The following is a 115,343-nucleotide window of genomic DNA, read 5'->3' on the forward strand; positions in this document are numbered from 1 at the left end:
CGAAAGTTGCCACCGGGCCCAAGGATGGCCACATCAACATCGTCATGAATGGCAAGAGCGGCACGGCAATGGCGCCATTCAAGCATCTGTCGGACGTGGATATTGCCTCGGTGATCACCTACCAGCGCAATTCCTTCGGCAATTCGACAGGCGATGCCGTCCAGCCATCCGAAATCAATCAACACAGATAATAGCCTCAAGGAGGAAACCATGGCAGCAGTACACGATCACGACATTGCACATGCCCACGATCATCATCCCACGGGCTTGATGCGTTGGCTGACCAGCACGAACCATAAGGACATCGGCACGATGTATCTGTGGTTCAGCTTCATCATGTTCCTGACAGGGGGCGTGATGGCGCTGACTATCCGGGCGGAGCTATTCCAGCCAGGAATACAGATCGTCAATCCCGAATTTTTCAACCAACTCACCACCCTGCACGGGTTGGTGATGATTTTCGGGGCCATCATGCCGGCCTTCGTCGGTTTTGCCAACTGGCAGGTACCGATGATGATCGGTGCTCCCGATATGGCCTTTGCGCGAATGAATAACTGGAGCTTCTGGCTGCTGCCGCCTGCGGCGCTGCTGCTATTGGGTTCCTTCTTTGCGCCGGGTGGAGCGCCTGCCGGCGGCTGGACAATCTATCCGCCGTTGTCGGTGCAGATGGGCATGGGGATGGACATGACGATCTTTGCGATTCACATCATGGGCGCTTCTTCCATCATGGGATCGATCAATATCATCACCACCATTCTCAACATGCGCGCGCCTGGCATGACCCTGATGAAGATGCCGCTGTTCGTATGGACCTGGTTGATCACTGCGTATCTGCTGGTGCTGGTCATGCCGGTGCTTGCTGGGGCGGTGACCATGCTGCTGACCGACCGCAATTTCGGTACCAATTTCTTCAATGCGGCGGGCGGCGGTGATCCCGTGATGTTCCAGCATATCTTCTGGTTCTTCGGGCACCCGGAAGTCTACATCATGATTCTGCCGGCATTTGGTATCGTCTCTGAGATCATCCCAACCTTTGCGCGCAAACCGCTGTTCGGATATTCCTCGATGGTGTATGCAACCGCTTCCATCGCCATTCTTTCCTGCATCGTCTGGGCGCACCACATGTTCACCGCCGGCATGCCGGTAACCGGGCAACTGTTCTTCATGTATGCAACCATGCTGATCGCGGTGCCAACCGGTGTGAAAGTGTTCAACTGGACCGCTACCATGTGGCGTGGCTCCATGACTTTCGAGACGCCCATGCTGTTTGCCATCGGCTTCATCTTCCTGTTTACCCTTGGCGGCTTCAGCGGCGTGGTGTGTGCCATTGTCCCGATCGATATCCAGGTGCAGGATACCTACTACGTTATTGCCCACTTCCATTATGTGCTGGTGTCCGGTGCGCTGTTCGCGATATTTGGCGGTGCCTACTACTGGCTGCCGAAGTGGACGGGCCACATGTATGACGAGACCTTGGGCAAATGGCATTTCTGGCTGTCCATGTTCTTCTTCAATCTCACCTTCTTCGTGCAGCACTTCCTCGGATTGGCCGGCATGCCCCGCCGTATTCCCGACTATGCGCTGCAATTTGCGGACTTCAATATGATTTCCAGCATTGGTGCCTTTGGGTTTGGTTTGAGCCAGTTGCTGTTCCTGTACGTGGTGCTGAAATGCATTCGGGGTGGCGCGAAAGCTTCCGCAGAAGTGTGGGAAGGCGGAAAAACTCTGGAATGGACGCTGCCATCACCGGCTCCCTACCATAGCTTCGAAACCCCCCCTGTTATTCGTTAAGAATTGGGGAATAATATGAAGGACGATGCAGAAAGAAGGCGTGGTGCAATCAGAACAGCCCTCTTTCTGCTCGCGACTGTAATAGCACTCTTTGTTGCGGTTATTGTAAAAAACTGGTGATGAACGTAACTGAAGCGAATTCCGTCGTACTCAGGAAGCTGCTGATCTTTACTGTAATCATGTTTGGCTTCGGCTTCGCTCTTGTTCCGTTTTATGAAAAGATCTGCGAAGTTACAGGCCTCAACAATCTGTTACAGGCGGATACGTTGGTGGAAAATACCCAGGTTGATACGGCCCGATGGGTAACGGTGGAACTGGATGCCAACACACGGGGGCTGCCTTGGCAGTTCAAGCCTCTGCAGTCCAGTGTGCGTGTGCACCCGGGCGAGTTGACACAAGTGGTCTATGAGGTGAGAAATAACTCCGACCGGGAGATCAACGGTCAGGCAATACCGAGTTACAGTCCTCAGTTACTGGGAAAACACTTGAAAAAACTCGAGTGTTTCTGTTTCAGCAAGCAGGTATTGAAACCGAGAGAGGTACGGCAAATGCCGGTTCAGTTCCTGATCGAACCAGGTCTGCCAACCGATATCAATACGGTTACCATCTCGTACACCTTTTTTGAGTTGGGTAACGATAATACTGCCAGCTTGGATATCAACGCGGACCAGATTTGAAAGAAGATAACAAGCAACAGCCCAGAGGCAAGTTTTTACAGATTGCAAAAGCGGTCTTCTGGGCATTTTTTGGAGTGCGCAAACAGAGTGACCTCGACAGCGATGCGAGTTCATTGACGCCGGCGCAGGTAATCATTGGCGGCCTCATCGGTGCCGCCCTGTTCGTCATGACCTTGGTATTAGTGGTTAAAATAGTTACTTAGAATCAATTTCAAATACGCAGGAGAAAGAGCATGAGCCAACAAGGAGGAGGTCACTACTACGTTCCAGCGCCGTCGGCCTGGCCCATCACAGGGTCAATAGCGCTGTTATTCATGGGGTTCGGTGCCGCATTTTCGGTCAACAGGATACCAGTGGGTTATGGATTGCTTGCCACGGGTTTTGCCATACTGGTGTACATGCTTTTCGGCTGGTTTAGCACTGTGGCTCGCGAAAGCGAGAGCGGCAAATTCAACAAGCAGGTCGATAAATCTTTCCGCTGGGGGATGAGCTGGTTCATCTTTACGGAAGTCATGTTTTTCGGGGCTTTTTTTGGCGCCCTGTACTACATGCGCATGCATTCCATACCGGATCTTGCCGACCTGGATAACAAAATACTGTGGCCGGACTTCACCGCAGACTGGCCCACCGCCGGTCCCGGCATCACCGAGAAGTTCATGCCCATGGGTCCCTGGGGTCTTCCAGCTTTCAATACCCTGCTGCTGCTGACCTCTGGTGTAACCGTCACTTGGGCGCACTGGGCGTTGAAGCTGAACAAGCGTGGGCAGCTCAAACTGGGCCTGTTCCTTACATTTGCCCTTGGATTTCTCTTCGTGGGGTTGCAGGCGTATGAGTACGCGCACGCCTACTCCGAGATGAATCTCAAGTTAACTACCGGAGCCTACGGCGCCTCGTTCTTCATGTTGACCGGCTTTCACGGCTTTCACGTGACGGTCGGCTCCATTATGCTGTTCGTCATCTGGTGCCGCGTGCTGAAGGGTCACTTTTCACCCGAGAATCACTTCGGTTTTGAAGGGGTGGCATGGTATTGGCACTTCGTGGACGTGGTCTGGTTGGGCCTGTTCATATTTGTTTACTGGCTGATATAAGAAGGGCAGCCAGGTAACCAGGATGGGGAGCCTCTTCGCTCAAAGTGGAATAAAGCCGAAGTAGGTTCCCACCATCAGAAGGGTGAACAGAAAAAGCGACAATCCAATACGCAAGGTCAGGGACTTGACAACACGTGTGTCATGTCCCTTGTCCTTGACCAGATAGTAGAGCGCGGACCCCAGGCTGGCAAATATGAGAAACAGAAGCAGTACGATAACGATTTTCAAGGTTTGATCCCGAATTATTAGGTCTTCAGAAAGAAGTTTAGCCGAGTTTCGCATCCTATCCAATGACTATTTCAGGCTGGCGTTTTACGCCACGATTATGGTCAACAGTAGCTGCAATAGCTGTGATAACGATTATGGTGCAACTTGGTAACTGGCAGCTCTCGCGAGCGCAGGAAAAGGAGTCCCGGCAGGAGCGGCTCGACCGTCTTTCACAGGAGCCGGCAATTACGCTCCCTGATCATCCGGTAAAGCTTGAAGATTTTCAATATCATCAAGTTGAAGCTCGGGGTGAATACGTACCGGGACACACGATCTATCTTGATAACAAGATATACAAGGGTATCGCGGGTTACCAGATTGTAACTCCATTGAGAGTCGGTAACAGTGAGATGCACGTTCTGGTAAACCGGGGATGGATAGCGGCAACCCGCGATCGGAGTAAATTGCCGGAAGTGGCTACGCCAGGTGGGAAGATTTTGGTTTCGGGCATTGCGACGACAGCAATGCAAAAAACCCTGGAATTGTCTCCCGATCAGGTATCCGGTCAGGTATGGGAAAACTTGGACCTCGAACGTTATCGAAGCAGCACTGGCCTGAAGCTACAGCCGGTGATGATCCTGCAGAAAGATCAAGCGAATGATGGTTTGGTGCGGGAATGGCCTCGACCTGATTCCGGCTCGGGCAAGAATATCGGGTATGCCTTCCAATGGTTTGCGATGGCTTTCGCCGTATTGATTATTTATCTGGTGCTAAGTGTCAAACGAGAGCGTTACTAGAAAGAATAGACGGACGTTGATACTGTTGGCGCTGGTATTGAGCGCGCCCTTTATAGCTTCCTATACACTGTATTTCTGGAATGTGCGGCCTCAGCCCGTAAATTACGGGGATCTGATCGAGGTTAGGCAATTGAAAGGGACGGGGCTGAACGACGCGGACCAGACAATTTTTCGCATGCGCGACCTTCGCGGCAAGTGGGTGCTGATGTCGATCGACTCGGGGGCGTGTGCCGAGCAATGCCAGAAGAAGCTCTATTACATGCGTCAAGTGCGTACCTATCAAAACGCCGAAATGGATCGCATCGAGCGGTTGTGGCTGATCGATGACGAGCAAAAGCCTTCCCCAGAAGTACTGAGAGACTACGAGGGAATGCATGTCATCCGGGCGAAAAACAGTGAGTTGCTCAAGGAGGTCCCGGCCGCCGGTTCACAGCATGATCATATTTATCTGATAGACCCCATCGGAAATCTGATGATGCGGTTTCCAAAGGATCCTGACCCTGGAAAGATGGCGAAAGACATCAAGCGGCTGCTCAAGGTATCCCAGTTGGAACATGCAATGGGTACGGATATGAAACACTGAAAGATACGGCAACTGGATGGGTGTGAGCAGGGGAACTACTCTTGCACATAGACCACTCGTGATTCACATTGATTTGTCGAAACGGCGGGCGGCGAACCCGCGATAATTAGGAGACGAAACGTTATGGCTACAACGAGTATTGCTTGGCAGCAAACTGCTTCGCGTGTGCAGCAGTTTTACCGGTTAACCAAGCCGCGAGTTGTATCGCTTATTGTTTTTACGGCCGTTATAGGCATGTTTCTGTCCGTTCCGGGCGTTGTACCCCTGGATACGCTCATCTTTGCCACGGTGGGGATAGCGTTCGTTGCGGGAGCTGCCGCAGCCGTCAACTGCCTTGTCGAGCAGAAAATCGATGCTGTCATGGCCCGCACGCGTGGGCGCCCGCTGCCTCGCGGGACCGTTACCTCGCCTGAAACCTTTGTGTTCCTGGCGCTTGTTGGCGGCGCGGGTCTGCTGATACTGCATCAACTGGTCAATCCGCTGACCATGTGGCTCACGCTTGGAACCTTTGTCGGCTATGCGATTATCTACACTGTGATCTTGAAGCCGATGACCCCGCAAAATATCGTCATCGGCGGCGCTTCCGGCGCAATGCCGCCCGTTCTGGGCTGGGCTGCGGTAACGGGCGAAGTGTCGGCTGACGCTCTGCTTTTATTTCTGATTATTTTCGCATGGACGCCGCCCCATTTCTGGGCGCTTGCACTCTATCGCAAACTGGAATATGCAAAGGTTGGCATGCCGATGCTGCCGGTAACCCACGGCGACAAATTTACGCGCCTGCATGTTCTGCTGTACACACTGATACTCATCGCGGTGACATTGATGCCCTATGCCACTCAGATGAGCGGGCTTATTTATCTGGTCGGCGCGATAGTGCTGGATGTGATATTTTTATACTATGCAGTAAAAATCTACCTCAGCTACAGTGATCAACTGGCCCGAAGCGCGTTTCGCTACTCGATCGTTTATCTGGCAGCATTGTTCGCGGCACTCCTGGTAGACCATTACATACGTTTCTAAGGGACATGCGTGAGGCATCGACCGCACTATTACAAACTTGTAGTATGGTTGGCAGCGGCGCTACTGACAGCGCCGCTCCTTTCAGCATGTAGCAAGACGGAAAAGCCCGCGTTTCTTTCGACGGACATTACCGGCGCCGATTTCGGCAAAGATTTCAACCTCACTGATCACAACGGGAAGATCCGAACCCTTGCCGACTTCAAAGGGCAGGTCGTCACAGTATTTTTCGGCTACACTCACTGTCCTGATGCCTGCCCTGCGACCATGGGAAATCTTGCGGCGGCGATGGACATGTTGGGCGCCGATGCATCGCGTGTGCAAGTGCTGTTTATTACCGTCGATCCCGAGCGCGACCGACCTGAAGTCCTGAAAGCATATCTCTCTGCCTTCAATCCCAGCTTCCTCGGTCTGTATGGCGACGAACGCGCGATAAAAAAGACCACGAAAGAATTTAACGTCGTCTACCAGAAGCAACAAGGCGGCGCCCATCAGCATGACAGCGTGGACCACTCCACCGGAACCTACATCTACGATACAAAGGGGAAGTTGCGACTCTACGTCAGTAATGATAAAGGCGCAGACGTCTTCGCCCACGACATCTCCCAGCTCTTGAAAACTTCGGGTTAGCAAGGCGTTTTGCTAATCTTGAATTTGAACAGTTGAACAAATACGGCAACATTCCCGTTGCCGATTCGCAAGCCGCACATCCGTGGCTATGGAAACAGCTTTCCGGGATTCAAGATATTGTTGGGATCAAACACGCGCTTGATCTCCTTCATGAGTTCCATGGTGACCGGATCGATCTCTTTTCCGATATATGCTCTTTTCTCGCTACCGACGCCGTGTTCTCCTGACAAGGTGCCGTTGAGTTCGATTACAAGGTCGAATATCTCGTTCAGGCACATTTCCGCCCGCTGCATCTCGTCCGCAGATTCCGGATTCACCAACAGGTTGACATGAATATTGCCGTTTCCGGCATGACCAAAATTGATGTTGGAAAGTCGATACTTCGCACTCAACCCGGTGAGTCCCAGCAGAAACTCCGGCAGAGCCGAAACCGGCACGACTACGTCCTCATTGATTTTTTTTGGCGCAATATCCCTCAATAACGGCGATAATGTTTTTCTGGCTCGCCACAGCGTTGCAGCATCTGCCGTCGGCGTGGCCTGAATCAATCCGCTGCCCCCGCAAGCCCTGAGAACTGCGTCACGTGATTCTGCGACTGAGTGCTCGGTACCATCCACTTCGATCATCAGCATGGCGTGCGCATCGGCAGGAAGCATACCGGGAAACCGGCTCCTTATCAGGTTCAGTGACCCGGCATCGAGAAACTCCAGCGCACTTGGAGTCTGCGGAAGCGTCATGACCCGGACAATAGCATCTGTGCAGCCGGCGAGGTCGCCATAATAGGCTGTCACCCCCCCCAACGCCTGGGGAAGCGGAGTGAGCTTGAGGGTGGCTTCGGTAATAACTGCCAGTGTGCCTTCGGAGCCAATCAGAAGCCGGGTGAGGTCGTACCCCACGACGCCCTTGGTCGTATAGCAGCCCGTTCGGATCACTTCGCCCTTGCCGGTAACTGCCTTCACTCCCAGCACATGATCGCGGGTGGTTCCGTACTTTACCGCATGCGGTCCGCCGGCCGAGGTGGCAAGGTTTCCCCCTATACTCGAAAAAGCCGCACTGGAAGGGTCCGGGGGCCAGAAGAAACCATGCGTTCTTGCAATATCCTGGACTGTCTGGTTTATGACCCCCGGCTCAGCAACGAGTACGCGATTGGCAGGATCAACCTTGAGGACGCGCACCATCCGTTCCAGCGATAACGCAATTCCACCGGATTCCGGAAGGCTGCCACCCGAAGTGCCGGTGCCTCGCCCCCGAGGTACAAGCGGGATCCTGGTCTCGTTACAGAATTTCACTGCTGCCTGAACTTCCAGGGCAGACAACGGAAATACCACGGCATCGGGCGGAAAAACCTTCCGGGTATTATCGTATGCATACGCATAACAATCCACCGGATCGGTATAGACCCGATCTGGTGGAAACAGCTTGCCAAGCTGCGCAATATGTGTGGCAGAAAGCATCAAGGATGTGTGAAAAGACAGATCATTCCACGGGTGCGGAACTGGAAAATCGACTCGCCTTCTTCAGCAAGGCCGGAAGCTTACTCCATGTACTCGAACACCTTCACCACCTTCTTGACACCGTCGACCCGCTTGGCCAGATCTTCAGCATTCTCCGCTTCCTCTCCCCTTACAAGTCCAAGCAAATAGACAATGCCGTCCTCGGTGACAACCTTGACGTGGTTGGCCTGAAACCGACCCGAGTCCATAAAGTGCCCCTTCACCAGAGAAGTGATCAGTGTGTCATTGCCGCGGGAGGTAAATGAGCTTGGGCTGCCGACGGTAATTTCATTGGTTACATCACGCACGTTTTCAACGTTGCTCACGAGATTGCCAATTTCTTCTTTTATTGTTTCAGAAGGCGCCTCGCCGGTGAGCAGGACGTTCCGGTTGAAACTGGTGATGTTCACGTGAACGTCCGAGCTGAATTTCTCACTGATACGCTGACCGCTTCTAAACTCGATACTCTCATCCTCTACAAACATACCACTTGTACGGCGGTCCTGCGACATTGCAACCCCGGTTCCAACCCCGGCCGCCATCCCCCCGGCGGCTATCAGGCCGCAGGCAGACAAAAACGGAAGCAGGAAAAAAACCAGCAAGAGCGATTTCAAATCAAGATATTGCATCGATTTCCCCAATAGACGATAAACGTACAATAATAGCATCTGCGCTAAAGATATATCGGGCTCCCGGCTACGGCAAGCGGCGCGTTGAAAATTCAGGTCACGCCACAGGCATCTCGGGAAACCAGTAAAATGATGCCTTTAAAAAAAGAATATTTCAAACGGAATGAGCATCCATGCTAGCGAGGCCATGCATCAGTCCAAAGCCGCAACCAGTATTACGGATAGTTACCATCAAAAGCATTCCTGATCCATTCGATGTCGCGCCCATCATTGCCGGATAATAACACCGCGTCGAAGCGGCAACAGGGCTCGGTTCTCAGCGAGAGCAGATAATGTCGGGCTGCACGCACCACCTTGCGTTGTTTCGATAAAGTGATACTGGAGCCTGCGCCCCCAAAATTCCCGTTGGTACGCATCCGCACTTCGACAAACACGAGAGTTTCCCCATCGTGCATGATGAGATCAATTTCACCAAAACGGCACCGGTAGTTTCTTTGTACCAGCACAAGCTTGTGGCCCGCAAGAAACGCTTCCGCGTACCGCTCGGCTTGGTTCCCCTTCAACCTAAGGTTCATTTCCCGCTATCCTTGCAAAACGCATCAATTCCAGCCCCATTTTGCATGGGGAATCAAACGCGATGGATATTTTAAAATCCAGTCATTGGTAACCATCCTCAGAACAGAGCCTGTGGAATCGCTTGCATGGATCAATCTAAAGCAACTGTAATCCCCGCTACGTTATACGTCGTCGCTACACCCATAGGCAATCTGCGCGATATCACATTGAGAGCCCTTGATGTGCTTGCGGCGGTTGACGTCGTTGCGGCGGAAGACACCCGTACGACAAAGCATCTGCTTGCACGCTACGCCATCTCAAAAACGCTATTTGCCCTGCACCGCCACAACGAAAGTGCGTTGTTTACAAAAATTGCCGGACTGCTTTCGCAAGGCAAAACGGTGGCCATAGTGACCGATGCGGGCACTCCGGCAATCTCGGATCCGGGTGGGCTTGTCGTCAGATTTGTAAGGGAGCAGGGTTTCAAAGTCGTGCCGATTCCGGGTTGCAACGCGGCAACATGCGCCCTATCCGTTGCCGGCATATCCAATCCACATTTTCTGTTTTACGGTTTCCTTCCCACCAGCAGCGGCCCGCGGCGCCGTGCGCTTGCCAACCTGAAGCCGCATCCCTACAGCCTCGTATTTTACGAAGCGCCACATCGTATTCTCGAGTGTATAGCGGATATGACGGAGGTATTTGGAAGGGATCGCAGGATTACATTTGCCAGGGAACTGACAAAGGTGTTCGAGACCATTCATGGCTGTCCCCTGGGTGAGGCGCTTGCCTGGCTGGAGGCTGATTCCGATCGCCGCAAGGGCGAGTTCGTACTCATTTTGTCGGGGGCTGAGCCTCCGAAGGAAGCCGAGCTGAGCGAGCAGGCGCGCAGCACACTTCAGCTGCTGATGCACGAATTGCCCCTCAAGCAGGCGGTGAGGCTGACTGCGGAAATCAGCGGCGAAAGTAAAAACAGGCTTTATTCACTGGCACTCTCACTTCAGCCTCATCCAGATTCCTGAAAGATCGAGATGGTACAGTTGCTTCCGGTTCCTCAATGGGGGAGCGCTGGCACAAGGATGAGCCCGCGTTTATAATGTCGGGCTCGCATGACCACCGTCATTGGTGGTGCGAGTGGGGGCAGTTCCCCATCGATATTTATTTTTTTGGAGAGATCGACTATGAAAACACCTGCTACCTTTTATCACGCTGGCTGTCCCGTATGTGTCGAGGCCGAGCATCAGATTGCTGAAGCCCTGGATCCCGATCGCTACGAGGTTGAACTCGTACATCTCGGCGAGCAAAAGGACAGGATCGCGGCTGCCGAAGCAGCTGGCGTTCAGTCTGTTCCGGCGCTGGTAATCAACGGAGCACCTTTCCACATCAATTTTGGCGCCCCCATGTCGGCGTTGAAGTCCTAATCGATAAGACGGCGGGCGCTATGCCCGCCTATAACTACCTGCCCTATAGCCGTCGGGTAACCCAGGGAGTAATATCTACCACTCCCGTGTCTGTCCCGCTCTGGTTCCGATCCGACCGCGTTACAATCAGTTCGTCAAGCAACCAGTCCGCTTCGCTTGGCATTTCGCTTCCGTACGTGCCCAGGGGTGACGGTAACAGAACATCATATTGTTCTGATTCAGATGCTACTCCTGGTATGAACGCGACAAGCACTGAATCTCCTCTATACTTCCAAATATTACAACAGCTCTCAGGAGAAGATCATGGAGCTCATATTGTGGCGTCATGCCGAGGCTGAGGATGGCATTCCCGATAGTGCACGGGAACTTACCGATAAAGGGCGAAAACAAGCGGACCTCGTGGCCGCCTGGCTCAAGCCCAGGCTGCCGAAGAACACACGCATCCTCGTCAGCCCAACCCAGCGTACCCAGCAGACGGCTTCCGCACTCGACAAAGATTTTGAGACGGTCAGAGAAATCGGCCCCGGTGTTTCCCCGAAGGCGGTTCTGAAGGCAGCAGGATGGCCCGATGCGAAAGGTGCGGTGCTCGTGGTAGGTCATCAGCCTACGCTCGGAGAAGTTGCCGCTTTGCTCATGTCAGGTGATCCCGCGCAATGGACCATCCGGAAAGGTTCGATATGGTGGTTCACGCAGAAAAAAGGGAACCATAATCTCGGGGAGTTACTGCTCCAAGCCGTCGTTTCTCCCGACACGCTGCAAGCAGGAGATCGATGAGCGCGCCGTCTTCTCTTCGTAAGGTTTTGGTTTCCTACTCGGTACCCGCTCAGCCTTATCAATTACGCCGTACTGCTCCGATGGAATTCCAGCGATCCCAAGCGCCATAATGACTCCTGATCGGACCAACCGGCAGTGCGAGCAGAATCAGCAATACGCCCGCCGTGACGCTGGCTACCGCTCCCAGTCCGGTATAGCCGGTCAGCAGAAGGGGCGCCGGAATCAACCAGGCGCCGAATATGATGTTGGCCAAACGCAGCGGACGACCCACTTCGCTCAGGGCCATGATCGAGAAGGTGACAACGAGAGCACCCATCAGATGATCGCCATTGGCGGCAGTGCCAGCGGTATCGAAGGTGACGCGGGAAAACATCAGCGCGACACCGATGAGGATGCTTGCCCACATGCCCCAGGTAAAGCGCACGCCGGTAGCCATGATTTCATGCAGCACAGCCAGGGGCGGCCCTTCGAAACCGCCCGAGTAATCCGGTCCACCGCCTTCCATCGTATCTCCGTGCCACAATACGTGCCATAACGATTTACCTTTCCTTCTTCGATCCTTGAGGAATTGCAGCGTGGCAAGAATCTCATCGAAGGAATACGGAATCTGTAGCAGCATGGCAGCTGCGGCAATAAGGCAAAGCGTGCACCAGGTATCCAGCAGAATCGGCTGGATGATGATGAAATAAATACTGACCGCCCCGAGTGGAACAATCAATATCCCAAAGAACAGCACCATCCAGGGCATCGTCCGCCACCTGCGCTTGTCGCCGATCACGCCCGTGAGGATTTCCAGCACATAGACTGTCGCACCCAGGCCCGCGTCCGCCACCGGCCATGCTTCGGAGATATAGGAAGTAATGATATGGGCGGTACCTTCGCCAAAAAACGGATCCCAGACATCTTGAATATGACCTAATTGAAAGGCAGCCATATAGCGCGAAAGAAACAACCCCACGAACGCCAGCGCCACGATGGGAAAACGATTGGTCATTCCGGAAGGACTGTAACTCCAGCCTGGCGGAGTATCCGGCCCACTGGTACGCGCAACCGCTCCGATACCCGGCGGAGGTGACACGATCACCGCAAATAAAATGACAAAGGCGCCTACCAGCGTATCATTGGCATAAACTGCCGCGCTCGGAGTCCAGAAGACGAGCGGCGCAAACAGCAACCAGACCCCCAGCAACGCCGTAATCCAGCGCGCCCAGCCGTAGTCACGCGCCAACGATAGAAAGCCGAATATCACGATCAGCAGACCGGTAGTAATATCGCTTGTCGTCATCCAGGTTGCAGACATCGCTGATCCCCGTTGACTCGGCGTTACGATGTCCTCACTTATCATCCAGGACTCCGTCAGCCCGAAAGTGAACGGGCTTGCTATCAGCCATAGCCCGAGAGCCACGTTTGCAAAATGGCACCACAGGCTTTGCCTGTGCTCGTTCCTTTCCTGTTCACGGCTTTGGGTAATCAGCGTTGCGCTCGGCAGATTGCTTTTTTCCATTTCTTCCAGCCAGGTGGGCAACGGCAGCTTGTTGCGCTTGTACCAGTTGGCCGGATTGTGTTTCAGCCGCGCAATCATCCTCGGCAGGCACTCGCGCAACATATGCCGCGGACTCCAGTTCAACAGCTTTTTCGCGCGCGAACAATCGAGCTCGAAATGATCATCGGACAATGCCACCATGAATGGTTTGACAAAGGGTTCAATCCCGCGGTCGATGGCATCCGGTACGATATCCTCGATCCGGAGCTGGAGCCAGGCGCCGGCAACAGCCATGGATTTGGGAATCTCATGCGTGACCCACGGTGTCTCGTGAATCAACTGACCGATCAGGTTCTGCAGGCTCTCGTAACTTTCGGTCGCCGGCTCGCCGATCAGGAGGGTGGTTTCTTCGGGCAGCTGCAAGCGCTGCTCCACCGCCAGCCGGAAAGCGAGAGCAATGTCATTGATATGCGAAAAAGATTGACCATGCGAAGAATCTCCGGGAAACACATGGCTTTGCAACTGGCGTTCGTAGATACGCTGGAACTGGGTGCTGAGCGAGGGTACTTCGCACCAGTCGGTGTAGACGCCGGCAAGGCGAAATATCACAAACGGGATGCGTCCATGATACGCCCGCACTTCCTTTTCCGCCGCTACCTTGGATTCCGGGTAAGGCCATTTTGGCGCGAGCGGTGACTCCTCATTGATAGGCAGGCCGGGCTCCGTTGGCGCATGCACCAGCATAGTGCTTGCATAGATAAATTGCTCCACTTCGAACGATTCAAGCGCCTTCAAAAGCCGGCGCGTCCCCCTTATATTGACCTCCTCGTACAAGGGATTGGGTTCGTCCGAAAAATCGTAAAAGGCAGCAAGATGGATGACAGAGGCAATCCGTTGCCCGTAGGCTTTCCGTAGCTGCTGAAACGCGCGCAATACTGCCGCGTCAGAAGATATATCGACACTGATGCAGTCAACATCGGTGCCGCATTTCTGTTCAAAGCCCACCACTCTGAACTTGTCGCCCAGCTCGGTTGCAATCGCCCTGCCGATTCTGCCTTCAGAACCGGTGATGAGGATCAGAGGTTTTTCGCTGGAATCTTGCTTTTCCATACAATCTCTGCAAGCAATCGAGCTACAAGCAAAAGGTCATGCCGCCGCGCTCAGCCATACCTTTCATCTGATAAACGGTACAAAAGGTACAAAACGCTTAACCAGGAGTAGGAGTAGATGCTGCACTTTTCCGCTTCCGCCCGCTGTGAAGGACAGGGGCGGAACGTAGTGGCGCTCAATGTGGCCTGGAATTCAGGCAGCGGTGCGGCATTGAAGGAGCATCAGCGGATACAATTGTCTGACTCTTTTGTTTATTTGACCCTGCCCGAATCCATGCCCGAGGACTGGGTTGTTGTATAAGGCGTTTGCTCATACGGCGTGTCGGGGCTGTCCGTCGGCTGTTTCGTGCTGGAAGACTCGGTATAAGTCTTCGTTCCGTAGTACGAATTGATTGTATTCTGCCAGGATGTGTCCGCCATGTCGGGCCAGTCGTCCTTATCGAATCCTGGCGCGGAGTTGAGACGTTCCTTATCCACGTTGAGGATGAAGCGCTTATTCTCTGTATCGAGCGTCAGCGCGCTCCAGGGCACGGCGAAGAGCTTATCCCCCATTCCCATCAATCCACCGAAGGACAACACCGCGTAGGCGATTTTGCCATTGTTCATATCGAGCATGATTTCCTTGATATCGCCAAGGTCTTCGTCCCTGGTGTTATATACGTCCTCTCCGATCAGCGTGTCAGCGCCCATCAGACGGGGACCAGGTCCCTTGCCTTCCTTGCCATACTTCTTGTACATGCCGTAGGTGTCACGATCTGTGTAGGCCATGGTTCTCTCCTATAATTAATCCAATTTCATGATTTGCAGGAATCGTAATCCGGAAAACGATGACTCGAATAATAAGGAAGAGAGCAATTCCGGTCGGTTCGGTAGCCAACAAAAAGAGACAGCCCAAAAGAGGTAGCTGGGGAGAGCGGCAGGATGTCATCAAAACTGCTTTTGCCATCAGCATGTGCAGGTCGTGTAAAATGTACACAGGGCTGTTTCCTATCAATTGCAAATGCGGTACCACGCCTGTCGGAAAGATAGTAAACGCTCACGTTAAAGGATATCGACTCCTGGCCTCCTTGCCAAAGGCCGAAATAAGAAGCTTGTGGTTTTGCCAGCCGCCAAGTATTTATCCTTTCTTTCAGCTGCTTGCCCCAAGACAAAGGCTGAGTCAACGTTAATCAACATGACGAATCAACAGATGCCAGCGGGACATTCTCTCGAGCGCCAGCCTCTAAGTCTGCTGTGCCTTGCTGCGTTGGGAGTGGTTTACGGGGATATCGGAACAAGCCCGTTATACGTCATGAAGACAGTTTTCGACCCCATCCATGGACTTGCTGTCACCGAGAACAACGTGATCGGCATCATTTCGCTCATTTTCTGGACGATCATGATCGTGGTGTCGCTCAAATACGTAACGTTGATCCTGCGGGCCGACAATCACGGTGAAGGCGGGATCATGGCGTTGCTATCGCTGGCCAGCTCATCCGTCACCGACCGTCCGCGCTTGCACAACATTCTGTTTCTCATCGGCGCATTCGGGGCAGCACTGTTTTTTGGCGATGGTGTTATCACGCCTGCCATTTCGGTATTGAGCGCAGTCGAGGGTCTTGAAGTTGCAACCCCGCTGCTCCAGCCTTATGTGCTACCCATCACCGTGGTTGTGCTGATCGCGCTTTTCATGTTGCAACAGCGAGGAACGGGGGGAATTGGCGTCTTGTTCGGGCCCGTCATGGTGATATGGTTCGTCAGCCTCGGACTTGTAGGTTTGATCAATATCGCGGGCGCGCCACAGATTGTCGCGGCATTCAATCCCATGTATGCCTTTGCCTTTTGTATCAGTAATGGCTGGCTGGCATTTATTGCCCTGGGAGCGGTGGTGCTGGCAGTGACAGGTGGCGAGGCGCTTTATGCGGATATGGGACACTTCGGGGCGAAGCCAATCCGGTTGGCCTGGTATGGGGGCGTCCTTCCCGCCCTCACATTGAACTATCTGGGGCAAGGTGCACTGCTGCTGTCCAATCCATCCGCAATCTCCAATCCTTTCTTTCTGCTGTTTCCTTCATGGGCGCTTTATGGCGCGGTAGCACTGGCGACTGCCGCTACCGTGATTGCCTCGCAATCCGTCATCTCCGGCGTTTTCTCGGTGACCAGGCAAGCCATTCAGTTGGGCTTCCTGCCGCGCATGCAGATCCGACACACCTCGGAACGTAAGATCGGGCAGATATACATCCCGTTTGTCAACTGGACTCTGCTGTCGGTTGTCCTCATGGCGGTCCTGGGATTCGGTTCATCCTCCAATCTTGCCTCGGCATATGGCGTAGCAGTCACGACTACGATGGTTATCGAAACCACGCTCACTTTTTTCGTGCTCCGCTATGCCTGGAATTATCCATTCCTTCTGGGCATCCTGGTAACCACATTTTTCCTGACGATCGACAGTGCGTTCTTCTCCGCCACCATACTGAAAGTTGCCCAGGGAGGCTGGTTCCCGCTCGTAATCGGGTCCGTCATTTTTTTTATTATGATCACCTGGAGTCGTGGACGGCAAATGCTGGTCGATCACCTGCGCTCCGTTGCCATACCGCTCCAATCCTTCCTCGAATCGCTTATCGCACATCCCCCCACAAGGGTCGCGGGTACCTCGGTTTTCTTGACGGCTAATCCTGACGGTGTACCCCACGCCCTGTTGCATAATCTTGCCCATAATCAGGTCCTGCACGAGCGTGTGGTTTTCCTCACGGTGGCATACCAGGAAACTCCCTGGGTGCCGGTAGAACAGCGTGTCTCGATAAAGCCCTTGATGGAAAACTGTTACCAGATCACGGTGCGGTATGGATTCAAGGATGAAGCGAATCTGCCGTACGCACTCGAATTGTGTGAACCGCATGGCCTCGTGTTCGAACCCTTGAGGACCTCCTACTTCCTGAGTCGCGAGATCGTGGTGCCTAGTCCAGGTGCCGGCATGTCCCTGTGGCGTGAACGCCTATTCGCGGCAATGGTGCGCAACGCCAGCAACGCCGCCGAATATTTCAAACTGCCGGCAAACCGTGTACTCGAACTAGGGGCGAGAGTGGAGATTTAGAGATGCTGTTCCTCTGCTTCGGTTACCTCCGTCTCGAGCGACGGAACTGCCGCTTCCTCTCAAAACCCGCTTCGGCGGGTTTTTTGTTTAACCAGATCGATATTTTTAACAAATTGACGAGCCGCGCAAAACGTAAAACTTGGCATTTTTAGTATCCCTTATCCATTTATCCGTAAAACCCAATGTCGGTTAGATTGCTAGCTTGAGGAATTTCAGCGTGACCATTGAAGCATCAGCCTTGAGTGATGGATACAGAAATCCACAAAACACATATCCCTGACAGCCGCACGCTCTCCCGACCGGCTATCGCCACTTTCACCTTTGTGATTTTTATGTCGCTTACCCTGGTGAGCTGGTCTGTCGTACAGGATCTGGAGGAACGGCATGAAAATGCTCGATTCGATAAGGTGATAGCAGAAGCTATCCACAAGATCGAACATCACTTTTCAGGGTACGAGCAGGTGTTGAAAGGGGGACTCGGCCATCTGCTTGCCTCCCCCTCTGTTTCGCGGAACGAATGGCGCACATACGTGAATGCGCTCCGAATAAACGAACGGTATCCAGGCATTCACGGTATCGGTTTCGCCAAATATATCCCACCGGCAAGGCTTGCCGCCCATACTGAAGAAGTACGTGCGGAAGGCTTCCCATCCTATAAAGTCTGGCCTGAAACCCCGCGGCAGGAGTACACGTCGACCATATATCTCGAACCCTTTACGGGATCAAATCTGCGTGCATTTGGATACGATATGTTTTCAAATGCTGTTCGACGCGCCGCCATGTCCCGCGCGCGCGATACCGGAGAAGCCGCACTTACCGGAAAGGTGAAGCTCGTACAGGAAACCAGTGAGGATATCCAGGCAGGCGTCCTTATGTATCTCCCCTACTATAGGGCTGCAAATCTGCCGAAAACGGTGGAAGAAAGGCGCGCATCCCTTGGGGGCTATGTATATGCCCCGTTCAGAATGGATGACTTCGTACGCGCCACCCTTCGGAGAGAGCTTGATATCCTTGCTTTAAGAATTTTCGACGGGGAAGCAATGGCAGAAGATTCTCTTCTTTTCGACAGCGTAAAACATCGAGCTGGACCGTTGCTCGTACCTAAATTTAAACGCGTCATACCGATATCTTTATATGGTCAAACATGGGCGATCGAAGCATCCTCCCGTCCTGCATTTGAAAAAGCAATAAAAAATTACGAGGCACTTCTCGTTCTGCTAGGCGGAATCGTGGTCAGTATGTTGACTGCCCTGATTTCCTTTGTCCTTTCGGGGAACAAAGAGAAGGCTGTGGTACTGGGACGTGTAAATAAAAAACTGCTGTTGGCCATAGAGGAGCAGAAGGCAACAACACGCGAGCTTTCAAATGCGAAGCTTCGCACAGAGAGGATTTTGGAAAGTGTTACTGACGCGTTTTATACCCTGGATCGGGAATGGCGCTTCACTTACGTGAATAAGGAAGCGGAGAATCTGCTACAGCGTAACCGCGAGGATCTTCTGGAAAGAGTAATCTGGGAAGAATTCAAAGAGGCAGTAGGAACAACCTTTGATCGCGAATACCATCGGGCGCTCGTGGAAAACAAGACAGTGAGGTTTGAGGAATTCTACGTTCCACTAGATGGATGGTTCGAGGTACACGCTTATCCGTCCGAAGAAGGCTTGACTGTTTATTTCCGCGATATTACCGAGCGCAAGGAGTCTGAGCAGGCACGGCAGGAAGCCCACATCCGCATCCGCCAACAAGCTTCTCTCCTCGACAAGGCGACAGATGCAATCATTGTGCGCGGCATTGATCATCGTATTCAGTTCTGGAACCAGGGTGCGGAACGGCTCTATGGATGGAGGTCCGAAGAGGTGATGGGAAGAGCGGCTGACATGTTATATGACAATGTTGCCGTTTTCGATGAAGCAAACCAGTCGCTACTCAGTGTTGGCGAATGGAGAGGAGAACTTACGCAGCGATGCAAGGATCAGAGTACGCTGATCGTGGAAGCACATTGGACGTTGGTCAGGAATGACGATGGAGAGCCTCAGTCTATCTTCGCGATCAATACAGATATTACCCAGCGCAAGAGCGCCGAGAACGAAATCCTGCACCTCGCCTTCTACGATTCTTTGACGGGTCTGCCCAATAGACGGCTCTTGCTGGATCGCCTGGGGCATGCATTAGCGGTGAGTGCTCGTAACCGCCGCATGGGCGCGTTACTGTTTATCGACCTCGATAACTTCAAGCTGCTGAATGATACGCTCGGGCATGACATGGGTGATCTGTTGCTGCAGCAGGTCGCTCCTCGCTTGATCTCCAGCGTACGCGAGACCGATACGGTAGCTCGCTTGGGCGGCGACGAGTTTGTGGTGATATTGACGGGTGACTTTAGCGAAGATCATGATGAGGCTCTTACTCAGATAAGCACCATTTGCGAAAGGATACGCAGCACCTTCATTCAGCCGTTTAATCTCGATCCATACATACATCACATTACACCCAGCATCGGTATTGCACTGTTTAACGATCAGTCCCAAACAACAAACGAACTGTTGAAGCGAGCAGATCTCGCTATGTATCAGGCAAAAGCATCAGGCCGCAATGCCATGCGTTTTTTCGATCCGGGCATGCAAGCAGTAATGAATGCCCGAGTTACTCTGGAGTCGGAGTTATACAAAAGCTGGGAGAGAAACGAGTTCATTCTCCATTATCAGCTGCAGGTGGACAGCCGCGGGATTATCGGTGCTGAAGCGCTGGTGCGATGGCAGCACCCACGCCGGGGTCTTTTGCCCCCGTCCGAATTCATTCCCCAGGCAGAGGAAACCGGCCTGATTCTTCCTTTGGGCGAGTGGGTGCTGGAAACCGCATGCAGCCAACTGGCAAGCTGGGCACTTCAGCCGGAGACAGCACAGCTCAATCTCTCGGTGAATGTCAGTTCTCTCCAGTTTTGTCAGCCCGATTTTGTCGAGCAAGTAATTTCAATACTCGACCATACCGGCGCCAACCCACAAAGACTCAAGCTTGAGCTTACCGAAAGTATCCTGGTCCACGACATGGACGATACCATTGCAAAAATGATGGCACTCAAAGGCCGGGGCGTGGGCTTCGCCCTGGATGACTTTGGCATCGGCTATTCCTCACTCTACTATCTGAAACGTCTGCCGCTGGATTGGGTAAAAATTGATCAGTCTTTTGTAAGAGACGTCCTGACCGATAATAACGACGCAACGATCGTGCGCGCGATTCTGCTCCTTGCAAAAAGCATGGGGTTGGCGGTAATTGCAGAGGGAGTGGAAACCGGAGCACAAAAAGATTTTCTTGCTAGCCACGGTTGTACTGCTTACCAGGGTTATCTGTTCAGCCGGCCTCTGCCATTAGATCAGTTTGAGCGGTTTGTGCAGCCGACTGAAGCAGGAGCTGTGTAAGTTAGAATCTAGGGGACCGGGGAACCCATACTCCGGGTTTTGAACACTTACAATCAGCAGAATTACCTGAGCCAGAAGATCTTCTGACCGATATGATGACACTCAAAAATTGGCGGGAGGAATACATGGAATGCTTCCTCCCTGCGACGACTGGATAACAGCATGAAACTCTTCCATACCTCCGACTGGCACATTGGCCGGACCTTATATGGCAGAAAGCGGTACGAGGAATTCGAGGCATTTCTGACCTGGCTGGCAGAGACGATTCAGAGGAACGAAATTGATGCCCTTCTGGTAGCCGGTGATATCTTTGATACCAGCGCTCCAAGCAATCGTGCCCAGGAACTCTATTATCGCTTTCTCTGGAAGGTAGCAGCTTCATCATGCCGCCATATGATCATCGTCGCGGGTAATCACGATTCCCCTTCATTTCTCAATGCACCCAAAGAGCTGCTCAAAGCCCTTGATGTCCATGTAATCGGTAGCACCTCCGAATCCCTTGAAGATGAAGTACTGGTGCTCCGAAATGAGCAAGATGTGTCCGAACTGATTGTCTGCGCTGTGCCGTACCTTCGCGACAAAGACATCCGCATGGCGGAAGCCGGCGAGAGTGTCGAGGATAAGGAACGAAAGCTGCTCGTCGGTATTCGCGATCACTACGCTGCCATAGCCGCCCTGGCCGAACAGAAGCGCATGGAGCTTGGGATAGATATTCCCATCGTTGCCACGGGCCATCTTTTCGCCGCTGGAGGGCAAACTATCGAGGGTGACGGCGTGCGGGACCTTTATGTCGGCTCACTGGCCCATGTGAGTGCCGGGATTTTTCCTGCATCCTTCAACTACCTAGCGCTTGGCCACCTCCATGTCCCGCAGAAGGTAAACGGTTCCGAAATCATGCGATACAGCGGCTCTCCTCTACCCATGGGGTTCGGGGAGGCTAGACAACAGAAGAGCGTTTGCCAGGTTGAATTCCACAGTACTGCCGCGTCTGTTCAATTGATCGATGTCCCGGTGTTTCAGAAGCTCGAACGTATCAAGGGAGACTGGGGCAGTCTCTCCACCCAGATTCGTAAACTGTCAGAGACCGCTTCTCAAGCATGGCTCGAAGTCATCTACGAAGGTGAAGAAGTAATCGGCGATCTGCGCGAGCGTCTGGAAATCGCCATTACCGGCACTCAAATGGAAATTCTGCGAGTGAAGAACAACCATATTATCGATCGCGTCCTTGGAAAAATCCATGAAGAAGAAACACTGGACGATCTCAGTGTGAACGATGTATTCGAGCGATGCCTGACCGTACATGAAGTGCCTGAAGACCAGCGGCCAGAATTACTTCGTGCTTATCAGGAAGCGCTTTCGTTTCTCTATGAGGACGACATGCAAGCGGAATAGAGAGGCTGTCGATGAAGATATTGCAGGTACGATTCAAGAATCTGAACTCGCTGCTGGGTGAATGGGAAATCGACCTGACGCATCCGGCCTTTACCTCCGACGGTATTTTTGCCATCGCCGGTCCGACGGGTGCCGGGAAGACAACCATCCTCGATGCCATTTGCCTCGCTCTCTACGGACGGACGCCTCGGCTGAGCAAGGTCACCAAAAGCGGAAACGAGATAATGTCTCGTCAGATCGGCGAATGTTTTGCTGAAGTGACGTTTGAGACGCAGGCCGGTCGTTTCCGTTGCCACTGGAGCCAGCGCCGGGCACGTAAAAAACCGGATGGCGAACTTCAGGCTCCGAAACATGAGATTGCTCATGCCGATTCAGGGGAGATTTTCGAATCCAAGATCAAGGGGGTCGCCGACCAGATCGAGGCGGCTACCGGTATGGATTTCGACCAATTCACCCGCTCCATGTTGTTGGCTCAGGGAGGCTTTGCCGCATTCCTGCAGGCGTTACCTGATGAGCGGGCGCCAATCCTGGAGCAGATAACGGGCACGGAGATTTATAGCAAAATATCGATCCGCGTCCATGAGCGCCAGCGTGAAGAGCGGGAAAAACTGAACCTGCTTCAGGCTGAAACAGCCGGTATCGTGATTCTGGAGCAGGAACAGGAAAAAGATATTCAACAGGAACTCGAGTCAAAACAAAAAGAAGAGTCCGGTCTGACCAGAAAATTAATGGATACGGATAAAGCCATCACATGGGTAAAGGCCGTAAATGGACTGAGGAAGGAAATCGACAACTTGGCAGCGGAAGCGGGCAAATTGCAAGCCGACATCGACATTTTTAAACCAGAGCGTGACAAACTCAGCCGGGCAATTCAGGCAGCGTCACTGGAGGGTTCCTACGCCACGCTGACAGCAATCCGAACACAACATGCGGATGAGCAGAGGGCACTGAAAACTGGGGAAGCAGCCCTTCCTGAACTGGCATCCTCTGCAAAGGAACAGGCTGAATCTCTGAAATCGGCTGAGCAGCAGTCCACTAGAGCCAAAGCGGAGCTGGAAGCTGCTTTACCGCTCATCAGGAAGGTTCGTTCCCTCGATCAGACGCTTGCCGATCAGAAAAAGGCTATTTCGAAAGATGAAGACAGCTGCAGAAAGGAAGCGATAAAGATCGATGCTGACAAACAGGCCAAGCTGAAAGAACAGGTAAAACGCGCCGATGCTGAAAAGAATCTGAAGGTTGCGGAAGATTATCTCAAGGAGCATGCGCCGGATGAGTGGCTGATAAGCGGTCTAGCCGGTGTTGAGGAACAACTGGGCAATTTGCTTTCCCGGCAGAAGGAAATAGCTCAAAAAGAGGCCGATAAAGAGAAGGTAGTGACGGTTCTGGAACAGGCAACAAAAAAACTAGCAGCCTGCCGGAAGCAATGTGGGGCTCGGAAACAGGAGCTGGAGAACATATCAAAGAATCTCCAACAAGGCAAAGATAAATTAAACCAGTTATTGGGTGACCGGCTGTTGCGTGAATACCGCACAGAAAAGGAAACCCTGCTTCGAGAAGTCGTTTTTCTGAAAAAAATAGCGGAACTTGAAGATCACCGAACTAAATTGGAAGATGGCAAACCATGCCCGCTTTGTGGCGCGACAAAGCATCCATTTGCGGAGGGCAACGTTCCCATTCCCGATGAAATCGAACGGAAGATTTGGGGGCTCACTGAACTGATAAGCAAGGCTGAGGATCATGAAACCGCCATCAGACATTTTGAGGAAGCCGAAGGCACTGCCCATAAAAATTTGATGGACGGGGAAAAACAGGAAATAACAGCGATTAATGACAAAAAAAATGCCGAGCAAGCTCTTGCCGAGCTGAAGGAATATGTGGAAAAACTCCAAACTGATATTACCGGACTGAAGCAGACTGTATCAGCCAAACTCCAACCGCTCGGCATTGCGGAAATTCTGGATTCCAATGTTTCAACGCTGCTGGAATCCCTTCGAGAACGCGTTAAAGCATGGCAGATACAGGTCAAGAGAAAGACCGATATCGAGAAACAGATTGGAGATTTCGATAGCGAGTTGAAAAGGTTGGACGCAGTTATTGAAACTCAAAGCAATGCATTGAATGAAAAACGGGAATATCTGGAGTCCCTCAAAAAGGATTACGCCGCTGGATGTAAAGAGCGGAAAGAATTGTACGGTGATAAAGATCCTGATGATGAAGAACGCCGTTTGAACAAGGGTATTTCCGTTTCAGAGGAGGCCGAAAGGAAAGCCAGAGTCCTGCATAATGATCTTCAGCAGAAATTGAATACTGCCAAGACTCAAATTGAATCTCTGAAAAAGCGCATTGGTCAAAGAGATCCGGAACTGAAGGAACTGGAAGCCGAATTTACAGAAGCATTTGGATTAGCTGGTTTTTCGGAGGAAAAACAGTTTCTTGAAGCTAAACTCCCTGCTGGACAAAGGGATGCGCTATTTGCAAAGGCAAAGAATCTGGACGATCACCAAATAGATCTCAAGGCCAGACAAAAGGATCGAGAAGCGCGCTTGGCCACGGAAGCTGCCAGGAAGATTACCGACAAATCTCTTGAGGAACTGGAACCGCAATTCAAGGATTACGAGGAGTCCTTGAAACAGCTACGGGACACTACTATCCGCCTCAAACACAAACTGAGCGAGAATACTGCTGCCAAGGAACGGCTGGAGGCAAAGCAAACGGCTATCGAGGCTCAAAAAATAGAGTGCCGCCGATGGGAAAATCTACACGAATTGATTGGCTCAGCGGACGGAAAGAAATATCGAAATTTTGCCCAAGGACTGACCTTCGAGATGATGATTGGCCATGCCAACCGGCAACTGCAGAAAATGACCGATCGCTACCTGCTGGTTCGCGATGATACTCAGCCCTTGGAACTCAACGTGGTTGACAACTATCAAGCGGGTGAGATTCGATCCACGAAAAACCTTTCAGGCGGCGAGAGTTTCATCGTCAGTTTGTCGCTGGCGTTGGGGTTGTCTCACATGGCCAGCAAAAACGTTCGCGTGGATTCGCTTTTTCTGGATGAAGGCTTCGGCACGTTGGACGAAGAAGCATTGGATACCGCTCTGGAAACTCTTGCGAGCCTGCAGCAGGACGGTAAGTTGATCGGCGTGATCTCGCATGTTCCAACTCTCAAGGAGCGCATCAGCACACAGATTCTGGTAATTCCTCAAACTGGTGGAAGGAGTGAGATATCTGGACCAGGCTGCAGAAGAAACATAATCGGTCAGGCTTCTATTTAACTGTAAAGCCTGTGTATTCCATCACAGCGTTTTGGTGAGAGCGGCTTGGCCTGATGAATTTTTACTTCAGGCTATGGCTTCCCGCAGATGCGATTGGGAAAGATCAAGCCTGCGGCCTTCTCTTTCAATGTCTTAGCGAATTTTTCCAGCGTGAAACAAGAATGGCGCGCCCAACACGATTCGAACGTGTGACCCCCGCCTTCGGAGGGCGGTACTCTATCCAGCTGAGCTATGGGCGCGGATGGAAGGCATTTTTGAATCGGGCGCATAGGATAACGCTTTTTAACCCCTCCGTCCAACCAGAATAAAACCGCTTTTGCTTGAATAGATGAACCTATACAATAAACATTGTTAACGTTTATTACTGGGGGCTATTGTGAGCGACGTTGAAGACGAGGGGCATTCCACGCCTATCCAGACACCGGGTCAGTTGATTGTTGTCGTCCTGGCCGCTTTCATAGTTCCAATCGTTGTTTTATCACTCATCGGACGGTTTGCCATCGGCGAAAGCTCGGTGGATCCAAACAGTCCTGCTTTTTCGGAAGAGGCCGTAGCGAAGCGCCTTCATCCAGTGGGCAACTTGATGATTGCAGGCGATTCCACCCAGCCCGCGGTGCAGACAGGGGAAGGCGCAGTCGTGGCTGCGGCCACTCCGGCAACCGCCAGCACCGCTCCTGTAGCGGAAGACCCGGCGGAAAAAGCCAAGAAAATTTACACCGCAAGTTGCTCCGCCTGTCACGCCACCGGCGCCGCCGGCGCACCCAAAGTGGGAGACAATGCAGCGTGGGCGCCCCGCATCAAGGCAGGCACGGAGACGCTTTATACCAGCGCATTGAAAGGCAAGAATGCCATGCCGCCCAAAGGTGGAAACGCCGGGCTGTCTGATGAGGACGTCAAAGCCGTGGTCGACTACATGGTCAGCCAGTCCAAATGACCTCCTGAGAAGTTGAAGGCGGAGCGGGATGCGGCGGGCGATAGGAAGAATTTCATATCGCCCTTGTTTTTTTCAAGGTAACCCGGTTCATTTCGTTGCCTTCAGCCTGTTGGCAATCGTTTTTCCATCTCATGGCCATTTACGCAGTCGGTGACTTGCAAGGTTGCTATCGCGAATTCCGGGAACTCCTCGAACTGGTCCGTTTCGACGAAACCAAAGACAAGCTGTGGCTGGTGGGAGACCTGGTCAACCGGGGGCCAGACTCGCTCTCGGTATTGCGCTTCGTAAAAGAGTTGAACGACTCCGCAATAATGGTACTGGGCAATCATGATCTGCATCTGCTCATGGTTGCGGAAGGGTGCGCGGAGCTAAATCGAAGCGATACCTTGCAGAACATCCTTGATGCACCCGATCGGGAGGAGCTACTCGATTGGCTGCGGCAACAGAAGCTGTTGCATGTGGACGGAAACTACGTCATGGTGCACGCTGGCCTGTTGCCTTCCTGGAGTATCGAACAGGCGCAAGGGCTTGCTACGCTGGTAGAGAGCGCCTTACGGGGAAGCGAATTCCATGAATTCTGCCGTCAGATGTACGGGAATCAGCCCGATCATTGGAATGAAACCCTCAACGGATATGAACGGCTGCGTGTAATCGTCAATGCCATGACCCGCATGCGAGTCTGTACCCCCCATGGAAGAATGGATTTTGCCCACAAGGGTTCGGTCAAGGACATTCCGCTTGGCTATTTGCCCTGGTTCGATGCGCCGGAGCGAGCCAGCCGGAAGGCGACCGTCATCTGCGGTCACTGGTCAGCACTGGGTCTTGAGATAAGGAGCAATCTCATGGCGCTCGATACCGGGTGCTTATGGGGAGGCAGTCTTACGGCTGTTCGTCTGGAGGATCGGAAGGTTTTCCAGACGGATTGTGGGGCAGGGGGAGCAACAAGGCGTTGGCAATAGCATGCTCCGCGCTTCGTGCAAGCTCGCGGCGATTTTTCCCCTGACTATCGATCGCCTCCGTAAAGACGAGCTCGACATCGATATGCGGCTGGCTCAATACTTGCCTTACCGATTCAAGTAATGAGATACGAAAGTATGCCGCAGCCTTGCTGATGTTACCCGCCGTGTCGGTGTAACGGATTGCCACCGGATGGAGCATCGCCGACACGCTCACCGCGGGTTGCAGCAACGAGGCATGGAAATGATGGAGTACGGTGCCATCGCTGGTGCCGCCCTCAGGAAATACCGCTACACGATCGCCGTTGTTGAGTGCCTCTGCAATGTGGTCGTTTATTCTGGCCGTGTCTCTGCGCTTCGTGCGCTCGATGAACAAGGTACCCACATTATTGCTCAGCCAACCAAACAGGGGCCAGCCCCGGATTTCAGATTTTGCGACAAACCGGGCCGGGCATACGCTGATAATCGAATACACATCCAGCCAGGATACATGATTGGCCGCCAGCATTACGCGCTGTGTTCCCGAGGCAGGCAATATTCCTTGATGGCGCACTCTGACTCCCAGAATTGAAAGAAGCCGCGCTGACCATTTTTGCGCCATGCGTCTCTGGGTCCTTTGACCGACATGCGGATAGATCGCGGATTGAATCAATCCGGAAGCAATGTGAAGCAGAAGGCGAGTCCAGCGTGCTGCTCTTGTCAGCGGGCTGGCGGTGAGACTGGTTGTAACGTTGGACATGCCGTAATATTAGCGCATTCCGGAGGCGGGAATCCAAGCAACCGGAAGCTGAGGTTCACATCCTGCCTAGTATCAAGGTCATCTAATGGGTAACGCGGGAGACTCCGTTACCCGATAAAATCCTTACCCGTTCGCCGGGCCTGAATTCTTCGTCGGCCGCCTGGGTGATGGCCACAAGGGAACCGTTGTCGAGTCTCACCGTAATTTCAACTCCCTTCCCGCCGGTTACACCTTCCTCCGCCACCTGCCCAAGCAGACCCCCGCCTACTGCTCCGGCAAGGGCTCCCAAGGCGCCGAGCCACCCATGCGCAATCTGAGCGCCACCGATTCCGCCGGCCACACCCCCTGCTACTGTCCCGATACCACTGCGCGTGCCTTCCAGTCTTACTTCACGCACGCTTTCGACCACACCCGTTCGCACGCTCTGCTCCTGCCGCGCCTGGCCGCGAGCATAGTCGCCTCCCCCTTGTCCTGCAACGCAACCGTTCAAAAGCACCGCACCTGAGCAGAGGAAGGTTATGGCTAAAATGTGCTGTTTCATTGCGCCCTCTCATTCTATAGAATGCGGTTTCCGAAAACCTCAAAGTAGCGCTGGTCGATCTCATCCCGGGTGAAGCGGTGGTTCTGTCCACCACGCTGGCTGATTTTCAGTGCCCCCATGAGCGAACCGAGCCGTCCAGCGCTTTGCCAATCCATTCCCTTGGCGATTCCATATAGCAAGCCTGCCCGATATGCATCGCCACAACCGGTGGGGTCGACCACCTTATCCGGCTTAACGCACGGGATCTCGATCTGTTGACCATCCGCATAAACCGTCGATCCTTGTGCGCCCTTTGTGACAATCAATCCCTTTACAAGTTTCGCCAGTGCCTCCAGCGTGAGACCGGTTCGTTCCTGCAGCAACTGCCCCTCATAATCGTTGGCGGCGACATAGTCCGCTTTGTGGATGAAATCGATCAACTCCTCGCCATTGAACATGGGCAACCCCTGGCCCGGGTCGAACATGAAGGGAATACCTGCTTCATGAAACTCGCGCGCATGCTGCAACATGCCGTCACGCCCGTCGGGCGCTACAATGCCGAGGCTCACGTTTTCCGCAGCAGCGATGTGATTTTCATGCGAACTGTTCATTGCTCCCGGATGAAAAGCGGTTATCTGGTTGTCGGCCAGATCCGTGGTGATGAACGCTTGGGCAGTGAATGAGCCTTGCACGTGCCGTATATGTGTTTGCGCCAGATTCAGACCTGAAAGGCGTTCCGCATACGGCTGATAATCATCCCCCACCGTTGCCATAATGAGGGGAGAACCTCCCATCATCTGTAAATTGTAGGCGATATTGCCGGCACAGCCGCCAAATTCCCTGCGCATATCCGGCACCAGGAAAGCAACGTTCAGTATATGAATTTTCTCCGGCAGGATATGGTTCCTGAAATGATCGCCGAATACCATAATGGTGTCATAGGCGATGGAGCCGCAAATGAGGGTATGCATAGGAAGCGCCCGGAAAGTCTGAATCGTTAAGCTACGCTTACGGTGGGGATCGCGGTGAGGGTTTCAGTCCTGGTTACGCTTATGTTGCGCGTGGGTTCTTTCCAGGCCAGATCCGGCTCGCGTGCGGCCTTTACGTCATCCAGCCGGCGGACGGGCGTGGTATGAGGCGCGCTTTTCACCAGGTCCGGCTGCGTATGGGCTTCCTCCAGGATTTCCTTCATTGCTGTTACGAAGGCATCCAGCGTCTCCTTCGATTCGGTTTCAGCGGGTTCAATCAGCAGGCATTCCGGTACGAGGAGCGGAAAATAGGTCGTCGGAGCATGGTAACCCTTATCCAGCAGACGCTTGGCGAGATTCATCGCGGTGACGCCGGTTTTCTCCTTCAGGTCCTTCAGGGTAACGATAAATTCATGGCTGGCCCTGCGGTTGGGATAGGCGATCTCGAAACCCGCCTTTCGCAGTTCAGCCATCAGGTAGTTGGCGTTAAGTGCCGCAAACTCGGCCACTCGATGCATGCCTTCCGCGCCAAGCAGACGTACGTACACATAGGCACGCAACAGAACCCCTGCGTTACCCATGTGCGCCGAAAGTCTTCCGATCGATTGCGGTATATCCTTCTCCGTTTGCCAGCGATAGGTCCCGTTTTCAAATGCCACGATAGGTACAGGCATAAACGGCAACAGCCTCGGTGCGACACCCACCGGAGCCGAGCCTGGGCCTCCACCGCCGTGCGGGGTGGAAAACGTCTTGTGAAGATTGATGTGAATGACATCAAAGCCCATGTCGCCTGGCTTGACCTTGCCAAGTATGGCGTTCAGGTTTGCACCATCGTAGTAGAGTAATCCGCCTGCCTGATGGACAATCCTGCTCATCTCGGCGACGTTCTCTTCAAATACACCGAGCGTGGAAGGATTGGTCAGCATCAGCCCGGCCGTTTTCGGACCGACCGCTGCTTTCAGGGCAGCCATGTCCACATTACCTTCCTTGTCGGTGGCAATCTCAACGACCTTGTAGCCGCACATGACCGCTGTGGCAGGGTTGGTGCCATGAGCCGCATCCGGAACGATGATTTCGGTTCGGGCGGTGTCCCCCCGCGACTCGTGATAGGCGCGTATCATTGCGATGCCGATCAGTTCACCCTGTGCTCCCGCCATGGGCGTAAGGCTTACCCCGGCCATACCGGTTACATCTTTCAGAATTTCCTGCAGCTCGTACATGCACGCAAGAAATCCTTGGCCGGTGCTTTCCGGCGATCTGGGATGACGGGCCAGAAACTGGGGCAGCATCGCAATTGAATTGCACGCCCTTGGGTTGTACTTCATCGTGCAGGAACCCAACGGATAAAAATGCGTGTCTATCGAAAAATTCTTTTGCGACAGCCGTGTGTAGTGGCGCACCGCGTCCATCTCGGAAACTTCAGGCAGCAGCGGCAGGGTCTTGCGCAATAGCTTCTCCGGAATATCCGTTGCTTCCGCAGCTTTCGGAGATTGGGAATAATTGCGCCGGCCAGGGCGAGAATGTTCAAATATCAGCATGGGTTCAATCCGGTGTTTGCTAAGTGAATGTGTTGAAAGATATTGACAGGCAGGAGTCGCAGAAGTCCGGCTTCCTGTACCTCAGAGCCTCGAGAAGGAAGGCGCGCATTCCGCAGGCGCCGGATATCGGTCTCATCAACCGGGGCGACGCATTCCACATGCCTGTCCTGCTCAGGATTCCAGTGCCTTCAGCGCCGCCTCATAATCCGGCTCGTCCTTGATTTCCGGCACGAGTTGCGCATGGGTGACCTTGTCGTTTTCATCCAGGACCACGACAGCCCTGGCCGTGATACCCGCAAGAGGACTGTCCGTAATCGCCACCCCGTAGTTTTTCATGAATTCCGAGCCGCGCATCGTGGAAAGCGGTACTACCTTGTCGAGTCCTTCCATGTCGCAAAAGCGGCTCATCGCGAAGGGCAGATCGGCAGCAATGATCAACACCACCGTGTTTTCCATGTTGCTGGCCTGCTCGTTGAATTTGCGCGTGGACATGGCGCAGACCGGGGTATCAAGGCTGGGAACAATGTTGAGCACTTTTTTCTTGCCCGCAAAATCAGCCAGGGTAACATCTTTCAAATCCCTGTTTACCAGAGAGAAATCGGGTGCCTTGTCGCCTACCTTGGGGAAGGTGCCTTCAACTTTGATGGGATTGCCGGCTAGGGTAACCATACTGTTTCTCCTTTATGATGTGGGGTGGCTGCTAAACGTCCGATGCGATATCGGTGCTATTCCTGATGACTTCGCCCAGTTGCGTGACGTAATTCTCCATGTCCGCGGACGTTTTCGTTTCGGTTGCGCATACCAGCACGGCATCTCCAAGTTCCGGATAGTACTCCTTGAGATTGAGTCCACCCAATATCCGCCGGCTCTCGAGCGCCTGCAATACGCTGGCAGCGGGACGGGGCAGGGAGATAACCGCTTCATGGAACAGGGGACCACTGAATACTCTTTTCACTCCCTTCAGCCTTTCGAGTTTTTCCAGTAACGCTGCCGTATTTGCATGCGATTGGGCAGCAGTCCGGCGCAAGCCTTCCGGGCCCAGCAAGGCCAGGTAGATGGTTGCCGCCGTGACCATGAGTCCCTGATTGGTACAAATATTGGAGGTGGCCTTGGATCGCCGGATGTGCTGTTCCCGCGCCTGGAGTGTAAGCACGAAGCCATCGCTACCTTCCTGATCCGTCGTGCGACCGATAATGCGGCCCGGCATCTGGCGCACCAGGGGCTGCTTGCAGGCCATAAAACCGAAATACGGTCCTCCGCTGGACAAGGGAATGCCCAATGGCTGTCCTTCGCCCACGGCAATGTCTGCTCCTTTCTCTCCCCACTCGCCGGGTGGAGTCAGCATTGCCAGGGCCATGGGGTTCACAACGGCGATGGCAAAAGCATCTCTGCTCTGAGCCCAGTCGGTGAGTGCATCGACATCTTCGAGCACGCCGAAAAAGTTCGGCTGGGGAATCACGAGCGCTGCGAATTCTTCGCTGCCAAAGTTTTTCAGCCCGTCCAGCGAAGTCTGTCCGGAAAGCTTGTCGTAGGGAATCTCCACCACCTCAATTCCCTGGTTTTTGACAATGGCGCGAACTACACTGCGATAGACCGGGTGAACGGTCTGCGGGATCAAAATCCGCCGCGAGGTCCGGTGCGAACGCACGGCCATCAGGGCGGCTTCCGCCAGTGCGGAGGCGCCGTCGTACATGCTGGCGTTGGAAACATCCATCCCCGTCAGCGACGCCATCATCGTCTGGTACTCATAGAGCAATTGCAGGGTCCCCTGGCTGGCCTCCGCCTGATAGGGCGTATAAGAGGAGTAGAACTCCCCCCGTGTGGCAATCTGCCAGACAGCCGCTGGAATATGGTGCTCATAAGCGCCCGCGCCGATGAAGTTCAGGTAGCGTCCATCCTGCTCGGCGCGCTCCAGCATCAAACGCGATATTTCCATTTCGCTCAAGCCGGGCGGCACCCGCTTCAGGCTACCGGTTTTCAGCGCGAGTGGAATCTCATCGAACAGCTCATCGATGCTGTTTGCGCCGATGCTCGCGAGCATAGCTTGTATATCTTCTTCAGTATGTGGAATGAACGGCATGATTTGTTCCGTGAATCATCGGTGAGGCGTAAAGGCAGGGGAAATGACAGCGGGAGAAAAGTCCCGTTCCATTTCCCTCAGGTGATTTGATTAATGATCTTCGCTTTCGAGCAGTTTCTGGTATCCGCCAGAATCGAGCAATTTTTCCAGGTCAGAGGTGTTTGCCGGTTTCAGTCTGAAAAGCCAGGCCGCATAGGCGTCCTGGTTGATTTTTTCCGGAGCGGAGGCGAGCTCCGGATTGGCGGCGGTGACTTCTCCCGTAATCGGCGCGTAAACATCGGCTGCCGCCTTTACCGATTCAACTACGGCACATTCATCGCCTTGCTTGAGTTGGCGGCCCACTGCGGGAGTTTCAACGAATACCATGTCCCCAAGCAACTCCTGAGCATGCTGGGTAATACCGATAGTTGCCGTGCCGTCATCTTCGAGACGCACCCATTCATGGGATTTCGTGTATTTCAAATCATTCGGAATACTCATGTCTTTGCTCCAGAATTAAATGATATTGCTTTGCCGTTTCATCAAACGAGAATCTTGCCATTGCGGACGAAAGGATATTTCACGACCTTCGCTTTCAACTCTTTATCCCGAACGACGACCTGAACTTCGTCTCCGGGAGATACACCCAGGGGCAGGCGCGCCAGGGCGATCGACTGATTGAGTGTGGGCGAAAAGCCTCCGCTGGTAATTTCACCCTCGCCTCCGCCGTTTTTTGTAACCACCTTCTGATGGCTGCGCAATACCCCGCGATCCAATAACACCAGGCCGGTCAGTTGCTGGGTGACCCGCTTGTCCAGAAGCGCCTGCTTGCCGATGAAGTCGCGATCGCTCTTCAAATCCACCGTCCAGCCCAGCCCCGCTTCCAGGGGGTTGATGGTTTCATCCATATCCTGCCCGTAAAGATTCATGCCTGCTTCGAGCCGCAGGGTATCTCTTGCCCCCAGGCCTGCGGGGGCCACTCCCGCGGCGTGGAGTTTATTCCAGAAATTCGCGGCGTCGGTTGCCGGAAGCGTAATCTCGAAACCGTCTTCGCCGGTGTAACCTGTGCGGGCGATAAAATACTTGTCAAAAAAGGCTGCCTGGAACAGCTTCAGATTCTCCGTGTCCGTCTGTGAGCCCGGAAGTACCTGCCACACCTTGGCGCGGGCATTGGGACCTTGCACTGCGATCATTGCCAGATCCCTGCGGGGCGTGATTTCGAGACCGGGAGCTATCCTGTCGCATTGCGAAAGCATCCATGTCATATCCTTATCGGCGGTCCCTGCATTGACCACCATCCGGAAATGCGATTCCGTCAGAAAATAGATGATAAGATCATCTATTACTCCGCCGTCGGGGTTGAGCATGCAGGAGTAAAGCGCCTTGCCTGGCTGCGTCAGTTTGTCTATATTGTTGGCGACCAGTTGCCGCAGGAACGCGCGCGCTCTCTCTCCCTCGATGTCGACGGCGAGCATATGGGACACATCGAACATGCCCGCATCGCTGCGCACCTTGTGGTGCTCATCAAGCTGCGAACCGTAATGCAGGGGCATGTCCCAGCCGCCAAAATCCACCATCTTGGCGTTCATATCGCGGTGGGCTTGATTTAGAGGAGTTGTTTTCACAGATCGATATTCCAAAAAAAAGGTGAGGTCACGCCTGATGACCTCACCCCTCTGTCCTTTTTACCTGAGAGATTACGGGCAGGATTTTCCCTGCTCCGTCTGCCCCTTCGGTGGCCAGCCCAATGCTGGCACTCTCCAGATTGCCTTTTCGCAAGCGGTTATCAGGGATCAAGATCGACATGATCTGCGCCTGAGCGATTCCGGGGGGTTGCGCCTTCGGCGGCGACGATGAGTTCGCGCTCTTCCGCTTGGATATAAATGGCGAAATTCGAACTATACCCTAGCATGCGGGATCAATACAAGGTTTAAAGCTCCTTTGGAACTCCTTTAGAAGCCAAGCTCACGGATGGTTTCGTTCCGTTTTTTGTATAGATGGGATATCAGGTTCATCAAGGAATTTTATGTTCCATAGTGTATCTTATTCAGAATTCTTGATTAGAGTTCTTGACAGCAGTCAAGCGACCCTACGAGACCCACCCCAAAGGCGGATCGGACAACGAGGCGGCAATGTATCTTGATCATTTCGGTTTATCCAGGCAGCCATTTTCTCAATCGTCAGCCACTGATCGTGACTGTTTCTATGAAGGAGGAGGGCGAGGCGCAACTCTGGATGCCCTTATTTATGTATTGACGCACGGCGAAGGCGAAGAGGGGATGATTGCTCTCACCGGCGAATCGGGTAGCGGCAAAACCGTGCTATGCCAGACGTTGATGAAATGGCTGTCCGATAGCATGCGGGTTATTTATTCTGCAAAGAAAAACCCATCGCAGGAAGCTTTACTGAATTCCATAATGGACGAATTGAAGCTTCAATCGGAGAAAGAAGGTCTGGTTCTTCCACCCGCCCCGGCTGATGGCGATGAACTGCAGGAGATTCTTGCCGCCGTGCAGGCTGGGGACAGGCAAGTCGTATTGCTGATAGATGAAGCGCATACTCTGCCAGCAGAAACGCTGGAAGCGCTGTGGCTGTTATACGAACGGACATCATCCCACCATAAATTACTGCAGATCGTTCTGGTGGGTGAACCGGGGCTGGAACGCACCCTGGCTTCACAGCAGTTTACCAAGATCAGAAAAGCGGTTCGCCATCGTTATGTTTTGCAGCTACTGGATCGCGAAGCCGCGAGCGAATATCTGCTCTATCGGATGAGCGCGATCGCAGGCTATGAAGGACCGGACATTTTTTCACCTGCTGCGCTGCGATTGATCGACGTTGCCGCCGGCGGACTGTTGCGCCAGCTGAATACGATCGCCGACAAGTCGCTGATAGCAGCGTTTCTTGCGCAGGCTTCGAGCGTGGAGGCGGTTCATGTCAGAAAAGTGATAACGGATCTCGGGCTCAAACCGCATCTCGATTGGAGGGACAAGCGCAACCGCCCCGATTTCGTGGGACATCTTATAGCCGGCGGGGGCGCCGCATCCTGTGCGGCAGTCGTAATAGTGCTGGGTGTCGCGGGTTGGCAAGCCTCGCATCCTCAATCGGCAGGCATTGACAATGCCTCTGCTTCCGTGCCGTTTGAAGCGGCGGCGCCGTCAACATTGTCTGCTCCCGCTGCCACGATTTATCCTACAACGATCACGACCACTCCCCCAAACGTTCTCGCAAACGCTCCATCTTCCTCTTCCATTTCCGCCGCCACTCCGCTTCCCACCGGCGGGAGCAGCAAGGAATCCGGGGGAAAGATACCCCCTGCCAGCAACACCACCGCCAAGACTACTACGGATAAGACCGCTACGGATAAGGATAGGGCAAATAAGGAAACTGTCGCCAAGATCGGAACTGATAAAACCCCCCCCGGAAGCGGAAAGGCAGCGGCGACAGGCACGGCTGCACGAAGCGGGCTTTCTGTCGAAGATCAGCCCGCTGGAGATGCAGCAAACACTATTGCAGGAGTCGATCTGGCGGAGTACAAGCTGCTGAAACAACGGGTCGAGGCGACCCTCGGAGCTTTCTCCAAGGCGGACCGGAATCTGTACACTATCGTGCTATACACCACCAGCAATGTCCAGCCTGATCGCATAGAGCGGTTTCTGGTGCGAGCCCGTGCGCTGGTTGATTTGTCGAATATTTATGTTTCTCCCCTTTCCAGGAACAAGACCGGGTTTATCGTCACCTACGGCCTTTATCCGGACGAGTACGAAGCGAGCATGGCGGTAGCTGGACTTCCCGAGAAATACCAGACCGCTTTCGATCCGGAATTGCGTACCTTGGGTGAACTGAAATAATCTGGCCACACATTGTCCAGACGCCCCAGCTTTGTGGGAGGAGCGGCTTATTCCCTGCTTTCCTGATGTTACAATCGCCGTTTCCTGTTAAGCCCGCTTCCTTCATGCCTACCCCCTATCTTGATACTGCCTTGAGCGGTCCCATTCTTGATCTTGAAAAATGCATCCTCAATGCCATGCCTTCGATCGAGCAATGGTTGCGCAATGAATGGCAGACGCATGCTGCGCCTTTTTACTGCTCCGTGGATTTGCGCAATAGCGGGTTCAAGCTGGCGCCCGTCGATACCAACCTGTTTCCAGGCGGCTTCAATAATCTCAACCGCGAATTCATGCCTTTATGCGTCCAGGCGATGATGGCGGCAATCGATAAAATCTGTACCGGCGAGCGCAGCGTGCTGCTGATTCCGGAGAGTCACACGCGCAATATTTTTTATTTGCAAAATCTGGCGACCTTGCACGCAATCATGCGGCACGCAGGCATTCATGTCCGTATCGGAACCCTGCTCCCTGAGATTACCGCACCTACTGCGCTCGACCTGCCAGGTGGAAACAAGCTCACGCTCGAACCCATCCAGCGGAAGGGCGATCGGGTCGTTCTGGAAGATTTCGATCCCTGCGTCGTGCTTCTCAACAACGACCTTTCCACCGGCACACCAGCCGTCCTGCGGAATCTCGAGCAGACGATCATTCCTCCCCTGCATGCGGGATGGACCAGTCGGCGGAAATCCCATCATTTCACCGCCTACGATAACGTCTCCCAGCAGTTTGCGAGCCTGATCGGTATTGACCCGTGGCTTATCAATCCTTATTTCGCTTCCTGCGGAAAAATCAACTTTCGCGAAAAAAAGGGTGAAGATTGCGTGGCCAATACGGTGGATGAAATCCTCCACCAGATCCGGGAGAAATATGCCGAGTATGGAGTCAGGAAAGATCCCTTCGTGATTGTGAAGGCCAATGCCGGTACGTACGGAATGGGGATAATGACCATAAAAGATGGCGCAGAGGTGCGCACACTCAGCCGGAAACAGCGCAACAAGATGGCGGTCGTAAAAGAAGGATTGCCGGTGACCGATATCATGGTGCAGGAAGGGGTTTATACGTTTGAAAATGTCGACGATGCCGTGGCGGAGCCCGTCATCTACATGATCGATCGCTATGTCGTCGGTGGTTTCTATCGGGTGCATACCGAGCGGGGCGTCGACGAGAATCTCAATGCTCCCGGCATGCATTTTGTACCGCTGGCATTCGAAGATACCTGTCTTCTACCGGATCGGGAAGCGCAGCCGGGTTGCAGCGCCAACCGGTTTTATGCTTATGGCGTCATAGCCCGGCTGGCTTTGCTGGCGGCTGCACAAGAACTGGAAAAAAGTGAGGCGAGAATCGAAGCCGTCGTGGCTTAGTGCAGTCTCATTCATTCATTTTCTCCGGATTTTCCTTGGGAAGTTTCCTTGAAAAAGAATCCCGAAAATGGATAGTGGCTCATCTGCAGGGGGGAGTCCGTTAAAAATCGCCCCGGTTTGATGAAAGAGGCAAGCAATCTGCCCCAGATGCTATGCTGATAACAGCCTCCCGCACATTTTGGTTTGATAACGCACGTTTTGTTCACTCTCCCGCCCCTGATGCCTCACCTTCATCCCATTCTCATATAATCCCCCTGATAACTCATGAGATTTGCCTTTGTTCTTGATCACCTCGATTCAATCAAAACGCGCAAGGATTCGAGCGTGGCCATCATGCGCGAGGCGGCAGCAAGGGGTCACACGTTATTCTCGATGCAACAGGGAGACCTCGCTTGGCAGCGAGGGAATACAGTCGGTTTCGCGCGCACGCTCGAATTGACCGGTGAGGACCCTCAGGGACGGCTGTGGTATCGGGTGGATGAGCCGGAAGAAATACCGCTTCAGGAATTCGATGCCGTACTGATGCGCAAGGATCCGCCGTTTGATATGGAGTATATCTACAGCACTTACTTGCTGGAACTGGCTGAAACGCGCGGTGCCCATGTCATCAACAGCGCGCGCGCAATCCGCGACCATAACGAGAAGCTTGCGGTGGCGAAGTTTCCCGAGTATGCCGTGGAAACGCTGGTAACGCGAAGCGAAAGCCTGCTTCGCCATTTTCTTGCAGAGCACGACGACATCATTCTCAAGCCACTTGACGGCATGGGTGGCGCAAGCGTGTTTCGTGTTCACCGGGGGGAGCACAATATCGGGGTGATAATAGAAACATTGACGCACTACGGTACAAAGACCATTATGGCTCAACGGTATATCCACGAAATCACCCAGGGAGACAAGCGCATCCTGTTGATCGCGGGCGAGCCCGTCCCTTATACACTTGCCCGTATCCCGAAGCCCGGAGAATTCCGGGGTAATCTGAGTGTGGGTGCTACCGGCATCGCTCAGCCACTCAGTCCGCGGGATCGTGAGATTGCCGAAGCACTCGGTCCCGCGTTGTTCAATGAAGGTTTGATGCTGGTGGGACTGGATGTCATCGGGGATTATCTTACCGAGATCAATGTCACCAGTCCTACGGGTATGAGGGAAATTTCAGACCAGACCGGCTTCAATGTGGCTGGAATGATGGTGGATGCCCTCGAAAAGATGCTGCGTTGATCCATTCTGTTGTCTTTGTCTTCTTGTTGCCTGAGTGCTGACAATACCATGATCGGGATTCTGATTATTTCTCACGGCAATCTGGGCGAAAGTCTTGTCGAGAGCGCCAACCACGTGATGGGAAAGAAATTGCCGGATCTGGCGCACATTGCCATTCATCCTCACGATGATCCTGACGTTATCCTTTCAAAAGCAGTGGAATCGGTAAGAGAACTGGATAGCGGCGAAGGCGTGCTGGTATTGAGCGACATCTGCGGCGCAACCCCGTGCAATATAGCCACCCGGCTCGCTGCTTCCACAGAAAGGGTGATATGTCTTGCGGGAGTGAATCTACCCATGCTGGTGCGGGCGCTTACCTATCGCGCCGAGCTGTTGGAATCGGTGGCGGAGAAGGCGCTGGCAGGCGGACGGGACGGCGTTTTTCGTATAAACCCAAGTTGATAAATGCAATATAAAGAGATCAAGATCCTGAACAAACTGGGGATGCACGCCCGTGCTTCCGCCAAATTCACCCAGTTGGCCAGCCGGTACCGGAGCGATGTATGGTTGTCCCGAAACGATCGCAAAGTCAACGCAAAAAGCATCATGGGCGTCATGATGCTGGCGGCGAACCAGGGCGCGACCCTGGTCATTGAAACCGCGGGTGAAGACGAGATTGAGGCAATGCAGGCCTTGGTACAACTGATCGAGGATCGCTTCGGAGAAAGCGAATGAGCTTTGTACTGCATGGCGTGGGTGTTTCGGGAGGTATCGCCATAGGCCATGCCCATCTTGCGTCTCATGCCGCGCTGGAGGTCGCCCACCACGTCCTGCCCGAGGATCAGGTCACCAATGAAATCTCCCGGCTGGATACCGCTTTCACAACCGTTCGCAAAGAGCTTCAGGCATTGCACGACACGGTCGTCAGCGGACCCGCGGCCGCCGAATACGAAGCATTCCTCGAGTTGCACCGGATGATTCTGGATGATCCCACGCTCTCGACTGCGGCAAAAGCGTATATTGCACAGAATCAGTGCAATGCCGAATGGGCCATTACCCAGCAGATGGGGGTATTGATGGCGCAGTTCGAGGAAATAGAAGACCCCTATCTGCGCGAACGTAAAACGGACGTCATCCAGGTGGTGGAGCGCGTTCTCAAGGTATTGCTGGGACATCCCGGATATATTCCCCCTTCGCAAAAACGAGATGGCGACAGTGTCCTGGTAGCGCACGACTTGAGTCCGGCCGATGTGCTTCAATACAAGCAGCATTCGTTTACTGCATTCCTGACGGATCTTGGCGGCCTGACTTCGCATACCGCCATTGTCGCTCGCAGCCTGAACATCCCCTCCGTCGTCGCGCTTCACCATGCCCGCCGCCTCATCCGGGAAAATGACGTTCTGATTGTGGATGGCAACCAGGGTGTGGTCATCGTAGATCCGGACGAGCATGTGCTTGCGGAATATCGGCTGCGCCAGAGCGAGCTGGAACTGGAAAAACAGAAACTCAAGCGCTTGAGGACGACGGTCGCGGCGACGCTGGATGGCACGATAGTGGAACTGTATGCAAATATCGAGTTGCCGCAGGACGTCGATCAGGTCAAAGAAAATGGAGCGACCGGCGTCGGCCTCTTTCGGAGTGAATTTCTGTTCCTCAATCGGGACAGCTTGCCTGATGAAGAAGAGCAATTCGAAGCTTATCGAACCGTGGCGCGAAAAATGCGGGGAATGCCGGTAACGGTGCGTACGTTCGATCTTGGCGCTGACAAGAACCTGGACCATGCCAAACGGGTAGCGGCGAATCCCGCGCTGGGGCTGCGCGCCATCCGGTTGAGCCTGGCTGAACCCCAGATGTTCAATATCCAGTTGCGCGCTATTTTACGCGCCTCGCGCTATGGGCAGATCCGAATTCTGGTGCCGATGCTTTCCAATGTTGCTGAAATAACGCAGACGCTGCATTTGATCGAGAGCGCCAAACAAAGCCTGCGTAACGAAAAAATTCCTTTTGACGAAAAAGTGCAGGTGGGAGGAATGATAGAAATTCCAGCCGCTGCGCTGAGTCTTGACATTTTCATGCGCAAGCTCGATTTTCTGTCAATCGGCACCAATGATCTCATTCAGTATACGCTGGCGATAGATCGCGCCGATGACAGTGTCGCGCATCTCTATGATTCGCTGCATCCTGCGGTGCTGCGGTTGGTCGCGCATGTCATACGCAGCGCGAACCGGGTAGGCATACCCGTGTCTGTGTGCGGCGAGATCGCAGGGGATGTGGTGTTTACCCGTCTGCTGCTCGGTTTCGGCTTACGGGTGTTTTCCATGCACCCCGCCCAACTGCTGACCGTAAAACGTGAAGTCTTGCGCGCAAATCTGCCCGCCCTCATTCCGATCACGCAAAAAATACTGAAAACCGCTGATCCGGAGAAAATTCACGCACTGCTGGCGAAGCTCAACGGTTGAACGATCGGTTCCCTGCTCCATTTCACAGAATGCCGATGTATATGAGCAGTGTGTACGACTATAATTGCCGGTTACAATCAGGCGATGCGATTATTTGACAGAAGGGGAATTCCTGCACAAAGCCGGTTTTAATTTTCTGAAGACCGAGCTGGGGAAGGAACAAATCGTGACGTCAGCCTCCTGACCTTTTTCATGCTCATGCAAGATTCGAATTCATTCAGTACTGTTACTCCACAGGTTGCGCGTTTTGACACGCCTCTGCATTTGAAAAGCGGCGCGGTGCTCGACAGCTACGAGCTGGTGTACGAAACATACGGGGAGCTCAACGCGGGGCGGTCGAATGCCGTACTGGTATGCCACGCCCTTTCAGGAAACCATCATCTTGCAGGTCTTTACGACGATAACCCCAAGAGTGCCGGCTGGTGGAACAATATGATCGGGCCGGGCAAATCGATCGATACTCAGAAATTTTTCGTAATCGGGGTAAACAACCTGGGCGGTTGTCATGGATCCACCGGGCCGGCGAGTATCGATGTCAGGACTGGAAAGTGTTACGGCCCGAATTTTCCGGTTGTGACAGTGGAAGACTGGATACAGACACAGGTCCGCCTTGCCGATTATCTGGGCATCGATCAGTTTGCCGCTGTGGCTGGCGGCAGTCTTGGCGGAATGCAGGCTTTGCAGTGGACACTTGATTTTCCCGAGAGGGTGCGCCACGCGCTGGTCATCGCCGCGGCTGCAAAGTTGACTGCGCAGAACATCGCATTCAACGATGTGGCACGCCAGGCTATCATTACCGATCCTGATTTTCATGGGGGCGACTATTATTCACACGGCGTCATTCCGCGGAGAGGATTACGCCTGGCGCGCATGCTGGGGCATATCACCTACCTCTCGGACGACTCGATGGCGGCCAAATTCGGCCGGGAACTGCGGAATGGAGCACTTGCCTTCGGTTACGATGTGGAGTTCGAAATAGAATCGTATCTTCGTTATCAGGGAGATAAATTCGCCAGCCAGTTCGATGCGAACACGTATCTGCTGATGACAAAGGCGTTAGACTATTTTGACCCTGCCTTCCCGCACAACAACGACCTGAGCGCCGCATTCCGATTTGCCAAGGCGAATTTCCTGGTGCTGTCGTTTACTACCGATTGGCGTTTTTCCCCGGAGCGCTCGCGCGCCATCGTAAGAGCGCTGCTGGACAACGAACTGAACGTCAGTTATGCCGAAATTACATCCAGCCATGGCCACGACTCGTTCCTCATGGAGGATCGGCATTATCACAGGCTGGTGCGGGCTTACATGGATAACGTTGTCGTATGAAGAAATCCCCTGGCATGAATTCATCGCTTAATGCTGCCCGGCCCGATTTTGCCCTCATTGCAGCATGGGTCAAACCGGGGTCCAAGGTACTCGATCTGGGCTGCGGCGACGGTTCGCTCATCCGTTTTTTGCGGGACTCCCGTGGCTCGCGCGGCTACGGAGTGGAAATTGATGATGCCAACGTCTTGGCCTGCTTCAATAACGGCGTGAATGTGATTCAAAGCGACCTGGAGTCCGGCTTGCAGAGTTTTGAATCGGGGTCGTTTGACTACGTGGTGCTCTCGCAAACCCTGCAGGCTGTAAAAAATACCGAGAACATCATCAAGGAAATGCTCCGTGTAAGCAAGGAAGGCATCGTGTCATTCCCCAATTTCGGTTATTGGAAAAACCGTTTGCAGGTGCTTTCCGGTCATATGCCGGTTTCCGAAGCACTGCCCTATCAATGGTTCGATACTCCCAATATTCATAACTGCACTCTGGGTGATTTCGAGGAATTCTGCGGCCAGCACGGCGCACGCATTCTCGAACGCAGGGTAATGAGCGGAAACCATCAGATCACGTTCATGCCCAACCTGCTGGGAATGTTAGCCTTTTACCGGTTCGAACAGCAGAAATAGGTACTTCGTGAAGGCTGTTTTCCGGAAAAACTTCAATTCCCCGGAAATTCTGCGCGCTCGAATCTTGCACGGCCCGCCAGCCAGACCAGAACCAGCACCGGCAGGCCGAGCAGCGCCGTGCCGGTAAAGAAGCTGGCATAACCGTAAGCATCCACGAAGTCTCCGCTGAATCCGGCGATAAATTTCGGCAATAACAGCATCACTGAACTGAACAGGGCGTATTGGGTAGCGGAATAGGCAGAATTGGTCAGGCCGGAAAGATAAGCGATAAAAGCGGAGGATGCTATCCCGGCTGAGAGATTGTCCGCCGATACGGTGAAGATCAGGCCAGTCAAGTCATGCCCGCGTGCTGCCAGCCAGACAAACAGCAGATTGGTTGCCGCGGACAAAACCCCTCCCAGAAACAGTGTGCGCATGATGCCGATTTTTGCTGTCAGAACGCCACCCAGCGCTGCGCCTGCGATAGTCATGAGGACGCCATAGACCTTGGAAACCGTCGCCACTTCGTCTTTCGTATACCCCATGTCGACGTAGAAAGGGTTGCTCATGACACCCATTACCACGTCGGAAATGCGGTAGACCGCGATCAGGGCGAGAATCAGCAGAGCCTGGCCGCCATAGCGGACAATAAAGTCGCGGAAAGGGGCGATCACGGCTCCATACAGCCAGGCCAGCATCTGCTTGAGCGTCGTGCTGATCCGCCAATGCGCAATGGCGGCCCTCGCGCGATCTTCATTTTCTGAAATCAGGCGGGTGATAGGAACCTCCGGCTCGCGGATGATGAGCGTAGTGATGATCCCTACCGCCATGCAGGCGGCCATGCTCAGGTAGGCGATACGCCAGGTCGCGTAGTCGTAGATGTCTGCTGATGAGCCTGCGGCGGCGGCTATCCACAGTGCGCCAGCGGAAGCCAGAATCATTGCCAGGCGATACCCCGCCTGATAGGTCGCTGCCATTGCGCCCTGGAGCCTGGGTGCTACCGCCTCAATCCGGTATGCATCTAGGGCAATGTCCTGGGTTGCGGAGGCGAAGGCCGCCGCCAGGGCAAAAAAGACTGTATGCGAAAGATTTCGGAGTGGATCGGTAAGCGCGATGCCGATGAGGGCAAGCGCGATAACGATTTGTGACAGTAAAAGCCATGCGCGGCGCCGGCCCAGCCATCGCGTCAATAATGGCAAAGGCAGGCGATCCACGAGTGGAGACCACATCCATTTGAAGCCGTAAGCCAGCCCGATCCAGCTCAGGTGGCCTATGGTGGAACGATCGATTCCCGCTTCCCGCAGCCAGAAGGAAAGCGTGCCCATCACCAGGAGCAGGGGCAATCCCGCCGAGAAGCCGAGAGACAGCATTCCCAGCACTCGGGGATGGGTATAGATGCGAAAAGCGTGCAGCCAACTCGAAAGGGTAGCGGGCATTATTCTGGATCAGTCATTCTGGCGGGGATTTCCGGCATTATCGGTGGTTCGCGGCAAGTCGCCGGATCAGGCGATAAGCTGTAATCGTAGTCAATGATCAGCGGGGAATGATCGGAGAAACGTTCGGTCTTGTAAATCGAAACCGCGTTGGCCTTGACTGCGATACCGGGGGTGGCGATCTGATAATCGATGCGCCAGCCGACGTTCTTCGCCCAGGCCTGCCCGCGGTTGGACCACCAGGTATACTGGTCCGGATCCGGATTTATCCGGCGGAAGACATCAACGAATCCAAGCTCCTGAAACACATCGGTAAGCCAGGCGCGCTCCTGCGGCAGGAAGCCGGAATTCTTCTGGTTGGAACGCCAATTCCTGAGATCGATTTCCTTGTGGGCGATGTTCCAGTCTCCGCACAAAATAATCTCGCTGCCGCATGCTGCCAATTTCTTAAGCATGGGAAAAAATTGCTCCATGAAGAAATATTTGACGGCCTGCCGATGTTCACCCGCGGAACCGGACGGAAAATAGATCGAGATGACGCTCAGGTGCCCGAAATCGACGCGCAGGTAACGCCCCTCCGCATCGATCTCCGGTACGCCGACTCCCTCGGTCACGTTGCCCGGTTTATGGCGTGTGTAAATGCCCACTCCGCTATATCCTCTTTTTTCAGCACAGTGGAAGTAGCCGTGGTAGCCATCGGGGGAGACCACTTCCCCGGTAATATCGCCCACCTGAGCCTTGAGTTCCTGCACACAGACGATATCTGCGTCCTGCAAAGCCAGCCAGCGGAAAAAACCCTTGTTGGCAGCGGAGCGTATTCCGTTGAAGTTAAGCGTTATAATTCGCACGTCGATTTCCCGAAGCCATTATCATGCCCGATTTTCGAAAGGAGTTCATCGAGTTCGCCATCGGCCGGAATGTTCTGTGCTTTGGCGAATTTCAAACCAAAGCAGGACGTATTTCGCCGTATTTTTTTAATGCGGGACTGTTCAACGATGGGGAATCTCTCGGAAAGCTGGGACAATTTTACGCCAAAGCCATCCTTGCTGCCCAGCTTCCGTTTGACATGCTTTTCGGTCCCGCCTATAAGGGCATTCCGCTCGTAAGTTCCATTGCCATTGCCCTGGCTGCCGGGGGCAACAACTACTCCTTCTGTTTCAACCGCAAAGAGGCGAAAGACCACGGAGAAGGAGGAAATCTTGTGGGCGCGCCTCTCGCCGGGCGGGTGCTGATTGTGGATGATGTGATTTCCGCCGGCACATCGGTGCGGGAATCGGTCGAGTATATTCATGCCGCAGGTGCCACCCCCGCAGGGGTGGCCATCGCCCTGGACCGCATGGAGCGGGGTAAAGGCGAGCTTTCCGCCGTGCAGGAAGTGCGCCGCATGTATGGAATTCCTGTCACGAGCATCGTCAATCTGGAAAACATCGTCGATTACCTGCGTGAGCAGCGGAATCTGGCGCATCACCTGCCGGCTGTGGAGCAATATCGCACCCGGTATTCCTCCGGAATGGTAGAACCGATTGAATGCGGCGGCACTCAACGCGCGGACTGAGGGTTTTTTACCGGGCCTCCTCCGCTGGCAGGGCGGGGAGCGTGATTTCACCCTTTACATCAAAATGGCGTCCGATGGCAAAGCCCGGCGCACCCAGCTGACCCCGCAATTCGTAATCGGTCTTTCGGTGATCGCCCGCAGTCAGACGGAATACATGACGAATGATAGCGGTGGCAGGAACCGTTACCGGAACAATGATGACCGTTTCGCCAAAGCGGGGGATCGTGCCCTGCTGATCGCTCACTCCGCTGGCAAAGCTCATTCCCCGCAGATCCAGGTCGAGCGCAACGCCATCATAGTCCAGCGGAACGGCGCCATGGTTCTGGATTCTCAGGCTGACTGCAAAGCGTGCCTCCATGCCTTTTCCTTCAAGAGGTTCAAGCCCGGCAACGGAGATTCGCAACGGCTCCTGCGGTCTGAGACCCGCGCACGCGGAAAGGCAAAAAATCAGGGCTGATATGACCAGTACGCTTCGTCTCATGATTCCACCTGTTTGGCAACGGGAAGATCATACCCGAATATTTCATTTTGCGAGTTCACTGCGTGCACGCATTTTTATTCCGTTGAGCGTGGTCATTGGAGGCAGGGGAAAGCGGAGGTTTGCGGCGGACACGGGCTTTAGGCTATCATTGGACTGAAGCTGGCCAGACAGTCGCTGCCTGTCCTCGGTGACGAGTGCAGGGAGAGGAAAGTCCGGGCTCCGCAGAGCAGGATGCCGGTTAACGGCCGGCCGCCGTAAGGTGAGGAACAGGGCCACAGAGACGAGCGTATTAAGTTACGGTGAAACGCGGTAACCTCCATCCGGAGCAAGACCAAATAGGCAGGCGATGATGCTGCTCGTTGAGCCTGCGGGTAGGTTGCTTGAGCGTGCGGGTGACTGCACGCCTAGAGGAATGACTGTCCTTGACAGAACCCGGCTTATCGGCCAGCTTCTTTCCGGAATTTCCGATAATTCTGACTCCATAAAGGCGAAAGCGACGGCACGCCGATTGCAATCTCTCTGCATATTCCGGGCAGCAGAAAACAGCCAGAATATATCTCTCTCCGCCCTTCCGCAGCCTGTTGCCTGAACATTCTCTGTTTCCTTTTCCGGACAGGTTTGTTATACAATCGACGATTGCTCCCGCTTGTGCGGGGCGTCAGATTAAATTGCGGACACAAAACCGGAGATATTATGAAGAAAATTTTTGAGTGGGCTGCCGGGCTGGCAGGGGCTATGATGATAGCTCTCGTGGCTGTTCCCGCCCATGCACAACTCATGCTTGCGCATGAAGGCCACCATTCAGGCGATTGTGCCATCAAATCGGGCGCCTTTCCTGTATCCTTCACCGCCTATGAGAAACCCAAGGGCGAGCTTCCGCCCACTCATGCCTATTGTGACCATGTTCCCGAAACCGGAGAGCTGTATTTCACGGTGGATCTGACCGATCCTGAATCCCGCGAAATTCCCATCGCGATGCGCCTTGTGATGGAAGGGCATGGAGAGGAAGGGCATGAAATCATGTCGATACCTGCCAAACCCTATCCTTCCGGAAGCATTACATTTACCGTAAACCTGGAAGAACTAGGGCAGTACGCGTTGCTGCTGGAAACCGAGAAGGACGGTAAGATGACTCCCGCGGTACGCATTCCCGTACATGTGGGCGGAGGTGGTGGCCATGATGGACACGGCGGTGGTATCGGCATGACAGAGATTGCGCTGATACTGGGTGTGGCTGGCGTAGCAGCCTTCTTTCTGCTGCGTCGGCGGACGAGCGCCAAAATGTCCTGAGCAAGGCAGAATCAGCGCTATTCAATCCTCGATCCGCGAAATTAAAAGCACGCACTTCCGCGGATTCTTCTGAACGAGCGGCGGCGGGGTTTTAAGGGATTATCTATTTTCCCTTCTTGACCTCGGCGCCGTTTTTTTATTCGTCATTGGGCCTACTCCGGATCTTACAGCATACTCCGGTGACTAACGTGGAGTGGATGGTGTAAGGTAGGATAGTAAGATGAGAATCTTCCTTTCCAGGCTGGCTTTCAATGCGTGCGTCTGAAAAACAAAAGGTCCTTACTGGAAAATAGTCTCGCGCAACTTGGCGAAAGTTTTGCCGACATGATTCATCTGCTCGCTGGTATGAACGGCGCTTACACTGCAACGTACCAACGAATTGCCCTCCGGCGTTGCGGGTGGCAAAACCAGATTCACATAGATACCATGTTCAAGCAGTCCTTTCCACAGTGCCAGCGCCTGTTGCGGCGTCTCAAGGATTGTTGCGATAACAGGGCTTGGCTCCGGTCCCAGGCGATAACCCAGTTCCTTAAGTTGCGAGTAGAGCTGGTGCACATTCTTCCAGAGTTGCCGGCGTAATTCGACACCCTCCCTCAGCAGCCTGAGAGCTGCACGGGTTGAGGCGATGGTGGCAGGCGTAGGCGAGGCAGTGAAAATATAAGGGCGGCTCACATAGCGCAACTGATCCAGTTGCGGATGATTGCTCACACAGTAGCCGCCGATCCCGCCCAGGCTTTTACTGAAGGTCCCTGTGATGAAGTCTACTCTATCGAGGAGGCCTGTTTCTTCTACCAGACCTTGTCCGGTCTCACCCAGTACCCCCAGGGAATGCGCTTCATCAAGAAGAAGCGTGCTGTTATACGCATCCTTTACCTTGACGATATCCGCCAGCGGCGCACGGTCTCCAAGCATACTGTAGATGCCCTCGGCAATGATGAGGGTGGAGCGCGATCGTTCTCCCAAGCGGCGGAGACGCTTTTCCAGATCTGCTGCATCGTTGTGTCTGAAGCGGATTATTTCGGCGCCGCTCAACCGGCAGCCATCGTAGATGCTTGCGTGGGAATCGCCGTCAATAAGAACGATGTCACCGGGCCCGGCCAAGCCTGAGATGGTCGCAAGGTTGGCCTGATACCCCGTGGTAAATACGATGCAGGACCGGCATTGATAAAACTCGGCAAACTCGCGCTCGAGGGCACGATGGCCGCTGTAACTGCCATTGGCCATGCGCGAACCGGTTGTACCCGTACCTTCACTGTGAATCGCTTCCTGCGCTGCATCCCGGCACTCCTGCGCGAAGGTAAGGCCTAGATAATTATTTGTTCCCAGAAACAATATCCGATGGTCCCCGATCCTGGCTTCGGTCGAGGAATAAACTTCTTCTATGGGCGTTCCAAAAACCTCAATACCCTCAGGCAGCAAGGCTTTTCTCGCTGCCGCCACGGCATCCAGCTTATCTAGCAAACTCATTGTTTTTGAGACCTTATCCGATGGATCAAGTTGGCGAGCTCATGAACGGTCTGTACATCCGCAAGAGCATTGATCGGTACGGAAATGTCGAATTCGTCCTCGATTTCCATGATCAGGTTCAGCAATTTTACAGAATCGATTGCCAGCTCGTTAATAAGATCGGTCTGTGGTGTGATTTCCACCTCCGGACCGGCAAGCTGTTTGAGGTGATGGCAAAGTTTTTGCAGAACGTCGTTATAATCGTTCAACATCTGGATTCAAAATGATTCGATGATTGAAATTAGACCGCTTGTGGCAAAGCGTCGCGAAGGTGGATGCAGGGTCGCCAATCAGGGAGTGCCCGGGTCAAGGGATCAATATCACAAACCCAGTCGGGGTGACGCAATTCTCTCACTTTTCCCGGTGTCAGCATAGGTGAATAGCTTAGCAATCTGGCAGACCACAAGTTGACGTTTGCGATCAATGAAACCAGTGGTGCGGGGAAAAAGATGCAGTATACGGGGCGTTTCCACACTTCCTGCGCAATATTGGCTACTGCCTGGCTGTCGTAACCTCCCGGCCTACCATCATCAAGCTCGTAGGTACCTTGTACCGGCACGGCAGTCGAAAGCCAGCAGGTGATGGCTGCTACCAGATCGGCGACATGCAGTAATCCAAACCGCATGTCAGGTTGTCCCACCATTGGCAAGATACCGCGGCGCGTTATCCTGAAAAGCGGGCTCATTTCCTTATCTCCGGGGCCATAAACAGCTGTAGGACGAAAAATGGCACAGGCCATACCAGCCGAACGCTCATTTATCAATCGTTCAGCCATGTGCTTGCTCATGGCATACCAGGAAAGCTCGGGTTGCCGGGCGGCCAGAGAAGAAATCAGCAGGAAACGTGGAGGCGGGTTTTGTTCCAGAGAAGCCTGCATCAGGTTGATCGTACCGTCCACATTGGTACGGACAAAGCTCTCGAGAGAGCTTCCCCGAACCTGACCGGCGCAATGCACAACGGCCGAGACACCTGTTACGAGCTTTCGCAATGCATCGAGGTTATGTAAGTCGCCTTCTATCCATTGCGTGGACCCGTCATCGACGCGCCCACGTCTTGTCAGAGCCCTGACTTTCCATCCTTCCTTTATCAGGGACTGCAGCAGAGCATTTCCGATAAAGCCAGTGGCGCCGGTAACGGCGACCCAGGACTCCGACATACGCCGATTATTTGTCCCCGGACTCGGCAGATAGCTGGTCTGTCATCTGCGTTCGCTGGATAAAGCCCTGGCGTGCCGCAAAACGGGACAGTTTTCCGGAGGAAGTACGCGGCAGGGTGTGCGGTGGAACCAGTTCCACCAAGCAGTTCACGCCAAACGCCATGTAGACCAGACGTTGCAGACGGCTGGTAAGGGACTGGCGATCCGTTATCGAGGTAAGCCGGCATTCGATGACCAGGACAATGGTCGTGACGTCATTGGCGTCAGTAACCCCGAAGGCAGACGCTTCACGCGTTCTCACCTCGGGTTGCTGTTCGGCAAGCTCCTCGATATCCTGCGCGCGGATATTACGCCCATTGACGATGATTACATCGGTGCGACGCCCGGTGATGTATAGATCCCCTTCAAAGAGGAACCCCAGATCACCGGTATCCAGCCAGTTCCCGGGTTTGAGTGTCTTGCAGGTGTCTTCCGGATTGTTGAAATAACCTGTCATGATACTGCTGCCCTGCACGAGTACGCTGCCCACGCGCAAATCAGGAAGCTGCTGGCCGGCCTCGTCGACCACTTTGACGATATGCTCCGGCAAGGCGCGGCCGCAGTTGACAAATTCACTATACTTCCGGCCTTCCACCTGTAATCGTACTGCCATTTTCCTGTCAACGAGGGTTGCCGCGTCGACTCGCAGACTCTGAAAACCTTGGCCAACCTCGGAGAAAGTAACGGCGAGCGTCGATTCAGCCAGCCCATAGCAGGGGAGGAATGCGCGCGCGTCAAAACCGGCGGGCGCAAATTTTTCCGCAAAATTCCTCAAAGTGTCCGGCCGGATCATTTCCGCGCCGACTCCTGCTGCACGCCAACTGCTGAGGTCAAGATCTTCCAGGTCGGAATCGCGCACGCGAAGTGTACAGAGCTTGAGCCCAAAAGGTTGGCTGAACGCGACGGTGGCGCGATTTCTGCTGATCAGGCGCAGCCATTGCAGCGGCCTGATTGCAAAATCACGGGTAGCCAGATAATCAACGGAAACCTGCGCCACCATGGGCGCCATTACCATGCCGACCAGGCCCATGTCATGATAAAACGGCAGCCAGGATGCGCAGCGGTCTCCTGCCCGGATATTCAGACCGTGACGGACAATGCCCTGAAGGTTGCTCATCAGTGCACCTTCGGTAATTACTACTCCACGCGGCATGCGCGTGCTTCCCGAAGTAAATTGCAGGTATGCGATTTCATCCGGACTATTTGGTGCGAGCTCAGTAGTCAGCGCCGGCAGTTCCCCGAGTTGCTCTGGCGTTCCCACCCAGCGCAGATGTTGCGACTCCTCGGCCGCTTCTTTCAAGAAACCGACATAGTCAACGTTCGCCAGCGCGGCGCTTGCCTGACCCGCCTCCAGCATTCCGCGCAACTGCCGAACATAGACCGCATGGCTGCCGAGGTTGACAGGAACAGGCATTGCATAAGGCACCAGTCCTGCATAGCGGCATGCATAAAAGATTTCCACGAATTCCGGCGTCGTGTCGGCAATAATCGCAACACGATCCCCTCTCGCCAACCCAAGCCCGAGCAACTGCCGCGCCGCTGTTTGGGCATTTTGCCTTAATGCCTGATAGGGAAGAACGGAGCGGAGATTACCCTTGGCATCATAAAAGTTATATCCCGCTGTACCTGCCGCCGCATACTCGAGCGCAGCGATCAAGGTGTCGAAGTCGGCTAATCTCTGAGCTTGAGTGTTATAAGTAGGTGTGGGGATCGCAGCTGCCGGCTGCTCGCTTGATAATTGAGGGTTAAACGCTTGCGTCAGCGGAGCGTTCAACTTCGCTATTGTTGAACTCAAGGTCTTCCCCTCCAAATTAATCGTACTAGTCATCTTTTTATAATATAAGGATTCCAGTCGGGCAATCGTTGTTTTTGGCCATCATCCGCTGTCGCGTCGTTCGAGTTCGAGATGCTGCTTGAAAATATCGGCCTTACCTGGCTCCCGGTAAAGGCAGTAGCTCGAAAAACAAAAAATAAATGCGCTAATCTGTGAAATCAACGAACCTTCTTATACTCAGCTCTTATTATCGTAATAGAGCAGCTTTATCATGCACTTCGGGCATTACCGAATCCCGCTCCTTCACGCAAGGAGCTGTCTCTAACACGCTGTCTGCTTTCGATTATCTACAGGATAGGCGATAAGCTCCATTCTGTACGAGTTGGCAGACGATATAAAGAGGTTTTGGAGAATGGAAGGGAAATGTGTGTCTTTTTTGCAACACTTGCCGGAACCGGACCCTTCAGCTTCGCGTTAGATCTGATCTCAATCTCTTTCGCAGCCGCGCGACATTTTACAGGAATCCATCTATCGATGGATCAACTCTTCTTTTATTTTCGAGGCGGATTATTGCAGCCCCGGGGGGCGGTCTTCCGGAATCACACTACACACCACAGGGAATCCTTGAAAAAATTCCTCGCCTGGAATAGGCCTGCCGCTGACTCCAAGGTGCAAAGCCGGATTTACACTCAATCAGTACCGGGTCGCCTCATCCTTCAAGCCATGTCTTTGCTTCGGCATAATCCCGGAATACCCTTATGTCGGCATCGACAAATAGATTGGATACCCAGGCCGCCCAGGCGCGCCACTGGTTTTCAGTGATTATCGCGATGCGGTTGAATTCGCTGCCGTGTTCCCGCACGAATTTGATGTCCTCCCAAGCGACATCAATGGTGTAGTTCAGCATATCCCGCCAATCGAACAGTACATTCACCTTGCCGTCGCGACCAGCCTTGCGGAGCACCTTGTCCTCGAATTCTTGGTAATCGGCCAAGGTGAATTCACCGAAAACAGCGATACTGATCAGATTTTCCGTTTCCTCAATGGTTATCATATGTTACCCACAATATAAAATTGCGCGGGCAGAGAAAATCCGGATAGTCCAAAAAATTCAGACTACCGCAGAAAAATCCGCTCAACAAAAGAATATCACTTATCGCTCAGATGTGCGGTTCAATTTCTCGCCGCAGAAACTTGTGGAAGTGCATCATGCCATCTTCCATCGGCGATTGGTACGGTCCGGCCTCGCTCACGCCTTGTTTGTACAGCGCACGGCGCCCTTCTGTCATCAGCTTGCAGATTTCATCATCCTCAGCAGCGGTTTCATGATAGGCGGCCTGTTCTGCTTCAATGAATTCACGCTCAAACAAAGCGATATCTTCAGGATAATAGAACTCCACCACATTGGTGCAACGCTCTGTTCCGGTAGGAAGCACCGTGCTGATGACCAATACATGAGGATACCATTCCATCATGATGTTGGGATAATACAGCATCCAGATTGCCCCATGCCTCGGTATTTCGCCCGCTGTCTGCAGCAACAGTTGCTCGTGCCATTTTGCATAGACGGGCGTTCCCGGGCGGGTCAGGGCGTTATTGATCCCTACAGTCTGAACGTTGTACCACTCCCCGAACTCCCATTCCAGCGCAGCCGTGTCAACAAAGTTGCCCAGGCCTGGATGGTACGGCTCGACGTGGTAGTCCTCCAGATAAACCTCTATGAAGGTTTTCCAGTTGCAGGCGTATTCATCTATCTGAAGGCGTTCCAGCACATGGCCCGAGAAGTCGAAATTCTTCAGGACTTGCAAGTTGCCCAGATCCCGCGCAACATTCCGCCTGCCCTGAAACAGGAGTCCGTTCCAGCTCTGCAAAGGCGTATTGGAAAGATTGAGGCAAGGGTTTTCGGGGAAATGGGGCGCACCGAGCAACGTGCCCTTCAAGTCATACGTCCAGCGATGCACCGGGCAAACGATGTTTCTGGTGTTGCCACTCCCTTTGAGCAGCAGTGACTGCCTGTGGCGGCAGACGTTGGACAGCAACTCGATACCATCCTTATTACGCACCAGCATTTTCGCGTTATCCATCCATTCAGGCACATAATAGTCGCCAATGTTTGGCACCATGATCTCATGGCCGACATAGCCCGGTCCCTGGTCGAACAGAATGCGTTTTTCCAGTTCAAGGATTTGAGAGTCGAGATACCAGTCAACCGGCAGTTGCGTTGGAGCCAATTGGCAAACATCAATCAGATCGACCATATGCTACTTTTCACCTTTCAAATAAAGATGGCTGGATTATCAAAACCAGGAACGGCAGGGAAGACAAGGAAGAGAATGAGCATGCCCTCATGTCCTTGCCCTGAAACGCTTATAATCCGACTAAGAAACCTCTTTCGTGGGAAAGTTTCGTGTATTTAATTGACCTGACACCACTTATTGCGTTATTTTTGCCGTTTGCCCGCAATACACCCATTCTGACAGCGTGTTTATCATGACAAAGCCCGCCGACCCCGTCAAATTTTCCCCTCCGGAAGGTTTTGAAGCTGCGCTGGCTGAGCTGGAAAGCATCGTTCTGGAAATGGAAGCAGGGCAGATGCCGCTTGAAGAATCCCTCGAAGCTCACAAACGTGGGACGGAATTGCTACAATATTGCCACTCCAAGTTGCAGGATGCGCAGCAACAGGTACGCCTCCTTGAAGCCAACACACTGAAAAATTTCTCCCCTTCCGGTATTGATGACCGCTGATTTCCAGGATTGGGCGAGAAGCCACCAGGTACGCATCGAAAATTCCCTGCAGACCCTGCTTCCCGCCGCAGACGTCGCGCCTGAGCGCTTGCATGAAGCGATGCGCTACACCGTTCTGGGTGGGGGCAAGCGCGTCCGGCCTTTGCTCGCTTTTGCAGCCGGCGAGCTGAACAATGCGAATGAGGAGAGGGTAACGATTGCTGCTGTCGCAGTGGAACTCATTCATGCTTATTCGCTCGTGCATGATGATTTGCCCTGCATGGATGACGATGTATTGCGTCGGGGCAAGCCTACCTGTCATATCGAATATGGGGAAGCCATTGCCCTATTGACGGGTGACAGCTTGCAGAGCCTCGCTTTTCAGTTGCTGGCCGAATATCCCCTGGCTGACACCCCGAAGATGCAACTTGAAATGATCAGGCGTCTGGCGCAAGCGGCGGGTTCCCGCGGAATGGCGGGAGGGCAGGCTGTCGATCTTGCCAGTGTCGGCAGGACATTAAGCCTCCCAGAACTGGAATTCATGCATATTCACAAGACAGGCGCGCTTATTCGAGCCGCGGTAATGCTGGGTGCCTGTTGTGGGAGCAGGTTGGACGAAGCCCAGTTGGCAGCCCTTGATCATTTTGCCAAATGCATCGGTCTTGCATTTCAAGTTGTCGATGACGTTCTCGACGCCGAGGCAACCACTGCCGCCCTCGGTAAGACTGCCGGCAAGGATGCCGAAAACAATAAGCCTACCTATGTGAGTATTCTGGGGAGCAAGCGAGCTCGCGAGCTCGCGGAGGAGTTGCGGCGGGAGGCATATGCATCCCTGGAGATGTTTGAGGCAGCCGCGGGACGATTGAGGCAGGTAACTGACTTTATCATTCACCGGGAATTTTGAAGAATTTTGACGGCTAGCGTGTTTCCCGGAAAAAGGATTTTGTAATTTTCAAGGTTTAAATGCACTCATTGCTCAATACCATTACCGATCCTGTCAAGCTGCGGGCACTGGAACGCAAGTTGCTGCCACAGCTTGCAGACGAGTTACGCCAATTCCTGGTTGAATCGGTAGCCAAAACCGGCGGTCATCTGTCCTCTAATCTTGGCACGGTCGAACTGACCATCGCACTGCACTACGTTTTCAATACACCCTACGACCGCCTGGTCTGGGATGTGGGCCACCAGACCTATGTCCATAAAATTCTGACCGGACGGCGCGAAGGCATGAGCAAATTGCGCATGCGCGGCGGTATCGCCGGCTTTCCGCGCCGGGATGAAAGTGAATATGACGCTTTCGGCACCGCTCACTCCAGCACCTCCATCAGCGCTGCGCTTGGAATGGCAGTAGCATCGCAGCGGGAGGGCAAGAAGCGGTCCGTGGTCGCAGTGATCGGTGATGGCGCGATGAGTGCCGGCATGGCGTTCGAGGCTTTGAATAATGCCGGCGCCATGGATACCAACCTGCTGGTCATTCTGAACGACAACGATATGTCGATTTCCCGGCCAGTGGGAGCGCTCAACAATTATCTGGCGCGCCTCATGTCCGGCCAGTTTTATGCAACCGCACGGCGCGCCGGCGAGAAAATGCTGGGAGTGGTTCCACATGTGCTGGAACTTGCCAAGCGTGCCGAGGAGCATGTAAAAGGCATGGTGACGCCAAGCACGCTGTTTGAAGAATTCGGTTTCAATTATATCGGGCCTATTGATGGCCATGATCTTGACGTGCTTGTTAGCACGCTCAACAACATCAGGCATCTTCGCGGTCCCCAGTTTCTGCACGTGGTAACCCGTAAGGGAGCGGGGTACAAGGCGGCGGAAGACGATCCGATTCTTTATCACGGCGTAACCAGGTTCAATCCCGATGCCGGCATCATTCCCAAGGCTTCAGCCAAGCCGTCCTATACCCAGATTTTCGGGGATTGGCTGTGTGACATGGCGGCATTGGATCAGCGTCTGGTAGGGATCACTCCGGCCATGCGGGAGGGATCGGGTATGGTGAGGTTTTCCCACGAGTATCCCGATCGTTATTTTGACGTGGGCATCGCCGAGCAGCATGCCGTCACTTTCGCAGCCGGCCTCGCATGCGATGGGTTGAAGCCGGTGGTGGCGATCTATTCGACATTTCTCCAACGCGCATATGACCAGCTGATTCATGACGTGGCCATTCAGAATCTTCCTGTCGTGTTTGCCATAGATCGTGCCGGACTGGTGGGAGCAGACGGACCTACCCATGCGGGAAGTTTTGATCTGACTTACCTGCGCTGTATTCCGAACATTACCGTAATGGCCCCTTCGGATGAGAACGAATGCCGCCAAATGCTGTACACCGCTTTTCAGATGAATACGCCTGCCGCTGTGCGTTACCCTCGAGGTTCAGGTAGTGGTGTGACTCCGCAGAAAGAGATGCAGATGTTGCCGATCGGACGCGGTGAAATACGGCGGGAGGGAGCAGAAATTGCATTGCTCGCGTTCGGCAGCATGCTCCAGCCTTGCCTTGAGGCAGCGGAAGAATTGAATGCGACAGTCGCCAATATGCGTTTTGTCAAACCGTTGGACGATGATCTCGTTGCATCGCTGGCAGCCAATCACGAATTGCTCGTTACGGTGGAGGAAAACACTGTCATGGGCGGCGCAGGCAGCGCGGTTCTGGAATCACTATCTGCCCGAGGTCGTACAGTTCCGGTATTGCAGCTGGGTCTGCCGGACACTTTCCTCGACCAGGGCGACCCCTCTCAGATGTTGAGCGAGTGCGGGCTGGATAGGGAAGGTATCGTACACGCCATAAGAGCGAGATTCCCCAAGTAAACCGCCCACTTTTGCATCGCATGCCTTTGATATGCGATGTTCTTCCTTGCAACCGTACACGATGAACAAAACGCTCATTGCAGATGTGCAAAGTGTGGCCGATACGAGACGCATTGCCATCGACAAGGCGGGGATCAGGGCAATCCGCCATCCGGTAAGAGTAATGGATAAGGCTCGCGTTCAGCATACAGTGGCCGTATTCAACATGTATGTAAACCTGCCGCATCACCTCAAAGGGGTGCACATGTCTCGTTTTGTCGAGATGCTGAATGAGCATGATTCGGTAATCTCGGTGGAAACGTTTGAAAAGCTGCTGGTTTCGATGGTGAAGAAGCTCGAGGCGGAATCCGGCGATATCGAAATGCGCTTTCCGTATTTCATCGGCAAAACCGCGCCGGTTTCCGGAATAAAGAGTCTGATGGACTATGACGTTACGTTCATCGGACAAATCAGAAACGGAGAATACCGCTTCACTTTGAAAGTGGTCGTGCCCGTAACGAGCCTTTGCCCATGCTCCAAAGAGGTATCGGACTATGGAGCGCACAACCAGCGGTCCCATATGTCCATATCAATCCGGACAAATCATTTTGTATGGATAGAAGATCTGATCCGCATCGCGGAAGATCAGGCAGCCTGTGAGCTCTATGGATTGCTTAAACGCTCAGACGAAAAGTATGTCACCGAGAAGGCCTACGGTAACCCCAAGTTTGTCGAGGATGCAGTGCGGGATATCGCATCAGTGCTCAATCGGGACGAGCGGATAGACGCTTACACAGTGGAAGCGGAAAATTTCGAATCCATTCATAATCATTCCGCATATGCCCTGATCGAGCGCGACAAATTGAAGAGTTGAACTCTCTCCCGTCTCGATCTGTTTCCTGCGCCCGGTTCCTTGATCCAGTGTCCCCGCTTCGGGGATAAGGTACAGTAATAAGCGCAATCCTATGCTCAATCTGATTTTCCCCAGGGAATCAAAATTGACCTTTTAGCGGCGGAAAGGTATATTATCGCCCTTTCCGGGGTGTAGCGTAGCCTGGTAGCGCGCCTGGTTTGGGACCAGGATGTCGGGAGTTCAAATCTCTCCACCCCGACCATTCATGCTAATTCGAGGCGAAATCCGATTTGAGTGGTGCCCGTAGCTCAACCGGATAGAGCACCAGCCTTCTAAGCTGGGGGTTACAGGTTCGATTCCTGTCGGGCACGCCACAAGCTATCTCTCGTCGTAGCCCTGCAGCGGGTTTCGGAATTTTGTATTGCGATTTTCTCGGATGGTGGCTGTAGCTCAGTGGTAGAGTCCCGGATTGTGATTCCGGTTGTCGTGGGTTCGATCCCCATCAGCCACCCCAAACATCTACCCATCCATTTCACTCAATGCGAGACTTTGCGCACCGCAGATCCTCGCTATTTGAACTTGACCTGCGCAGCGTGAAGTAAACGGCATAACCCTATGTCCAATCAGTTGTGCGCGCAGCATGACGTACACAATCTTTCAGTTTGAAATCTTTTGTAGTAGAGTCTTAAAAGCGGGTGGGCTATGGGTAAAGTGCGACGAAACAAGGAACTTTATCAGAGTCAGGATTTCACCCTTTTCCTGCTTGGGAGGCGAAAGCAATCAACTCCCATACTTAACTCTCAATAAATTCAGATCATGATTTCTTCACAACTGGCCGGGGCTGCCTCTATTGTCAGCAATTTTGCATAACCCGTTTACGTACGCCGGCAGCGCAAGAGCGTCCATCTCTAGCCGTACCCTGGTTTTTATCCAGTTGTCAGCCTTCACTTGCAAAGCACATGGATCTGCCGGTAGCAACCCCTAAACAGCCCCTTGTCCGAGCCCCCAATATGCCCTTCGTAATACCTGCTTCGGGTTTTGACTCCGATTATCAAGCTTCCTCCCAAGCGGCAAATTTATATTTATTGAGGTTATGTGAATTAGCGAACAGACAGTCTTTTTATTACCGGTAATATTTGATCCTTGCCCTATTGCTGTTCTCGCTCTTGCTCTTTTGCAGGTAGTTTTTGCAGATAGTAGTCGTTAGAAGGGAAGACTTTTCACCTGTTATCCCTGATATCGATGTAGCGGTATGGAAATACTTTGGTAACAGTAGTGAGTCATTATTTCAAATACTCCCGATAAAGCGGAAGCCCAAAATGAACCACAGTGTCGAGCAGAACTCACAGCGTCCACCATTGGAAAGACTGAGGGGGAAACCAAGGGCGTTTGCGCTGTATCAGAGAAAGAACAACCCACTACGGAATGTAACGGCAGCGTCCGCCCACAATTTACATTTGTTTTATCGCTAGTATCAAGGCCTGAGTTACTTAACCCATTCAATAAACCAATTACTCACAAAATAAAATGGGTTTCTTCCCTCCGTTCACTGATGATCATCTTCAGCGTTACTTTCGCATCATTCAGGAAGGAACAGCAGTTCGCCGCCATTTTGACCTATTAAAATGGCTGCAAGGGGAAGTGCAGCATTATTTGCCTCACGAGATCCTGCTTGCGGCTTGGGGCGATTTCGGCTCGAACAATGTTCGATACGACATTATTTCTCCGCTGCCCGGTCTCAGAACGGCGCAATTGCAGTTGGACCGGCTTTCTCCATTGCTGCGCGTATCCTACAAGCGATGGATTGAGATGGGACGCATTCCTTGTGCATCCAGGGTTTACGAGGCGCAGTTAGGCGTGTCGGAGATTCTTCAGGGGGATGGGGCGGCGCACTGCTCTTTTGGAAGAGCGTTACGCAACATGCGTTCGTCACTGTTCCACGGTATCAGCGATGAGCGCGGACACCATGATTGCCTTTATGTCGTCTTCAGCTCGAAGGATAAGCTTGACGATTCAACATTGATCGCAATGGAAATCCTGCTGCCCTACCTTGATACGGCTTTGCGCCGCGTAACACCCTTGCCGCAGCACTCCTGCCGGCCCTCCCTCCTCGCAGATGCGCCGGAGTATGATCTCCATGGACTGAGCGAGCGAGAGGTCGAAATAATGACCTGGGTAAGAAAGGGCAAAACAAATGCCGAAATCGGCAGTATCCTGCGCATCAGTTCTTACACTGTCAAAAACCACCTGCACCAGATATTCCGGAAACTCGATGTCTACAACCGGGTGCAAGCCATTTCCAAAATTGAGCAACGCGTTGGTCATGGCTGAGGCAAATCCCACATTTTCCGCTTCAACTGTTACCACCCGCCAGGTGAAAGGCCCGCTGGCTAACAATATGTTGAGCGCGGTCGAGTCGGTGCTTGATCCGGCAGTACTGACACTTTCGTTATGGCTGATAAGCACCAGTTTTGAAGGCGAATTGCTCCCGCCTTATTTGATCCTGTCGGTGATCGTGTTCTCTATCTCCTTTCCGGGTGCGTCACATCTTCGATCATCCGTCAAAGTCCTCATCTTTGACGTGCTCTACACCTGGTTCTGGATGGTTTTGCTACTGTTTTTTCTCGGTTTTGCGACCGGCTATATCGCGCAATTCTCCAGCCAGGTGCTCATCACATGGCTATGGGCTGCGCCCCTAAGTCAAATCGGCGTCCATCTGCTGTTTCGTATCGCCGCACCCTATCTTCTCATGCTCCAGGGTCCACCCCAGCGCGCCATCATAGTCGGCATGAACGAGCAGGGAGTGGCACTCGCCCGTCGTATCCATGAGACGCGTTATTCGAATATGGAACTGTCCGGTTTTTTTGATGATCGGAATGAGAGTCGACTCTCGCACGCGCGGCATAATCCCTTGCTCGGAAGGCTTCGAGAACTTCCCGAATTTGTCAAGGAGCATCGCATTCAGTTCATTTATCTGTCGTTGCCGATGGCTTCCCAGCCACGCATTCTGCATGTTCTCGAAGAACTGAAAGATACGACGGCCTCCATCTATTTTGTACCCGATATGTTTATTACGGATCTTATTCAGGCGCGCAGTGGCACAGTGTGTGGTACGCCGGTTATCGCTGTCTGCGAATCGCCTTTTACGGGCTCCAATGGGATGGTCAAGCGCGCAAGCGACATTATCCTCTCCCTGCTTATACTGCTACTCATATCACCACTTCTGCTGCTCATCGCGACTGCCATCCGGCTGGATTCGCCAGGCCCCATTATTTTCAAGCAGCGACGCTATGGACTGGACGGAGAGGAAATCCTTGTTTACAAGTTTCGATCGATGAGCGTCTGCGAAGATGGGAATACCATCCGGCAAGCACAAAGGAATGATAACCGCATAACCCGCGTCGGAGCTTTCCTGCGGAAGAATTCCCTGGATGAATTGCCGCAGTTCATCAATGTATTGCAGGGGCGCATGAGCATTGTCGGTCCCAGGCCTCATGCAGTAGCGCACAACGAGATATATCGCAATCTTATAAAGGGCTACATGATCCGGCACAAGGTAAAGCCGGGAATTACGGGTTGGGCGCAGGTCAACGGCTACCGTGGGGAGACGCGGACCCTCGACAAGATGCAGGCGCGTATCGATCATGACCTCGATTATTTACGCAACTGGTCGTTGCGGCTCGATTTGCACATCATCTGCAAGACTATCCTGGTAGTACTGAAAGATCGGGCTGCATATTAAGTGCTTCTCTCTCATGCGCCGCAAAGCTTCTCAGCAGTCATTAACACGAATAACACTTCCGCTATCCTCCCGTTAGTCAAGGTGATACTCTTGCAGCCTCCTTTGTATCGGAAAGATAGAGATATCTAAAATGAAAAAAAGATTGCCGTTAAATCTTTCCTTTGGTCGCCGTCGTTGGATCGCAGTAATTGCTTCTTTAAGTTTTTTTTCGTGGGATGCGCAACAGGTAATGGCTCAACAGTCGATGCCACATCCCCCCAGGAAGGTTCCCGACAAGACTTTCAGCGTGACCGCGGGCACCACATTTACGTACGACAGCAATGTCTTTCGTTTGTCTCCTCTCGTTAATCCGGTTGCATTAACCGGTCAACCGCGTAGAGCCGATCAGATCATTATCACGTCTGCAACTCTTGGGTTTAATAAAACATATTCCATGCAACGCTTCGAGGTAACCGGTACCTTGGTTGATAATCGTTACATGAATTTTGATTTCCTTGACTTTCTCGGAAAAAATTACAACGCGGCCTGGCACTGGTATGTAACCCCTTACCTTCATGGCAGATTGACTAGCCGCCACAGTGAAGCCCTTAACAATTTTGCAAACCTCTCCGGTTTTCTGAATGCCACGAATCGCAACCTGCGCACCATTGACAACTATCATTTCGATGGAATTCTTGAGCTTAACAGGGCCTGGCATCTCATTGGCGGTCTTGACCATACCGTCATGAAGAACAGCCGCTTAACCATTCAGGATTTCAACAACATGGTTTCCTCGGTGGAGGGGGGAATACGCTATGTCTCAAGTTCCGGCGGCACGCTCACTTACAGAGTGAGAAGCGGGCGCGGGGAGTTTATCAATCGACCGGAGCCTCTTGCCGACGTTCTCTTTGATACCCGTTTCGATGAAATGGAGCACGATCTCCGCGTGCGTTGGCCCATCACGGTCAAGACCTCCATAGAAGGACGAGTCGGCTACCTCGATCGCAAGCATGCTCATTTTTCCCAGCGGAACTTCGCCGGCTTCGTGGGCGATCTCAATATAAGTTGGATGCCAACCAGCAAACTGCAGGTGGTGGGGGGGTGGTCCAGACAATTGTCCAATTATCAGACTGCACCATTTGCCTTTCAGAATTCTATCTATGAGCGTTTCTCGAGTAGTTACATTGCCACTAATCGCTTCTCGATTGCCCCGACCTGGCAAATCACGGAAAAGACTGCATTGAGGGTGCGCTATGATTATGTTATCAGTGATTTTCATGGCGCTGTTATTCCTCTTCCTACAGAGAGTCGAAGCGATCAAATGCATTCCGGTTTGGTTGCTCTCGATTGGCGGCCACTTAACACACTCTATTTAAGCGCCGCTTTTCATCGGGATCATCGCAGTTCCAACCATCGCGGCTTTGACTTTGACAGCACCGCAGGAAGTGTTTCAGCCACGCTTAATTTTTGATGATCAAGCAACTCATGTTTCGCTATTATTACTATTGAGAGGAGTTGGGAAAAGGTGATTTACAATGGGAGTCTGATAGTACGAACGGACTATTGCGGCCAAATACCACCTCGGCTACCGTGGTTGTCAGATACCTGAATTACACGCCTGTATTGACGAGAATCTGTGTCCTGGCAGGAAGTTTAAAATATTTGAAAACACCGGATTGTTTTAAATTATTTGTCCTATTCTTTAACCGAAAAGCCAATGGCTCAACAAATTTGATCATATGAAAATGAATCGTCAGAAATTCATAACGCCACTATTACTCCCGTTGCTTGCTTTAGGACTTGTGGCTTGCGATAAAAAGGAATCACAACAACCGGCCAGTCAGGTAGCGGCCAAAGTAAATTCCGGCGAAATCTCCGTGCATCAACTCAATTATGTTCTGGCCAGAGCCACGCGCAATAGCGCAAATTCTCCGGAAAACGCGTCCAGGATTCGGCGGGAAGTTCTTGATCGCCTGGTCGATCAGGAGCTTGCGGTAGAACAGGCTATCAATAAAAAACTTGACCGTTCACCGGAGGTTCTCATGGCCTTGGACAACGCCCGTAGAGAGATCCTTGCACGTGCCTATCTCGAGCAGATCACTGCGGCCACTCCAAAGCCAACCGTCGAAGAAGCAAAAACCTACTATTCGGAACATCCACAGCTTTTCGCGGAACGCCGCATTTATAACATACAGGAAATTGTGCTTCCTTCATCAGTCGGTGTCGCGGACGAGTTGCGGCAAATGCTCGACTCAGGCAAACCCATGGAAGACATTGCGAAGTGGCTGAAAGGCAAGGAGATAAAGTTTGCCGCTGGCAGCGCAACACGTTCTGCCGAGCAGATTCCTCTTGAGCTCCTGCCCAAGATACATCCGCTGAAACCCGGCCAGGGTCTGCTCATCCAGGGCCCGCAATCGATTACCCTCATGCGGATTGCCGCCGCCCAAACAGCGCCGATTACCGAAGCAGCAGCGTTACCGCGTATCCAGCAGTTTCTTGGAAATCAGCGCGCGGCGGAAGCCGCGAGGGGGGAAATAAAGGCTCTCAAGGCAAAAGCCAATATCACCTACATGGGCGAATTCGCTGCTTCGGATAAAAATGCATCCGGCGGAGAACATTCCGTTTCGTCAGTCGCCAGTTCTACGGATACGAGTTCGCCGCAAGCCGACCTTGAAAAGGGTGCGGCTGGTTTGTTGAGATAACGCAATTATCAAGAGGAAGTTCGACAATATGTTTCAAATTTTGGTTCGTACCTTGATCCTTTTATCGATGTTGTCTTCGGCTAAGGCTTTTGCCGAGAGCCCTGACTACCCGCTGGGTCCGGGTGATATCCTGCGCATTCAGGTTTTTCAAAACCCCGACCTTACTACTGAAACCCGGGTTTCCGAAAGTGGTTCCATCACGTTTCCGCTGGTTGGCGCTCTCGAGGTCGGAGGGCTTTCTGTTGCTTCTGCCGAAAATAAGCTTGCAGCCGCCCTTAAAAAGGGTGGTTTCATAAAGCAACCTCAGGTAACCATTGTCCTCCTGCAGATGCGAGGCAGTCAGGTGAGTGTGCTGGGTCAGGTTAATCGACCGGGACGCTTTCCACTGGAAACACTCAGTAGAGTGAGTGACATGCTGGCTGCCGCGGGAGGTACCACCGCGCTCGGCGATGATTTCGCAATCGTTACCGGTACACGCAACGGACAGGCCTTCCGAAAGGTGATCGATATTCCCGCACTCTATCTGGAAGAGAGATCCGATGAAGATATCATCCTTGCTGGAGGAGACACGATCTATGTTCACCGGGCTCCCGTTTTCTATATTTACGGCGAGGCACAGCGACCCGGCGCTTATCGTATTGAGCGAGGCATGACCGTAATGCAGGCTCTGGCTCAGGGCGGGGGGCCTACTCCGCGAGGTAGCGAATGGTGGTTGCGTCTTCATCGCAGAAACGCGGATGGGGTCGTGGAGAGGCTTTCACCCGAAATGACCGACGCTGTCCAGCCCAACGACATAATCTATGTGCGAGAAAGCATTTTTTAAGCGTCCTCCGTACCTATGACACTTCAACAATTTTTACTCATCCTTCGTGCCCGGTATAAGGTAGTCCTCTCTATTTTATTGTTTACGGTAATCGCTACCCTAATAGTCAGTTTGTTATTGCCTAAACAATATACCGCCGGTACAGCTGTAGTGATTGACATTAAATCGCCCGACCCGGTAGCGGGGATGGTATTGCCCGGCCTGACGTCCCCTACTTACATGGCTACCCAGGTAGACGTGATCAATAGCGACCGTGTAGCAGAGCGCGTCGTAAAAATGCTGCGCCTGGATGAAAGTCCTATGGTAAAGGAGCAGTGGGAGGAGGACGGAAGCAAGGGTGAGCTTACCATCTGGCTGGCCAACTTGCTGAAAAGAAAGCTTGATGTCAAACCTTCCCGGGAAAGCAACGTAATCTACATTGAGTATACCGGGAATGATCCCAATTTTGCCGCAGCTGTTGCAAACGCCTTCGCTCAAGCCTATATCGACGTGAATCTGGATTTGAAGGTCGCTCCTGCCCGCCAGTATGCACACTGGTTCAAAGGACAAACTGCCGCGGCCAGGGATGAGCTTGAGCGAGCCAAAGCTGCACTTTCCGTGTATCAACAGGAAACCGGGCTCGTCGCCACCGAGGAACGTCTGGATTATGAAGTAGCCAAGCTCAATGAACTTTCAAGTCAACTCACTCTTATTCAAGCCCAAACATCGGACAGCAGCAGTAAACGGAAAGCCGCTGAAGATCCGGACACTTTGGCTGAGGTCATACAGAGCCCGCTGATAAATAGCCTCAAATCGGACATTGCGCGCCTCGACGCGAAGCTTCAGGAAAGCAGCGCCTATCTGGGGCCAAATCATCCACAAACCAAACGCACGCAATCTGAACTCGCATCTCTCAAAAGCAAGCTATCCGCTGAAACGCGCAAGATACATAGCAGTATCGGTACTTCATATGAAGTGGGGAAGCGAAAGGAGCAAGAGTTGCTCGAAGCGATGGAAAAGCAAAAGGGGCGCGTGCTGGAGCTTAACAGGCAGCGTGATCAGATGAGTGTCCTTCAAGGGGACGTGGAAGCTGCTCAACGCAATTTCGAAGGCATAAGCCAGCGTAGTGCTCTCACCCGTCTGGAAAGTCTTTCCGTTCAGACTAACATAACCCCGTTGAACCCTGCTTCAGTCCCGAGTGAACCGTCAAAACCCAAGTTATTGCTCAATATGCTGATTTCCATTTTTCTTGGGACACTGCTAGGTGTAGGTGTCGCCCTAGTAATGGAATTAATGAATCGACGTGTGCGTTCTGTAGAGGACATCGTGGAAGCCATAGAGATTCCGGTGCTGGCGGTAATGTCCGGCCCGTCTCGCAACAAGCTTTCGAGTCGTCTTCCCAAATTACCCAACCCGGAAACCAGTTAACTCAAACGGAGCTACATCATGAATCCCGTAAGCGCCAGTTTGCCGGCTATCAAGCGGAGTCAGAATTCCAATCCCCGCGAATCGTTCTTTGCTGGCCGAACTCAAATCATTGGAAATAGCAGTTCGATCGGAGCCATTCTCGTCAATGCGGGAAGGCTGTCCGAGGAGAATGTGACTCGCATACTGGAAGCGCAAGTACAGCAGCAAAACCACTTTGGTGAAGCCGCTATATGCCTCGGTTTGCTCACGGAAGACGATGTGCGCTTTGCTCTTTCGCGGCAGTTTAACAATCTCTATCTGCCAGCAGGCGACAACAGTCTCAGTCATCATTTAATTGCGGCTTACAAGCCGTTCAGTCCTGTCGTCGAACACCTGCGAAGTCTGCGCAGCCAGCTCATGCTACGCTGGTTCGAGCCAGATACGGACCGGAACGTGCTTGCCATTGTCAGTCCCGGACTGGGAGAAGGTAGAAGCTTCATAGCTGCCAATCTTGCCATCGTTTTTTCACAGCTTGGCAAAAGTACATTGCTCATCGATGCAAATCTTCGTGCGCCCCGTCAACAGGAATTCTTTAAAGTGAATACAGGGGGAGGCTTATCCAGCTACCTTGCAGGCCGTGCTGGCTTGGAGAGCATTGTCAGAATTCCTTCATTGCTTGGTCTTTCCGTACTGCCCGCGGGTGCAGTACCGCCAAATCCACAAGAACTTATTGGTCGATCCGTTTTTGCGGATTTGCTGCAATCGGTTGGCTGCGAGTTTGATATCGTTATCGTGGATACACCCTCAGCAAGCGAATACGCGGAAGCACAAATCATCGCGACGGAGGCATCTGCTGCCTTGATTGTCCTTCGAAAGAACCATACTTCTCTATCACGCACCATGGAGCTGGCGCGACGTTTCCAACAGACGGGTGCTGCGGTGGTAGGTTCTGTGCTGAATGATTTTTGAATAATAAAAGCGGCATAGATTCATGGTCATACCCCCATAGATGATTCGCATGATCGAAATTCTAGGAACATCAGGCGCTAAACGAAAGGGATGATATATATCTTATATTTTCTTCATTTTCTTGATTCGCTTGTGAAAACAGAGAGGAGGGCTATTGGCGCAGTTGAGAAAGCCGTATTAATTTCGGCGCCGCCACTCTGCCTCGAGCAAGGCAATACCGATAAGACTACCTGTCACATCAGCGGCAAAATCATCCCACCCTGCCTTGCGGCCGGGCAGATAGATCTGATGCCATTCATCAAACAAGCCGATCAGCGCTGCTCCGAGAAATGCGAGACCCAGCTGTCTCCAGCCAGTGAGGCCACTTGCCGCACCTATAGCGCAGGTGAGCAGGGCGAAAATAACAGCGTGGACAAGCTTATCCCAAGGACTGGGTATCAGGTTTACGGCAACAGGGTGCGCTCCACCGGCAAATAGACCAGTCAGAATTCCCAGCACGAGCAACATGGAGGCAGTGCGAAGGTAGCGAGATAACAGATGTTGTGAAAACAAAATGATTATAAATTCCTCAATTATCTTCAATAAAAAAAATCTGCCAGTGGAACCTCGCAATCTCATGCTCATCTGGTTGCCTATCATTGCCGGATTAATCGTACTTTATTTACCAAGTCTGGTCGATCTTTTTCGCGGTGTCTGGTCCACCGATCAGCAAGCTCATGGACCGATTGTGCTGGGTATCGCTTGTTGGCTTATCTACCGGAAATGGCCGGAAATGTGGCATCAGAGCGAGTCGGAGCCTTCAGCTCCGACTGCAGGCTGGCCGATCTTCATTTTTGGCCTGATGTTCTATGTGATCGGACGCTCCCAGGAAATCCTGCTGTTCGAAATAGGCTCGGTAATCTGGCTGCTTGCCGCCATTGTTTTGCTTATGCGTGGCTCCCGAGCGCTTAAGGTGCAATGGTTTCCGCTCTTTTTCATGTTGTTCATGATTCCTCTCCCCTCCGCGTTCGTCGATGCTCTGACAATGCCGATGAAAATGGCAGTTTCGTATGTGGCGGAAACCATTCTTTTCTGGTTTAACTACCCCATCGCGCGTACCGGAGTAATCCTGCAAATCGGGCAATACAAGCTGCTGGTAGCAGATGCGTGTGCAGGTCTTCATACTCTCTTTACGCTCGAGGCGCTGGGCCTGCTCTATCTTAATCTGGTTCGTCACGACTCGTTATTCAGAAACGTCGCATTGGCTATCCTTATTGTCCCGATATCCTTCACCGCCAACGTTATCCGGGTAATGGTACTGACGCTGATTACCTACCATTTCGGCGATGAGGCGGGGCAAGGCTTCCTGCACGGCTTTGCCGGCATGGTACTGTTCCTCAGTGCTTTGCTGCTGATCATTGGGGTCGATTCGCTATTACAAATGGCAGTCAGGTTGCGTGTTAGAAGCAACGTGCTCGGCGAAGTATGACGATGAATCCCTGGCTAAGAAATTGCTTACTTCTGGTACTCATGCTCGCTGCCTCAGGCCTCGCGCTCGCGCTGAAGCCTACCCAAAAAATCGCCGATCAGGGTCCGGCAGTCGACCTCGAAAAAATAATACCGAAGGAATTCGGAGACTGGAGGGAAGAGCAGCACAACTTTATACAAATGGTCGATCCCCAGCAAAAAGAGCTGATCGAACGTATCTACACCCAGACACTGAGCCGTACGTATGCGAATTCCAACGGCTATCGCATCATGCTGGCAATAGCCTATGGCGACGACCAGAGAGATTCCATGCAAACACACTATCCGGAGGTTTGTTATCCCGCACAGGGTTTTGAACTGATATCGAGAGAGAAAGGAAGCATTGTCTCCCCAACGGGTTCGATTCCCGTTGTGCAGCTCGTAACCTCGCTGGAAAAACACAGGATTGAACCCGTCACGTATTGGGTAATGATAGGCGACATGCCAATAGTCCAAGGCTGGAAAAAGAAGCTGGCGGAGATGCAATATGGTTTGAGGGGGCTGATTCCCGATGGACTGCTTTTTCGGGTCTCATCCATTGATGAGGATAACCGGCACGCATTTGAAATGCACCAGGCATTCATAAACGATATCCTGGCTGCAATGCCGGTAATGCAACGAAAGCGATTTTCAGGAACGTGATCATGTGGATTTCCACCCGTCTCTTTGCATCCTCTTTCGGGAACGTTTGAAATAGGCGTATATGAGTCTTGCAGTCAAGAGCTTAAGCGCCGTCAAGAGCAACTATACCGGCACGATCATTCGAATTGCCGCGCAGTTGATTGCGCAGATTTTAATCATGCGGCAACTCGGTCCCGAACTGGTAGGCACGTTTGGTTATGCGCTGCTGCTCCAACCAGTACTGGCTGCGATCATCGATCAAGGCTTTGGGTGGGCTTTGATACAAGGGCATTTCAATGATAAACGGGAAATCGCTACAGCCTTTTCCAGAATCATGCTTTTATCGTTTATTAGCATGCTTGGCGTCATCGCCATCTCATACCCTGTTGCAGATTATCTCGAAAATGAACTTGTTGGAGCTGTATTCAGGTACACCGCTCCTTCGTATCTGTTCCTCGGATTCTTTGCGATATCACAGGCGAAACTGCGGGCTGAACTTCGATTTCGAGAAATTCAAATCTCAATCACCGGCGCCTATCTTATAGCCTATCTCACTGTAGGGGTGAGCATGGCCTACGCGGGCTTCGGTGTCTGGGCGCTGGTTACAGCCTGGTATGTACAAACCATTCTCCAGGTTGTCATCGGGCATTACTATAGTCCACACTCATTAAGACTGACGAATCCCTTTCAGCCTACCAAGAGTGGTCCAATTGGACGTCAAGTGGCCGGAATCAACGTCTTGAACTGGACTGTAGATAACAGTGGTGGCGTATTCGTTGGTAGCCTCGGTGCATCATCATTAGGTAATTTCAATGCTGCTTCCATGTTGGCCCGCACCCCTGCGCTGCACGTGGTACAAACGCTTCAGACTATCCTTTTTTCCACGGCTTCCGCAATTGGTGATGATCAACGGCGAATAAAGCGTCTTTACCTAAGCGCCCTCGCCGCGGTCAGTTTTATCGTCTTTCCGGCATTTGGATACACTCTCACTCATGCAGAACTGATCATTAAGGTGGTGTTCGGTAACAAGTGGCTTGACTCCGCTGGCATTTTTTCCGCTATGTCCATAGGCATGATTGCACTTGCGATGAGTTCGCTTTCCGGTGCGATCCTTACCGCAACCGGTGATCAGAAAATGGTGCTTTATTCCCAGACAGTTTGCTTGATCTTCATGATCCTGGGTCTGTACTTCACGATAGACATTGGCCTCGTCTATGTGGGGCTCGCCATCACTGTTGCGTACATTGCTCGATTCGTATTACAGCTAAAAGCAATAGCAATAAGGGGTGGAATCACGCCGGCCGAGTTCATTTCGGTAATAAGAGGGCCTTTTTTAATCGCGATGTTTATGGCCATACCTGTTACCCGGCTTGGCGACTTCTCGCCTGCAGCAGTGATTCCCATCGAGTTGCTGGCACTTGTTCTCAAGTGCTTCGTGTTTCTGCTTCTGTTTAAAGCATTTCCCCGCTTTTTCTTTAGCTTCAGTCTTACAGATTTGCTGATGAGATTTTCGGGAGGTCGCAGGGCGGTCACCTTGCTGGGCCTTTGAATGGAACCATATATCAACGGCGTAATATCGTTTACGAGGATTTAGGGTGCTTACAGTCATCGTTCTCTTGATCGTGGCATTCGTTTTCGCGCTTTGCTGCGTGGCCGCCGTGATTGCCGTTGTAGGTGTGGCGTCGAATTGGCCCGGTCGATTGTTCAGCTATTTGATATGGATGATAGTTGTAGCGAGTGCTGGCACAATTATCCTTTCCGAGCGTGTTCTCAGAATTGAGCAACAAGGATTTGTTGTCACATCGGAGGGCGAGATGGGAGGAACCATACTCGCCAAGCTGCTCCTGGCGGCCGTCATCGGAGTCTCCGTTGCGCTATGTGCGGCCTGGGTATTTACATCGAGCAAAAAGAGGGCTCAGAATGATCGCTTCAAGCGGAGGAAATTGTATTCACCTAACGATATCGTCATAGCGTTTATGGTGTTTTATGTGGCGTTCAGCATCTTGCCGCTTGTTTTTGGTGATAGCCATTATTTTCATGTATCGCTGATTTATCCATTTTTCGTATTTCTTGCCCTGTTCCTTTGGGTGCGGATGTCAAGTAGCGATCCGATAATCGTTGTCAAGCAGTGTCTTGCAGTAATGGTGGTCGGCAGTTTAGTCGCTGCGGTGGTTGCGCCAAGCCTTGCAATACAACCTGGCTATACAAGTCTCATTCCCGGATTCACAGCACGCCTTTGGGGCTTGGCCGGCCACGCAAATTCCATGGGGTCGGTAGCCTGTGCTCTTCTTCTCCTCGAGGCAGCGGAGCCTTCAGCAAAAGCATGGGTTAAAGGATGTATTCTCGCAGTGGCAGCGCTGGCATTGATTTTGAGCCAATCGAAGACATCGATTGTGGCTGCCTTTATCGGACTTTGCATCATTCTTGGTTGGCGGTTGCTGTCCAATGTTGGCGCAAAAGCAAGAATCAGCCATACAAATCAGAGTCACGCACTTTCCATTTTGATCGTTGCTTTTAGTGCATTTCTCGCAATAGGTGGAGTCTGGTTGATGTTCTCCGATACATCTCTCCTGACATCACTCGAACATCAGTTGGAAGGGAGGGCAGTCGGCCACCTGGAAACTGGCAGCGGGCGCACGTATATATGGGACAGAGCAATTCAAGGCGGCATGGAGAGCCCCTTGTTCGGACAGGGGTTGGATTTCTGGCATCTTGAAAACAGGCTCCGTTGGGGTCTCACTGGCGCAGTCAACGCTCATAACCTGTTTCTACAGGTATTTTCCGTCTCTGGATTTATCGGATTGGCGGCTTTATTGGTGTTTCTTTATTTCTTCTTGCGCTACTCCATACGTGCAGCGAAAGTCACGCGCGGGGGCAGCATAGCGATGTTCACCGTTTTTCTCATCCGGTCGATGGCAGAAGTGGCAATTACGCCAAATTCCATTCTCGGAGGCGAGAGCCTGGCGATAATGGCTTATTTTATCTATGCTATCGATAGAGGCGCTAAAGGTTTTCAAGAAACTCGCGCAGAACCTACCTGGCGGAATGGTTTTGTCAAGACTGCAGGAATTAGATAAGTAATCTGTCCAAATTTTATTCCTTTTATTGAAAATCCTTCTGATACTCCATGAGTCAAGAAATAAGGATGATTGATAGCATGAGTCTCAATCTTAATGAGGTGCAGTATGAGATTGTCAGTCCTAATAAAGACCTATAACGAAGGGAGCAAGATCGCCAAGTGCATTCAGTCGGTTCTTGATTCCGTTCAGGGAATAGAGGGAGGAGTCGAGATCATCGTGGCGGACTCGCTATCCACCGATGATACGGTTGAAATAGCAAAGAATTATGACATCAAAGTAGTACAGCTGCGTTCCATCGAGGATCGTGGCTGCGGCAGCGGTGTTCAGCTTGGGTTTCAGCATTCGAGTGGACGCTACGTGTATCTTCTGGACGGAGATATGGAGCTGCAGGCTCCCTTTCTCTCTCAGGCTCTCGAATTGTTGGAGGGCGATTCCCGGCTTGGGGGAGTATCTGGATTATTGCGGGATAGAACGATAAGGAATTGGTTCGAGCGCCAGCGCAATAACCACAAGCCCACGACTCCAGGGGAGGTGGCATGCTTGCCGGGGGGCGGGTTATATCGCCGTACCGCTATCGAAAACGCGGGGGGATATGCGGGAAACCGTAATCTCCAAGCCTTTGAAGAAGCCGAGCTGGGTTTTCGGCTGCGCAGCCAGGGCTGGCGACTGGTCCGTATACCGGTGGTGGCGGTTCTTCATACCGGCCATGTCGGTACGACCGGTTCCTTGATTGGACGGCTATGGCGAAACGGTCGGGTAGCCTCCGGGGGTATGTTCCTTAAGCTTGCACTTGCCCAGCCTTACAGGTTTGATGCAATCAGAATGTTTATCCATCCATTGGCTACGCTTGCCTATTGGATCATCTGGCTGGTCAGTCTGATCCTCGTGGAAGATGGGCGGATTTTGGCTGGACTGACGGGATTTGGTCTTCTGGTGTACGCATGCCTGGTTTTCAAGAAACGGAGTTTCAGGGATGCGGCAATATCTATGCTGCTGTGGCATTTGGCAGCACTCGGGATCATTAGGGGATTTGCGCTGCGTAACCTTCATTCGCCCAATGCAGAAATCCCTAGCGTCGTTTTAAAGGAAAGTGAATCAGAGGCGGCGGTTGTTCGCGAGATGCTTCCGTCAACACTTGCCATCGAACCTAAAAGAATCGGTGCCGCGAACTATTAACTTCGATTGCTAACGACTATGTTTACAAAACATATACTTCAAGCATTTGCTGTCATGAGTTTGCTCGCTTGTGCTCAGGCTGGATATCAACAACCACCTCCAGAGAAAATCGACAATCGGGTGAGCGATTGGGCAAGGCCAACAGCCGCCGAGCAGATTCCCCTCGCGCCGGCGAACGGAACCATAGTGAAACAGAATCCGCCGGATTTCGACTGGCGGCGCATAAACCTTTCTACGGAGTACGTACTGGTAGTACAGCAGGAAGGGGGAAAACGGTATGAGTGGCGGACTCCGCGGAACTGGTACTTGCCCTCCGCCAGTCTGCCGCCGGGTAAATACTCCTGGCAGGTTCGTCCAATCGGAGCGGGTAGCGAGGTTGGCGCAAGCACCTGGCGTCAATTCACAGTTCCTGCGGATGCGATAACCTTCGTCGTTCCGAGTAACGAGGATTTGCTGCGGGCACTGCGGGATAAGCCCAGGCCTCGCAGCCTCCTGCGAGGTAGGGATGAAAGCAAGTTGCGTTCACTCGTGCCGAGCGAGCGAAAGAATGTCGTGGAAGTCGTAAGGAAGCAGGTACAAAAGAAAATGGCTCGCCCCGCACTTGGTGCGGCGCCGAAGAAAGTTGAGCGCAAAGTCGGCAAGGAGGCGGATTGGGCCAACTCCTTGGTCGCCATTCGAAATTATGTGACGGAAGATGTGTGGCAACTCAGGGCCGCAGCTCTTCTCTGGCAGCTTAACCGCGATCCGGCCCTGCTGGCAGAGGTGCTGAAAACCGGCAATGCGCTTGCAGCATTGGATCCGAACGGTCCTACAGGATATAAATCCCAGGACCAGGCATCCCGTGATATCGCAATTGGGCTTGCCTCAGCCTACGATTGGCTCGGAGATGCAGTGCCTGCGGAATCCCAGAAGCTATGGCTAAAAGCAATCGCCGCACGAGGCCAGGCCATGTACGAAGATATTCTGGGAGGGCAAAGGCGCTTCGACGTCTCACACTACGACTCGCACGGATGGACAAATCTGGCGTATCTCGCTGATCTTTCCGCATTAATGGTCGGAAGTCTGCCAGAGGCTGAGAACTGGTTCAACGAATCTTTCCGTTTCTATATTCACACTGTGAGCCCCTGGGGAGGCGAGGAGGGGGGCTGGGCAAACGGCTCCACTTATGCTACCTGGTCGCTTGGTGACGGAATAGTTTCCCGCTGGGATTCGATTCGGGCAGCGACGGGGGTCAATATTTACAACAAACCGTGGTCGCAAGGATTTCTCAAATACTTTGTGTATTTCGTACCTCCGTCCTCGCCCACCCAGCTTTTTGGCGATGGCGCAGAGATGCCTCCTGACTTCAGCCTGATTAAAGGTTTTGCGTCACGGTACGACACTCCACTGGCGGCGTGGTACGTTCTCAATATCGATAAAAAAGAAGACTTCGTACGGCTTTTGGCAGCTCCGGATCCTCTTCCGGTGGAAGGGGTTAAACCTCAGCCGCCTCAAACAAATGCGATCGCTTTTCACGATATAGGATGGGTGGCGATGCACAGTGCAATAGTCGATCGATTGAGAACTTCAATCTATTTCAAATCAAGTCCATATGCAGCGTTTAGCCACAGTCACGCCGATAACAATTCTTTTGTTCTCGTATCCAGGGGAGAGCCTTTGCTGATCGATAGTGGATATTACGACTGGTATGGGTCTCCTCACTGGAAGCAGTGGTATCGGCGAACCAAGGCTCACAACGCCATAACCTTTGATGGAGGAAAAGGCCAGGCAGAGAAAACAGGTCCGGAAAAAATGACCGCGAAAGGGCGATTGACGGAGTTTCATACCAATGGGAAAGTCGATTTTGCGGAAGGAGACGCAGTCGCCGCCTACGAAGGGGAATTGCTCCAAGCGAGGAGGCGCTTGTGGTACTTACGGGATGAAAACGTGCTCATCATCCATGATTCCCTGCGATCTGCCGCTCCACGTCAGTTCGAGTGGAATATTCACGCTCTCAACCCCTTTGAGATCAAGGAGACGGGATCGATCGAGGTAAAGCAGAATACAGCGCGCGCCTGCGTTGATATGCTGCGGCCGCGTGCCGTTGAGTTCATGCAGAACAACAAGTTTGACGCCCCCCCAAAAAAGCGGTCCGCAGAGAAGGATGAGGGCGGGCTCAAGATGAATGATCAGTGGCATGGACGCTTTCAGACCAAGGATCGAGAGACAGCGGTGGAGTTTCTTGCAGTGATCAATGTAGACTGCAAGAACCTACCGATAGAGATAGGAAACTTCGAAAGCAGTCGGGACATTAAGGTAGGTAAGGAGAGTATTCATATTGCCGAATAAAGCAAGCAATGTCGCTACTGTTTTATCCCTGAGATAGATATCAAGTCTGTATGAAATGAAATTGCGGCAAATAGCACTGACCTTTCTCCATGGATACATGCCCTATATCCTATTCGGGGCTGCCTTACTGTTGTAAATACCCCGGACTTTGAGTAACGGAAAACCTCCTTAAATAGAGAACTTGGTAAGACTTATGCTGGAGAAATAGTGCCCTAATCGAGAGGCAGGCGGTGAGCAATCCAAAATGGAGAGACAAAATGCAAAATACCGGTAGAATTTGCGTGGCTGATCCTAATCATCGCTTAAGTCAAAAAAGATTTGCCAGAAATTCCAGAGACATATTTATTTGTCCTGATTGTGGCTGCATCATGGCTGATGTTGACTTCGATCATGATCAATATGAGTCTGGAGAGTACTATACTATGCAGCATAAAACAGTACAAAGTATCGAAGAAGTATGGGGATTCAGATGGCGCTATATTCTAGCTCAGATTTTGAAAATTAATGGGTGTTCATCCTTGCTCGACGTTGGTGCAGGCAATGGATATTTTGTGGCTTTAGCTTCAAGAGAATTTTCTTTCCATGCAAGCGGATTAGAAATATCGCAAGAAGAAGTCCAATTCGCTGAGAACGTCTTAAACATCAGGCTTATTAGAGAAGATCTTACTCAACATAATCTCGACTATGACGTAGTTACTTGCTTGAATGTACTGGAGCACGTAGTAGATCCTCAACTGTTTTTATCCCATCTGGTAAACCGGGTTAAGCCTGGTGGGCTTCTAGTTATTACTACACCTAATCCCGCTTGTATTCATCGAAAGGTAAAGGGATTAAAAAACTGGAATATGATAGCGCCTCCCCATCATATTAATCTTTTTACAAAAGAATCCCTGTACATCCTCTTGATGCGCTACGGCTTAATACAACTCGATTACCAAACGCTAAGTACTTATGTGAACTTTGTAAGAGGATTTGACACTGAGAATCTTCTTCTCCGACGGTTATTTTTCAATTTACTAAAAACATTCGATCTCGGCGCTGATCATTTTTTCATTGTTAAAAAGCCAGCTCAATGTTAACGGAAAATTAAATTCTATTTGCAAGAATTCTCCTAAGCAAAGGAAGATATTAACAATTTGAAAAAGAAGCAAATGCGATTGAATGAGATTCGATTGGCCCTCCGCTACGGGATACGTAAGTTGTATCGCGATTCCTGGTTATGCCACTTTCGTGCTGAAAAAACTGCTGAGGCAGGAAACAGAAAGTGCGTCCAACATTGAAATCTTTTCCCGGCAACAGCCTGCTCATCTTTCCGGTTCCACAACCTCGCAAACCATCAGTTTACAATTGTTCACGCGTCATCTTAATCCCGGATTTTTACCTTGCTGTATAGATGAACTGGAACGATTTTCGTAAAGTATTGTGTAAGGAGTAAATGGAAGTAATCGGGGGTGGCATCGCAATTATTCGCCGATTTCGGACTGTTGTACCCGGGCTATTCCAAATGTGAATTGGAAAGCTTGATCCTTTCAAAACTAACGCCTTAAATGAATAAAGAAAGATCTCCCAAATGAATAAAGGAAAGATATCTCTTATGCTCGGAACGGACTCGGCTGGTAGGGGAGGTATAGCCTCGGTTGTTACCTTATTGGACGAGGAGGGTTTCCTCGATCAGCAAAATATCAGATATATTACTTCACACAGGGAGGGAACGCCTTTTAAAAAGTTCACAACAGCTCTTTTTGCAACTGTGCAAGTGCTATGGTACTGCAGCCTCACCAGACCAGCCGTTGTTTACGTCCATTCGGCCTCCGGCGCAAGTTTTATTAGAAAATCGATTTTTCTTGCTATCGCGAGATTGTTCCATTGCCAGACAGTTTTTCATTTGCATGGAGCTGAATTTCATCGCTTTGCCGAAACCGAATCGGGTCCTCTACTGAGGTGGTGGATTCGGCGGACTCTTGAGAGGAGTTCGAAGGTTATCGCACTATCGGAAAGCTGGGCAACTTTTCTCTCAGCCTATGCCCCTGAGGCTACTATCCAGGTTATCCCCAATTCTGTCCGGTTTGGAACGCAGTCATCCACACGAAGGGAAGAGGCCGGAAGAATACTTTTTCTGGGGCATGTAGGAGTACGGAAAGGAATATTCGAATTATTGGAAGCTTTATCTCTACTCAAGGACTCACTGCCGAATATCAGACTAGCTATTTGTGGAGATGGACAGCTTGACTCGGCGCGAAAGAGAGCGGATGAACTGGGCATTGGTTCTAACGTAGAGTTTCACGGTTGGATAAACCCGGATCAGAGAGCCGAAGAACTTGCCCGTGCATCCATTTTCACGCTTCCTTCTTATGACGAGGGCTTGCCAATGGCCATGCTGGAAGCAATGGCGGCCGGTAAGGCGATCGTTGTAACACCAGTCGGAGGCATACCGGAGGTGATCAAGGATCGAGAAAACGGCTTACTTGTGCCCCCTGGGGATGCACACGCTTTAGCCCAAGCTTTAAGGGAGATACTGGAAGATTCCAGTCTTCGTAAGATGTTGGCGGAAAATGCGGTAAGGACAGTCGAGGCAAGATTTAGCGCTCCTGTGGTGCTGACGCAGCTATCTCGAGTCTATGAGAGCCTTAAGAGTGTTCCTCAGAGTTGAGCCGCGTTACACAGTTCGTAACATAAGTTATTCGTAACCTAATCCCTGACACAAACGATGGATTCGCCGTTTGCGAAGAGCATCCACTTGGTTGTCCTACTGATTCATTGCACGTTACTCATAATATTTCGAATTATCCGTTTATGTATAACAAAAACAGTAGGCACAACCATTCCAAAAGAGTTGGAGGGAAACTGTGTCTCCCGGGGAGCCGAAAGAACGTATTGCAGGATAAATACTGATCTGCTCCCGGTAATGCAGAAAGGCGAGGTTATTCCGTGTTCGCAACAATAGACTTAACGAAATTAGAGTAAATATATGCGAATCTGGTTCGAGCTCACGAATTCACCCCATGTAAACATGTTCGCGGCAATGATCCGCGACCTGGAACAGGATCATGAAGTAATCATTACTTCGCGGCCGCTGGCAAACACGATTGATTTGCTGGACCTTCATGGATTCAAGCATGAAGTGGTGGGACTTCATTACGGCGGCAGATTGACTGCCAAACTGCTGGGCTTCCCAGTCCGGGTGATGCAACTGCGGCAATTTCTAGCCAAACGGCAGATAGACGTTGCTATCTCTCAGAGTTCGTTCCATTCCCCGGGAGTTTCCCGTTTGCTGGGCGTGCCTTCTATTTATATGAATGATAATGAGCATGCGCTGGGAAATATTCCTGCCTTTATCTGCGCAAGCAAGATCATGGTGCCCGAATTCCTCAGCTTAGGGAAATTGAAGAAGCAGGGAGCCAATCCTCGGAAAGTGATCCATTATCCTGGCGTAAAAGAGGGCATCTATTTATGGGAACTGGATGCGCGCCTGTCAAAGGAGGGAGGCTGGCAAAGAAAGGCTAAATCGCGCAAGGTCGTCTATGTCCGCCCCGAACCGTGGACTGCACAATATTACAAGGGAAAGCGAAATTTTCTCGACGATCTTCTGCTTGGTATGCAGGATCATGTGGATATTGTGTTGCTGCCACGGGGCAAGGAACAGAGCATTCACTACCAGAAACCTCAGTTCTCGCGTATCCGTGTGGTAGCCACCGCGCTTGATATCGCAGATATTGCTCCTGACTGCGACCTTTTCATAGGAGCGGGTGGTACGATGACTCGTGAAATGGCAGTACTTGGCATTCCAACCATTTCTGTCTATCAGGATGAGTTACTGGATGTAGATCGCTATTTGCTGAAGGTGGGAGCGTTTGCACACAAACCCGAGTTGATGGTTGACGACGCCTTGCGCTACCTGGAGCTGACTGAAAGCCGTCCGCCGAATCGCGAACTGCTTGAAAAAGGGAAAGCGGCTTACGATATGATCAAAAATGAAGTTCTGAACAGATAATTTTTGCTTGGGAGTAATTACTATGGTGCGTCTCGCAGTGGTAGGTTTGGGCAAAATGGGTTTATCGCATTACGCCATGATCAACGCCCATCCGGATGTGAAAGTCGAAGCGGTATGCGACTCGACCGGTTATGTTCTGGATGTTCTCAATAAATACACCGGCGTTCGCACTTATACGGATTTCGATGTCATGTTACGCGATATCGAGCTGGATGCGGTAATCGTCGCTACCCCTTCCCGTTCGCACGGGCAGATGGTCGAGGTGGCGCTCAATGAAAATCTCCACGTTTTTTGCGAGAAGCCCTTTTGCCTCGATGTAACAGAGGGTGAGAGGCTTGCCCGCATCGCAACCGAGAGGGGTCTGGTCAATCAGGTCGGTTACCACAATCGCTTTGTAGGGGCCTTTCAGGAAGTGAAGCGCTTGCTTGATACAGGGGCAATCGGTGCTGTCACGCATGTGCTGGCCGAGGCGTACGGCCCGGTAGTGCTCAAGCCCAAGGGTTCCACCTGGCGCACCCAGCGCACCGAGGGAGGTGGATGCCTGTACGACTACGCTGCCCATCCGATCAACCTGGTAAATTGGTACCTCGGCGCGCCTCAAAGCGTGGGGGGGTCGGTATTGAATCAAATTTTCTCCAAAGACACGGAAGATGAGGTATTCAGTACGTTGTATTACGAGGATGGAAAGAGTGCTCAAATCTCGGTGAACTGGAGCGATGAGTCCTACCGCAAGATGACTACAAAAGTGACTATCTGGGGAACCCAGGGGCGCATATACGCTGATCGCCAGGAATGCCAGGTGTATATCCGCGATGGCGCGAGTATTCCTGCGGGATATCAGCGAGGGTGGAACGTGCGTTATACGACGGATTTGACTGAGGCGGTATGGTTTTATCTGCGCGGCGAGGAATACTCGGCGCAGCTGGATTACTTTGTGCGCTGTATCGAAGAGAAGGATGGGAATGACAATATCAATTCCTTCGAAGAAGCCGTGATAACGGATCGGGTGATGGCAATGATGGTTGCCGATGCAGAAAAGCGTCCACCCGTTACATCTGGCATCGCCCCCCGGCCGGCGCCGGGAAAAAAATTCGGTCTGCTATTTGGCGGTCGCAAGGCAGTGAGCTAACGCAGCCACTCATTTCAGGGAAGAGATAAAATGGACCGTTTGTTGTTTGGTGACAATCAGTTTTTTGGGGTCAACCATATGTCGGAAGAGAAGGCGCGTGCGCAGATGATGCGCTTTCAGGATCTGGCGGCAGTCATCGACGTACTGGATAACGCATATGATGAAGGCGTCACTTCTTTCATGTGTACTACCCATGATCGCATCGCGATGGTCTGTGATCACATGCGATCGAATCCGCAGCGTTACAAGGACTTCCAGTTTTTGCCGTGCATGCCTTACGCCCATAAATATGCGAATGCAGTCACTGAGGATGGGATGATAGGCGCACTGAAGCGCTTCCTTCCGGAAGAAGGCATCGTCAATGCTGCGCTACGCGGGGGAATGTCTCTGGCAAGAAAGGATATCGAAGGCATTACCACTTTATTGGTGGATGCAGAAATGAAAATGTTTACGGGTTTGAATACCCCCGTGATCTTCCTTCAGAACGTTGTAGTCGATCTGCTGCTGGGTCTCGACTTCAAAGCAGCTTTTCGTATTTTTGCCGATCATATCAAGTCTCGCTATAACGCCGAACCTGGCTTCATTACGATGAACATGCCGAAGTTGCTGGATGCGCTCGAGGAGGTGGGTATCGAGAATCCGATCGTGTGTTCCAACATCAACAAGATCGGGTTTCGCATGTGTGGCGGTTTCGAGGCTTATGAGCGGGCGCTGGATGAGAAGAAGTTCCGGGCCATTGCAATGTCGGTGTTCGCGTCGGGCGCGGTTCCACCCAGGGAGGCAATCGAGTGGATCTGTCAGCAGCCAAACATACAGGCCATCGTTTTCGGGGCTTCGAGCAAGACAAATATCCGGAATACAAAATCCTTGGTAGAGGAATTCTGGCGTATCAATTAGTATTTTTTTTTGGAGCAGGGATGGTCAGGGTTACAACGTTTGTTTTATGTTTTGCTTTAACGTTTCCTTTTAGTTTCGCCTATGCTGATATAGTTTTCGATGGAAGATTAAGTAAAGGGGATTTTTCCGGTTATCGGGCGCTCGAAGCCAATGGAACGCGTTTCGGTGGTGCTTTGGCTCCGAACGGTATTTCATCTCGGCTGGACAGGGTCCGTGATCCAGCGGGTTCTGGTCAGTTGGTGATGCGCGCAACTCATGTTCATGGCGATCTGCCTATATATGGAGGTTATCGCTCAGAATTGAGCACCTTCCATGATCCCATTGGCTCCGAACGGTGGTACTCCTGGGGCTACTATCTTCCAAAAACGTTTACCACAGCGAAAAATGATGTCGTTATAGCGCAGATCCATAATACCCCGGATATTATGGAGAGCAATAGTCGGAATCCTACTCTTGCAGTGCTGGTTCAGGGTGAGAGGATAAAGCTCATAAATGTATTCGATTACGACAAGATTACCTCGCCAGCAGGTACTCGCCCAATCGTTGGGGTTGATTATGAACGCCGGGAATTGGCCTCTTGGGATCTTCATCCTGGACGTTGGACGTTTTTAGACTTGCACGTAAAGTGGGCTGCGAACGATACAGGTTTTCTCGAATTCTGGAAAGATGGGGCACTGCTTTTCCAAGAGAAAAATCATATCAACACTTTCAATGACGAACGGGGCGTATGGTTCAAGAGCGGGCTCTATGATTGGTCACCGAGTCCCGACCCTATTTCCACATATTTCTCTGGAGTGATCATCAGGGACGAAAAAGAAATGTTTCGGTCTATGTTAATGTCCCTCATGCTTGAATCAAACATTTCTCTGAATCCACTTCTGCGCTGGAGCGTGGAACAGGACTTAAACGACATGATAGGGGATGCCATTGCTCACCGGACGGTCCGGCCAGGGGAGAACCTGATCTATAAGCATAATGAAACCCTTCATGATGTCGTCACCGGGGATGGAAAGGAAATGTTTCAGTCTATGTCAGTGTCCCTCGTGCCTGAGCCGAATATTTATTTGATGATGCTGGCCGGTATGGCAACCATCGGTTTCTTCACGTATAAGCGTCGAACGATCTTGCTAACAAATCCTATGCCAGCATGAAAAAAATTTATCTTGTTGCCGGAGCTCGTCCCAATTTCATGAAAATTGCGCCGGTTGTGCGCGCTTTGCAGACTCGCAAGTGTTTGGAATTTAAAATCATTCATACTGGTCAGCATTACGACAGAGAGATGAATGACGTTTTTTTTGAAGAACTCGGCATCCCCCAGCCGGATGTTTTCATGGCTGCGGGTGGCGGAACTCATGCGCAACAGACCGCAAGGATCATGATGGCGTTTGAAGAGTTTTGTGAGGCCGATCCCCCGGATGCTGTGCTGGTGGTAGGTGATGTGAACTCGACATTGGCATGTTCCATTGTAGCCAAAAAGTTGCATATACCCGTGGCTCACGTGGAGGCCGGCTTAAGGAGTGGCGATATCACGATGCCGGAGGAAGTCAACCGTATCGTTACCGATAGCATTTCCGACTGGTTTTTCGTGACTGAGCCCAGTGGAATAGATCACTTGAAGCGGGAAGGAAAGCCGGATTCCGCAATTCATTACGTTGGCCACGTGATGATCGATAATTTACTGTACCAGCTCGAAAAGCTGGAGGACCACGATATTTCAAGTCTTGAAACAAGCCCCTTTAAGACGAAGCTTGCGATCAACGGAAGTCGTTATGGAGTCGTGACTCTCCACCGGCCGAGCAACGTGGATAACGTCGAGATGATAACCCGCCTGTGTGGTGCGCTGCGGGAGATTGCCATGGAATTGCCCTTGATTTTTCCGGTTCATCCTCGGACGCGGGGTAATCTTGAAAAGTTTGGCATTGAGCTGGGGCCGGACATCACACTGCTAGGACCGCAGGCATACATGCCTTTTCTTAATCTATGGAAAGATGCCGCGGTGGTGCTGACTGACAGCGGAGGATTACAGGAAGAAACCACGGCTCTCGGGGTGCCTTGCGTTACTCTTCGCGATAATACCGAACGTCCCATCACTGTGGAAGAGGGATCCAATGTGTTGGCTGGTACCGACCCGGTGCGCATCGTTAGCGAGGTAAGAAAGATATTGCACGGAGCAGGCAAGCGCAGCCAGCGGCCCCATCTATGGGATGGAAAAGCGGCTGAACGGATAGTGGATGTACTGGTGAGGGAAGTAAATCAGGCGTAAACAGGATACGCTGTGGGTCAGCACGGCTAATAACGATTACTCGCGGTGCCGTCAGCCCAGAGCAAGATCATTCGCGATAAGATGTGACTACTGGTCTCTCCCTTTGACTGTTTTGAATGGAATTGCTTGAGACGTGGAGCATCGTATCCCTCAAGTATTATTGAAAGGAGTCGAGGGAGGAGGAAATCGCGGAAAACCGGATTACGATAAATCGTTTACGCTCTCCCGTCGGCGCGTGATTATTGCGAAGGCGCCGAGCCATTATAATTTTTATTTTTGCAATGAAGCAGGACACTTATGATCCTTGTTACCGGCGGCGCAGGCTATATAGGTTCACACACCTGCCTGGAATTACTGAACGCAGGTCTTGATGTCACTGTATTCGACAATTTTTGTAATAGCCATCCGGAAGCATTAAGACGAGTTGAGCATATCACCGGAAAGAAGCTGCACGTTGTGCAAGGCGACTGCCGTGACCGCTCCTCCGTGACCAAGGCTCTCCAAGAGAGTCAAGCAAGCGCTGTCATCCACTTCGCCGGTCTTAAAGCCGTGGGAGAGTCAGTGCAGCAACCGCTGGCTTACTACGATAATAACGTTGTCGGTACCCTTCGTTTGTTGGAGGCGATGTCAGAGTGCGGAGTGAAAACTCTGGTGTTCAGTTCTTCTGCTACTGTTTACGGTGAGCCAAGGCGGCTACCGTTAACCGAAGACCATCCTCTCTCTGCCACGAATCCCTACGGGCGAAGCAAACTGATGATCGAAGAAATTCTACGCGACGTATATCGCAGTGATTCTTCCTGGCACTGCGCCATCCTCAGGTATTTCAATCCTGTTGGAGCACATTCGAGTGGTCTGATCGGTGAAGACCCCAGAGGAACTCCTGACAATCTCATGCCCTTTGTGGCCCAGGTTGCCATCGGCCGTCGCGAGTATCTGAACGTGTGGGGCAACGACTATCCGACGCCGGATGGAACGGGCGTACGCGACTACATTCATGTCGTGGATTTGGCATTAGGCCATCTCAAAGCCCTCGAAGCCCTGGAGAATCCGGAAGTGCGCAATGCAGACGCCGTTAACAGGCAAGGAGGATGCCTGACGGTAAACCTCGGAACCGGGACGGGCTACAGTGTGCTGGAAATGATAAGGGCTTTTGAAAAGGCGAGTGGCCAAAAGGTATCATACAGAATTGCTTCCCGCCGTCCGGGTGATATTGCCTCATGCTATGCGGAGCCCGCGCTCGCATCCGATCTCCTCGGTTGGCGGGCAAAGCGGGGCCTCGAAGAAATGTGCGTTGACACATGGCGCTGGCAGAACCAGAATCCCGAGGGATATGGGGTCGAGAATTCACATTTGGACTAAAGTGGAGTGCGTTCGAATTTCTTTGCCGCTATCAGCTCTTTGCTGCCAGGGTCCCCGGTAAATCCACTCGAGTAGCGACGCTTCTTTTTTCGTAAAAACTTTATGCAACCATTGGTTCCCATTGTCCTCTCCGGCGGATCCGGAACCCGCCTGTGGCCCCTTTCACGCCAGAAATATCCGAAACAGCTCTTGTCTTTTATCGGTGAAGACTCGCTGTTGCAAGCCACCCTCCGCCGCATGGAAGGACTCACCGATGTCGAGCTTGGAGCGCCTCTCGTCATTTGCAACGAGGAGTACCGCTTTGTCATCGCCGAGCAACTGCGGCTCATGGGAACAAAAGGGAATATTCTGCTCGAACCGGTGGGACGTAATACTGCTCCCGCACTTACACTGGCTGCACTTGCAGCAATGCGGGATGGAAGCGATCCGGTTCTGCTGGTGATGCCGGCAGATCATGTGATCGTTGATGTGCCCCGTTTTCAAATGGCCATTCGTGCAGGCCTGACGCTGGCGGCGGAGGGTGCAGTGGTAACATTTGGGATCACGCCGGATTCGCCGGAAACAGGCTATGGCTATATTGAAGCCGGCGAGCCACTGGGAGAGGGTGGAGCAAGCCGGATAGCGCGCTTTGTTGAAAAACCCGATCGTGTCACCGCGCAAACATATCTCGAGAGTGGCTCCTATTTCTGGAACAGCGGGCTGTTCATGATGACGGCTTCGGTATGGCTTGCCGTCATAGGCGCTTGTCGTCCCGATATTTCAACTGCTTGTCGTGCAGCCTGGGAGAAGGGGGTAGTCGATGGCGATTTTTTACGTGTCAATAAGGAAGAGTTTCTGCGCTGTCCGAGCGATTCGATTGATTATGCCGTAATGGAGCGCCTTGCTCACGACGACTCGTTGCCAGCCGGAGTATTCATTCCGCTCTCCGCTGGATGGTCCGATGTGGGATCCTGGGATTCCTTGTGGCAGGTTCTGCCCAAGGATCATCAAGGCAACGTGTCTCAAGGCGATGTGCTGTTGAATGACTGCCGCAACGTATTGGCCTTGTCCGAGCATCGGCTTGTGGCCTGCGTGGGGATTGAGGACATGGTGGTGATTGAAACCCCTGATGCCATTCTCGTGGCTCACATGAACAAAACCCAGAATGTAAAGAAAATCGTGGACGACCTCAAACGCGGAGGCCGACCGGAGAGCGAACTGCACCGAAAGGTATTCCGTCCCTGGGGCTGGTATGACGGAGTCGATTCGGGTGAGCGTTTCCAGGTAAAGCGGATCGTTGTCAAGCCAGGCGCTTCGTTGTCGCTTCAGATGCACCATCATCGTGCCGAGCATTGGATCGTCGTACATGGAACTGCACAGGTAACCCGGGGCGATACGACCTATCTTGTGTCGGAAAATGAGTCTACTTTCATCCCACTAGGCACGCGTCATCGTTTGCAGAACCCTGGCTGCGTTCCATTGGAGATGATAGAGGTTCAGTCCGGTTCATATTTGGGAGAAGACGACATCGTGCGATTCGAGGATGTTTATGGAAGAAAGGAAAGCTGAAGATTGGATTAATTCCCTAGCTAGTCCTATCGGTCTATTGATCATTTTCTCATGGAGTGTAATCTTCCATTATCGAGGCTCGCGAATTTATTTCGTACCTCGGTGCAATAGGTATCACCAACAAAAAAATTGTCAGCCACTCTTTGATATATGAAGAGTTATGCAGGACGGTTGGCTACTTCCATGTACATGACGATTAGGAGGTATAAGATGACTAAATTTCCAGTGAAACACGCTATTGCAGTTGCGGTTCTCGCGGGAGCGAGTATGGGTGCCCAAGCGGACACGCTGACGGATCTCGGCACGCTATCCACCTCTGCTCCCACGACTTTCTCGGGGGTGGTAGGACCCACCAATACGGGTTTTAGCGATATCTTCACGTTTACACCCTCGGAGCCCAATCTTGGCGGTGGGGCAACGGTAGTAAACCTTCCGCTCAGCTTTGGCGGATTTAGCTTTGATACAGCGCTTGCCACCATGTCGCTTGTTTCAGCGGGCGCCGATGGGGTAGTTGGTAATGGCGACGATAGCATTCTGCAGTCCGTTGTGCTTCCCTCACCCGGCAACAGTCAAGATAGCCTGACCCTGAACTGGGACACTCCCATTTCCGGCTTGCACTATCTTAATATTACCGGTGTAGCAGTCGGCAGCGAGGGCGGTATATATAGTGGCGCAATTGCTGCAGCGATACCTGAACCCGAAACATATGCGATGCTTCTGGCTGGTTTGGGGCTCATGGGCGCCGTCGTTCGTCGCCGGGGAATGCGCAAAACCTCATAAGCGAAGATTCGCAGTCCTTTGCTCTTTGTTTGACGCGGCCCCTTCGGGGGCCGTTCTCGTTTCCTGGCTGGGATGTTCTTTTCATTCCGGTGGTCTGTCTGCTTCCCCTTTTTGAGTAAGGAGTCTTTCTTCCCTCAAAGGAATGCTTTAAACGCTTTCCTGGTCTTGGGCGTTTTGCTCTAACCCGCGTGTAATCGAAACTTCTTTCGATGGTTTAAATGATCGGACGCGGCAGAGAGAAAGTATGGCAGGGGAGCGCGCAGCAAAAAGCAAGAGAAAGACCAAGCGCGCTATCCTGTTTATTGGAGGAAACAGGATAATGGATGTAAGGGATATTGGCTCAACGGTGTGATCAACCGTGTCTGATGAATGCCCATCCCCCGTTAATGGGAAAGAGCCAAGAGCCGGGATATTGGTAGGCGCGATTGGACTCGAACCAACGACCCCCACCATGTCAAGGTGGTGCTCTAACCAGCTGAGCTACGCGCCTGCAAGGCGCAATTTTAGCTGAAACAGTGCGGACGTTCAAACTATAATGTGCAGTTCTTGAACGATGTGTCGTTATGTTTCGTGAATCTTTTTCGTTCAGCAGCAGGAAGCAATGGAAAAAATCCGGTTATCCAAGCTCATGTCCCAGAAGGGGTTGTGTTCGCGCCGGGAAGCGGATGACTATATCGAACGCGGCTGGGTATTTGTGGATGGCGAGCGCATCAGTCAATTAGGCATCAAGGTTTTTCCTACGCAGGAAATAAAGCTTGCGCGCATGGCGCAAGCGCAGCAGTGTGATCAAATCACCGTACTGTTGCATAAGCCCGTCGGGTATGTTTCAGGACAACCCGAGCGAGGATACAAGCCCGCGATCAGCCTCATTAATAGAGAATCGCAGTTTCAGGATAACAAGACACCCTCCAGTTTTAGCCCACCGAATTTGAAAGGCATGGCGCCGGCAGGTCGGTTGGATATCGATTCAAGCGGATTGCTTGTGTTTACCCAGGATGGTCGCATCGCAAGGAAATTGATCGGTGCCGAATCCGAGATTGAAAAGGAGTATCTTGTACGTGTGGAAGGAGCGTTGTCCCAGCGCACTCTGGATCTGTTAAGTTACGGTCTGAGTCTGGATGGACAGGCCCTGAAACGTGCTGCCGTGGTCCAGCAAAATAAGGACCAGTTAAGGTTCATTTTAAAGGAAGGCAGGAAGCGGCAGATTCGTAGAATGTGCGAACTGGTGGGTTTGAAGGTCACAGGGCTGAAGCGCGTTCGCATCGGCAAGGTAAGGCTGGGCGAGCTTCCCTTGGGAAAGTGGCGTTATTTGCGGCAAGGCGAAGAGTTTTAACCACGTATTCTGCGTTTTTTCCATTTTGTCCATCATCAGGATTTATCGTAAAGATTCCTGAGCGGTAAGGGTGTATTAAACAGCATAATGTAACGAGTTCAAGGAAGAGCAAATGATTCTGGTAACAGGAGGCGCCGGATTTATCGGGGGGAATTTCGTATTGGATTGGTTGGAGCAATCTGACGAGGCGGTCATCAACCTCGACGTGCTCACTTATGCTGGCAACCTGGAGAACCTGAAAACGTTGGAGGGTGACAAGCGGCATGTTTTTGTACAAGGCGATATTGGTGATTCCGACCTCCTGATTCATCTGCTAAAGGACTATCGGCCGCGCGCCATCCTTAATTTTGCCGCAGAGAGCCACGTCGATCGTTCCATACATGGTCCGGAGGACTTCATACAGACCAACATCGTGGGTACCTTTCGCCTTCTGGAAGCATCTCGCGATTACTGGAGCAAACTGAAGGGAAATGAAAAGCAGCAGTTTCGTTTTCTGCACGTCTCAACCGATGAGGTTTATGGCTCGCTGGCAAAAGACGAAATGCCTTTTACCGAGACGCATCGTTACGAACCTAACAGCCCTTACTCGGCAAGCAAGGCAGCGAGCGATCATTTGGTGCGCGCCTATCACCACACTTACGGATTGCCTGTTCTCACCACAAACTGCTCCAACAATTACGGCCCATATCAATTTCCCGAAAAGCTCATTCCGCTCATGATCGTCAATGCATTGGCGGGAAAGTCATTGCCGGTCTACGGCGATGGCCAGCAAATCCGTGACTGGCTCTACGTAAAAGATCATTGCAGCGCCATTCGCCGCGTGCTGGAGGACGGCATTCCGGGACAGATTTATAATATCGGCGGCTGGAATGAAAAACCCAACATCGAAATTGTGGAAACAATCTGTAGCCTGTTGGACACGTTTCGCCCCCAGGCGGGCCAGTCCTATCGCAATCTGATCAAATATGTGACGGATCGTCCAGGCCATGACCGGCGCTATGCGATCGATGCGAGCAAAATCGAGCGTGAACTGGGTTGGAGACCTGCTGAAACTTTTGAAACAGGAATCAGTAAAACCGTGCAATGGTATCTCGACAACGCGGCTTGGGTCACCCATGTTCAATCCGGTGCTTACCGACACTGGGTGGAGAAGAACTACAAAGAGCGCGCTTGATGAAAATTCTGCTGTTCGGAAAAGACGGCCAGGTTGGGTGGGAACTGCAGCGCAGCCTTGCCCCCCTGGGCGAGATAGTGGCTGTGGATTTTGGCAGCCAGGAATACTGCGGTGACTTCACGCGCTTAGATGGAATTGCGGATACCGTTCGGGCAGTTGCGCCGGATGTGATCGTGAATGCGGCCGCCTATACAGCGGTGGACAAGGCTGAAAGCGAGCCGGAGCGTGTCCGTATCATCAACGCCCTCGCTCCCGCTATACTCGCCCGCGAGGCCGGCAAACTGGGTGCCTGGCTGGTGCATTATTCTACTGATTATGTATTTGACGGGAGTGGAAGTGTGCCTCGGGTGGAAACCGACCCCCCTGCCCCTTTAAATATGTACGGCATAACCAAGCTGGAAGGCGAACAAGCGATTCTGACCTCGGATTGCAATCATCTCATCTTTCGCACGAGTTGGGTTTTTGCAGTGCGTGGCAGTAATTTCGCAAAAACCATGCTGCGCTTGGCCCAGCAACGCGATAGTCTCAATGTTATCGATGACCAGGTCGGTGCTCCTACCGGTGCGGAGCTTCTGGCTGACATCACTGCTCACGTCATACGGATAAGCAGGCAGCGGCAGAATATCTCAGGGCTTTATCATCTGGCTGCCGCGGGTGAAACATCCTGGTACGGTTATGCGAATTTTGTATTGAACTTTGCGCGGCAGAGAGGAGTCAAGCTCACGGTCGCGCCGGAAAATGTTTTCCCGGTAGCAAGCAATGAATTTCCATCCGCCGCTCGGCGGCCAAAAAACTCGCGCCTCGATACCGGAAAACTGCAAAGCACATTCGATTTAAGCTTGCCGTCGTGGGAGACAGGGGTTGCGCGCATGGTCACCGAAATTCTCGAGAAACCACTATGATTCAGCGTAAAGGCATCATTCTTGCCGGGGGCTCCGGCACACGGCTCTATCCGGTGACAAAAGCAGTCTCCAAACAACTGCTGCCTATTTACGACAAGCCCATGATCTACTATCCGCTCAGCACATTGATGCTCGCGGGTATTCGCGACATTCTCATTATTTCCACTCCTCAGGATACGCCACGTTTCGAGCAGCTTCTGGGCGATGGGGGCGGCTGGGGTTTGAATCTGCAATATGCGGTGCAAAACAGCCCGGATGGGCTCGCTCATGCTTTTATCATTGGCAGGGATTTCATTGGAAGGAATTCGAGCGCGCTTGTGCTGGGTGATAACATTTTCTATGGTCACGATCTGCATCTGCAATTACAGCATGCCATGGAAAGACAGGAAGGTGCGACAGTCTTTGCCTATCACGTACAGGATCCGCAGCGCTACGGGGTCGTCGCCTTTGATGCGAATCACCGGGTTTCTTCGCTGGAAGAAAAACCCGCTCAACCCAAAAGCAACTACGCGGTGACCGGCCTGTATTTCTACGATAATCAGGTGGTGGATATTGCTAGTGACCTCAAGCCTTCCGCACGCGGCGAGCTGGAAATCACCGATGTCAATCGCACTTATCTCAAGCACAATCAGCTCAATGTGGAAATCATGGGGCGTGGCTATGCCTGGCTGGATACCGGCACGCATGAAAGCCTGATAGAAGCGAGCAACTTCATTGAAACCATCGAGCATCGCCAGGGGCTCAAAGTGGCCTGCCCGGAAGAGATCGCCTTTCGCCAGGGTTTCATCAGCAGTGAGCAACTTGAGAAGCTGGCGCAACCTCTGGCCAAGAATGGTTACGGCCAGTACTTGAAACGCTTGTTAGAGGAACGGGTGGTTACATGAAGGTTATCGCCACCTCTATCCCGGAGGTCCTGATAATCGAGCCCAAAGTATTCGGAGATAGTCGCGGATTTTTCTTCGAGAGCTTCAATCAGGAAAATTTCCGGCAGGCGATCGGACTTGACGTGCGGTTTGTACAGGATAATCATAGCCGCTCTGTCAAGGGTGTGCTGCGTGGGCTGCACTATCAGCTTCGTCGGCCGCAGGGAAAGCTGGTACGTGTCGTGCGGGGAGCAGTATTCGACGTAGCGGTAGACATTCGCAGATCATCCCCTACTTTTGGGCATTGGGTCGGGATCGAATTGACTGAAGACAATTACCGCCAGTTGTGGTTGCCGCCCGGATTTGCGCATGGGTTCTATGTCCTCAGTGACATTGCAGATTTCTTATATAAAACCACCGAGTACTATTTTCCTGATTTTGATCGCAGTATTCTGTGGAACGACTCGGGAATTGCCATCGAATGGCCCATCGAGGCAGGTGCAAGCCCCATTGTTTCCAGCAAAGATGAAAAGGCGGCGAGACTGGTGCATGCCGAGGTGTTCGAATGAAGTCGTGCCGTGTTCCAGGTTCGTGAAATAATGGCGGGACGTGGAAAGAGAGCAGATAGCACGTCAGATCGAGTCGGTACCAGACAAAGAACAGTGAGTATCCGGTGATGATGCAGATACAGTCAGGACAGGAATTTCCGTTGCGGGAGGCGCACAACCTTGTCCGCGATCTCATGAGGCCCAACCCCTGGATCTACTGGTTGGATTTTCTCTTCCATATCTCGCTTGGCTGGACAGCCTTCCTGATCATCCTGTCCATGCCGCTCTTTTCATTCTGGCAGTTGTTGGGCATGCCGGTTGCCACGTTTGCTTTTTATCGCGCCGCTATCTTTGTACATGAGCTGGCCCACCTCAGAAAGGGCACCTTCGGGTTGTTTCGCTTTATCTGGAATGTGACGTGTGGCATACCTCTGCTGATTCCTTCCTTTACCTATGATGGCGTGCACAACGATCACCACAGGAGGGATGTGTACGGCACTGCCGGAGATGGCGAATATATCCCTTTTGCAACCTTGAAACCGATGGTCATGGTGGGGTATGTGCTGCTATCCTTCATCCTGCCGCTTTTCTTCATCGTTCGTTTCCTGCTTCTCACACCGTTGTCGTATTTCATTCCGCCGCTGCGCCGGATTTTATGGGAGCGCGCCTCCTCACTCACCATAGACATGAACTATAAGCGCGCACCGAATGCGCTCCGCAACGACAGGCATTGGAGAATTCAGGAGTTTGGCGCTTTTGTATTCATCACCGCGGTGGTTACCTGTATTGCACTGGGTATTCTGACCTCTTACTTCCTGGTCTTCTGGTACGTCATCGCGATGTTCATCTTTTTTATAAACTCCTTGCGTACATTGACCGCACACGCGTATCGTAATTCCGCCGACCATCCGATGGAATTTGCCGAACAATATCTCGATTCCATCAATGTGCCAGGGAACCTCCTCACTGGCCTGTGGGCTCCGGTTGGTTTGCGCTATCACGCAACACACCATCTCTTCATGAGCATGCCCTACCATAATCTGGCTGAAGCTCAGCGGCGTCTTGTAAACGGGTTGAGCGATAATACTCTTTATCTGACCACAGTTCGTGCAGGCATGTGGGATGCACTACGGCGGATATGGGAGGAAGCCGTCGCGAATACGCGGCGGAGCGTGGCGTCCGCACCTGGGGTTGAGCTGGACGATAGTGTAGGACGGCATAGAAACGCCTAAAATATCATCCGTCGCAAACGCCGCTTATCCCGGGTCATCAGGCACTACTTGGTTGCGAACCTCAACAGGCCTCCAGACTTTGCGCGGGACTTGTTCCAAAGCAGTGCAATGAACTTTGTTCCTGATTGAGTCGAGGCAGGGCGGGCTGATGGCTCGCCCGGCTTCTATATATGTGAGCCAGGGTGTGATCGTTTCCTTGGCTTGCGTGATTTTGAAAGCATCAAGAGGTTCAAGAGGTTTTAGGAGGTTTCGCGCTGTAAGCCAGACAGAGGGCAGGGCAGGTTGAAAGTGTGTTGGGGCAAGCACAAATCCTGCTCACAGCCAGCCTCTTCCTTTTTCCTTTGGCATTTCTCGCTATGATATGCTGCCGTGAACCGTCCGGGAATTGACCTTCAGTACAATGGTATTCGAGGTGATATGGCTTGATGATATTGGATGGAGATGATCTGGTTTTGTGCCGTTATAACGTCTATAAGTATAAAGCGGGAGGTGACTGATGAGTGTGGTGGCAGTGGTTGGGCTAGGCTATGTGGGATTACCTTTGGCGATGGAATTCGGAAAAAAAAGGAAAACCATTGGCTATGATCTTTCGAGCAGCAAGATAGCAAGTTACAAGCAATTTATCGATCCGACCGGTGAGGTTTCCTCCGATGACTTGAAAGCCGCAGAGCAGCTTCATGTCACTACCGACCCGGCTGAGTTGTCACAGGCGGATTATATTGTCGTGGCCGTTCCAACACCTGTAGACGCAGCTCATCAGCCCGATTTTCGCCCCCTCATAGGTGCGAGCGAAACCGTGGGAAAACATATGAAGCGGGGAGCAATCGTTATTTACGAATCCACCGTTTACCCAGGAGCAACCGAGGAAGTCTGTATTCCTGTCCTTGAGAAACATTCCGGCATGAAATGGAAAAACGATTTTCATGTCGGCTTCTCGCCAGAGCGAATCAATCCAGGCGACAAGCAGCACACGCTTACAAAAATTCTGAAGGTCGTCTCTGGAGACGATGAGGATACACTGGAAAAAATTGCAGTGCTTTATGAGAGCATAATTACCGCCGGTGTGCACCGTGCGTCCAGCATCAAGGTGGCGGAAGCAGCCAAAGTAATTGAAAATACTCAACGAGACCTGAATATCGCGTTGATGAATGAACTGGCGATTATTTTCGACAAGCTGGACATTGATACCCTGGAAGTGCTGCAGGCGGCTGGCACCAAATGGAATTTTTTACCCTTTCGCCCGGGTCTGGTCGGAGGCCATTGTATCGGCGTCGATCCCTACTACCTTACTCATAAGGCGGAAATGGTCGGTTATATCCCCCAGGTCATCCTCGCGGGACGGCGTATTAATGACAGTATGGCCAAATTCGTGGCGGAACAAACGATCAAGCATATCATCAAGGCCGATATCAACGTTCGGAGTGCGCGCGTAAACGTCCTCGGCTTGGCCTTTAAGGAAAACTGTCCTGATCTCAGGAATTCCAAAGTTGCCGATCTGATCAGTGAACTCAAAAGCTATGGAATAGAGATTCACGTCCACGATCCTGTAGCCAGTACCGAAGAAGCTCGCCACGAATACGGTGTGGAACTTGAATCATGGGAGAATCTTCCACGCGCGGATGCAATGATTGTTGCCGTTGCCCATCGCCAGTTCACTGAGATGCCCTTGACCCAGTTTCAGACCAAACTCACGGACAAAGGGTGTTTCATCGATGTGAAATCCCAGTTCGATCCTGCCGCGCTGCGAGAGGCTGGCTTAAACGTGTGGAGACTGTGAAGGATAGTCCACCTGGTATGGCTGCTTACCCAAAATGGCTGCGGCATTTGGAGGACCACCAATACTGCTGGCTGGTCACGGGCGTTGCGGGCTTCATCGGATCCAATCTGCTGGAGGCCTTGCTCAAGCGTAATCAGAAAGTAGTCGGATTGGATAATTTTTCCACTGGCTATCTGCGGAATCTCGAGCAGATACGGGACCTGGTCGGGGAAAAGGCCTGGGGTAATTTCAGTTTTATAGAGGGTGATATCTGTCACCTGGAAACTTGCACGGATGCATGCCGGGGTGTGGATTTCGTTTTGCACCAGGCAGCACTGGGTTCCGTGCCGCGTTCCATTCAAGATCCCATCCGAACAAACGAAGCCAATATTTCCGGATTCCTCAACATGCTGGTGGCATCAAGGGATGCGCAAGTGAGGCGCTTCATCTACGCTGCCTCCAGTTCCACCTACGGCGACCACCCGGATTTGCCAAAAGTGGAAGCGGTAATTGGACGTCCTCTTTCGCCCTATGCTGTCACCAAGTATGTGAACGAACTCTATGCCGAAGTGTTCGCGCGCTGCTATGGACTGGACTCCATTGGGCTGCGCTATTTCAACGTATTCGGTCCAAGACAGGATCCCAATGGTGCTTATGCCGCAGTTATTCCCCAATGGGTTTCGGCACTGATCAGGAACCAGACACTGTATATCAATGGGGATGGCGAAACCAGCCGGGATTTCTGTTATATCGACAACGTGGTGCAAGCCAATCTTCTCGCCGCTCTCAGTGACAACGCAGGAGCGGTGAACCAGATTTACAATGTGGCGGTGAATGAGCGCACCAGCCTGAATCAGCTGTATGGCATGATGCGTGAGCTGTTACTGGAGAAGTTTCCGGAGCTGGAAAATCATCGGCCCGCGTACGTCGACTTTCGCAAGGGCGATGTGCGGCATTCACAGGCGGATATTACGAAAGCGACCAAATTACTTGGTTTTGAACCGTCCCACCGCATCGATGAAGGACTCAAACAGGCAATGGGCTGGTACATCGCGCATTTTGTCTCTACGCGGGAGGCGACTGGCGTCTAAACGTTCGTCGGAACTTCGATTCGCGCTAGTCTCCGCTTTCCGCGCTATTCATCCCATTTCCCCGCTTGTTTCAACTGATTCTTCAAGCCCGGTAACGGAAATCCAAGCTCATACGCTTTCTTCGCATACGTTTTCGCCTGCTCGTAATTTTTCTGTTTCAAGTAGAGCAGGCCAAGATTGTAATTGATAGTAGGATTTTCTGGTTCAAGGTCAATGGCTATCCCCAGTTCCTCAGTCGCCTTGTCAGTTTGTCCAGCTTTCAGCAGATAATCGCCGTATACCATTCTTACTAAGGCATCGTTTGGTTTGAATCGAATGGCGCGATCAAAAAAACACCCAACGGAATATTTTGCGCCAGTCGGTTTTAAAACCTTATCCCTCAAGGAGAGTTTACCCAAAGCCGCTAGTGCCCGATGATGATTCGGGAAGAGCATGAGCGTATAGCTCAGCTCTGCACCCAGAGTGCCGCTATTACCATGACGTAAGCTTTCTACGTTTGAGGTAAAGTGATGCTGCTCAACAATTTTCAGAAACTGCTTATCCCCCTCTATATAATCATGGACATTTATCAATTCTCCGCAATAAGGAGAAGAGGTTGCATGAAGATCCATCGAGATTAATGAAATAACCAGTATCGCAATGCCGGGTATGACTTTCATTAGCGTTCCTTGCAATCAAGCTTACCTTGCTCTGTCTGACTCTATCTGGTCAAGAGTCTGTCTTGACAGAAGAGAGATTCCCTTAATACTCGTTTGGTTTTAACTTGAGGCCTCTTAAAACGGTTCTAAATATTCTCAAGATAGAAGGAAGCGGCTGTCAAGTTCAATCAAGCGACGCGAGTTCTTTGAAAGTGGTTTTTCCGAAATCGGTCAGCCAAGATGGCAATTCAGAGCGGTTTTTACCAGGAATAAAGCCATTCTCTTGTCCAGCGCGCTATCTGATCGCGCCATTCCCGCCGGGAAAAGGTATGGTTGGCTTCCGGCAAGCTGAAGCGTGAAAAGTGCGGAGAAGCCAGCAGTTTTTTCCATTTTTGTGAACCTTTGACCAGATCGGAGAACTCCTGGGCTGTCAGATCATTGCCGCACAGTATCAGGAGCACCCTTCCCTGGAAACGCTCAAGCCCTTGAAACATCCGTTCCGGCAAGGGGGCAGGGTCACATCCGTTTTTGCACTTATTCCTTGCAGCGGAAGGTGCAATTTCCCTTCTTTCGGTCACGACTGTGCTGATAGTGCCGAAAAGTGATCTTACAGACGCGGCATAGTTGAAATTTCCGCTCCATATTTTGCGCCAGAGTTCGCGATCAAAAATGCGCGAAATGTAATAGTGCTTCAAATACGTTCTGGCAGAGCCTTCCTCCGTTCTTACCCACGGATTCAGCAGGACCAGTCCGGTCACTCGCCGGTCCTGATAAGCATAAAACAATGCAGCCGATGCGGCATCGCATAGACCCAGAATTACCAGTTCGCTCAGGGAAGGGATTTCTGCGAAGAGACGATCTATTCCAGAGCGCACATCATCTTTCACGTTTTCAAAAGTCCTTGCGTCTCCCTCACTATCACCCATGCCGCGGAAATCAAAGCGGAAGACCGGTATGCCATTCGCTGCCAACTGGCGGGCAAGGAGGGTAAACTGGCGATGGCTTCCTACGCGATATTGAGGGCCTCCAACGAGAATAAGAACACCTCTTGAAGCAGCGTGTTCAGGCAAGGTTAAAATACCGTAAAGGCAATCGCTCCCACAGCAAAAAACAATGGGACGTTCCTCGTAATTCATCATGCTGCCAGTGCAAAAACGCTCGTCGTTGCCGATATCAGTTCCGCACATTCCGAGATTTCCTGGGTCGCCCAGAACGGCTGGCACGGTATGAGATGGATGTGGAGCTCGACACCCTTCTGCTTCCACTTCTCGGTTATCTTTGCCCCGCCTGGAGTCATGGAACGCCCCGGTTCAGGGATGGTCTCGAACCAGTGGACGGTGCTTTTTCCGACTGCCAATTCAGCCGCTTTCAAGCCATCGATTGCATTTGCGAGTCGAGGTGCGAGTTCGTATCCCGCTATTTCCAGTATTTCGCCCCTTTCCATTTGCTTGCGCAACATAGCCGTTCCTGTCGATTTTTCCTCAGAGACTGTGGAGAACAATTCACCTGCCATTCGCAATCGCAAGAACTGGCTCAGGAAAGTTTCTCCGCTGATAACGGGTTGCCATAAAATGATGCGGTCAACGGCATTTGCTTCATCTTGTGCGAAGTCAAGAGCCAACAGCGCGCCCAGACGCAGGCCCCACAAGCTTATCGGAACGGTAAGACGACTTTCAAGCCAGCGTCGGGCGTAGGCCAGATCCTGCTTCCAGATGTCCCAGCGGGCATCACGAAACTCGCCACTACTATCGCCACAACCAAAAAGATCCATTTGCAGCACACCCCATCCAATTGCGGCGAAAGCTCTTGCCTGGACCGCAACCATTCGCCGCGTTTTGTTCATCTCGTCGCCAAAAGGATGTACATATAGGATGGCTCCTTGGCATTCCCTATCCGGAGGAGGCCGATGAAAAAGACAGAAACGTTGTCCCAAGTCAGTTTGCAAAAAGAAAGGCTCTGCATGAACCGAACCCGGATCCGTTTTCATTCTGCCAGTTTCTGCTCGACGAATTGCACCAGACTGCCGACAGTTTCAAAGGTTTTTGCACTGATCTCATCATCGTCAACCGTAATGTCGAAGTGCTCCTCGAGAGCAGTGATTACATTGACGACAGCCATTGAATCCAGTTCAGGAATGGCTCCAAGCAAGGGGGAATCTTCATTGAGCGCGTTTCTTCTTTCACCAAGGCTCAATACGTCAGATAGAATGTTTCTCACTTCTTCAATATGCTGCATGTTTACTCCGCGCTGTTTGTTTTTGAGGATACGTCATTGCTGCAATTCCTGAGTATCAAGATGAAACTTTCAAAATGAACCGGAGTTGCCAAGACAGATGAAAACAGGATAAGGGCTGTGAGACGGTGCGCACTTCATTTTTCAGAAGATGACAACACGCCCTAGTGGTACAGGAAGTCTATGAAGCGCCACTCCCTGGTTATATGCTGGTTGGATAAGCGATAAGTTTCCTACTGTCACCGTTCTTCCTGCGTCCGCCGGTAATTTTGCTATCCTGGATAAAAATCCGCTAATGTTACTACAAGTCGCAGGACCTTACTTTTGAAAAGTAAAAATCGCTTTACTTTTCAACGGATTTTCTAGTAATCTTCAAAGCCTTATCTTTGTCAAGAAAACAATAACATGAAAAAACTGAGGGTATTCAAGAAGAAACCGAAGCCGGGAAAGGGCTCGGGAGGCCTGAACAACGTTCGCCCGACGGGTTTGATTCTTCCTTTTTTACTCGTCGGCGCTTCTTTCCCGGCTCTTGTGGGACAGGCAAGCGCTGAGACCTCATTCGAGCGGTTATCGTCTTTGCTGGCAGGGACGCCCCAAGGCGGCTGGGTCAAGGCAAGTACCAACTTATTTTCCGATGCATGGGCAACGGGAGCAGATGCGGCTCCTGGTCCGACTAGCGCGGTTGTTCGTGCATGGAGTTCATTCGCCTGGGATTCCACTCGCGGAGATCTGCTGCTATGGGGCGGCGGTCATGGGAATTACGTGGGCAACGAAATGTATGTCTGGGATGGCGCAACAGGAAATTGGGACCGTGGCTCCTTGGCCAGCAGAATAGACTCGAAGGGTTTTATTGTCGACAATGCTGCACCTCAATCCGCTCATACCTATGACAATAATGTCTATCTCCCGGTAAATGATATGTTCCTTACATTCGGAGGGGCCGCAGCGCCAGGCGGTGGGGCGTTCCTCCAAACGGATGGGGTCAATGTGAGCGCCGCCGGACCTTTTATGTGGGATCCAAGAAAGGCCGATCCGAACAAGGTCGGGGGTACTACCGGCTCGGGCTGGAACACGACCAATATAGCCGAAGGGGGCAATATGTGGCTCGATCGGCACGTACCGACGGCGAGCCATATTGACGGTACAACGGCTTATCGCATGGAAAACGGTAAAGACGTCGTTTATCTCACAGCGGATACGGCGGCTTCAGGCTTCCCTTCGCTTTACCGCTATACGGTGGGAGACGTGAGAAATGGCGGTCAGGATACCTGGGAAAGAATTGGCCGCTCATGGAACACCGTTGGATACCAGGGCTCCGGAACACTTGATACAGACCACAATCTTTACATCCGAACGGCCAATCCCAGGCCCAACTATACATCCGATCTGACAATATGGGATCTGGACAATGCCAATCCCGATCACAACTGGGATATCGGAATAAACCTGGTAAAGGCGGATGGTAGCGACTTTGTGATGACGTCGTATTTCGGTATCGACTATGATTCTGCCAACAACTCGATCATGCTTTGGGACGGCCGCGATGGCGGGGGAACAGTCTGGTCAGCCAATGTCCTTACAGATGCGGATGGCAACATTGGTTCCCATACTACCTGGGTGGTTCATGAGATAGAAAGCGCCACAGCGGATCATCCCCTTGGCAATCATGAGACTGGGGTTCTTGGCAAATGGAAATACGATCCCACGCTTGGGGCATTCATAGCGCTCGATGAGGCTGCAAAGACGGCCGATGGCAAGTGGGATGCAGCAGTATGGTTATACAAACCGGTTGTAGGGCACGTCCCAGAACCTCAGGCATACGCACTTTTGCTTGCAGGACTCGGTCTTATTGGATGGACTCTCCGTGGCCGTCGCCCAGGTTAACTGCTGGCATGGCGACAAATAACTACGGATAACGAGTTTTCTCCCCTGCGCCAGGAACCGTAGTATTTCGAATTCTGGATGCTTCCCTCCAAACTGCCATCCATGAGTCATAGGGAAAGAGCAATTGCATACAGAGCTCGCGCCAGCGGTTCCTGGAAATCACGCCTGTTTTTCATGGGCGACTTCGAGGATTAAAGGGGTGTGCCGGCTTTCACGTATCTAGGGAAGAGCAGTAAGCGGGGAAGGCTTACTGGCAGAGCGTCAGGCATACTAATAATTAATTGATCTTCGGGGCGTTAGTCCCCGAAACGGGTGAATGCATTCCCCGATTATTGCGAGCCTGGGGTAACATCCGGAATAGGAACTTCGTTTTTACTGATTGGCTATGATGATTGTGGATGATCCGCCTTGATAGGCACTTGCAATGGGGCGGTTTCCCACACAATCCTGAGAATCTGCAACCAGCCAAAGTCTCATAACTTCTCGCCCTTTTTGCACCAAACCGCCCACCCAGTTAAGGAATTGCCTCTTTCCGTGAATACTCTATGGCAACTTTAAAAGTTGTAGTCATTTTGCCGACCTACAACGAGCGGGATAACATTGGCATCATGATTGATGCGCTACAGGTTCAGGCTCGAGAATTTCTTCATAATATGCACATCCTTGTGGTGGATGATGATTCACCCGACGGCACGGCGGAAGTGGTTCGGGCCAAGCAGACGATATATCCGAATGTGCATTTGCTGATGGGAAAGAAGGCAGGGCTTGGTGCCGCCTATATTCGCGGAATGATTCATGCGATGGATGAGCTTCATGCCGACGTCGTGTTCGAGATGGATGCGGATTTTTCGCACAAACCCGAGGATGTGCCTCGGCTTATGGCGGCGCTCGATGGAGGCGCGGATTTTGTGATTGGCAGCCGTTATGTGAAGGGCGGTTCCATTCCAAAGGAATGGGGGTTTTTACGCCGCATGAATTCCCTGGGCGGTAATATCGTTGCACGCTACGTTGCCGGGATATACAAAATTCGAGACTGTACAGCCGGTTTCAGGGCGATCAAAACCACTCTCCTCAGAAAAGTCACTTTTGACGATCTTCGTGTTCAGGGATACGCTTTCCAGGTTGCACTGCTGCACAAGGCCGTATCGCTCGGTGCAGTCATAAAAGAAGTTCCCGTGGACTTCATAGATCGCACCAAGGGTGAGTCGAAGCTCGGAATCGCGGATATCATCGAATTCATCCTGAACGCCTGGTGGATACGTCTCCACAGCTCAAAGACCTTTATCAAGTTCGCCATAGTAGGATTATCCGGCGTTGTTGTGAATCTTGGCGTGTTTACACTGCTTCTTCAGGCAAATATAAATAAATATATCGCCTCTCCTATCTCAATCGAAATATCGATCATCACGAACTTTCTGTTGAATAATTACTGGACCTTCCGCTGGCGCACGTCTCAAGATCATATCCGTGTCAAGGGTCTGAAGTTCAACATGGTTTCTCTCGTATCCCTGGGGGTAAGTTATTCCACTTTTGTAGTGCTATCCATTCTGTTCCCTGAGGCCTCGCCGGAGATTCACCAGCTTGTCGGTATTGCACCCGCCATGTTCATAAATTACTTTCTGAATTCTTATTGGACGTTCAAGAATACTCCCGCACCCAAGGATTGAGTAAACTGGAAGGGGTGTCATTTCACAGCCGCTTTCAATTGTTTTCGGCTCTTTACTCGACAGAACATCATTAAACTGAACGTAAGCTGGCGCCACTTTGGACCGGATTTGTCAACATATCCGGTTTACCTGTGTTAAAAGGTATGCGCTAATTTTCCGAATCCTCAGCTTTGAACACACTTCCAGATCCAGAAAGTAACATCGAACGCGTCCATCGCTTTCAACGCCGGCACACGGTTGCCGCTCCCTTGTTTCATCTCCTCGATTCCCACGTTTTCCTGCCGGTGTGTTTCATACTCTTCGTGGCATTGCGCGTAGCGCTGATTTTCTTTGTGCCCGTTGAGATGACTTCCGATGCAAGCTGGTACTTCGACAGGGCGGTTAGCATAGCGAGTGGCGGCGGCTATTCGGAAGCCGGATATCCGACAGCCTACTGGCCGGTTGGCTATCCCGGCTTTCTTGGTATCCTTTTCTATCTTTTCGGTCAGGATCAATTGGTAGGGCAGATAGCTAATTTAGTAATGGCAGTCATCAGTTTTTTTTTGCAACTGGAACTGACACGAAGAATTTTCCGGAACGAAGCGGTTGCGCGCCTGGGAGTCCTCCTGCTTACCCTATACCCGAATCATGTAGCTTATACCTCTTTGATCTTAACCGAAATTTACTTTACCTTTTTACTGCTTCTTGGCGTATACCTCTACATAACAAGGAGCCACTGGTTCTGGATATGGGTTTGCGGCATTGTCTTCGGGCTGGCAGCGCTGACCAAACCGCAGGTAGTATTCTTGCCTGGTCTGCTGGTACTTTTTCATGTATTCAGCGCGGAGAGAAGGGATAGGCTGCGGCAGCACCTCATCAAGGGACTTGCTATCTATCTTACAATGGCTGTGGTGCTGGTCCCATGGGCGGTGCGGAACACAATGATTTTCGGGGAACTCGTCCTGATCTCCACCAACGGGGGCGCAACGCTCCTGACTGGAAACAATCCCACAGCGCGCGGAGGCTACGAGGAAAATGATCCATTGGTGGCCCAGCGCAATTTCTCGGTTCAGGATCAAGTGGAATCGGACCGGCGCGCAAAGAAGTTGGCAACCGATTGGATAAGAGAGAACCCCGTGCGGTTTGTAGAACTTATCCCTCTGAAGATATGGCATCTGTGGTCCAGAAATGGCGAAGCGGAGTGGGCCTATCAGGCGGGCTACCGGTATTATGAGCAATATAGCGGCGCGTTCCATACCGTGAGGTGGATAAATCAGATCTTTTATGCTCTACTGCTTGTGGGCTCGTTCGCAGCAGCTTTCCTGTTGATAAAGCATTGCGATAAAGTCGCCTGGCCGTGGGTGCTCATCGGATACTGCCTGATGATTTACCTGACCCTGATATCGATAGTCTTTTCTGGACAACCCAGATTCCATTTTCCGGCCATGCCATGGGTCATCATGTATACAGCGTGGGCAGCCGTTATGATCAAGGTAAGTCAGCCTCGGGAACGATAAGACGCCTATGTATCCAGAACATCAGGTTTCTAGAGGCTGCAACCCGCTTCCAGACGAATGAGCGCTCGTTTGGCGGATGCGATCCATCCGGTAAGAGGGCGCCATGATCTCGAACTTTTCCAGGTTTCCCATTGCGGCGCGTCTTCGTCTAAAAAGTAAATCATGCCACTTTAAGCCGTAATTAAGTAGAATTTGACCACAGGGCACCAGAAGATGAACAAGGAATCCGGATCTGACCATACGCCGCCGGAAATCAGCATTGTCTCCACCATGTACCGGTCGCGACCGTTTCTTGACCGGTTTCTTGCCGAGTCCCTGCAAGCCTTATCCGATATCAAGTGTGACCATTTTGAGATATTGCTCGTCAATGATGGCTCGCCGGATGAGTCTCTGGCTTATGTGCTTGAGCGCCAAGCAGACATCCCGCAACTCGTCGTGGTTGACCTTTCGCGGAACTTTGGACATCACCAGGCCGTACAAGCTGGATTACGGCATGCGCGAGGAAATCTCATTTTTCTCATCGACTGCGACCTGGAGGTGTCGCCGCTGGTGCTGGGAGAGTTTTACGCCAAACTACGCGAGACAAAATCCGACGTCGTTTTTGGCTATCAGGAAATGCGCAAAGGGGGACAGTTTGAACAGATGAGCGGAGGACTATTCTGGAAAGGGTTCAACCTGCTCAGCGATGTAAAGATCCCTGAAAACATTCTTACGGAACGGATCATGACGCGTCGTTGTGTGGAAGCGCTACTGCAGATGGGCGACCGGAATCTTTTTCTCGGTGGTATGATGAGTTGGACGGGTTTTCAGCAAATCGGCCTGCCTATCGTCAAGAAACAGCGCAAAGGCAGAAGCACATATACTCTCCTGCGACGTATCGGACTGATGATCAATGCAGTGAGTTCGTTCTCCGCTCAGCCACTGATCTGGCTGTTCAATATAGGCGTGATCATTACCCTGCTGAGTTTCTCATTTGCATTCTATCTTGTATTACGAAAGCTACTGTTTGACGACACCCTCATGGGTTTCACTTCAGTAATGACCATGATGATGCTCAGCCTCGGCATTATGACCACAGCCATTGGGGTCGTAGGTATTTATCTGGGAAAGGTATTCAACCAGGTGCAGAACAGACCCAATTATATCGTGAGAGATATTTACCGCTGATGTTCAACCTGCACCGATGTACGGTAACGTGGCGTCCTTCTGATTTAGAATGAGAGCAAGGGATAATTAAAAAACTTATGCTCCATTTCTACTTAAATAAAGGAGGATATTCATGAGCCTGGAAAATGAGCAGGATTCAACCGCATATGATCGCACTTATGTTCTCGATAATCGGCTAACCCTACAGTGGTACCCCCAAAGAGTCGTTGCGATGGCGCAAACGGGCAGCATGTTGGAGCTGGGCTTGGGACACGGTTACTCCACCGAATATTTTGCAAAGACTTTTCAGCGCTACCAAGTGGTTGAAGGCTCCCAGGAGATGATTGATCGCTTCAGAAAGCGCTTCGCAATCGAGGGCGTTGATATCGCACAGGGGTATTTTGAGGATTTCGAGACTGACGAACGCTTCGACGTGATTGGCATGGGTTTCGTTCTTGAGCATGTGGACGATCCGGCCGCGATTATACGACGCTATGCGCAGTTCCTTTCTCCAGGTGGATCCATTTATATTGCCGTTCCGAACGCTGAATCCCTGCATCGGAGGCTGGGGCATGCTGCAGGCCTGCTCCCCGACATTTATGCTTTGAGTTCAGCCGATCTCGAATTCGGCCATAAGCGTTATTTCACTCTGGAATCGCTGGTTACAATGGTACAAGGCGAGGGATTGAGGATACGCAAGGTTGAAGGTCTCTTGCTCAAGCCGATCACGACGCAGCAGATGCTCGATTTGAATCTCAGCGAAGCAATCTTGCAGGCAATGCTCAAAGTGGGCGTTGACTATCCCGAGCTATGCAACTCTTTACTGATCCAGGCGAGCAGACCTGGCTAGCACTGGCGTCTGGTGCCATCGGAAAAACTTGAATTAGAAAAACTTGAACTGGCTTCTTAACAGGAAATGCAATTTTCAATGCAGGCGTTCGCTCTTCGCTTCCATCATTTTGGTCTGGCCAGCAGACGGCCGGAGCAGACGCTTAAGTTCCTCAAGGGACTGGGCCATGAGGTGGCTATGCAGGTCTATGACCCGCTGCAAAACGTGAATCTCTGGCTGTGCCCCCATTCTTCCATGCCTACTGTGGAGCTGGTCGCGCCTGCGGAGGGACAAGGTCCCTTGGATGCAATCCTCACCCAATCGAGCGAAAGCATTTACCACCTCTGTTACGAAACCGAAGATCTCCAAAACAGCCTTGAAGCCTTGAAAACAGGCGGATTCCGCGTAATCTGCGTATCCCCCCCAAAGCCTGCGATCCTCTTCGATGACAGACGGGTCAGCTTCTATATGATTAAGGATTTTGGCATAATCGAGTTGTTGGAATCCCGTTGACGATATCGCCGGAGAAAAGTGTTTACAGCCGTTTCCTCATTCCCTGCGGATATTCCCCCGACTCTCTCGGATCTTATCAGTACCTCCGATACCATGTATGCCGCGATGTCCTCTACGGCTCCCGCATATCGCTTCGGTTTCTTACGCAACGTAACGCTGGAAGGGATTGAGCCTTATCTGCGCTACCACATGTTGAGGATGGGGCTGCGGCCTGAACTGATCTTTGGGGGCTATGGATCCATCCGTCAGGATCTGATATTACCCGACTCACCGCTGGTCAAGGGTTGTCCAGACCTTCTGGTAACGGCGTTTATGCTTGAGGAGTTGGATCCGCATTACGGCCTCCCGGGGTGGAATGCATCACATTGCCGGGAGGAGTTGAGTACTATTTTTGACGCCTTGGCGGCCAGCGACGCCTCCACCATCAGCCTCAATACGTTCATCGTTCCCTTTCGCTCGGAGACTGGCACATTAATCGCGGCCCCGGACATTGCCAGTGAGGTAATCAGGCTTAATGATTTTGTCCGGACCTTTGTCCGTGAGCACAGTCCGCGTTTCTGTCTAATGGACTGGGATCGGCTTGCATACCGGATTGGCGAGGCCGAGGCCATGGACTATCGGTACTGGTATATTTCCAAGGCTCCGTTCAAACGATCCTTTCTCGATGCCTTGGCGCGGGAATTAACGAAAGTTGTGCTTGCCCTCAAGGGGCATAGCAAGAAATGCCTGGTCCTGGATTGTGATAATACGCTTTGGGGCGGCGTTGTCGGGGAGGATGGCATTGAAGGTATCCATTTGGATGGGCATGATTATCCGGGCCGGGCATATTATGATTTTCAGAAGACCGTCCTGCAATTGGCCGAACGTGGCGTGTTAATAACGCTCTGTTCGAAAAACAACGAACAGGATGTGCTCGATGTCCTCGATAAGCATCCCTGGAGCCTGCTCAAACGCAACCATCTGTCCGGCTTCCGGATCAACTGGGACGACAAGGCTGCTAACCTGGTCGAGTTGGCAAAGGAGCTGAATCTCGGTCTCGATGCTTTTGTATTCGTGGATGACAATCGGCGAGAGCTGGAATTAATACGGCAGGTACTCCCTCAAGTGACTACCTTGCAAGTGCCGGATAGGCTCTATGAATATCCGGCATTGCTCCAGCGCGATGGCCTGTTCGATACGTTGCTAACCAGCCAAGAGGATAAGCTGCGAACCAGTCTCTATCAGACTGAAGCGCAGCGCAAAGCCGAACGAAATCAGCATCCGGATTTGGAGAGCTACCTTTTATCGTTGCAATTGGTGGTGAATATTCAAGTTGCAACCGACCGGGAGGCAATGCGGGTTGTACAGCTGACCCAGAAAACGAATCAGTTCAATTTAACGACCCGGCGCTATTCCGATCACGATATTGCGCGGTTTCGCTCATCCAAGGACGCCTGTGTTTATACTTTATCCGCCAGCGACCGTTTTGGCTCTCTTGGATTGGTAGGTGTATTTATAGTCCAACGCCGGCAGGAGACCGCCTTGGTCGATTCCCTTTTGATGAGTTGCAGAGCGCTAGGCCGCCGTCTTGAGATAGCCTTTGTCCTGGAGTGCATGCGGCGTATTGTAGCGGATTGGGGAATCCTCACCTGGGAAGCAGAATACCTGTCCACAGCCAAGAACAGTCAAGTGGCGGATTTCTGGAGTACCCTTGGTTTTGCTCTGCTGGAACAAGCGGACGGACGCCGGCGCTATCGCTTGCAGGCCGCCATGCCCGAGATCGATCCACCGAGCTTTATCCATATTGAAGGAGAGTAGGCATTGCTATGTCTGATATAGAGAATCGCACCCGTGACGTTATGGCGAAAGTCCTGCAAGTCGCACCGCAAGATATCTCTCCCGACATTTCACGTAAGAATCTTCCCGCGTGGGACTCACTCAAGCACATGAATCTGATGCTGGCTCTGGAGGAGGAATTCGGTATCGAGTTCAGTGACAAGGAAATAGCCGATCTAAGCAGTCTGCATCTTTTAGTGGACGCCTTGCGGACCAAGCATTCATGAATGGTCAGTCTGATAGGCCTTTAGTCATCTTCGGCGTGGGGGAACTGGCCCAGTTGGCTTGCTATTACTTTACCCATGATAGCCCCCGCCGGGTTGCTGCCTTTACCGTAGATCGCATCTATTTCCGGGAAAATCAATGCATGGGGCTACCGGTGCTTGCCTTCGATGAGGTAGATACGCGCTACGCGCCTGAGGAATATGATATGTTTGTGGCCTTGGGCTATACCCGCCTGAATCAGGCCAGAGCAGAAAAGTGCCTGGAAGCTAAATCCCGTGGTTACCGCCTGGCGACATATGTCAGCAGTCGAAGCGTGACTTGGCCCGATCTGACCGTCGGCGAGAACTGTTTCATCATGGAGGGAAATGTAATTCAGCCCTTCGTGCGAATAGGCAACAATGTCATCATCTGGTGCGGCAGCCTTGTCAGCCATCACGCCGAAATTGACGACAATTGCTTCATCGCCGCTCACGCAGTCATCTCGGGTCATGTAAAGATAGGTGCTCACAGCTTCATCGGTGTAAACGCAACCCTACGCGACAAGATAACTCTGGCGGAGCGCACTCTACTCGGTGCGGGTGCCCTGGTCACTGCCAGTACTGACGAGAATACCGCGTATCTTACTGCATCCAGCCAGGAAGCCGGGGTTCCTAGCCATCGGCTGCAATCATTGCTCTAACAGAGCTATATCATGCAAGCCAGGCACAACAAAGTTGCTATCCTTCAATCCAATTATATACCCTGGAGAGGCTACTTCGATCTCATTCACGACGTCGACCTTTTCATCTTCTATGACGACGTGCAATACACGCATTCGGACTGGCGCAATCGGAACAAATTGATGACGAAGGATGGGCCGCGATGGCTGTCGATACCCGCTGGCCATAATCTGAAGAGTCTGATCTGCGAAGTGGAAATTCCGGATCAGCGCTGGAAACAGCAGCACAGAAGCATAATCGAACAGAACTACCGAAGTGCCCCTTTCATCAAGAAATCACGACCACTGCTGGATTTTCTGTATGAAAATTCGATAACAAATCTTTCCGACTATAACCAGCGCGCAATCAGGCACCTGTCCGATATCCTCGGCATTCAAACCCAATTTACTGATAGCAGGCTTCTTGGAATCAATGGCAGGAAAACCGAGCGGTTAATAGGCATCCTCGAGAAAGTCGGGGCAACGACATACATTAGCGGTCCTTCGGCGCGAGATTATATCGATGAATCTCTGTTTGATGAGGCCGGTATCAAGCTGGAATATAAGGAATACCCTGCTTATCCCACTTATCTGCAATGTTTTTCACCATTTGCGCCATTTGTTACTATCCTGGATCTGATTCTGAACGTGGGATCCGACTCGCCTCGTTATATCTGGGAATGGCGCAAGCAAATATAAAGAGCGGCCGTAATTGACCCAGGATAGTGATACGATTAAAAAGTTGCGTCAACGTGATCTCTGGTTCTGTTCCATCCGGTGATCCACTTTCCATAAGCTGCTGCGCCTGAGGTGAAGATGAAGGAACGATTCGATATAGCAGGACATGTTTATATCCTGTTAACCCTGCTGTTCACCGTGTATGGTCAACTGGTGCTCAAATGGCAGATGGGGCGGAGCGGCAGCATGCCGGAAGGAGGAGTCGATAAGGTTCTGTTTCTGCTCCAGCAGTTTCTCAACCCATGGATCATCTCGGGTTTGTTTGCGGCTTTTCTTGCCTCGCTTGCCTGGATGGCAGCCATGACACGTTTCGAGCTCAACTACGCTTATCCTTTCATGAGCCTGGCGTTTGTCATCGTCATGCTCTTCTCTGTGCTTTTCCTCAACGAATCGCTCACTCTCCAAAATGTCCTGGGCACGGTTATGGTTGTCAGCGGGCTGATTGTCATAGCTCGAGCCTAAGAGCGCCTTACCCAGACACGCCTATTTCAGCCATGATTCCTTTTAATAAGCCCTATATGACTGGCAAGGAGCTATGGTATGTCAGCCAGGCTCATGCGAACGGACACCTGGCTGGCGATGGGGTTTTCACGAAGAAGTGCAACGCGTGGCTGGAACGCCGTATCGGGTGTAAAAAAGCGTTGCTGACGCATTCCTGCACGGCTGCGCTGGAGATGGCGGCCATTCTTGCGCAGATCGGACCCGGCGATGAAGTCATCATGCCTTCCTATACTTTCGTCTCCACTGCCAACGCGTTCGCATTGAGAGGGGGCGTGCCTGTATTCGTGGACATCCGGCCTGATACATTCAATATCGACGAAGCCCTGATCGAGGCCGCCATCACCCCGAGAACCAAAGCGATCGTTGCTGTCCACTATGCAGGGGTGGGATGCGAGATGGATGCCATCATGTCCATCGCCGAACGATATGGTTTGTTCGTGATCGAGGATGCCGCCCAAGGCATTATGTCAACCTACAAGGGCAGACCGCTGGGCAGTATCGGCCATCTGGCAGCGCTGAGTTTCCACGAGACCAAGAACATCATTTCCGGGGAAGGGGGGGCCCTGCTGGTGAACGATGTACGCTTTGCGGAGCAGGCGGAAATAATCAGGGAAAAAGGTACTAATCGCAGTCAGTTTTTTCGTGGGCAGGTGGATAAGTATACCTGGGTGGATTTCGGCTCATCCTATCTTCCCAGTGAACTCATCGCTGCCTTTCTCTGGGCTCAAATAGAAGAGGCGGATGCAATCACGCAACGCCGCCTCGATATCTGGGACGTCTACCACGCTAATTTCGAGCTTTTGGAAAAACAGGGGAAGATCCGGCGACCGATCATTCCTTCTGATTGCGTGCACAACGCGCATATGTACTATCTCCTGTTGCCCAACCTGGACAAGCGTACCGCCTTTATCGATGCCCTCCGGCAGAAGGGAATAGGAACAGTTTTTCATTACGTTCCTCTTGACAGCTCTCCCATGGGGGAGAAGTGGGGCCGCAAGTCAGGCGCATTAACTTGGACACAAGAGCTGAGTGACCGGCTGGTGAGGCTGCCGCTGTGGCTCGGACTGGAGGAATACCAGAACGAAGTTATTCAGCATGTCGCGGCCGAGTTATGAAAAAAGTCGCGTTCCAGTTTCCATATTCCTTTGCATAAGTCATTTGGCACGACTTCCTATATGTTTCTGACTGGAGTTTCACGTAAATCTTCCGTTAAGCCATGCTGGACCTGACCGCAAAAAAAATTGATGCGAATTCTGCATATCCTTGATCACTCCATTCCCCTGCACAGTGGCTACACTTTCCGAACGCTTTCGATTCTGAATGAACAACGGAACCTGGGGTGGGAAACCTTTCACCTGACCGGATCGAAGCAGGAAAATTGCAGTGTGCTGGAAGAGTTCGTGGAAGGATGGCATTTTTATCGTACCCCAGCCCCGCCAGGATTGAGGGCGCGGCTGCCCGTCTTGAACCAGCTGGCTGTCATGGAGGCGCTTACCCATCGCCTGACTGAGGTGGTCAAGATTGTTGAACCGGATATCCTGCATGCGCATTCTCCAGTCCTGAACGCTTTGCCTGCCCTGCGCGTGGGACGAAGAGCGGGTATTCCTGTCGTCTACGAAGTCCGGGCATTTTGGGAGGATGCGGCCGTAGATCACGGCACCCACCGCGAATGGGGGGCGCGATATCGTCTCACCCGTGAGTTGGAGAGTTACGCTTTAAGGCGTGTTGATGCAGTAACCACGATTTGCGAGGGACTGCGCGGCGACATTCTCAAGCGGGGTATTCCCTCAGAAAAGGTAACCGTTATTCCCAATGCGGTGAATCTCGAAAATTTCAGGATGAGCGAGCGCGGGGATTTGCAACTTGCAAACGCCCTCGGGGTGGAGGGCAAGGTCTTGCTCGGCTTCATTGGCTCGTTTTACGCCTATGAAGGATTGACCGTACTGCTCAGCGCACTGCCCCGGATGTTGGCAGCAAATCCCGACATCCGCATTCTTCTGGTTGGAGGAGGACCGCAGGAAGACGAGTTGAAGTCTCTCACAGCCCGGATGGGCCTGCAAGACAAGGTTATTTTCACAGGCCGCGTTCCCCATGATCAGGTTCGGCGCTATTACAATCTGATCGATATTCTCGTGTATCCAAGATTGCCCATGCGCCTTACCGACCTCGTCACGCCACTCAAACCGCTGGAGGCCATGGCGCAAGGAAGGCTCGTTGCTGCTTCAGATGTGGGTGGACATCT

General features: G+C 52.2%; 104 protein-coding genes, 5 tRNA genes, 1 other RNA gene and 2 riboswitches (1 of these 112 running past the window's edge). Of the genes, 80 read left to right on the forward strand and 30 right to left on the reverse strand.

All coding sequences use genetic code 11. The annotated features are described in order from the left end of the window. The 5 genes from BMW46_RS03075 to BMW46_RS03095 form a co-directional block, all read left to right on the forward strand. On the forward strand, positions 1-191 hold a 191-nt coding region (locus BMW46_RS03075), incomplete at its 5' end, for a c-type cytochrome (protein ID WP_371113490.1). Between the two features lie 19 nt (positions 192-210). Next, positions 211-1,791 (forward strand): cytochrome c oxidase subunit I, encoded by a 1,581-nt coding sequence (gene ctaD, locus BMW46_RS03080; protein ID WP_074704621.1) that lies wholly within the window; start codon positions 211-213, stop codon positions 1,789-1,791. Positions 1,792-1,910: 119 nt separating this feature from the next. Continuing rightward, positions 1,911-2,468 carry a cytochrome c oxidase assembly protein gene (locus BMW46_RS03085; protein ID WP_074704624.1) on the forward strand — a complete coding sequence of 186 codons (558 nt, stop codon included), beginning with the start codon at positions 1,911-1,913 and terminating at the stop codon, positions 2,466-2,468. After that, on the forward strand, positions 2,465-2,671 hold the full coding sequence (locus BMW46_RS03090; protein WP_074704627.1) for a DUF2970 domain-containing protein: 207 nt from the start codon (positions 2,465-2,467) through the stop codon (positions 2,669-2,671). The genes BMW46_RS03085 and BMW46_RS03090 overlap by 4 nt, the downstream gene beginning before the upstream one ends. Positions 2,672-2,701: 30 nt before the next feature. Next, positions 2,702-3,556, forward strand: a complete 855-nt coding sequence (locus BMW46_RS03095) for a cytochrome c oxidase subunit 3 (RefSeq protein ID WP_074704630.1) — start codon at positions 2,702-2,704, stop codon at positions 3,554-3,556. A gap of 39 nt (positions 3,557-3,595) precedes the next feature. On the opposite strand, the gene BMW46_RS03100 is transcribed toward BMW46_RS03095, so the two are convergent. Further along, positions 3,596-3,784, reverse strand: a complete 189-nt coding sequence (locus BMW46_RS03100; protein WP_074705612.1) for a twin transmembrane helix small protein — start codon at positions 3,782-3,784, stop codon at positions 3,596-3,598. A gap of 62 nt (positions 3,785-3,846) precedes the next feature. Between BMW46_RS03100 and BMW46_RS03105 the strand changes: the two genes are divergently transcribed. The 4 genes from BMW46_RS03105 to BMW46_RS03120 all read left to right on the forward strand — a co-directional run bounded on the left by BMW46_RS03105 (position 3,847) and on the right by BMW46_RS03120 (position 6,790). Further along, a complete protein-coding gene (locus BMW46_RS03105) occupies positions 3,847-4,560 on the forward strand; it encodes an SURF1 family protein (protein ID WP_074704633.1) in 714 nt (237 codons plus the stop codon). A 37-nt stretch (positions 4,561-4,597) separates the two neighbouring features. Then, positions 4,598-5,143, forward strand: a complete 546-nt coding sequence (locus tag BMW46_RS03110; RefSeq protein ID WP_256376933.1) for an SCO family protein — start codon at positions 4,598-4,600, stop codon at positions 5,141-5,143. Positions 5,144-5,266: 123 nt separating this feature from the next. Next, positions 5,267-6,163, forward strand: a complete 897-nt coding sequence (gene cyoE / locus BMW46_RS03115; RefSeq protein WP_074704640.1) for a heme o synthase — start codon at positions 5,267-5,269, stop codon at positions 6,161-6,163. A gap of 48 nt (positions 6,164-6,211) precedes the next feature. Beyond that, on the forward strand, positions 6,212-6,790 hold the full coding sequence (locus BMW46_RS03120) for an SCO family protein (protein WP_256376934.1): 579 nt from the start codon (positions 6,212-6,214) through the stop codon (positions 6,788-6,790). 86 nt (positions 6,791-6,876) lie between these two features. Here BMW46_RS03120 and BMW46_RS03125 read toward each other — a convergent pair whose 3' ends face one another. From BMW46_RS03125 to BMW46_RS03135, 3 genes are all read right to left on the reverse strand, one after another. Further along, a complete protein-coding gene (locus BMW46_RS03125) occupies positions 6,877-8,244 on the reverse strand; it encodes an FAD-binding oxidoreductase (protein WP_074704646.1) in 1,368 nt (455 codons plus the stop codon). Between the two features lie 80 nt (positions 8,245-8,324). Next, a complete protein-coding gene (locus BMW46_RS03130) occupies positions 8,325-8,912 on the reverse strand; it encodes a BON domain-containing protein (protein WP_074704648.1) in 588 nt (195 codons plus the stop codon). A gap of 215 nt (positions 8,913-9,127) precedes the next feature. Beyond that, a complete protein-coding gene (locus BMW46_RS03135; protein WP_074704651.1) occupies positions 9,128-9,487 on the reverse strand; it encodes a YraN family protein in 360 nt (119 codons plus the stop codon). A 126-nt stretch (positions 9,488-9,613) separates the two neighbouring features. On the opposite strand from BMW46_RS03135, the gene rsmI reads away from it, so the two are divergent. The 3 genes from rsmI (at position 9,614) to sixA (ending at position 11,659) form a co-directional block, all read left to right on the forward strand. Further along, a complete protein-coding gene (gene rsmI / locus BMW46_RS03140; RefSeq protein ID WP_074704654.1) occupies positions 9,614-10,486 on the forward strand; it encodes a 16S rRNA (cytidine(1402)-2'-O)-methyltransferase in 873 nt (290 codons plus the stop codon). Positions 10,487-10,645: 159 nt separating this feature from the next. Next, positions 10,646-10,885, forward strand: coding sequence for a thioredoxin family protein (locus tag BMW46_RS03145; protein WP_074704656.1), 240 nt, complete (start codon positions 10,646-10,648; stop codon positions 10,883-10,885). A gap of 303 nt (positions 10,886-11,188) precedes the next feature. After that, positions 11,189-11,659 (forward strand): phosphohistidine phosphatase SixA, encoded by a 471-nt coding sequence (gene sixA, locus BMW46_RS03150; protein ID WP_074704659.1) that lies wholly within the window; start codon positions 11,189-11,191, stop codon positions 11,657-11,659. Between the two features lie 58 nt (positions 11,660-11,717). On the opposite strand, the gene BMW46_RS03155 is transcribed toward sixA, so the two are convergent. Next, a complete protein-coding gene (locus tag BMW46_RS03155; protein ID WP_074704663.1) occupies positions 11,718-14,252 on the reverse strand; it encodes an NAD-dependent epimerase/dehydratase family protein in 2,535 nt (844 codons plus the stop codon). Positions 14,253-14,503: 251 nt separating this feature from the next. Then, positions 14,504-15,019, reverse strand: coding sequence for a PRC-barrel domain-containing protein (locus tag BMW46_RS03160; RefSeq protein WP_074704665.1), 516 nt, complete (start codon positions 15,017-15,019; stop codon positions 14,504-14,506). A 406-nt stretch (positions 15,020-15,425) separates the two neighbouring features. Between BMW46_RS03160 and BMW46_RS03170 the strand changes: the two genes are divergently transcribed. The 4 genes from BMW46_RS03170 (at position 15,426) to BMW46_RS03185 (ending at position 25,404) form a co-directional block, all read left to right on the forward strand. After that, the gene (locus BMW46_RS03170; protein WP_074704670.1) at positions 15,426-17,324 is read left to right on the forward strand and encodes a potassium transporter Kup; all 1,899 of its coding nucleotides are present in this window, start codon (positions 15,426-15,428) and stop codon (positions 17,322-17,324) included. A gap of 245 nt (positions 17,325-17,569) precedes the next feature. Then, positions 17,570-20,734, forward strand: coding sequence for a bifunctional diguanylate cyclase/phosphodiesterase (locus BMW46_RS03175; protein WP_081355653.1), 3,165 nt, complete (start codon positions 17,570-17,572; stop codon positions 20,732-20,734). 162 nt (positions 20,735-20,896) lie between these two features. Then, a complete protein-coding gene (locus BMW46_RS03180) occupies positions 20,897-22,126 on the forward strand; it encodes an exonuclease SbcCD subunit D C-terminal domain-containing protein (protein WP_074704673.1) in 1,230 nt (409 codons plus the stop codon). A gap of 11 nt (positions 22,127-22,137) precedes the next feature. Continuing rightward, positions 22,138-25,404, forward strand: coding sequence for an SbcC/MukB-like Walker B domain-containing protein (locus BMW46_RS03185; protein WP_074704676.1), 3,267 nt, complete (start codon positions 22,138-22,140; stop codon positions 25,402-25,404). Positions 25,405-25,566: 162 nt separating this feature from the next. Here BMW46_RS03185 and BMW46_RS03190 read toward each other — a convergent pair. After that, positions 25,567-25,643, reverse strand: a tRNA-Arg gene (locus BMW46_RS03190). Positions 25,644-25,780: 137 nt separating this feature from the next. Between BMW46_RS03190 and BMW46_RS03195 the strand changes: the two genes are divergently transcribed. Both BMW46_RS03195 and BMW46_RS03200 read left to right on the forward strand, forming a co-directional pair. Further along, positions 25,781-26,338, forward strand: coding sequence for a c-type cytochrome (locus BMW46_RS03195; protein WP_074704678.1), 558 nt, complete (start codon positions 25,781-25,783; stop codon positions 26,336-26,338). A gap of 131 nt (positions 26,339-26,469) precedes the next feature. After that, positions 26,470-27,297, forward strand: a complete 828-nt coding sequence (locus BMW46_RS03200) for a symmetrical bis(5'-nucleosyl)-tetraphosphatase (RefSeq protein ID WP_074704681.1) — start codon at positions 26,470-26,472, stop codon at positions 27,295-27,297. On the opposite strand, the gene BMW46_RS03205 is transcribed toward BMW46_RS03200, so the two are convergent. The 8 genes from BMW46_RS03205 to gcvT form a co-directional block, all read right to left on the reverse strand. Then, a complete protein-coding gene (locus BMW46_RS03205) occupies positions 27,218-28,033 on the reverse strand; it encodes a lysophospholipid acyltransferase family protein (RefSeq protein WP_074704684.1) in 816 nt (271 codons plus the stop codon). The two genes, BMW46_RS03200 and BMW46_RS03205, sit on opposite strands and share 80 nt — an antisense overlap. Before the next feature lie 82 nt (positions 28,034-28,115). After that, on the reverse strand, positions 28,116-28,574 hold the full coding sequence (locus tag BMW46_RS03210) for an outer membrane lipoprotein (RefSeq protein ID WP_074704686.1): 459 nt from the start codon (positions 28,572-28,574) through the stop codon (positions 28,116-28,118). 14 nt (positions 28,575-28,588) lie between these two features. Beyond that, positions 28,589-29,524 carry a carbohydrate kinase family protein gene (locus BMW46_RS03215; protein WP_074704689.1) on the reverse strand — a complete coding sequence of 312 codons (936 nt, stop codon included), beginning with the start codon at positions 29,522-29,524 and terminating at the stop codon, positions 28,589-28,591. A gap of 26 nt (positions 29,525-29,550) precedes the next feature. Then, positions 29,551-31,068, reverse strand: a complete 1,518-nt coding sequence (gene gcvPB, locus BMW46_RS03220; protein WP_256376962.1) for an aminomethyl-transferring glycine dehydrogenase subunit GcvPB — start codon at positions 31,066-31,068, stop codon at positions 29,551-29,553. 162 nt (positions 31,069-31,230) lie between these two features. After that, on the reverse strand, positions 31,231-31,728 hold the full coding sequence (gene tpx / locus BMW46_RS03225) for a thiol peroxidase (protein ID WP_074704694.1): 498 nt from the start codon (positions 31,726-31,728) through the stop codon (positions 31,231-31,233). 31 nt (positions 31,729-31,759) lie between these two features. Next, positions 31,760-33,139: an aminomethyl-transferring glycine dehydrogenase subunit GcvPA gene (gcvPA, locus tag BMW46_RS03230; RefSeq protein ID WP_074704697.1), complete on the reverse strand. Its 1,380-nt coding sequence runs from the start codon at positions 33,137-33,139 to the stop codon at positions 31,760-31,762. Between the two features lie 90 nt (positions 33,140-33,229). Next, on the reverse strand, positions 33,230-33,619 hold the full coding sequence (gcvH, locus tag BMW46_RS03235; RefSeq protein WP_074704700.1) for a glycine cleavage system protein GcvH: 390 nt from the start codon (positions 33,617-33,619) through the stop codon (positions 33,230-33,232). A gap of 41 nt (positions 33,620-33,660) precedes the next feature. Then, positions 33,661-34,743, reverse strand: a complete 1,083-nt coding sequence (gcvT, locus tag BMW46_RS03240) for a glycine cleavage system aminomethyltransferase GcvT (protein WP_074705617.1) — start codon at positions 34,741-34,743, stop codon at positions 33,661-33,663. A gap of 41 nt (positions 34,744-34,784) precedes the next feature. Continuing rightward, positions 34,785-34,892, reverse strand: a riboswitch (glycine riboswitch). A 21-nt stretch (positions 34,893-34,913) separates the two neighbouring features. Then, positions 34,914-35,000, reverse strand: a riboswitch (glycine riboswitch). 187 nt (positions 35,001-35,187) lie between these two features. On the opposite strand from gcvT, the gene BMW46_RS03245 reads away from it, so the two are divergent. From BMW46_RS03245 to metW, 8 genes are all read left to right on the forward strand, one after another. After that, entirely contained in the window at positions 35,188-36,969 is a 1,782-nt protein-coding gene (locus BMW46_RS03245) for an AAA family ATPase (RefSeq protein WP_143049082.1), read from the forward strand. Positions 36,970-37,073: 104 nt separating this feature from the next. Beyond that, positions 37,074-38,369 (forward strand): glutamate--cysteine ligase, encoded by a 1,296-nt coding sequence (gene gshA, locus BMW46_RS03250; protein ID WP_074705620.1) that lies wholly within the window; start codon positions 37,074-37,076, stop codon positions 38,367-38,369. Between the two features lie 264 nt (positions 38,370-38,633). After that, positions 38,634-39,584, forward strand: coding sequence for a glutathione synthase (gene gshB / locus BMW46_RS03260; protein ID WP_074704707.1), 951 nt, complete (start codon positions 38,634-38,636; stop codon positions 39,582-39,584). Between the two features lie 48 nt (positions 39,585-39,632). Then, positions 39,633-40,025 (forward strand): PTS sugar transporter subunit IIA, encoded by a 393-nt coding sequence (locus BMW46_RS03265; RefSeq protein WP_074704710.1) that lies wholly within the window; start codon positions 39,633-39,635, stop codon positions 40,023-40,025. Between the two features lie 3 nt (positions 40,026-40,028). Beyond that, entirely contained in the window at positions 40,029-40,298 is a 270-nt protein-coding gene (locus BMW46_RS03270) for an HPr family phosphocarrier protein (RefSeq protein WP_074704713.1), read from the forward strand. Beyond that, a complete protein-coding gene (gene ptsP, locus BMW46_RS03275) occupies positions 40,295-42,022 on the forward strand; it encodes a phosphoenolpyruvate--protein phosphotransferase (RefSeq protein ID WP_074704715.1) in 1,728 nt (575 codons plus the stop codon). The genes BMW46_RS03270 and ptsP overlap by 4 nt, the downstream gene beginning before the upstream one ends. 192 nt (positions 42,023-42,214) lie before the next feature. Next, positions 42,215-43,348: a homoserine O-succinyltransferase MetX gene (gene metX, locus BMW46_RS03280; RefSeq protein WP_074704718.1), complete on the forward strand. Its 1,134-nt coding sequence runs from the start codon at positions 42,215-42,217 to the stop codon at positions 43,346-43,348. A 14-nt stretch (positions 43,349-43,362) separates the two neighbouring features. Beyond that, the gene (gene metW / locus BMW46_RS03285) at positions 43,363-43,965 is read left to right on the forward strand and encodes a methionine biosynthesis protein MetW (RefSeq protein ID WP_074705622.1); all 603 of its coding nucleotides are present in this window, start codon (positions 43,363-43,365) and stop codon (positions 43,963-43,965) included. Positions 43,966-43,997: 32 nt separating this feature from the next. Here the strand turns inward: metW and BMW46_RS03290 are convergent, their stop codons facing one another. Continuing rightward, a complete protein-coding gene (locus BMW46_RS03290) occupies positions 43,998-45,380 on the reverse strand; it encodes an AmpG family muropeptide MFS transporter (protein ID WP_074704721.1) in 1,383 nt (460 codons plus the stop codon). After that, positions 45,380-46,225 carry an exodeoxyribonuclease III gene (locus BMW46_RS03295; protein ID WP_256376936.1) on the reverse strand — a complete coding sequence of 282 codons (846 nt, stop codon included), beginning with the start codon at positions 46,223-46,225 and terminating at the stop codon, positions 45,380-45,382. Before BMW46_RS03295 ends, BMW46_RS03290 begins: the two co-directional genes overlap by 1 nt. Before the next feature lie 23 nt (positions 46,226-46,248). Between BMW46_RS03295 and pyrE the strand changes: the two genes are divergently transcribed. Beyond that, entirely contained in the window at positions 46,249-46,932 is a 684-nt protein-coding gene (gene pyrE, locus BMW46_RS03300) for an orotate phosphoribosyltransferase (protein ID WP_074704724.1), read from the forward strand. A 7-nt stretch (positions 46,933-46,939) separates the two neighbouring features. Here pyrE and BMW46_RS03305 read toward each other — a convergent pair whose 3' ends face one another. Further along, on the reverse strand, positions 46,940-47,413 hold the full coding sequence (locus BMW46_RS03305; protein ID WP_074704726.1) for an LEA/WHy family protein: 474 nt from the start codon (positions 47,411-47,413) through the stop codon (positions 46,940-46,942). Between the two features lie 155 nt (positions 47,414-47,568). Here BMW46_RS03305 and rnpB point away from each other — a divergent pair. Further along, positions 47,569-47,869, forward strand: an RNA gene (gene rnpB / locus BMW46_RS03310) — RNase P RNA component class A. 237 nt (positions 47,870-48,106) lie between these two features. Continuing rightward, complete coding sequence (locus BMW46_RS03315; RefSeq protein WP_074704729.1) at positions 48,107-48,703, forward strand: hypothetical protein; 597 nt, start codon at positions 48,107-48,109, stop codon at positions 48,701-48,703. 279 nt (positions 48,704-48,982) lie between these two features. Here BMW46_RS03315 and spt read toward each other — a convergent pair whose 3' ends face one another. The 6 genes from spt to BMW46_RS03345 all read right to left on the reverse strand — a co-directional run bounded on the left by spt (position 48,983) and on the right by BMW46_RS03345 (position 55,436). Beyond that, a complete protein-coding gene (gene spt, locus BMW46_RS03320) occupies positions 48,983-50,170 on the reverse strand; it encodes a serine palmitoyltransferase (RefSeq protein ID WP_081355655.1) in 1,188 nt (395 codons plus the stop codon). Then, positions 50,167-50,421: an acyl carrier protein gene (locus BMW46_RS03325; protein ID WP_074704732.1), complete on the reverse strand. Its 255-nt coding sequence runs from the start codon at positions 50,419-50,421 to the stop codon at positions 50,167-50,169. The genes spt and BMW46_RS03325 overlap by 4 nt, the downstream gene beginning before the upstream one ends. 29 nt (positions 50,422-50,450) lie before the next feature. Continuing rightward, positions 50,451-51,365, reverse strand: a complete 915-nt coding sequence (locus tag BMW46_RS03330) for an NAD-dependent epimerase/dehydratase family protein (protein ID WP_074704734.1) — start codon at positions 51,363-51,365, stop codon at positions 50,451-50,453. A 7-nt stretch (positions 51,366-51,372) separates the two neighbouring features. Continuing rightward, positions 51,373-53,199, reverse strand: a complete 1,827-nt coding sequence (locus BMW46_RS03335; RefSeq protein ID WP_074705627.1) for a fatty acyl-AMP ligase — start codon at positions 53,197-53,199, stop codon at positions 51,373-51,375. 688 nt (positions 53,200-53,887) lie between these two features. After that, positions 53,888-54,232, reverse strand: coding sequence for a SpoIIAA family protein (locus tag BMW46_RS03340; RefSeq protein WP_074704737.1), 345 nt, complete (start codon positions 54,230-54,232; stop codon positions 53,888-53,890). 106 nt (positions 54,233-54,338) lie between these two features. Continuing rightward, on the reverse strand, positions 54,339-55,436 hold the full coding sequence (locus BMW46_RS03345; RefSeq protein ID WP_074704740.1) for an aromatic ring-hydroxylating oxygenase subunit alpha: 1,098 nt from the start codon (positions 55,434-55,436) through the stop codon (positions 54,339-54,341). Between the two features lie 232 nt (positions 55,437-55,668). Here BMW46_RS03345 and BMW46_RS03350 point away from each other — a divergent pair, with 232 nt between their 5' ends. The 14 genes from BMW46_RS03350 to epsG all read left to right on the forward strand — a co-directional run bounded on the left by BMW46_RS03350 (position 55,669) and on the right by epsG (position 69,143). Beyond that, entirely contained in the window at positions 55,669-55,923 is a 255-nt protein-coding gene (locus BMW46_RS03350) for an exodeoxyribonuclease VII small subunit (RefSeq protein WP_074704743.1), read from the forward strand. Then, positions 55,913-56,806 (forward strand): polyprenyl synthetase family protein, encoded by an 894-nt coding sequence (locus tag BMW46_RS03355; protein ID WP_074704745.1) that lies wholly within the window; start codon positions 55,913-55,915, stop codon positions 56,804-56,806. Before BMW46_RS03350 ends, BMW46_RS03355 begins: the two co-directional genes overlap by 11 nt. 59 nt (positions 56,807-56,865) lie before the next feature. Next, entirely contained in the window at positions 56,866-58,710 is a 1,845-nt protein-coding gene (dxs, locus tag BMW46_RS03360; RefSeq protein ID WP_074704748.1) for a 1-deoxy-D-xylulose-5-phosphate synthase, read from the forward strand. Positions 58,711-58,771: 61 nt separating this feature from the next. After that, entirely contained in the window at positions 58,772-59,563 is a 792-nt protein-coding gene (gene folE2, locus BMW46_RS03365) for a GTP cyclohydrolase FolE2 (protein WP_074704750.1), read from the forward strand. Between the two features lie 164 nt (positions 59,564-59,727). Continuing rightward, positions 59,728-59,804: transfer RNA gene (locus BMW46_RS03370), tRNA-Pro, on the forward strand. Positions 59,805-59,839: 35 nt separating this feature from the next. Next, a tRNA-Arg gene (locus BMW46_RS03375) sits at positions 59,840-59,916 on the forward strand. Between the two features lie 65 nt (positions 59,917-59,981). Next, positions 59,982-60,056, forward strand: a tRNA-His gene (locus BMW46_RS03380). A 1,013-nt stretch (positions 60,057-61,069) separates the two neighbouring features. Next, positions 61,070-61,873: an XrtB/PEP-CTERM-associated transcriptional regulator EpsA gene (epsA, locus tag BMW46_RS03385; protein WP_074704753.1), complete on the forward strand. Its 804-nt coding sequence runs from the start codon at positions 61,070-61,072 to the stop codon at positions 61,871-61,873. Continuing rightward, the gene (locus BMW46_RS03390) at positions 61,815-63,284 is read left to right on the forward strand and encodes an undecaprenyl-phosphate glucose phosphotransferase (RefSeq protein ID WP_371113491.1); all 1,470 of its coding nucleotides are present in this window, start codon (positions 61,815-61,817) and stop codon (positions 63,282-63,284) included. Before epsA ends, BMW46_RS03390 begins: the two co-directional genes overlap by 59 nt. A 229-nt stretch (positions 63,285-63,513) precedes the next feature. Then, positions 63,514-64,734, forward strand: coding sequence for an XrtB/PEP-CTERM-associated polysaccharide biosynthesis outer membrane protein EpsL (gene epsL, locus BMW46_RS03395; RefSeq protein WP_074705630.1), 1,221 nt, complete (start codon positions 63,514-63,516; stop codon positions 64,732-64,734). A 274-nt stretch (positions 64,735-65,008) separates the two neighbouring features. Then, complete coding sequence (locus tag BMW46_RS03400) at positions 65,009-65,965, forward strand: EpsD family peptidyl-prolyl cis-trans isomerase (protein ID WP_256376937.1); 957 nt, start codon at positions 65,009-65,011, stop codon at positions 65,963-65,965. A gap of 28 nt (positions 65,966-65,993) precedes the next feature. Beyond that, a complete protein-coding gene (gene epsE, locus BMW46_RS03405) occupies positions 65,994-66,788 on the forward strand; it encodes a polysaccharide export protein EpsE (protein WP_074704761.1) in 795 nt (264 codons plus the stop codon). Between the two features lie 15 nt (positions 66,789-66,803). Continuing rightward, the gene (gene epsF / locus BMW46_RS03410) at positions 66,804-68,195 is read left to right on the forward strand and encodes a chain length determinant protein EpsF (RefSeq protein ID WP_074704763.1); all 1,392 of its coding nucleotides are present in this window, start codon (positions 66,804-66,806) and stop codon (positions 68,193-68,195) included. Between the two features lie 18 nt (positions 68,196-68,213). Beyond that, on the forward strand, positions 68,214-69,143 hold the full coding sequence (epsG, locus tag BMW46_RS03415) for a chain length determinant protein tyrosine kinase EpsG (protein WP_177171025.1): 930 nt from the start codon (positions 68,214-68,216) through the stop codon (positions 69,141-69,143). A gap of 177 nt (positions 69,144-69,320) precedes the next feature. Here epsG and BMW46_RS03420 read toward each other — a convergent pair whose 3' ends face one another. Continuing rightward, the gene (locus tag BMW46_RS03420) at positions 69,321-69,695 is read right to left on the reverse strand and encodes a VanZ family protein (RefSeq protein WP_218141750.1); all 375 of its coding nucleotides are present in this window, start codon (positions 69,693-69,695) and stop codon (positions 69,321-69,323) included. A 1-nt stretch (position 69,696) separates the two neighbouring features. Between BMW46_RS03420 and xrtB the strand changes: the two genes are divergently transcribed. The 16 genes from xrtB (at position 69,697) to BMW46_RS15300 (ending at position 89,821) form a co-directional block, all read left to right on the forward strand. Continuing rightward, positions 69,697-70,611 (forward strand): exosortase B, encoded by a 915-nt coding sequence (gene xrtB / locus BMW46_RS03425; protein WP_074704766.1) that lies wholly within the window; start codon positions 69,697-69,699, stop codon positions 70,609-70,611. Between the two features lie 2 nt (positions 70,612-70,613). Further along, a complete protein-coding gene (gene epsI, locus BMW46_RS03430) occupies positions 70,614-71,291 on the forward strand; it encodes an exosortase-associated protein EpsI, B-type (RefSeq protein WP_074704768.1) in 678 nt (225 codons plus the stop codon). Positions 71,292-71,352: 61 nt separating this feature from the next. Then, positions 71,353-72,819, forward strand: coding sequence for an oligosaccharide flippase family protein (locus tag BMW46_RS03435; protein ID WP_074704771.1), 1,467 nt, complete (start codon positions 71,353-71,355; stop codon positions 72,817-72,819). Positions 72,820-72,865: 46 nt separating this feature from the next. Next, a complete protein-coding gene (locus tag BMW46_RS03440; RefSeq protein ID WP_074704773.1) occupies positions 72,866-74,347 on the forward strand; it encodes an O-antigen ligase family protein in 1,482 nt (493 codons plus the stop codon). Between the two features lie 108 nt (positions 74,348-74,455). Next, on the forward strand, positions 74,456-75,526 hold the full coding sequence (locus BMW46_RS03445) for a glycosyltransferase family 2 protein (protein WP_074704775.1): 1,071 nt from the start codon (positions 74,456-74,458) through the stop codon (positions 75,524-75,526). A gap of 54 nt (positions 75,527-75,580) precedes the next feature. After that, positions 75,581-77,854, forward strand: a complete 2,274-nt coding sequence (locus BMW46_RS03450; protein WP_177171027.1) for a heparinase II/III domain-containing protein — start codon at positions 75,581-75,583, stop codon at positions 77,852-77,854. 257 nt (positions 77,855-78,111) lie between these two features. After that, positions 78,112-78,933, forward strand: a complete 822-nt coding sequence (locus tag BMW46_RS03455) for a class I SAM-dependent methyltransferase (protein WP_081355660.1) — start codon at positions 78,112-78,114, stop codon at positions 78,931-78,933. A gap of 491 nt (positions 78,934-79,424) precedes the next feature. Next, a complete protein-coding gene (locus tag BMW46_RS03465) occupies positions 79,425-80,504 on the forward strand; it encodes a glycosyltransferase family 4 protein (RefSeq protein ID WP_218141751.1) in 1,080 nt (359 codons plus the stop codon). A 318-nt stretch (positions 80,505-80,822) separates the two neighbouring features. Next, complete coding sequence (locus BMW46_RS03470) at positions 80,823-81,845, forward strand: DUF354 domain-containing protein (RefSeq protein WP_074704783.1); 1,023 nt, start codon at positions 80,823-80,825, stop codon at positions 81,843-81,845. A gap of 22 nt (positions 81,846-81,867) precedes the next feature. Then, positions 81,868-82,974, forward strand: a complete 1,107-nt coding sequence (locus tag BMW46_RS03475) for a Gfo/Idh/MocA family protein (RefSeq protein WP_074704786.1) — start codon at positions 81,868-81,870, stop codon at positions 82,972-82,974. Positions 82,975-83,004: 30 nt separating this feature from the next. Further along, complete coding sequence (locus BMW46_RS03480; RefSeq protein WP_074704788.1) at positions 83,005-83,871, forward strand: hypothetical protein; 867 nt, start codon at positions 83,005-83,007, stop codon at positions 83,869-83,871. After that, complete coding sequence (locus tag BMW46_RS03485) at positions 83,763-85,022, forward strand: polysaccharide lyase family 20 protein (RefSeq protein ID WP_256376938.1); 1,260 nt, start codon at positions 83,763-83,765, stop codon at positions 85,020-85,022. The genes BMW46_RS03480 and BMW46_RS03485 overlap by 109 nt, the downstream gene beginning before the upstream one ends. Further along, positions 85,019-86,134 carry a non-hydrolyzing UDP-N-acetylglucosamine 2-epimerase gene (gene wecB / locus BMW46_RS03490; RefSeq protein ID WP_074704794.1) on the forward strand — a complete coding sequence of 372 codons (1,116 nt, stop codon included), beginning with the start codon at positions 85,019-85,021 and terminating at the stop codon, positions 86,132-86,134. Before BMW46_RS03485 ends, wecB begins: the two co-directional genes overlap by 4 nt. Before the next feature lie 297 nt (positions 86,135-86,431). Continuing rightward, positions 86,432-87,493, forward strand: a complete 1,062-nt coding sequence (gene galE / locus BMW46_RS03495) for a UDP-glucose 4-epimerase GalE (RefSeq protein ID WP_074704796.1) — start codon at positions 86,432-86,434, stop codon at positions 87,491-87,493. 102 nt (positions 87,494-87,595) lie between these two features. After that, positions 87,596-89,041, forward strand: coding sequence for a mannose-1-phosphate guanylyltransferase/mannose-6-phosphate isomerase (locus tag BMW46_RS03500; protein ID WP_074704799.1), 1,446 nt, complete (start codon positions 87,596-87,598; stop codon positions 89,039-89,041). Positions 89,042-89,251: 210 nt separating this feature from the next. Beyond that, positions 89,252-89,821 (forward strand): FxDxF family PEP-CTERM protein, encoded by a 570-nt coding sequence (locus BMW46_RS15300; RefSeq protein WP_177171028.1) that lies wholly within the window; start codon positions 89,252-89,254, stop codon positions 89,819-89,821. A gap of 413 nt (positions 89,822-90,234) precedes the next feature. Here the strand turns inward: BMW46_RS15300 and BMW46_RS03510 are convergent. Continuing rightward, a tRNA-Val gene (locus tag BMW46_RS03510) sits at positions 90,235-90,311 on the reverse strand. A gap of 111 nt (positions 90,312-90,422) precedes the next feature. Between BMW46_RS03510 and BMW46_RS03515 the strand changes: the two genes are divergently transcribed. The 8 genes from BMW46_RS03515 to BMW46_RS03550 all read left to right on the forward strand — a co-directional run bounded on the left by BMW46_RS03515 (position 90,423) and on the right by BMW46_RS03550 (position 98,720). Further along, positions 90,423-91,154 carry a pseudouridine synthase gene (locus BMW46_RS03515; protein WP_074704801.1) on the forward strand — a complete coding sequence of 244 codons (732 nt, stop codon included), beginning with the start codon at positions 90,423-90,425 and terminating at the stop codon, positions 91,152-91,154. Between the two features lie 112 nt (positions 91,155-91,266). After that, positions 91,267-92,328, forward strand: coding sequence for a dTDP-glucose 4,6-dehydratase (gene rfbB, locus BMW46_RS03520; protein ID WP_074704804.1), 1,062 nt, complete (start codon positions 91,267-91,269; stop codon positions 92,326-92,328). Continuing rightward, on the forward strand, positions 92,328-93,230 hold the full coding sequence (gene rfbD / locus BMW46_RS03525; protein ID WP_074704806.1) for a dTDP-4-dehydrorhamnose reductase: 903 nt from the start codon (positions 92,328-92,330) through the stop codon (positions 93,228-93,230). The genes rfbB and rfbD overlap by 1 nt, the downstream gene beginning before the upstream one ends. Next, positions 93,227-94,114: a glucose-1-phosphate thymidylyltransferase RfbA gene (gene rfbA / locus BMW46_RS03530; protein WP_074704809.1), complete on the forward strand. Its 888-nt coding sequence runs from the start codon at positions 93,227-93,229 to the stop codon at positions 94,112-94,114. The genes rfbD and rfbA overlap by 4 nt, the downstream gene beginning before the upstream one ends. After that, entirely contained in the window at positions 94,111-94,662 is a 552-nt protein-coding gene (rfbC, locus tag BMW46_RS03535; RefSeq protein WP_074704811.1) for a dTDP-4-dehydrorhamnose 3,5-epimerase, read from the forward strand. Before rfbA ends, rfbC begins: the two co-directional genes overlap by 4 nt. Before the next feature lie 107 nt (positions 94,663-94,769). Continuing rightward, positions 94,770-95,873, forward strand: a complete 1,104-nt coding sequence (locus BMW46_RS03540) for a fatty acid desaturase family protein (protein ID WP_074704814.1) — start codon at positions 94,770-94,772, stop codon at positions 95,871-95,873. A gap of 496 nt (positions 95,874-96,369) precedes the next feature. Next, positions 96,370-97,650 (forward strand): nucleotide sugar dehydrogenase, encoded by a 1,281-nt coding sequence (locus BMW46_RS03545; RefSeq protein ID WP_074704817.1) that lies wholly within the window; start codon positions 96,370-96,372, stop codon positions 97,648-97,650. Positions 97,651-97,667: 17 nt separating this feature from the next. Beyond that, the gene (locus BMW46_RS03550; protein ID WP_074704819.1) at positions 97,668-98,720 is read left to right on the forward strand and encodes an SDR family oxidoreductase; all 1,053 of its coding nucleotides are present in this window, start codon (positions 97,668-97,670) and stop codon (positions 98,718-98,720) included. Between the two features lie 44 nt (positions 98,721-98,764). On the opposite strand, the gene BMW46_RS03555 is transcribed toward BMW46_RS03550, so the two are convergent. The 4 genes from BMW46_RS03555 to BMW46_RS03570 form a co-directional block, all read right to left on the reverse strand. Next, complete coding sequence (locus BMW46_RS03555) at positions 98,765-99,379, reverse strand: tetratricopeptide repeat protein (RefSeq protein WP_074704822.1); 615 nt, start codon at positions 99,377-99,379, stop codon at positions 98,765-98,767. Positions 99,380-99,618: 239 nt separating this feature from the next. Next, on the reverse strand, positions 99,619-100,545 hold the full coding sequence (locus BMW46_RS03560) for a hydrolase 1, exosortase A system-associated (RefSeq protein ID WP_256376939.1): 927 nt from the start codon (positions 100,543-100,545) through the stop codon (positions 99,619-99,621). Continuing rightward, a complete protein-coding gene (locus BMW46_RS03565; protein WP_074704827.1) occupies positions 100,494-101,345 on the reverse strand; it encodes a hydrolase 2, exosortase A system-associated in 852 nt (283 codons plus the stop codon). The genes BMW46_RS03560 and BMW46_RS03565 overlap by 52 nt, the downstream gene beginning before the upstream one ends. Then, complete coding sequence (locus BMW46_RS03570) at positions 101,342-101,593, reverse strand: acyl carrier protein (RefSeq protein ID WP_074704830.1); 252 nt, start codon at positions 101,591-101,593, stop codon at positions 101,342-101,344. The genes BMW46_RS03565 and BMW46_RS03570 overlap by 4 nt, the downstream gene beginning before the upstream one ends. 402 nt (positions 101,594-101,995) lie before the next feature. Between BMW46_RS03570 and BMW46_RS03575 the strand changes: the two genes are divergently transcribed. The 13 genes from BMW46_RS03575 to BMW46_RS03635 all read left to right on the forward strand — a co-directional run. After that, entirely contained in the window at positions 101,996-103,474 is a 1,479-nt protein-coding gene (locus BMW46_RS03575) for a PEP-CTERM sorting domain-containing protein (RefSeq protein ID WP_074704833.1), read from the forward strand. 545 nt (positions 103,475-104,019) lie between these two features. Further along, entirely contained in the window at positions 104,020-105,141 is a 1,122-nt protein-coding gene (locus tag BMW46_RS03580; RefSeq protein ID WP_074704836.1) for a glycosyltransferase family 2 protein, read from the forward strand. Between the two features lie 170 nt (positions 105,142-105,311). Further along, positions 105,312-106,637 (forward strand): ArnT family glycosyltransferase, encoded by a 1,326-nt coding sequence (locus BMW46_RS03585; protein ID WP_074704838.1) that lies wholly within the window; start codon positions 105,312-105,314, stop codon positions 106,635-106,637. A gap of 213 nt (positions 106,638-106,850) precedes the next feature. Then, a complete protein-coding gene (locus tag BMW46_RS03590) occupies positions 106,851-107,804 on the forward strand; it encodes a glycosyltransferase family 2 protein (protein ID WP_074704840.1) in 954 nt (317 codons plus the stop codon). Between the two features lie 112 nt (positions 107,805-107,916). After that, the gene (locus BMW46_RS03595) at positions 107,917-108,633 is read left to right on the forward strand and encodes a class I SAM-dependent methyltransferase (protein WP_074704843.1); all 717 of its coding nucleotides are present in this window, start codon (positions 107,917-107,919) and stop codon (positions 108,631-108,633) included. A 78-nt stretch (positions 108,634-108,711) separates the two neighbouring features. Then, on the forward strand, positions 108,712-109,125 hold the full coding sequence (locus BMW46_RS03600; protein ID WP_177171029.1) for a VOC family protein: 414 nt from the start codon (positions 108,712-108,714) through the stop codon (positions 109,123-109,125). 18 nt (positions 109,126-109,143) lie between these two features. After that, on the forward strand, positions 109,144-110,922 hold the full coding sequence (locus BMW46_RS03605) for an HAD-IIIC family phosphatase (protein WP_074704848.1): 1,779 nt from the start codon (positions 109,144-109,146) through the stop codon (positions 110,920-110,922). Between the two features lie 8 nt (positions 110,923-110,930). Then, positions 110,931-111,167 (forward strand): acyl carrier protein, encoded by a 237-nt coding sequence (locus BMW46_RS03610; RefSeq protein ID WP_074704851.1) that lies wholly within the window; start codon positions 110,931-110,933, stop codon positions 111,165-111,167. Beyond that, complete coding sequence (locus tag BMW46_RS03615) at positions 111,164-111,844, forward strand: acetyltransferase (RefSeq protein ID WP_074704854.1); 681 nt, start codon at positions 111,164-111,166, stop codon at positions 111,842-111,844. The genes BMW46_RS03610 and BMW46_RS03615 overlap by 4 nt, the downstream gene beginning before the upstream one ends. Positions 111,845-111,856: 12 nt before the next feature. Then, entirely contained in the window at positions 111,857-112,561 is a 705-nt protein-coding gene (locus BMW46_RS03620) for a WbqC family protein (protein WP_074704856.1), read from the forward strand. Between the two features lie 117 nt (positions 112,562-112,678). Continuing rightward, the gene (locus tag BMW46_RS03625; protein ID WP_074704859.1) at positions 112,679-113,062 is read left to right on the forward strand and encodes an EamA family transporter; all 384 of its coding nucleotides are present in this window, start codon (positions 112,679-112,681) and stop codon (positions 113,060-113,062) included. 32 nt (positions 113,063-113,094) lie between these two features. Further along, entirely contained in the window at positions 113,095-114,216 is a 1,122-nt protein-coding gene (rffA, locus tag BMW46_RS03630; protein ID WP_074704862.1) for a dTDP-4-amino-4,6-dideoxygalactose transaminase, read from the forward strand. Between the two features lie 129 nt (positions 114,217-114,345). Continuing rightward, a protein-coding gene (locus tag BMW46_RS03635) for a TIGR04063 family PEP-CTERM/XrtA system glycosyltransferase (RefSeq protein WP_074704864.1) crosses the window boundary here: on the forward strand, positions 114,346-115,343 show its 5' portion. It continues 220 nt past the right edge of the window; 998 of the gene's 1,218 nt are visible here — the first part of the coding sequence; it begins with the start codon at positions 114,346-114,348; the stop codon falls past the right edge of the window.

The organism is Nitrosospira multiformis (assembly GCF_900111585.1).
GTDB lineage: Bacteria > Pseudomonadota > Gammaproteobacteria > Burkholderiales > Nitrosomonadaceae > Nitrosospira > Nitrosospira multiformis_B.

What these genes read in the sequence shown, in the direction of transcription:
- ctaD (WP_074704621.1), top strand. Translation starts at nt 211, where the DNA reads ATGGCAGCAGTACACGATCACGACATTGCACATGCCCACGATCATCAT.
- BMW46_RS03085 (WP_074704624.1), top strand. Translation starts at nt 1,911, where the DNA reads ATGAACGTAACTGAAGCGAATTCCGTCGTACTCAGGAAGCTGCTGATC.
- BMW46_RS03095 (WP_074704630.1), top strand. Translation starts at nt 2,702, where the DNA reads ATGAGCCAACAAGGAGGAGGTCACTACTACGTTCCAGCGCCGTCGGCC.
- BMW46_RS03105 (WP_074704633.1), top strand. Translation starts at nt 3,847, where the DNA reads ATGACTATTTCAGGCTGGCGTTTTACGCCACGATTATGGTCAACAGTA.
- cyoE (WP_074704640.1), top strand. Translation starts at nt 5,267, where the DNA reads ATGGCTACAACGAGTATTGCTTGGCAGCAAACTGCTTCGCGTGTGCAG.
- BMW46_RS03125 (WP_074704646.1), bottom strand. Translation starts at nt 8,244, where the DNA reads ATGCTTTCTGCCACACATATTGCGCAGCTTGGCAAGCTGTTTCCACCA.
- BMW46_RS03130 (WP_074704648.1), bottom strand. Translation starts at nt 8,912, where the DNA reads ATGCAATATCTTGATTTGAAATCGCTCTTGCTGGTTTTTTTCCTGCTT.
- BMW46_RS03135 (WP_074704651.1), bottom strand. Translation starts at nt 9,487, where the DNA reads ATGAACCTTAGGTTGAAGGGGAACCAAGCCGAGCGGTACGCGGAAGCG.
- rsmI (WP_074704654.1), top strand. Translation starts at nt 9,614, where the DNA reads ATGGATCAATCTAAAGCAACTGTAATCCCCGCTACGTTATACGTCGTC.
- BMW46_RS03145 (WP_074704656.1), top strand. Translation starts at nt 10,646, where the DNA reads ATGAAAACACCTGCTACCTTTTATCACGCTGGCTGTCCCGTATGTGTC.
- sixA (WP_074704659.1), top strand. Translation starts at nt 11,189, where the DNA reads ATGGAGCTCATATTGTGGCGTCATGCCGAGGCTGAGGATGGCATTCCC.
- BMW46_RS03155 (WP_074704663.1), bottom strand. Translation starts at nt 14,252, where the DNA reads ATGGAAAAGCAAGATTCCAGCGAAAAACCTCTGATCCTCATCACCGGT.
- BMW46_RS03160 (WP_074704665.1), bottom strand. Translation starts at nt 15,019, where the DNA reads ATGGCCTACACAGATCGTGACACCTACGGCATGTACAAGAAGTATGGC.
- BMW46_RS03170 (WP_074704670.1), top strand. Translation starts at nt 15,426, where the DNA reads ATGACGAATCAACAGATGCCAGCGGGACATTCTCTCGAGCGCCAGCCT.
- BMW46_RS03175 (WP_081355653.1), top strand. Translation starts at nt 17,570, where the DNA reads ATGGATACAGAAATCCACAAAACACATATCCCTGACAGCCGCACGCTC.
- BMW46_RS03180 (WP_074704673.1), top strand. Translation starts at nt 20,897, where the DNA reads ATGAAACTCTTCCATACCTCCGACTGGCACATTGGCCGGACCTTATAT.
- BMW46_RS03185 (WP_074704676.1), top strand. Translation starts at nt 22,138, where the DNA reads ATGAAGATATTGCAGGTACGATTCAAGAATCTGAACTCGCTGCTGGGT.
- BMW46_RS03200 (WP_074704681.1), top strand. Translation starts at nt 26,470, where the DNA reads ATGGCCATTTACGCAGTCGGTGACTTGCAAGGTTGCTATCGCGAATTC.
- BMW46_RS03205 (WP_074704684.1), bottom strand. Translation starts at nt 28,033, where the DNA reads ATGTCCAACGTTACAACCAGTCTCACCGCCAGCCCGCTGACAAGAGCA.
- BMW46_RS03210 (WP_074704686.1), bottom strand. Translation starts at nt 28,574, where the DNA reads ATGAAACAGCACATTTTAGCCATAACCTTCCTCTGCTCAGGTGCGGTG.
- BMW46_RS03215 (WP_074704689.1), bottom strand. Translation starts at nt 29,524, where the DNA reads ATGCATACCCTCATTTGCGGCTCCATCGCCTATGACACCATTATGGTA.
- tpx (WP_074704694.1), bottom strand. Translation starts at nt 31,728, where the DNA reads ATGGTTACCCTAGCCGGCAATCCCATCAAAGTTGAAGGCACCTTCCCC.
- gcvPA (WP_074704697.1), bottom strand. Translation starts at nt 33,139, where the DNA reads ATGCCGTTCATTCCACATACTGAAGAAGATATACAAGCTATGCTCGCG.
- gcvH (WP_074704700.1), bottom strand. Translation starts at nt 33,619, where the DNA reads ATGAGTATTCCGAATGATTTGAAATACACGAAATCCCATGAATGGGTG.
- gshA (WP_074705620.1), top strand. Translation starts at nt 37,074, where the DNA reads ATGCCTACCCCCTATCTTGATACTGCCTTGAGCGGTCCCATTCTTGAT.
- gshB (WP_074704707.1), top strand. Translation starts at nt 38,634, where the DNA reads ATGAGATTTGCCTTTGTTCTTGATCACCTCGATTCAATCAAAACGCGC.
- BMW46_RS03265 (WP_074704710.1), top strand. Translation starts at nt 39,633, where the DNA reads ATGATCGGGATTCTGATTATTTCTCACGGCAATCTGGGCGAAAGTCTT.
- BMW46_RS03270 (WP_074704713.1), top strand. Translation starts at nt 40,029, where the DNA reads ATGCAATATAAAGAGATCAAGATCCTGAACAAACTGGGGATGCACGCC.
- ptsP (WP_074704715.1), top strand. Translation starts at nt 40,295, where the DNA reads ATGAGCTTTGTACTGCATGGCGTGGGTGTTTCGGGAGGTATCGCCATA.
- metX (WP_074704718.1), top strand. Translation starts at nt 42,215, where the DNA reads ATGCTCATGCAAGATTCGAATTCATTCAGTACTGTTACTCCACAGGTT.
- metW (WP_074705622.1), top strand. Translation starts at nt 43,363, where the DNA reads ATGAATTCATCGCTTAATGCTGCCCGGCCCGATTTTGCCCTCATTGCA.
- BMW46_RS03290 (WP_074704721.1), bottom strand. Translation starts at nt 45,380, where the DNA reads ATGCCCGCTACCCTTTCGAGTTGGCTGCACGCTTTTCGCATCTATACC.
- pyrE (WP_074704724.1), top strand. Translation starts at nt 46,249, where the DNA reads ATGCCCGATTTTCGAAAGGAGTTCATCGAGTTCGCCATCGGCCGGAAT.
- BMW46_RS03305 (WP_074704726.1), bottom strand. Translation starts at nt 47,413, where the DNA reads ATGAGACGAAGCGTACTGGTCATATCAGCCCTGATTTTTTGCCTTTCC.
- BMW46_RS03315 (WP_074704729.1), top strand. Translation starts at nt 48,107, where the DNA reads ATGAAGAAAATTTTTGAGTGGGCTGCCGGGCTGGCAGGGGCTATGATG.
- spt (WP_081355655.1), bottom strand. Translation starts at nt 50,170, where the DNA reads ATGAGTTTGCTAGATAAGCTGGATGCCGTGGCGGCAGCGAGAAAAGCC.
- BMW46_RS03325 (WP_074704732.1), bottom strand. Translation starts at nt 50,421, where the DNA reads ATGTTGAACGATTATAACGACGTTCTGCAAAAACTTTGCCATCACCTC.
- BMW46_RS03330 (WP_074704734.1), bottom strand. Translation starts at nt 51,365, where the DNA reads ATGTCGGAGTCCTGGGTCGCCGTTACCGGCGCCACTGGCTTTATCGGA.
- BMW46_RS03340 (WP_074704737.1), bottom strand. Translation starts at nt 54,232, where the DNA reads ATGATAACCATTGAGGAAACGGAAAATCTGATCAGTATCGCTGTTTTC.
- BMW46_RS03345 (WP_074704740.1), bottom strand. Translation starts at nt 55,436, where the DNA reads ATGGTCGATCTGATTGATGTTTGCCAATTGGCTCCAACGCAACTGCCG.
- BMW46_RS03350 (WP_074704743.1), top strand. Translation starts at nt 55,669, where the DNA reads ATGACAAAGCCCGCCGACCCCGTCAAATTTTCCCCTCCGGAAGGTTTT.
- BMW46_RS03355 (WP_074704745.1), top strand. Translation starts at nt 55,913, where the DNA reads ATGACCGCTGATTTCCAGGATTGGGCGAGAAGCCACCAGGTACGCATC.
- dxs (WP_074704748.1), top strand. Translation starts at nt 56,866, where the DNA reads ATGCACTCATTGCTCAATACCATTACCGATCCTGTCAAGCTGCGGGCA.
- folE2 (WP_074704750.1), top strand. Translation starts at nt 58,772, where the DNA reads ATGAACAAAACGCTCATTGCAGATGTGCAAAGTGTGGCCGATACGAGA.
- epsA (WP_074704753.1), top strand. Translation starts at nt 61,070, where the DNA reads ATGGGTTTCTTCCCTCCGTTCACTGATGATCATCTTCAGCGTTACTTT.
- BMW46_RS03390 (WP_371113491.1), top strand. Translation starts at nt 61,815, where the DNA reads ATGTCTACAACCGGGTGCAAGCCATTTCCAAAATTGAGCAACGCGTTG.
- epsL (WP_074705630.1), top strand. Translation starts at nt 63,514, where the DNA reads ATGGCTCAACAGTCGATGCCACATCCCCCCAGGAAGGTTCCCGACAAG.
- BMW46_RS03400 (WP_256376937.1), top strand. Translation starts at nt 65,009, where the DNA reads ATGAATCGTCAGAAATTCATAACGCCACTATTACTCCCGTTGCTTGCT.
- epsE (WP_074704761.1), top strand. Translation starts at nt 65,994, where the DNA reads ATGTTTCAAATTTTGGTTCGTACCTTGATCCTTTTATCGATGTTGTCT.
- epsF (WP_074704763.1), top strand. Translation starts at nt 66,804, where the DNA reads ATGACACTTCAACAATTTTTACTCATCCTTCGTGCCCGGTATAAGGTA.
- epsG (WP_177171025.1), top strand. Translation starts at nt 68,214, where the DNA reads ATGAATCCCGTAAGCGCCAGTTTGCCGGCTATCAAGCGGAGTCAGAAT.
- xrtB (WP_074704766.1), top strand. Translation starts at nt 69,697, where the DNA reads ATGATTATAAATTCCTCAATTATCTTCAATAAAAAAAATCTGCCAGTG.
- epsI (WP_074704768.1), top strand. Translation starts at nt 70,614, where the DNA reads ATGAATCCCTGGCTAAGAAATTGCTTACTTCTGGTACTCATGCTCGCT.
- BMW46_RS03435 (WP_074704771.1), top strand. Translation starts at nt 71,353, where the DNA reads ATGAGTCTTGCAGTCAAGAGCTTAAGCGCCGTCAAGAGCAACTATACC.
- BMW46_RS03445 (WP_074704775.1), top strand. Translation starts at nt 74,456, where the DNA reads ATGAGATTGTCAGTCCTAATAAAGACCTATAACGAAGGGAGCAAGATC.
- BMW46_RS03450 (WP_177171027.1), top strand. Translation starts at nt 75,581, where the DNA reads ATGAGTTTGCTCGCTTGTGCTCAGGCTGGATATCAACAACCACCTCCA.
- BMW46_RS03455 (WP_081355660.1), top strand. Translation starts at nt 78,112, where the DNA reads ATGCAAAATACCGGTAGAATTTGCGTGGCTGATCCTAATCATCGCTTA.
- BMW46_RS03465 (WP_218141751.1), top strand. Translation starts at nt 79,425, where the DNA reads ATGAATAAAGGAAAGATATCTCTTATGCTCGGAACGGACTCGGCTGGT.
- BMW46_RS03470 (WP_074704783.1), top strand. Translation starts at nt 80,823, where the DNA reads ATGCGAATCTGGTTCGAGCTCACGAATTCACCCCATGTAAACATGTTC.
- BMW46_RS03475 (WP_074704786.1), top strand. Translation starts at nt 81,868, where the DNA reads ATGGTGCGTCTCGCAGTGGTAGGTTTGGGCAAAATGGGTTTATCGCAT.
- BMW46_RS03480 (WP_074704788.1), top strand. Translation starts at nt 83,005, where the DNA reads ATGGACCGTTTGTTGTTTGGTGACAATCAGTTTTTTGGGGTCAACCAT.
- wecB (WP_074704794.1), top strand. Translation starts at nt 85,019, where the DNA reads ATGAAAAAAATTTATCTTGTTGCCGGAGCTCGTCCCAATTTCATGAAA.
- galE (WP_074704796.1), top strand. Translation starts at nt 86,432, where the DNA reads ATGATCCTTGTTACCGGCGGCGCAGGCTATATAGGTTCACACACCTGC.
- BMW46_RS03500 (WP_074704799.1), top strand. Translation starts at nt 87,596, where the DNA reads ATGCAACCATTGGTTCCCATTGTCCTCTCCGGCGGATCCGGAACCCGC.
- BMW46_RS15300 (WP_177171028.1), top strand. Translation starts at nt 89,252, where the DNA reads ATGACTAAATTTCCAGTGAAACACGCTATTGCAGTTGCGGTTCTCGCG.
- BMW46_RS03515 (WP_074704801.1), top strand. Translation starts at nt 90,423, where the DNA reads ATGGAAAAAATCCGGTTATCCAAGCTCATGTCCCAGAAGGGGTTGTGT.
- rfbB (WP_074704804.1), top strand. Translation starts at nt 91,267, where the DNA reads ATGATTCTGGTAACAGGAGGCGCCGGATTTATCGGGGGGAATTTCGTA.
- rfbD (WP_074704806.1), top strand. Translation starts at nt 92,328, where the DNA reads ATGAAAATTCTGCTGTTCGGAAAAGACGGCCAGGTTGGGTGGGAACTG.
- rfbA (WP_074704809.1), top strand. Translation starts at nt 93,227, where the DNA reads ATGATTCAGCGTAAAGGCATCATTCTTGCCGGGGGCTCCGGCACACGG.
- rfbC (WP_074704811.1), top strand. Translation starts at nt 94,111, where the DNA reads ATGAAGGTTATCGCCACCTCTATCCCGGAGGTCCTGATAATCGAGCCC.
- BMW46_RS03540 (WP_074704814.1), top strand. Translation starts at nt 94,770, where the DNA reads ATGATGCAGATACAGTCAGGACAGGAATTTCCGTTGCGGGAGGCGCAC.
- BMW46_RS03545 (WP_074704817.1), top strand. Translation starts at nt 96,370, where the DNA reads ATGAGTGTGGTGGCAGTGGTTGGGCTAGGCTATGTGGGATTACCTTTG.
- BMW46_RS03550 (WP_074704819.1), top strand. Translation starts at nt 97,668, where the DNA reads ATGGCTGCTTACCCAAAATGGCTGCGGCATTTGGAGGACCACCAATAC.
- BMW46_RS03555 (WP_074704822.1), bottom strand. Translation starts at nt 99,379, where the DNA reads ATGAAAGTCATACCCGGCATTGCGATACTGGTTATTTCATTAATCTCG.
- BMW46_RS03560 (WP_256376939.1), bottom strand. Translation starts at nt 100,545, where the DNA reads ATGTGCGGAACTGATATCGGCAACGACGAGCGTTTTTGCACTGGCAGC.
- BMW46_RS03565 (WP_074704827.1), bottom strand. Translation starts at nt 101,345, where the DNA reads ATGAAAACGGATCCGGGTTCGGTTCATGCAGAGCCTTTCTTTTTGCAA.
- BMW46_RS03570 (WP_074704830.1), bottom strand. Translation starts at nt 101,593, where the DNA reads ATGCAGCATATTGAAGAAGTGAGAAACATTCTATCTGACGTATTGAGC.
- BMW46_RS03575 (WP_074704833.1), top strand. Translation starts at nt 101,996, where the DNA reads ATGAAAAAACTGAGGGTATTCAAGAAGAAACCGAAGCCGGGAAAGGGC.
- BMW46_RS03580 (WP_074704836.1), top strand. Translation starts at nt 104,020, where the DNA reads ATGGCAACTTTAAAAGTTGTAGTCATTTTGCCGACCTACAACGAGCGG.
- BMW46_RS03590 (WP_074704840.1), top strand. Translation starts at nt 106,851, where the DNA reads ATGAACAAGGAATCCGGATCTGACCATACGCCGCCGGAAATCAGCATT.
- BMW46_RS03595 (WP_074704843.1), top strand. Translation starts at nt 107,917, where the DNA reads ATGAGCCTGGAAAATGAGCAGGATTCAACCGCATATGATCGCACTTAT.
- BMW46_RS03600 (WP_177171029.1), top strand. Translation starts at nt 108,712, where the DNA reads ATGCAGGCGTTCGCTCTTCGCTTCCATCATTTTGGTCTGGCCAGCAGA.
- BMW46_RS03610 (WP_074704851.1), top strand. Translation starts at nt 110,931, where the DNA reads ATGTCTGATATAGAGAATCGCACCCGTGACGTTATGGCGAAAGTCCTG.
- BMW46_RS03615 (WP_074704854.1), top strand. Translation starts at nt 111,164, where the DNA reads ATGAATGGTCAGTCTGATAGGCCTTTAGTCATCTTCGGCGTGGGGGAA.
- BMW46_RS03620 (WP_074704856.1), top strand. Translation starts at nt 111,857, where the DNA reads ATGCAAGCCAGGCACAACAAAGTTGCTATCCTTCAATCCAATTATATA.
- BMW46_RS03625 (WP_074704859.1), top strand. Translation starts at nt 112,679, where the DNA reads ATGAAGGAACGATTCGATATAGCAGGACATGTTTATATCCTGTTAACC.
- rffA (WP_074704862.1), top strand. Translation starts at nt 113,095, where the DNA reads ATGATTCCTTTTAATAAGCCCTATATGACTGGCAAGGAGCTATGGTAT.